Source organism: Streptomyces sp. NPDC001980, from assembly GCF_040296885.1.
Lineage (GTDB): Bacteria > Actinomycetota > Actinomycetes > Streptomycetales > Streptomycetaceae > Streptomyces.
Window position 1 is genome coordinate 55,965 of record NZ_JBEOYD010000001.1, and the last position, 114,538, is coordinate 170,502.

The following is a 114,538-nucleotide window of genomic DNA, read 5'->3' on the forward strand; positions in this document are numbered from 1 at the left end:
CATCTTCGATCATGCGCACAATCTACGATCCGGTGACGGACCGCCGGGCAGCTTCGCCCTGGAAGGGGGGATCACCTCCGGGTCGTGCCTGGGCCGTCCCTGGGGCGCCCCTGGGCCGTCCCCGGGCCGTGCGAGGCCCCCGAGGCCCCGCGAGGCCACCCGACAGTGACCGACAGTGACAGCCGGACCACCGCGGCCAACCACGAACCCCCAGGTCAGAGCCCCCCGGGTCAACGAGTTTCCGCCCAGGGCTGGCCGTACGGCAAGATGGGGTGTATCTGCCCACTGCCTGATTTCAAGCTGCCGGACGGTTTCTCTTGGCTGAGTTCATTTACACCATGCGCAAGACGCGCAAGGCGCACGGCGACAAGGTGATTCTCGATGACGTCACCCTGAACTTCCTGCCGGGGGCCAAGATCGGCGTCGTCGGTCCGAACGGTGCCGGTAAGTCGACCGTGCTGAAGATCATGGCGGGACTGGAGCAGCCGTCCAACGGCGACGCCTTCATCTCGCCCGGTTACAGCGTCGGCATCCTCTTGCAGGAGCCCACGCTCACCGAGGACAAGACCGTCCTGGAGAACGTCCAGGAGGGTGTCTCCGCGATCAAGGGCAAGCTCGACCGGTTCAACGAGATCGCCGAGCTGATGGCGACCGACTACTCCGACGCGCTGCTCGACGAGATGGGCAAGCTGCAGGAGGACCTCGACCACGCCAACGCCTGGGACCTCGACGCCCAGCTGGAGCAGGCCATGGACGCCCTCGGGTGCCCGCCCGGCGACTGGCCCGTCACCACCCTCTCCGGTGGTGAGAAGCGCCGGGTCGCGCTCTGCAAGCTGCTGCTCGAAGCTCCCGACCTGCTGCTCCTCGACGAGCCCACCAACCACCTCGACGCCGAGTCGGTGAACTGGCTGGAGCAGCACCTCGCCAAGTACGCGGGGACCGTCGTGGCCATCACCCACGACCGGTACTTCCTCGACAACGTCGCCGAGTGGATCCTCGAGCTCGACCGCGGGCGCGCCTACCCGTACGAGGGCAACTACTCCACCTACCTGGAGACCAAGGCCACCCGTCTCAAGGTCGAGGGCCAGAAGGACGCCAAGCGGCAGAAGCGGCTCAAGGAAGAGCTGGAGTGGGTGCGGTCGAACGCCAAGGGGCGCCAGGCCAAGTCCAAGGCCCGTCTTGCGCGGTACGAGGAGATGGCCGCCGAGGCCGACAAGATGCGGAAGCTGGACTTCGAGGAGATCCAGATCCCGCCGGGCCCGCGGCTGGGCAGCATCGTCGTCGAGGTCGACAAGCTGAACAAGGCCTTCGGGGAGAAGGTCCTCGTCGACGGACTGTCGTTCACGCTGCCGCGGAACGGCATCGTCGGCGTCATCGGCCCGAACGGCGCCGGCAAGACCACGCTCTTCAAGATGATCCAGGGCCTGGAGACGCCGGACTCCGGCGACATCAAGGTCGGCGAGACCGTCAAGATCTCCTACGTCGACCAGGGCCGGTCCAACCTCGACCCCAAGAAGACGCTGTGGGAGGTCGTGTCCGACGGGCTCGACTACATCAACGTCGGCCAGGTGGAGATGCCGAGCCGGGCGTACGTGTCCGCGTTCGGGTTCAAGGGCCCGGACCAGCAGAAGCCGACCGGTGTCCTCTCCGGCGGTGAGCGCAACCGCCTCAACCTCGCGCTCACCCTCAAGCAGGGCGGCAACCTGCTGCTCCTCGACGAGCCGACCAACGACCTGGACGTGGAGACCCTCTCCAGCCTGGAGAACGCGCTGCTGGAGTTCCCCGGCTGCGCCGTCGTCGTCTCCCACGACCGGTGGTTCCTCGACCGGGTGGCGACGCACATCCTCGCCTACGAGGGCGAGTCCAAGTGGTTCTGGTTCGAGGGCAACTTCGAGTCGTACGAGAAGAACAAGATCGAGCGACTGGGACCGGACGCCGCGCGTCCGCACCGCGCCACCTACAAGAAGCTGACCCGGGGCTGATCGAACTTGCGCCATCTCTACCGCTGCCCCCTGCGCTGGTCCGACATGGACGCGTACGGCCATGTCAACAACGCGGTCTTCATCCGCTACCTGGAGGAGGCACGGATCGACTTCCTGTTCCGCCCGGACAAGGAGTTCAAGCAGGGGTCGGTGGTGGCGCGCCACGAGATCGACTACAAGCGGCAGCTCGTCCACCGGCACCACCCGGTCGACATCGAGCTGTGGATCACCGAGATCAGGGCCGCGTCCTTCACCATCACCTACGAGGTGAAGGACGACGACCTGGTCTACGTACGGGCCTCGACGGTCGTCGTGCCGTTCGACTTCGACGCCGGACGGCCGCGCCGGATCACCGCCGAGGAGCGGGACTTCCTGGAGGAGTACCGCGACGACGACAAGGAGGAGGCCGTCGCCGCATGACGGTGCTCCACCTCGCTGACGACGGGGAGGCGGCGGACCTCGCGGCCTTCCTCTCCCGGCTGCTCCACTACGACCGCTCGGCCGCGGTGCGGCTGCAGGCGGCCGGCACCGCGCTCGCCGTCTTCGGGCGGCCGCCCTCCTTCGAGGTGCTGGCGATCCGCGCGGTGCGGCTCGCCAAGCCGTACGAGGACGGGCTGGACGTCACCCTCGACGTGACCGTGTCGGCGGGCGAACTGCTGGAGTCGCTGGACGAGCGGGCCGCCACGGCCGCCGTGCCGAAGGCGGTGACCGGGCCGCCGTGGGCCGGCGTGCTGCCGCCGCGGGGCGGCTGGCGGGCCGAGCCGGGGCTGCCCGCGCCGCAGGCGCTGCGCGCCACGGTGACCGCCGCGGTCGGTGAATTCCGGTCCCGTACCGAGGAGTTGGCCCCGGACGGCCGTACCCGCGCCGCACTCGACCGGATCGGGCGGGACATCTGGTCCCGGACGGTCGGCGGCACCCGGCTGCCGGTCCGGGCCGTCCACGCGGCGCAGTCACTGGGCTTCCTGCGTCCGGGCGACGGGCCGGGCGGCGGGCCGAACGACGAGGCCGTACTGCTCTCGGCGGGGGCCTGGCTGCGGCTGCGGACCCCGTTCGGGTCGATCGCCGTACGACGGGCGGGGCTCGGGGCGCTGGACGTCAGCGTCCGCTGAGCGCCGACGGCGGTCAGTCGGGTGTGTTGACCATCGAGGCGGCCGCGTAGGTGAGGTAGTTCCAGAGCTGTTCGCGGTGCTCGGCGGAGAGGCCGAGCTCGTCCACGGCCACCTGCATGTGCCGCAGCCAGGCGTCGTGCGCCGCCCGGTCCACGGTGAACGGCGCGTGCCGCATCCGCAGCCGCGGGTGACCGCGGTTGTCGCTGTACGTCGTGGGACCGCCCCAGTACTGGATGAGGAACAGGGTGAGCCGCTCCTCGGCCGGTCCCAGGTCCTCCTCCGGGTACATCGACCGCAGGACCGGGTCCTCGGCGACGCCCTCGTAGAAACGGTGGACGAGCCGACGGAAGGTCTCCTCCCCGCCGACCTGCTCGTAGAAGGTCTTCTCCTGAAGCGTGCCGCGCCGAATCTCTCTCACCCTTACATGGTCTCAGACGGGGTGGCCCAGGACTTGAGGCTTAGGACCCGGAGGCGGAGCCGCACACCGATACCGCACCGCGCCCCCGAAGGGGCGCTGCAGCTCAGCCCCGCCTGACAGTGATCGTCGTCCACGCGCCCACGTGCACGCGGTCCCCGTCCTGCAACGGCACCGGCACGAAGGGCTGGATCGGCTCCTCGCCGCCGTTCACCGTGGTGCCGTTCGTCGAGTTCTGGTCGACGACCGCCCAGCTGCCGTCCGGCTGCTGGACCAGGACCGCGTGCTGGTGCGAGACGCCCGGGTCCTCCGGCGGTACCGACAGGTCGATGTCGGGGGTGTCACCGGTGGAGTGCCGACGGCGGCCGATGGTGACCTGGTTGCCGGTGAGGGCGCGCTGCTGCTCCGGGGAGTACGCGGGCAGGTTGAGGCCGGCCGCCTCCGGGCCCGAGCGCTGCATCATGGCCATGAAGTACTCGCGGTCCGGACCGATCGTCGCCGTCCAGGCCGCCGGACCCTGCGGGGCCTGCGGGAAGGCGGGGCCGGGCGGGGCCTGCGTGGCGCCGGGCTGCGGGTAGCCGTAGCCGCCGGGACGGGCGGGCGCGCCGGGGCCCGCCGGACCCCCGGCCGGCCCGGGCGGGGAGATCACCCAGTCGTCGTCACCGCCGCCGAAGGACGGGCCGCCGGCCGGCTGCCTGGTCTCCTGCGGGAAGCCGGCCGGCGCGGGCGGGGCCGACTGCTGGAAGGCGCCGGGAGCGCCCCCGGTGGTCGCACCGGGGCCGCCGTGCGGCGGCGGAACCGGCGGCCGGGACGGGTCCGAGCCGCCGAAGGGCCCGGCGGCGGGGCCGCCGGAGGGATCGCGGGTGTAGGGGCCGGAGGCCTGGCCGGCGCCGGGAGGGGCACCGAACGCGGACGCGCCGCCGGCGTTCTGGCCCGGGGCGCCGCCGAACGCCGGGGGCGGAGAAGAGGGGCCGCGCTCGCCGCCGTAGGGCGGGGGAGCGGACTGGCCGCGGTCGCCGCCGAAGGCGGGCGGGCCGGACTGGCCCGGGGCGCCGCCGAACGCCGGCGGACCGGACTGACCTCGGTCACCGCCGCCGAAGCCCGACGGGCCGGACTGACCCCGGTCGCCACCGAAGGCGGACGGGCCGGACTGACCCCGGTCGCCACCGAAGGCGGGTGGGCCGGACTGGCCGCGGTCGCCGCCGCCGTAGCCGGACGGACCGGAGGGCCCCGACGGGCCGGGCGGCGGTCCCGAGGGGCCGCGGTCGGCGCCGAAGGCGGACGGGCCGCCGCGCTCGCCCGCGAACGGCGTCGGCCCCGAGGGCTCGCTGCCGAAGGACGGGATCGGCTCGGCCGGACGGTTCACCTGCGAGGGACGCGAGCCCTGGTACTCGTACGAGTCACCGCCGCCGCCGAACGACGGCGGGGCCGGCGGCCGGAAGGTCGGCGCGGCCGGGCCGCCGCCCGCGGGCGGGCGCGGGGCGGCCGGGGTGTACGAGGTGGCCGTGTTGGTCAGGAAGTTCCAGCGGCACTCCTCGCAGAACGGCGCACCGCCCTCACGGGGCGTACGGCACTGCGGGCAGAGCTCCGGCTCGTGTGCGTTCGGCACCGCGGACAGATGGCGGCCGCCGCCCATCGGGCCACCGGCCGGGGCGCCGGGCGCGGGCGGCGGGAAGCCGTAGCCGCCGGCGGTCGGCGGGGGCGGCGGAGGTACGGCACCGGCCATGCGGTGACCGCACACCTCGCACCAGTCGTCGGAACCCGACTGGTGTCCGTTCGGGCAGGTCGGCATGGCGGGCTTCCCTCTCTGTCAGGATCGTCCTGAGCCTGTCTGGGTGGTCCTGCGTGTGGACTGTCAGGTCACTTCTTTACACGAACAGTCTTTGTGGACCTTGTCTCGAGAGTCATCTCGTCGGCCTCCTCGACCTTCGCCTTCAGTCGCACAGTACCTGTCGTGGCGTCGACCACGTCCACCACCTTCGCAAGCAGTTTCGCAGTATCCGCGTTCCCGGAAGCGCTTGCCAACTGAACGGCCCGACCCAGTTTGGCCGTTGCCCCGTCCATATCGCCCGCTTTGCGGAGATCGAGACCCTGTTGGATGGCTTGTGCCAGTTCGGCCTGGCCGGTGTAGTGGGCGACTTGGGGGTTGATGGAGGTCGAGGCGGCCATGTCGTCCGTCCACACCGCCCTGATCAGGCCCTGCGCGCCCAGGTTCTGGACGCTGCCGTCGGGCTGCGGGACGACCAACGACACACGCGCGGCGAGCATTTCCTGGCCGAGGCCGGCCGTGGGGACCTCCACACAGACGTGGTAGTCACGGGACTCGTCTCCCCACGATCCGGTCGGGTAATCCCCGGCGCGCGGCCCCGCCTCGGTGCGCCGGTCGGTCAACGCCTCGACCGTGGGCGCCACTTGCTTGACGAACTTGATCGTCGTGCCGACCGGGGTCCACAGCCGCAGCGCGACGTCCGCGACCTCCTTGCCCATCGCCGTCTCCATCATCTGCGTGAAGTCGGCGGCCAGACCCGTGGGATCGGCGACTATGTCGGCGGTGCCGAGGAGCGCGGAGGCGATCCCTGTGACTTCTTTCACTTCCCAGTCGGTGCCGACACCGCGCGCGTCACAGGTGAACCGCCCGGCGCAGGAGTCCAGGGCGGCCTTGAGGTCCTCCGGCGACTCGTGCTCGTTGCGGCCGTCGGTGAGCAGGATGCCGTGCCGGATGGTGACGTCCGCGGAGGAGAGGAGCCGGTCGGCGAGCCGCAGCCAGGTGCCGATCGCCGTCCCGCCGCCCGCGCTGAGCCTGCGCAGCGCCTGCTTGGCCTGGTCCCGGGTGGAGCGGTCGGCCACCGCGAGCCGGCCGCCGCCCGGATAGACCTCCTTGGCCACGTGCGTGCCGCCGATCACCGCGAAGTGGGTGCCGTCGCGCAGGGTGTCGATCGCGGCCGCGGTGGCGTCCCGGGCGTTGCGCATCTTGGTGGGCGGGTAGTCCATCGACCCCGAGCAGTCGACCATGATCGCCACCCCGGCGGCGGGCCCCTGCCCGGGTGCGTACGACGCCCCGACCGCGGTCCCGACGGTGCCGCCGCCGGTCGCCGTCACCGTGACGATCGCGTTGACCTCGCGGCCGCCCTCCGGCAGGTACTCGTTCTGGTACACGTCCACCGAGAACTGCGGCACGCTCGATTTCGAGAAATTGGCCATGACTGCTCTGGTCCCCCTCCACCCCACGCGTGGTGGGTGCTGACGGTGTGCGGACCGGTCCCCTCCGGTCCGCCGGTGCTTCCCCGTACGTCTCTCGCCGTACGCCTCTTTCCCCGTGCGTCTCTCTCCCGTTTGCGGCCGTTTTGCGGCGGCCTCAGGCGGATCCTGCCCCCTGCGGCGGTTCCGGGAACGGCAGCAGCGCCACTGTTACGTTGTCGTGGCCCCCGCCGTCCAGGGCGTGGCCGACCAGCACCCGGGCCGCGTGCAGCGGCCGTACGTCCGCGTCTGGGGGGATGACCTCGGCCATCTCCTCGGCCGTCTCCGCGTAGTTCCACAGGCCGTCGCTGCACACCACCACCACGCCGGGCCGGTCCGGCTTGAAGGAAGCGGTGTGCGGCTCCAGCTCGTACGCGTCCGCGCCGAGCCAGCCGGTGATCGCGTGGGCGCGCTCGTCGGCGTACGCCTCCGCCTCGCTCATCAGGCCCGCGGCGACCATCTGCGCGGCCCAGGAGTCGTCCTCGGTGAGCCGGGCCGCCGGGGCGCTCCGGTCCACCGGCACCCAGTAGACCCGGCTGTCGCCGACCCAGCCGACCACCAGCAGGCCCGAGGCCACGATCGCGGCGACGATCGTGCACGCCGGGGCGTTCTGGTGCGGGGCGTGCTCACGGGCCGAGGGGGGCTCCTCCGCGAGGGCGTTGACGGCCTCGGCGGCCGCGACGATCGCGTCGTGCAGCGCCTGCTGCGGATGGGTGCCCTGCGGCAGCGCGGCCAGCAGCCCCTCGATCGCGGCCCGGGACGCGGCCATGGAGGCCTCGTCGGGACGGGTCGCCGAGGAGACGCCGTCGCAGACGACCGCCAGCGCGGCCGGGGTGCCGTCGGGCAGCGCGGTGTGGCCGACGGCGAACGCGTCCTCGTTGCGGTGGTGGCGCAGCCCGCGGTCGCTGACGGCGGCCACCGGGCCCGCCTCCTGCTCCATGTGGTCGCGCTCGCGCGGCTGGGCGTGCCCGCAGTTCTCGCAGTACCCGTCGTCGTCGACCCGGCCCGCGCGGCAGGCCACGCACACCTTCGGCAGCTCGGTGGTCTCGGCCGACTCGGCGGCGGAGGCCGCCACCCGCGGATCGGGCGCCTGGAGCGGGTACTCGTCCGGCTCCGGCGGCCGGTCGAACCGCACCCCGGAGGCCGGCGACACCGGCGAACCGTGCGGGGGTGAACCGTGCGGCGGCGGGGAGGCCGGCGAGCCGTGCGGGGGCGGCGACGCGGGCAGCGGCTTGCCGCCCGAGTCGGTGCCGGGCAGGTCGGTCGGCAGATGCGGTGCCGCGGGCTTTCCTGAGCTCTCCGGCTCGGGCGGGGGCCAGTCCACGCCCGAGGATCCCACACCGGCGGCGCCCATGGTGAGGGTCGGATGGTCCTGCGGCGCGGCGGGCACGGCCGACAGGTCGTACCCGCACGCACCGCAGAACAGGTCACCCGATTCGAGCGGCTCCGCGCAGCTCGGGCACTTCGCCGGTGCGGCCTGCTGGGGCATCTGCGACATCAACTACACCCACGTCCGGGGGCGGTAACGGTTGGCCCGTTCCACCAGGTCGATCCTCTCCTCACCGCCGGTCGCCAGTCTGGCCAGCGTGCGGTACGAGCGTTCCAGGCCGAAGCGGAGGCCCCGCTCGTCCAGACCGCTGCCCAGCAGCACCCGGCCGCCGACAGTGGGCTGGGAGTCCTGGCCCCCGGAGAGTATCCAGTCCAGCGCGCAGCCGAGGACTTCCGCCGACAACTGCTCGCGCCGGGCCGGATCCAGACCGTACGCGTCCAGCGCCTCGATCTGCCCGGCGGCGGCCGTCAGGTCGTCCAGGAACGGCGTGTCGTCGGCCGCCGCGGTCCGGTGCCGCAGCCGCGCCCGTACGGCCGCCACCCGGGCCGCCGTGTAGTGGATCGAGGCCTCCGGCACCGACTCCAGCGTCCGTACGGCACCCCGCCGGTCCCCGCCCGCCAGCTGCACCCGGCCCAGGTCGAACGCGGAGCTGACGAAGCCCGGGTCGGTCGCCCACACCAGCCGGTAGTACTCGGCCGCGTTGTCCAGCTGGCCGAGCACCTCCGCGCACAGGCCGAGCGCCAGCTTCGGCGCGGTCTCGCCGGGGAAGGCGTCGTAGATCGCGTCGAAGGACAGCGCCGCGCCCTCGAAGTCGCCGGTGACCAGGCCGGCCACGCCCCGGCACCAGACCACCCGCCAGTCGTCGGGCCGCTCGTCCTCCAGCCGGCCGAGGCTCACCAGCGCGGCCTCGAAGTCGCCGTTCTCCAGCCGGGCGCGGACCTGCCGCAGCTCGGTCTCGACCGTCTGCGTCGGTGCCGCGGCCAGCGCGCTGAGCAGGCTGACCTCGCCCACCAGCGAGGTGGACAGGCCCGCCAGGAAACCGGCGTTCGGGTCGCTCTGGTCGACCAGCGGCACCGGCAGGGCGAGCGCGGCGGCCGGGGTGGCGATGGGCTTCACCAGAGCCGGGTCGGCCGGGGCCGCGGCCGGCCCCGACGGGTCCAGCGCCAGCGTTCTGGAGGCCACCGTCCGCCCGCCCAGCCGGGACACGTCCCCGTCCAGCTTCGGGAACAGCTCGGTGTCCGTGACCTTCACCTCGGGCCCGAACAGCGTGGACAGCGCGGGCCGGGCCGTGCCGGTCTGCACCGAGACGACCTCGCGCAGCACGCCGGTCAGCTGCTCGGCCATCTCCTGTGCGGAGGCGAACCGGCGGGCCGGGTCGGGGTCGGTGGCCCGGACCAGCAGCCGGTAGAACGACTCGTACTGCCGGAAGACCTCGATGTTGTCCGGGTCGGGCAGGGAGTCCACGAAGACGGTCGTGTAGCCCTGGAAGTCGAAGGCGAGGACGGCGAGGGTACGGCCGACCGTGTACAGGTCGGAGGCGACGGACGGGCCGACCTCGGCGACCTCGGGCGCCTGGTAGCCGACCGTGCCGTAGATGGCCGACTCGTCGTCGTCCATCCTGCGCACCGCGCCCATGTCGATCAGCTTGAGCTGGTCCTCGGTCTGGATGGCGTTGTCGACCTTGAAGTCGCAGTAGAGCAGGTTGCGGCTGTGCAGGTGGCCGAGGGCCTCAAGAGCCTCGATGCCATAAGCACAGGCCTGCTCCACCGGCAGCGGGTCGCGGCGGCCCTCCGGGGTACGGCGGTCGTTGGCGATCTCCTTCAGGGACTTGCCGCCGACGTACTCCATGACGATGTAGCCGTCGAGGGAGCCGGTGCGCTGGTCCAGGTGCTCGACGAAGTTGTAGATCCGCACGATGTTGGCGTGCTCGATCTCCGCGAGGAACCGCCGCTCGGAGATCGCCGCGGCCATCGCGTCCTGGTCGCCGGTGTCCAGGAGGCCCTTGAGGACCACCCAGCGGTCGGAGACGGCCCGGTCCACCGCGAGGTAGATCCAGCCCAGCCCGCCGTGCGCGAGACAGCCCACGACCTCGTACTGGCCGTGCACCACGTCGCCGCCCTTGAGCTTGGGCACGAACGAGTACGGGTTGCCGCACTTGGTGCAGAAGCCCTCGGTCCGGCCCGGCCGCTCCCCGCGGGCCCGGCCCACCGGCGCCCCGCAGTCCGCCCGCGAGCAGAACCGCTTCCGCTCCGGCACCTCGGGGTTCTCCAGGACCATCTCGCGCGGGTCCGGCTTCGGCACCTGCGGCACCGTGACCAGGCCCGCTCCCAACCGGCTGCGCCCGGACGTGCTCGCCGAGGAACCGGAGCTGCGCACCGACACCGAACGGCCCGTCGACTTGCCCGACAGGGACCGCGACAGCCGCCCGGAGACCGAACGGCGCGACTTCGACGACTGCGACGACGTACGCGAACTGCTCCGGCTGCTGCGGCTGCTGGAACCCGAACTGCCGCTGCCCGTCGAACCCCTGCCGCCCGCCGTGATCCCGGTGGGCGGCGAGCCGACCATACCGCTCGCCGAGACGACCGGGGCCAGACCGCAGGTGTCGCAGTACAGCTCACCGCCGCCCACGTCCTCGTACGATCCCTCACAGCCCGGCCGCTGGCACGGCTCTCCCGCCTGACTCACGGCTTACTCCCCCCTCCGGTCCTCGGGCCCGCTCTGCTGCGGCACCCGCGGCGCCCCCAGCGCCTCGGCCACCGACTGCTGATAGCGCAGCACCGCCTGCTCCGCGACCCTGAGATCGCAGGGCGCACTCCACAACATCCGCCGGGCCGCGTCGTACCGCTCGATGAGGAACGGGTCCTCCGCCAGCCCGTGCCGGGCCACCTTCGCCTTGTACGCGTCCAGCCGGCCGCGCAGCTCCGCCCGCACCGCGAGCGGCGCGGTGACCGCCGTCAACGACTCACGGGCCCGCAGCAGTTCGTCCTCCGCCTTCTGCTCCAGAGACTCAAGGAGCGGCGACAGACGGTGCCACTGGGCCCCTCTGCGGTACTCGGCGGCCGCCGCCAGCTGCTCCTGCAGCACGGTCGGCGGGCCGCTGACCACCGGCACCTCGGTCGCCGCGATCTTCGCCAGCACCTCACCCCGTGCCGTGCGCGCCTCGGCGAGGGTGCGGTCCGCGCGGGACAGCACGTCCCGCAGCTTGATCAGCCGGGCCTCGGCGTCCTGCCGTACCGTCAGCACGGCGTCGATCTCCCGCCGCACCTCCTCCAGCGCCTGCGCCTCCCGGTCGTACACCGTGGTGTCGGGCCGGCCGCCGCCCGGCGCCGAACTCCCCGGCGCCGGAACCCAGAACGCCAGCGGGTCGGAGACCACGTCCTCGCGCAGCTTCGTCAGCGTGCGGGTGATCCGCTCCAGGTCGTCGCCCGCCGGGTGCTCGCCGGGGCGCACGCCGACGGAGTGCGCCAGCTTGCGGGTGCGCTGCAGCTCGGCGGCGAGTAAATCGATCCGCGCGGGCAACGCCGACCACACCGCGTCGGCGGTGACGACCATGTCCAGCGAGGTCGCGTACAGCTCGTTCATCCGGTCGACCAGGGTGGTCAGCGAGAAGCGCTCGCTGAGCCGGCCGGCCGCGGACAGCAGGGTCGGCGCGTTCGCCGTCGCGGTCGCGCTGCCCGCCACCGTCACCGACTCGCCGCGCAGCAGCTCGGTCAGCTCCACCAGGTCCTCACGGCTGGACCAGCGGCGCCGGGCCCTGATCTCCCGGGCGGAGCGCAACGCGTCCGTGTAGGCGTCGAAATAGGCCCACAGCAGGGTGATCGAGGCCTCGGCGGACGTCCACCGCTCCCGGGTCGTCCCGGTCAGCTCGGCGCCTTCGAGGAGCCTGCGGCCCGCGTGGTCCTGCAGGGCGAGCAGCGAGGTCTCGATCGCCTCGTGCTCCGCGCCGAGCCGCGCCAGCGCACGGTCCACCTCGTCCCGGTCCATCAGCGGCCCGGCGGGGTCCGTGACGCCCATCGATCACCTCTCGCTTGCTCGTCGGGGCTGGGCCTCGCGGATGCGGGTCAGCTGGTGCGCAGGTACTGCGGCGCGGGTGGTTTCGACGCCGTCGAGTCCGCTCCCAGTGTCGCCGACAACCACTTGTCGTACGACGCCTGCCAGCCGTCGGACCGGTACTCCACCAGGATCTGGTTGACCCTGCGGACCAGATCGGTCGCGTCCTTCTTCATCGCCACCCCGTAGTACTCGGTCGTGAAGGCGGCGCCCTTGAGCTCGACCGTCGGGTCCTGGGCGGCCTGGCTGGCGGCCAGCGCGCCGTCGGTGACCACCGCGTCGGCCTCGCCGAGCTGCAGCCGCACCAGGCAGTCGAGTTGGTTGGGGACGGTGGTGGAGATGTCCGCCGAGGCGGCCAGCTTCCCGGACTTCCTGTCGGCGTCCAGCTTGGTGTACGCCGTCGAACCGGCCGCCGTGCAGATCTTCTTGTGCGCGAGCGTGTCGTTGTAGCCCGTGATCGACGACGACTTGGGGGCGAGGACCTGCTGCCCGGTCTTGAAGTACGGCGCGGAGAACGCGACATCGTCGAGCCGCGTGCAGTTGATGGTCATCGTGCGCACCACCATGTCGACGCGGCCGTCCTGGATCGCCGGGATCCGCTGGCTCGTCGGAATCGCCTTGAACTGCACCGCGTTCGGGTCGCCGAGGATGTCCTGGGCGATCCGGTGCACCAGGTCGATGTCGAAACCCTCCAGCTCCGCGTCCGAGGTGTTCGGGTTGCGGTAGCCCCAGCGGTAGCTGTTCTGGTCGACGCCGACGATCAGCTTCCGCTTGGCGCCGGTACGGGCCTTGATGGCGTCGATGGTGGACCCGTCCGCGCCCGACGGCGACCAGGTCTCGTTCTGCGCCTGGGAGTCCACGCACTTGTCGGCCTTCGCCGGGCTGCCGGTGGCCAGCCCCGGACCGCCGAGCCCCTCGCCCTGCCCGCCGGCTCCGCGGGACTGGGTGAGCGGCAGCAGCAGGTAGAACGCCAGCGCCAGGGCGCAGCCGACCGCCATCGCGCCCACCCCGCCCCAGCCGCGCAGGGAGACCCTCATCCTCCGCACGAACATCGCCACGCCCCCTCTCACCGGTACTCCGAAAGCCTGCGCCCGATGCCGAACAGCGCGCCGGCCGCCGCCGCGACTCCCAGCATGGCGGCACCGATCGGCAGCCCGGACATGGCGTCCCGCCCGTCGGTGGCCTGCTCCTTGAACTCGGTCTCCTCGTACGCCAGCGCGTTCTTCAGGTTCGTGTCGACGCTGTCGAAGCACTCGGCGGTCGCGTCCTTCGTGCCGATCACCTTGTCCAGCGCCGCCTGGTAGTCGCCGTTCTCGTCCTCGGTGCGGGCGGCGGCGTGCCGCTCCTTCCACACCTTCATGTTCCCCTCGGCGGCCACGACGGGCTTGCTGCCGGCCGTGTTCTTCGCGAGCGCCGCGGCCTCGGTGAGGCCCTTGCCGAGCGTGTCCATGTCCTTGTCGAAGTCGTAGTAGTACGCGTCGTACGTCTGCCCGCCGACGGTGACCGTCTCGGCGCCGCGTGCCACCAGGCTCAGGTTCTCGTTCCCGCGCGCCTTCAGGGAGGCGATCCGGGCGTCGTGCAGCACGTTCAGCGAGCGGACGCCGTGGTCGTAGGAGCCGTCCAGGCCGGAGCGGGCGACGGTGTGGCCGACGACCAGCCACAGCAGCGTGACGACGGTGGCCGCGGAGGCCGCGACCAGGCCGTGGTTCAGCAGGCGGTTGGTCCGGCGGTAGTGGCGCAGCTGGGCCCAGGCGAGTGCGGCGAGCGCGAGGAGGCCGAGGACGATCGCCGCCCAGGGGTACGGCGTCGCGTCCGAGTAGTCGGAGGCGAGACGCGCGTTCTCCTCGGTGTAGAGGTCCTCCGCCGTCGGGAGCATCTCCTGCTGCATCTTCTCGTTCGCGTACCGCAGGTACGCGCCGCCGACCGGGTAGCCCTGCCGGTTGTACACCCGGGCCCGCTCCACCAGCCCCTTGTACTCCGGCAGCAGCGTGTTCAGCTTCGCCACGGCCGCCTCGGCGGGGGAGCCGGGCTCGGAGTTGGCGGCGGCGGTGACCAGCCTGGCGGCGGCGGTCCGGATGTCCTTCTCGTACCGCGCGCGGGAGGCGGGCGTCTCCTGACCGCCCGCCAGGAAGCCGCTGGAGGCCGTGGTGTTGGCGTCCGCCAGCGAACGGTAGATGTCGGCGGCGCCCGAACTCAGCGGCTGGCTGCGGTGCAGCACGTCGTCGGCGGCGGCCGCGCGGTCGGTCATCTGCCAGGCGGTGACGGCACCGAAGGCGACGATCAGCACGGCGAGGACGGCGCCGATGACGCGGAGCCGGCCGGGTTCGGTGGTGGCGGCGGTGCGCAGCTGATCGACGCCCTCCGCGAACGCGGAGCGGCGGCGCGGGGGCGCCGCCTCGGGCGTGGGGGAGCCGGTCCGCTGCGCGGGCAGGGCTGCGCCCGCGCCTGGCGGTGCCGCGCTCTTCGTCGGCGGGTGTGTCACTTGACCTCCCCCATGGTCATCCGGTCGCCGCCCAGTATCGCCGCCCGGACTGACATTCGGCACCGGCCTTCACTGGATCTTGATCGGATCGCAGCGGAACCCCTGCCCATGAATACGCCGGGGGAATCGGTTCGGTTCCGGAGGGGTGGTGACGGTGCGTTCCGGGGCGCGGGTGCGTGGGGGCTGGTCGCGCAGTTCCCCGCGCCCCTGAAAGACATAGCTGCGGGCAGTCGTGCCGCTGGGGCGGCACGGGTGGGCGCTGGGGGTCCCCCCGGCCGAAGGCTGGGGGAGGCACCCCGCCGGCGCCGGTAAGCGACACCCCCCGCCCCCGCCCCGACCCCTGATCACCCCTCGAAATACGCCCGCACCCTCTCCTGCACCGACACCCCCGCCCCCACCACATCCAGCCCCAGCAGCGCCGCCCCCAGCACCGGCCGCGCCGTCACCACCCTCGGTACCGCCTTCGGCGCCCGCGCCGCCAGCAACTCGCGCACCCCGTCGTCGAGTTGCGGATGTCCGCCCGCCAGCACCCCGCCCCCCAGCAGCACCGGCGTCTCCTCGTCCAGCAGCTCCAGGCGGGTCAGCGCGACCACCGCCATGGCCACCACCTCCTGCGCCAGCCGGTCCACGACCGCCCGGGCCACCGGGTCGCCGTCGGCCGCCGTCGCGAACAGCACGGGCGTCAACTCGTGGCGTCGGGCGGGCTCGACCTCCTCCCGGTGCAGCGCCTCGATCAGCGCGAGCATGCTGTCGTACCCGAAGTACGCGGGGAGCGCGCGGGCCAGGGCCGTACGCTCCCCGCGGCCGTCCTCCGCGCGTGCCGCGTGCCACAGCGCCTCCTCCGCCAGCCCCCAACCGCCGCCCCAGTCACCGGAGATGCGGCCGAGGGCGGGGAAGCGGGCGGTACGGCCGTCGGGGCGCATGCCGACGCAGTTGATGCCGGCGCCGCACACGACGGCAACCCCGCGCGGCTCGGTGACACCGGCCCGGAGGATCGCGAAGGTGTCGTTGCGGACCGCCACCGTCGCCCCCCACGCGCGCGTGGCCAGCGCGGCGGCCAACTGCTCCTCCTCGAAGGGGAAGTCGGCGTTGGCCAGGCACGCCGAGACGTGGGCGGCCGAGGTGACCCCGGCGGCGCCGTACGCCTCGGCGACCGCCGTGGCCACCTCGTCCACGGCCTGCTCCACCCCCACCACCGGCGGCCGGAAGCCGCCGGCCCGGGCCGTGGCGAGGACCTCGCCGTCCGCCGCCACCACCGCGACGTCGGTCTTGCTGTTGCCCGCGTCGATGGCGAGGACACTTGCGGTCAGGCCCACGCGAGGTGCTCCCGGTTGTGCGCGATCAGTCGGTCGGTCAGGGCGTCGGCGTACTCGTACTGGCCGATGAGCGGGTGGGCGAGCAGTGCGCGGAAGACGCGGTCCCGGCCGCCGCGCAGGGCCGCCTCCAGGGCCAGCTCCTCGTACGCCGTCACGTTCGCGACGAGCCCGGCGAAGAGCGGGTCGACGTCCGGGACGGGCAGCGGCACCGGGCCGTTCGCGCCCACCGCCGCCTGGACCTCGATCACCGCGTCGTCGGGGAGGAAGGGCAGCGTGCCGCCGTTGTACGTGTTGACCACCTGGTAGGGGTTGCCGGTGCTGCCGAGCAGCGCCGCGGCCAGGTCGACCGCCGCCTCCGAGTAGTAGGCGCCGCCCCGCTTGGCGAGCAGCTCCGGCTTCTCGTCCAGGGCCGGGTCGCCGTACATCTCCAGCAGCTGCTTCTCCATCGCGGCGACTTCCTCCGCCCGGGACGGCTTGGTGCGCAGCTCCCGCACCACCTCGTCGTGCGCGTAGTAGTAGCGCAGGTAGTAGGACGGGATGACGCCGCCCAGGCGGTCGAGGAGCGCCGTCGGCAGCTTGAGGTCGGCGGCGATGGCGTCGCCGTGCTCCCCGAGCAGCTTGGGCAGGACGTTCTCGCCCTCGGGGCCGCCGAGGCGGACCGCCGTCTCCCAGGTGAGGTGGTTGAGACCGAGGTGGTCCAGGTGGATCTCGGACGGCGTGACACCGAGCAGGTTCGCGAACTTCCGCTGGAAGCCGATCGCCACGTTGCACAGCCCGACCGCCTTGTGGCCCGCCTGGAGCAGGGCGCGGGTCACGATCCCCACCGGGTTGGTGAAGTCGATGATCCAGGCGTTCGGGTTGGTGCGGCGGACGCGTTCGGCGATGTCCAGGACGACGGGAACCGTGCGCAGGGCCTTGGCCAGGCCGCCGGCGCCGGTGGTCTCCTGGCCGATGCAGCCGCACTCCAGCGGCCAGGTCTCGTCCTGCTGCCTGGCCGCCTGGCCGCCGACGCGCAGCTGGAGCAGCACCGCGTCGGCACCCTCCACGCCCGCGTCCAGGTCCGAGGTGGTGACGATACGGCCGCCGTGGCCCTGCTTGGCGAAGATCCGGCGGGCCAGTCCGCCCACCAGTTCCAGGCGTTCGGCGGCCGGGTCCACGAGGACCAGTTCCTCGATGGGCAGGCTGTCCCGCAGGCGGGCGAAACCGTCGATGAGTTCCGGGGTGTAGGTCGAGCCTCCGCCGACCACAGTGAGTTTCATGTATGGGTTAACCCTTCACTCCGGTGAGCGTGACGCCCTCGACGAACGCCTTCTGGGCGAAGAAGAAGACGAGGATCACGGGGGCCATGACCAGCACGGTCGCGGCCATGGTCAGGTTCCAGTCGGTGTGGTGCATGCCCTTGAACGACTCCAGGCCGTAGGAGAGGGTCCAGGCGCCCGGGTTCTCCGAGGCGTAGATCTGGGGGCCGAAGTAGTCGTTCCAGGCGTAGAAGAACTGGAAGAGGGCGACGGCGGCGATGCCCGGCTTCGCCATCGGGATCACCACGCGCAGCAGCGTCCTGAGGTCCCCGCAGCCGTCCACCTTCGCCGCGTCCAGGTACTCGTTGGGGATCGTCATCAGGAACTGGCGCAGCAGGAAGATGGAGAACGCGTCGCCGAACGCCATCGGCACGATCAGCGGCCACAGGGTGCCGGAGAGGTCCAGCTGCTTCGCCCAGAACAGGTACATCGGGATGATGACCACCTGCGGCGGCAGCATCATCATCGAGATCACCAGCATCAGGGACAGATTGCGGCCCCGGAAGCGGAACTTGGCGAGCGCGTACGCCACCGGCAGCGAGGACACGACGGTCAGGACGGTGCCCAGGCCGGCGTAGATCAGGGTGTTCTTCCACCAGGTCAGGAAGCCTGGGGTGTCGAACACCTTCTTGTAGTTGCCCCACTCCCAGGTGTGCGGGATCAGGTCCCGGCTCAGCGCCTGGCTGTCGCTCATCAGCGAGGTCAGGAACACGAACACGAAGGGGAGGGTGAAGAACAGGGCGGCGGCGACGCCGAGGGAGTGCACCGCCACCCAGTTCAGCAACGCCTTGCGGCGGGCGGTGCGTTCGGCCTCCGACACCGGGGCCTTGAGCTCCGCCGGCCGGTCCAGCACTTGGGTCATCGTCAGTCACCTGCCTGGATGAGACCGCCCCGGCGCCGCATCAGGAACGCGGTGAACACCATGGACAGGGCGAAGAGCACCAGGGCGACGACACACGCGGAGCCGTAGTCGAAGCGCTGGAAGCCGAGGTTGTAGACGAGTTGGGGGAGCGTCAGCGTCGACTTCTCGGGATAGCCGGGCTCGAACTGCGTGCCCGCGCCCTGGATGACACCCGAGGCGACCTTTCCGGCGATGAGCGGCTGTGTGTAGTACTGCATCGTCTGGATGACACCCGTGACGACCGCGAACATCACGATCGGCGAGATGTTCGGGAGGGTCACGAACCGGAAGCGCTGCCAGGCCGACGCGCCGTCCAGCTCCGCGGCCTCGTACTGCTCCTTCGGCACGTCGAGCAGTGCGGCCATGAAGATGACCATCAGGTCGCCGACGCCCCACAGGGCCAGCAGGGTCAGGGCCGGCTTGGACCAGGTCGGGTCGTTGAACCAGCCCGGGGCCGGGATGCCGACCTTCTCCAGGATCGAGTTGACCGGCCCGGTACCGGGGTTGAGCAGGAACGCGAACGCCATGGTCGCCGCGACCGGCGGGGCCAGGTAGGGCAGGTAGAAGAGGGTGCGGAAGACCCCCGTACCCGTCTTGATCTTCGTGATGAGCATGCCGACGCCGAGCCCGAAGACGACCCGGAGCGACACCATCACGACCACCAGCCACAGGGTGTTGCGCAGCGCGGGCCAGAAGTACGGGTAGTGCTCGAAGACGTACGTCCAGTTCTTCGTGCCGGTCCACGTCGGCGCCTTGAAGCCGTCGTAGTGCATGAAGGAGAAATAGACCGTGGAGATCAGCGGGTACGCGAAGAACACCGCGAACCCGATCAGCCAGGGCGACATGAAGGCGACCGTCCGAAGCGCCGACCTGCGGCGCTTCGACGCCAGGGTGATGGTGCTCATCGCTACTTCGCCTGCGCGATGTCCGTGTCGATCTGCTTGGCCGTGTCCTCCAGGCCGGACTTGAGGTCCTTTACCTTGCCGCTCTCGTAGTCGTATCCGAAGTTCTGGATCGTCGCCAGGTACACACCGCCGTTGATGGAGGCCGGGGACGTCGTCGAGTTCGGGTTGGCGGCGATGTCCAGGAAGGTCTTGAAGCGCGGGTCGTACTTAAGCTTCGGCGACTTCAGGGCGGCCAGCGTGGACGGCACGTTGTGGATGGCGTTGGAGAAGTTCACCACCGCGTCCGTGTCCGTGGTGATGTACTTGACGAACTCCCAGGCCGCGTTCTGCTTCTTGCTGTTCGCGGCGATACCGGCGATCGTGCCGGTGATGTAGCCCTTGCCGTACTGCGCGACCTGGTCGTCCGGCACCGGCAGCGGGGCGACGCCGATGTCGAACTTCGTCTTGGCGTCCAGGGCCATGCCGAGCCGCCACTCGCCGTCCAACTGCATGGCGACCTGGCCGGTCTGGAAGGGGTGCTTGTCGCCCCACTCGTCGCCCAGCGTCGCCCGGTACTTCTCCAGCTTCTGGAATCCGCCGAGTTCGTCGACGAGGTTCTTCTGCAGCGTGAACGCCTCGGTGAAAGCGGGGTCCTTGGCGATGTTCGACTTGCCGTCGGACGTGAAGTACGTCGGCGAGAACTGCGCCTCGTAGTGCTCGGTCGTGGTCTCCCAGCCGTGGTAGTCCGGCATGAAACCGAGCTGCTTGTAGCTGTCGCCCTGGGCGATCGTCAGTTTCTTGGCGTCCGCCTGGAATTCGGTCCACGTCTTCGGCGGGCTGGTGATGCCGGCCTTCTTGAACGCCGTCTTGTTGTAGTAGAGGCCGTACGCGTCACCGAGCAGCGGCGCCGAGCAGCGGTTGCCGTCGTACTGGGTGTACTCGTTCATCGCCTTCGGGAACGTCGTCTCCGGGTCGATGCCCGACTTCTTGAAGAACGGGTTCAGGTCGACCAGCGCGCCCGAGGAGCAGAACTTGCCCACGTTGTTGGTGGTGAACGACGAGATGACGTCCGGGGCCTTGTCGCCGCCGCTGCGCAGCGCCTGGTTGATCTTGTCGTCGGTCATGTTGCTGACGACGTTGACGTGGATGTTGGGGTGCGCCTTCTCGAAGCCGGCGATCAGCGCGTTGACCGCCTTCACCTCGTTCGGGGCGCTCCAGGCGTGCCAGAAGTTGATGGTGGTGTTCGCGGAGGCGTCGTCGTCGGCTCCGGAGGACGACTGGCCGGTACAGGCGGTGAGCAGGGCCAGCGAACTGGCCGCCGCGGTCAGGGCAAAAGCCGTCTTTCGGGCAGCGGAGGGTATGGGCATGGCGAGATCTCCCGGGGCGGGCGGTGAGCGTGGGAAGGACTGGCTGTGCGGGGGTCTGAGGGGGCTCAGCGCGAGGTGTCGAAGACCTCGTCGCGGGTGGTCGCGAGCGCGCTCTCCAGCGCGCCGCGCAACACGGGGTGTTGACGGACGTCGCCGACGACGAGCCGTGGCCGGGCGGCCGCCAGCTCCTCCAGTTCGGCCTGGACGAGGGCGCGCAGCACCTCGCCGCCGGCGGTCAGGGCGGTGCCGCTGAGGACGACGAGTTCGGGGTCGAGGACGGAGACGAGGGAGGCGAGACCGGTGGCGAGCCGGGTCGCGTAGGTCCGCAGCAACTGGTGGTAGGGCCCGGTGGCGTGGTCGGCGGCGCGCGCGACGAGTTCGGCGGCCACCTCGTCGTACGGCCCGTCCGGCAGGTCCTCGATGCCCAGTTCGCGCGCCAGCCGGGGCACGGCCTGCGAACCGGCGAGTTCCTGGTAGCCGCCGCTGTTGGCCTTGGTGACCTGGCGGACCAGCGGGGTGCCCGGCACCGGCAGGAAGCCGACCTCGCCGGCGCCGCCGGTCCAGCCGCGGTGCAGCCGGCCGCCGAGGACCAGGGCGGCGCCGAGGCCCTCCTGGTTCCACAGCAGCACGAAGTCGCCGTGGCCGCGGGCCGCGCCGAGCCGCTGTTCGGCGATGGCGGCGAGGTTGACGTCGTTCTCGTACTCGACCGGCATCGGCAGCGCGGCGGCGAGCTCGTCGAGCAGCGCGGGGGAGTGCCAGCCGGGCAGGTGCGAGGCGTACCGCAGCCGGCCGGTGTTGGGGTCGAAGGCGCCCGGCGTGCCGACGACGACCCGGTGGACGTCGTCCCGGGCCAGCCCGGCCGCCTTCACGGCGCCGTCGAGGGCGTCGGTGACCTGCCGTACGACGGACTGCGCGGAGCGCCGGCCGGGGGTCGGCAGCTCGTACTCGCCGACGGTGCGGCCGGTGACGTCGGCGACGGCGGCCCGGATCCGGCCCGGGTTGACGTCAAGCCCGGCGGCGTGGGCCGCGCGCGGGTTCACCGCGTACAGCTGGGCGTTGGGGCCCGGCCGGCCCTCGCTGGTGCCGGTCGCCAGTACCAGCCCGGCCGCCTCCAGGCGGGCCAGGAGCTGGGAGGCGGTCGGCTTGGAGAGGCCGGTCAGCTTGCCGATCCGGGTGCGCGAGAGCGGGCCGTGCTCCAGCAGCAGGTCCAGTGCGGCGCGGTCGTTCATGGCGCGCAGCACGCGAGGGGTGCCCGGCGTACCGGCGGTTCCTGCCATGGGGTTCGACACCTGCCTTTCCAGCCGCTCAGTTTCCCAGTGACCTGGACGTTCGGTCCACCCCGGGTGACCGGCTCGAACCGTCCATCCGTTGATCACTGTTAGGAAAGTTTCCTGTTGGCTGGAAAACGTAGGCCGCCGGAAGGAGAGCGTCAATAGCCCGCCGGGGCGGCAACCCAGTCGTTACCTGGGCTTGGACATGCGAAGGGCCCGCCCGGAAGATCCGGACGGGCCCTGCTGTCTGCGTGCGCCCCAGGAGCAGGAGCGTTACTTCACCTGGATGTAGTCCCCGGTGGCCGTCGCCGCCGCGGTGGTCGTCGTACCCGCGAAGACGTACCGGTAGTAGCCGCTCTTCGACGCCTTCACCGTGGTGGACAGGGCGCCGCCGGTGCCGGAGGTGATCGCCTTCACGTTCGTGTAGGTCTTGCTGCCCTCGGTGCGGAACTGCAGGACGGCCTTCTGCCCCGAGTAGCCCTTGTACGACGAGGAGTCCCAGTCCGCCCGGGTCAGCTTGCCCTTGACGGTGATCGTCCTGCCCTTGGCCACCGGCTCCGGCGAGGCGTCGGCGGTCAGCTTGGCGGCGCGCTGCACCTTCGCGGTGCCGAGGTTGCCCCAGATGGCCACGTCGGACTCGGAGCTGAGGAAGTCGTCCGAGAGGGTGCCGTCGATGTGGGCGTACAGGCCCCCGGCCTTCCACGTGGTGGCGTCCGCGGCCTCGTACAGGTAGTCGCCCGGGTCGACCGGGATGGTCTCGGTGCAGCTCTCGGTGACCGTGGTGTCCGTGGTGGCGGTCGTCGTGCAGGTGGGCATGACTTCCGGGTCCAGCTCGTTGTCGAGCGTCCTCAGCGTGCCGCGGTAGAGCATCACCGCGGCGAACGTCTTCTTGTTGTCGATGACCAGGTCGGCGGGCCGGGTCATGGTGTACGTCACCGGCACGCTCACCGTCTTGGTGGTGCCGACGACGATCGCCTTGCCCTTGTTCACGGTGACGTCGGAGAAGACCAGGTTCGGAGTGGCCGCGGAGGCGGCGGGCGCCGCGATGCCGGCCAGGGCCAGGGCGCCGGACAGGGCGGCGCCTATGGCGAGCTTTCTCATGTTTCCCCACATTCGAGACGGGCCCCCGGGCGACGTCGCGCTCCAGAGCAAGGGCCCGTAGTGGGCTGACCTTAGATCATCGCGGATGCGGGGAGAATGCGGGGGGCCTGTGAAGAGCATCTGAATCCGGCCGACGGCCGGTTTGCGATCACGGCTGCGTCACGATCTTCGTCATTCCTGGTCAAGCAGGCCCTTCGCACGGCTTCCTGCTCTTGGATCCCGACACCGACCTGGAGAACGGCGACTGAATATGACCCCGCGAAGAGGGCTGTTCGTACGGCTGCTGCGAAGCACCTTCGCCGACTTCGCCCCCTTGATGGTCATCATGTGCGTCATCGTTTTCATCGACGACGGCATCGCCTGGCCGACCCTGGGCGAGGCGGCTCAGATCGTGGGGGTGTGGCTGCTGCTCTCCCTGCTGTGGGCGGCCTGGCGGACCCGCTCGCTGGTACGCGTGGCGCGGGGACTGGGCATCGAGGTCTCCGCGAACGCCCTGAACGGCACCCAGACGCACACCCTCACCGGCATCCCGCTCTCCCGCGTCCGTGCCGAGCTGGGCGTGGCCCGGCGGGCGTCCGAGGTCGGCGGCGGCAACCCGGTCGGCTTCCAGTGGCGCCCGTTCCGGAACCGGGCGTCCGCCGACGGGACGGTCACCTGCGACGAGTCCACGGGGGAGGCCCGCGTCGAGGTCCGCGCCGGCAGACGCCTCGGGACCGACGTCGTCCTCTTCCGGGGCGCCGCGTTCATCGCGCTCTGCCAGATAGTGCGCACACTCGAAGGCCGGTGAGTCGAGGACCGCTCACTCGCCGAGGAAGGGGGCCGTGTCGAGGGTGGGGTAACGGGCCGGGAGAGGGAGCGGGTCGCCGAGGCTCACCTTCGCGTCGGTCCTGTAGTAGGCCTCGGTGGGGTCGTCGCCGGGGAGGACGGGGTCGGTGTAGCAGTGGGCGGTCTTGGTGTGGCGGTCGATGAGGACGTAGACCGGGACGCCGGCGGCGGCGTAGGCGCGGAACTTCGGGCCGGTGTCGGTCTCGTGGTTGGTCGAGGTGACCTCTCCCACCAGGGTGATCATGTCGGCCGGGTACCAGCCCTTATGCACTTTGCGGTACGACTCGTCGAGTTCGGTCGCCCTACGGCGGCGGACGTAGAAGTCAGGGATGAACAACGTCATGGTCTTGCCGTCCTTGTGGGCGGCACGGTAGCCGTTGCCCATGCCCGCTAGGTCGAATCCGGCGTTGAAGAACTGGACGGCCAGTTTGAAGGCGCCGTCGTTGTGGTTGTCGTTCGCCGTCGGCGGCACGATGGCCATCCCCTCGATGTACTCGGGTCGAATCGGCGCTACCGACGCCTCCTCGATCGCGATCAACAGATCGATGGGGTCCTGCTCCGTCATGATCTTCTCCATGATCGGCTCGGCGCTCATCCCTGGTTCTCCTCACGCTGACGCCAGGCTAAGCCCGCTATGGGTGCCCCGGCAGAACGGCACCCCGTGCGCCCGTGGCGCCGGAATGCCCCGCCCGTTCACTCGAACGACTGTGCTGAACCGTTCCGCTGCTTTCCGCTACTTCCCGGACGTCGCCGAACGCTGGGCAGCGATCGGGGCCGTCGCCGCCACCTGCGGGGAGTCCGTGTTGGCGAACGCCGACGGGGCGGCCACCGCCGCCGTCGGGTCCGCGGCCGCCTCGTCCAGCAGTACGGCCGTCTCGCCGCCCACGATGCGGATGTGTGCCGCGTCGAACGCCCGCTTGATCCGCCAGCGCAGCTCGCGCTCCACGGTCAGCGCCTTGCCCGGCATGGTCTTCGCGGAGACGCGGACCACCATCGAGTCGATGAGCACGGAGTCCAGGCCGAGCACCTCGATCGGGCCCCACAGGACCTCGTTCCAGGGCTCTTCCTTGGCCATCTTCTCGGCGACCTCGTCGAGGGAGGCCCGGACCCTGTCCAGGTCCTCGCTGGACCGCACGGTGACGTCGACGCCCGCCGTGGCCCAGCCCTGCGAGAGGTTCCCGATGCGCTTGATCTCGCCGTTGCGGACGTACCAGATCTCGCCGTTGGCCCCGCGCAGCTTGGTCACGCGCAGACCGACCTCGACCACCTCGCCGGAGGCGACGCCCGAGTCGATCGAGTCGCCGACGCCGTACTGGTCCTCCAGGATCATGAACACGCCGGACAGGAAGTCCGTGACCAGGTTCCGGGCGCCGAAACCGATCGCGACACCGGCGACACCGGCGGAGGCCAGCAGCGGGGCCAGGTCGATCTGGAAGCTGCTCAGCACCATCAGCGCGGCCGTGCCGAGGATCAGGAAGCTCGCCACCGACCGCAGCACCGACCCGATCGCCTGCGACCGCTGCCGCCGCCGCTCGGCGTTGACCAGCAGCCCGCCGAGGGTGGTGCCCTCCGCCGACTCGGCCGTCCGGTTCATCCGGTCGATGAACTTGGTTATCGCCCGCAGCACGACCTTTCTGAGCACCACCGCGATCACCAGGACCAGCAGCACCTTCAGCCCGATCGCCAGCCATGTCGACCAGTTCTGCTCGACCCAGCTGGCCGTGTGTGCGGCGCTCTCCTGGGCGTCCTGGAGCGTGGGGACGGTCGCTGTCTCCGACGCCGAGGGGGTCGGTGACGGCGACGAACCGGCGGCCAGTAGGACGGCGGGCAAGGACACGGCGGGTACCTCCAGGCGGTGCGGTACTGCCCTCCGGCACGGCGATCAGGGTCAGATACGGCGTTCCAGGTCACGGAAAGGTCACCGGACGGGCAGGAACACCACACTAACGGGGCATTGTGTGTGGGCCCGGCCGATACGAGAAGGAGAGACCGTGCTCACGCCTGCTTCTCGCCACCGCCTGAACAGGCCCGCTTGAAGGGCCCGCTTGAAAAGGGGTGCAACCGGGGGATGAATGCCGTGTGGTCGAAAACACTCCCAGCCCGTTACCGGGAGATGGTGGCGCGTCCACCAGGCAGGAGGGGAGACTGGCCACAGATCGTCCCGGCGCGAGCCACGCGCCGCCGACGCCCAAGGAGGCCCCCGTGCCGCATGTCCTGGTCCTCAACGCGTCGTACGAGCCGCTCGGCGTCGTACCGCTCCGCCGCGCGCTCGTCCTCGTCCTGGAGAACAAGGCTGTCGCCTTGGAGGAATCGGGCGCCTATATGCACAGCGCAACCGTCACAGTCCCCGCACCCAGCGTGGTCCGGCTCAAGCGATTCGTACGGGTTCCCTACCGGGGGCCCGTTCCTCTCACCCGAAGGGCGCTCTTCGCGCGCGACGGGGGCCGGTGCATGTACTGCGGTGGCGTCGCAACCAGCGTCGACCACGTCATCCCGCGCAGTCGCGGGGGTCAGCACGTCTGGGACAACGTGGTGGCGTCCTGCCGCCGCTGCAACCACGTCAAGGCCGACCGCCATCTCTTCGAGATCGGCTGGCGGCTGCGGCACAAACCGGCCCCACCCACCGGCCTGGCCTGGCGCATCATCGGGACCGGCCATAGGGACCCGCGCTGGCTGCCCTACTTGCAGCCGTACGGCGCGGACGACGCCCTGGCCCGGATCGACGGCATCTCCGCCTGACGATCCGGGCTTTCGTATACCCCGTGGCTGCCCGCTCAGCCACGGGGCCCTTCAGCACGTGCACCTCGTACGACGAACAGCGCACCGCCCACCGCGAACGCCCCCAGCGCGGCCGCCCAGGCGCCCGGTTGCGCCCCCGGTTGCACCGGCCACGCCCACACCGCCACCGCGCTTCCGTGCGCCCCACCTCGGGGTCGGCGCAGCGGCCGTCTCTGTCGATCACCCGGACGCGGTCGGTTCGCGGCACGGGCGCCGGCCGTCACGCGTGCCCTCGCGACGACGGGGTAGGGCTCCTCTGACCCGGCATTCGCCGCCGTACCCGACGTCAGACGAGGAGGCCGCCGTGGCCGCAACGGTTCATCATCCGATCCCGGCCCAGTTCAAACCCCCGGTGCGGACCGAGGAGGAGCCCCGCCTGTGCGTGTTCAGCGCCGAGAGCGCGTGCGCCGAGGCCCCGCTGACCAGTGAGCCGCCGCTGCCCGACGCCGAGCCCCTCACCAGCGAACCGCCGCTGGCCGACGCGGTCCCGCTGACCAGCGAGCCGGGGTTGTAGATGAACGAAGCCCTGGACCCGGGGCTGTGCCGGCTCGCGGAGCTGCACGGCGTCGCCACCTCCTACCGCCCCGCCCCGGACCGTACGGTCGCCGCCTCCGCCGGGGCCGTGACCGCCGCGCTGGGCGCCCTGGGCGTCGACGCGAGCGGCCCGGAGGCCGTCCGCGCCGCCCTCGCCGACCGGGAGCGGGAACTCGCCGAGCGGCTGCTGCCGCCGGCCGTCGTCCACTGGACGGGCACCGGTGAGATCGCCCTCGGGCTGCCCGCCGGTACCCGCCTGGAGGTGCGGACGGAGGACGGGGAGAGCCGGGACGACGTGCGGGGCCTGCCGCCCGGGGTGCATCTGCTGACCGCCGCCGCCCCCGACGGCCGTACCGCCCGCGCCCACCTGGTCGTCGCCCCCGACCGGCTGCCCACCCCCGCCGGCCGCTCGTACGGCATCCTCGTCCAGCTCTACTCGCTGCTGTCCCGCCGCTCCTGGGGCATGGGCGACCTCGGCGACCTGGCCGAGCTGGCCGACTGGGCCGGACGCACGGCCGGGGCGGGGTTCGTGCAGGTCAACCCGTTGCACGCGGCCGTACCCGGGGTCCCCACCGACCCGTCCCCCTACCGGCCCTCCTCCCGCCGCTTCCCCGACCCGGTGCACCTGCGACCGGAGGCCGTCCCCGAGTACACCGGGACCGGCTCCGTCACGGACCGTGCCGGACACCTGCGCTCCGCCGTCCTCGACCAGGGCGCCCTCATCGACCGGGACGCCGTGTGGGAACTCAAGCGGGAGGCGCTGGAGACGGCGGCCGCCGCGCCGCTCACCGCCGACCGGCAGGCCGCCTACGACGCCTTCCGCGCCGCGGAGGGACAGGCCCTGGAGGACCACGCCACCTGGTACGCCCTCGCCGAGCGGCACGGCTCCGACTGGCACCGGTGGCCCGGGGCCCTGCGCGACCCCCGTTCACCGGAGACCGCCCGCGCCCGCGCCGAGCTGGCCGACCGCGTCGGCTTCCACACCCGGCTCGCCTGGCTCACCGTCACCCAGCTCACCGCCGCCCAGCGCGCCGCCCGCGAGGCCGGGATGCCGGTCGGGATCGTGCACGACCTCGCCGTCGGTGTGCACCCCGCGGGCGCCGACGCCTGGGCCCAGCAGGATCACTTCGCCGCCGGGATGTCCGTCGGCGCCCCGCCCGACGCCTTCAACGCCCGCGGCCAGGACTGGGGCCTGCCGCCCTGGCGCCCCGACCGCCTCGCCGCCTCCGGCCATGCGCCCTTCCGCGAACTTCTGCGCGCCCTCTTCCGCTACGCCGGGGCCCTGCGCATCGACCACGTGATGGGCCTGTTCCGGCTGTGGTGGGTGCCCGAGGGCCGGCCGCCGACGGAGGGCACCTACGTCCGCTACGACGCCGAGGCCATGCTCGCCCTGCTGGCCCTGGAGGCGACCCGGGCCGGAGCGGTGGTGATCGGGGAGGACCTCGGCACGGTGGAGCCGGGGGTGCGCGAGACGCTCCAGCGGCACGGGGTGCTCGGCACGTCCGTGCTCTGGTTCGAACGGGACTGGGAGGGCGACGGCTGCCCGCTGCCCCCGGAACGCTGGCGCGCCGACTGCCTCGCCACCGCCACCACCCACGACCTGCCGCCCACCGCCGCCCGCCTCACCGGCGAACACGTCGAACTCCGCGACCGCCTCGGCCTGCTCACCCGCCCGCTCGCGGAGGAACGGGCCGAAGCGACGGCCGACACCGCGGAGTGGCTGGCCCTGCTGACCCGCCTGGGCCTGCTCGCCGCGTCCGAGTCCGGCGACGAGGAGGCCGAGATCCGGGCCGTCCACCGCTTCCTGCTCCGCACCCCGGCCCGCATGATCGGCGTCTGGCTCCCGGACACCGTCGGCGACCGCCGCCCCCAGAACCTCCCCGGCACCTGGGACCAGTACCCGAACTGGCGCCTCCCGATCGCCGACACCAAGGGCCGCCCGGTCACCCTGGAGGAGCTGACGGCCTCGGAGCGGGTACGGGCGCTGTTCCGGACCCTGCACACGGACAGCCCGTCCACGGCGTGACGACGACCCGGCCCCGGACCCGGCGTGAGGCGGCCGGGGCCGGGGGGCCGGGGGGAGCTCGGGTGCCGGGCGGGGGAGCCGTTCGGGGCGCCGGTCCACGATCCTTGAGTCATGCGTGCCGCCCGCCTGATCCGCATGGCGCTTCTCGTCCAGTCGAGCCCCGGTCTGACCGCCGACGCCCTCGCCCGCGAGCTGGACGTCTCCAGACGCACGGTGATCCGTGATGCCCAGGCCCTGCAGGAGGCGGGCGTTCCCATCCGGTCCGAGCGCGGCCGCGCGGGCGGCTACCACCTGGCGCCCGGCCACCGCACCCGGCTGACCACGCTGCATCCCACCGAGGCGGAGACGCTCTACCTCTCCGGTCTGCCCACGGCCCTGCGCGATCTGGGCCTGTCGGACGCGGCGGACACCGCCCGGCTGAAGCTGTCGGCCACCCTGCTCCCCTCGCTGCGCGCGGCGGCCGAGTCGTCCGTGCGCCGCTTCCACCTGGACGCCCCGGCCTGGTTCCGCGAGCCGTCGGCGCCGGAGCTGCTCCCGGAACTGGCCCGTGCCGTGTGGTCCGACCGCACCGTCGAGCTGGACTACGCGCGGCCGGGCCGGGACGGCGCGCCGCCCCGCACGGTGACCCGCCGGCTGGAGCCGTACGGGCTCGTCCTGAAGGCGGGGGTCTGGTACGTCGTGGGGCGGGTCCCGGCCGAGCGGACGACGGGCCGGGACAGCGCCTGGCGTACGTACCGCGTCGACCGCGTCACGGCACTCTCCGCCGCTCCCGGCGACGGCGGCCCCTTCGTCCGCGACCCGTCCTTCGACCTGGCCGCGCACTGGCAGGCCCACGCCGCCGGGTTCGCCCGGGCGCTGCTGCGCACGACCGTCACCGTGCGGCTGACCGGGCGCGGCCTGCGCCGGCTGCCCGCCGTGGCGGACCCGGCCGGCGTGGCCGCCGTGCTGGCGTCCGCGTCCGCGACCGCGCCGGACGCCGCCGGGCGGGTCACGCTCGACCTGCCGGTGGAGTCGGAGGACGTCGCCTTCGGCCAGCTGACCGGGCTGGGCGCGGACGCGGAGGTGCTGGCCCCGGCGGGCCTGCGGGCCCGCTTCCGCGAGCACGCGCGGGCCCTCGCCGCCGTGTACGCCGCGGAACCGGAGGACGAGCGGTAGACCAGCGGTGGATCGGCGATAGATCGGCGACAGATCAGTGACGGTTCAGCGGTAGTCGTCCGGTGAGCCGTCCTTCCCGCCGTAGACGACGTCCTCGAAGTACGCCAGGGCGTCCGGCCGGCTGCCGTCCACGTCCTGTACGCCATAGGTCCTGGCGAGCTCCGCGCTGGAGGTGGACCTGCCGTTCCAGCGGGCGGCCCGGTCCGGGTCGGCGGCGAGCGCGGCGACCGCGCGGGCGAGGTAGTGCGGCGACTCGGCGACACCGAAGTGCGGATCCCGGGCGACGGCCTCGCGCCAGTTCCCCTCGGTCACGCCGAAATGGGCGAGCATCTGCTCCGAGCGCAGGAAGCCCGGCGTGACGGCGACCGCCGTGCCCCCGTACTCCGCCAGCTCCTGGCCCAGCCCGAAGGCGATGCGGATCGGGGCGTTCTTCGCGAGGTCGTAGTAGAGGTTCTCGCGGTAGCGGCGGTTGAAGACCGCTGTGCCGTCGGTGACCTCCACGTGCAGCGGCGCGTCCGAGCGGACCAGGAGCGGGAGGGCGAGCGCCGCGGTGATCAGGTGCGAGCGCACCCCGAGGTCCAGGATCCGCAGGCCGTCGGCGAGCGGCGTCTCCCAGCTCTTCTTGCCGAAGACGGAGCCGGCGAGCAGGTGCTCGCCGCCCCAGAGATCGTTGACGAGGATGTCGAGCCGCCCCCGTTCACGGCCGATCCGCTCGACGAGGACCCGGACCTGGTCCGGGTCCAGGTGGTCGGTGGGGACCGCGATGCCGGTGCCGCCGGCCGCGGTGACCAGTTCCGCGGTCTCCTCGATGGTCTCCGTGGTCCGGCCGACCTCGCTGGCGCGCTCGCGGGTGGTGCGGCCGGTGACGTAGACGGTGGCGCCGGCGCGGCCGAGTTCCACGGCGAGGGCACGTCCGGCGCCGCGGGTGGCCCCGGCGACGAGCGCGATCCGGCCGGCGAGCGGGCCTTCCCGGCCGGTGTCCTGGGTGCTGATGTCCTGGTGGTGGATGTCCTTGTCCATGGCACCACGGTGCCCGCCAAAGGTGACATCTTCCGTCACCCTTTTCCGGGGATCCTCCCGTGTGCCGGGCGGCGGCGGCTTACGGGTACCCCCGGACGCGCGCCCCCCAGGTCGGCCCGCTAACTTTGGCTTCGTGGACAAGAAGAACGCCCTGCGCGCCGGCGCCCTGGCTGCCGGTACGACGCTGATGATGCTGCTCATGTCGTCGCCCGCCCTCGCGCTCACGCGTGACGACGGTGACGACCCCGGCAAGGGCCTGAGCGTCATCCAGACGCTGGGTCTCTACGTCCTGGCACCGCTCGTGCTGTTCGCGGTCATCGCGGGTCTGGTGATGGTGCTGGACAAGTCCAAGGTCCGGGTCATCAAGCCGAAGGCCAAGGCATAGGCCCGAGGCCCGGCTCCCTGCTCCTGCTCCACCGAGGGCGCCGGTCGGCTCCCGTACGTATCGCACGTACGGAGGCCGACCGGCGCCCTCGGCGCGTCGCTCACGGGCTCGGCGCGGTCAGATACCGCTGCACGGTCGGCCCGAGCCACGCCATGATCTCCTCGCGCCCCAGCGCCACGACCGGCGGCAGCCGCACCACGTAACGGGTCAGCGCGAGCCCCATCAGCTGCGCGGCACACAGCCCCGCCCGCGTCGCCACCTGCTCGGGGTCCGGGCACACCAGCCGGGCCACCGGCACCACCTGCTCCCGGAAGATGCTCTGCACGCGGTCGGTCCCCGCCTGGTTGGTGACGGCGACCCGCAGCACCGCGGTGAGCTCCTCGTTCGCCTCCCAGATGTCCAGGAAGTGGCCCACCAGCGCCTGCCCGACCTCGGTGCGCGGCACCTGGGACACGTCGGGCATCCGCAGGTCGAGTGCGACGGCGGCCGCGAAGAGGCCGTCCTTGCTGCCGAAGTAGCGCATGACCATGGAGGGGTCGATGCGGGCGTCCTTGGCGATGGCGCGGATGGTGGCGCGCTCGTAGCCGTCGGCGGCGAAGCGTTCGCGGGCGGCGGCCAGGATGGCGGAGCGGCTGGCGTCGGAGCGGCGCGCCGCGGGGCCGTTTGCCGGGCCGTTTGCCGGGCCGTTTGCCGGGCCTGTGTTTCCACTGGGGGTGCCGTTCATGCCAACGAGCGTAGGCCAACACATGTGGGCCAACAAGTGTTGACCGCGGAATCGGCCCGCCCTAGGCTTGTCAACAAGCGTTGGCCAACGAGTGTTGGTCATCGGATGTTGGCAAACGAGCGCAGACATCCAGGAGGCCCGCCATGAACGGCTCGAACGGCTCGAACGGTACGACGGCTACGACCGGCACCCCGGGAACCACCCGCGAGACCTCCCGTGTGATCGTCGTCGGCTCCGGCCCCACCGGCCTTCTCCTGGCCGGTGACCTCGCCGCCGCCGGCATCCCGGTCACCCTCCTCGAAAAGCGCCCCCACAAGATCAGCAACCTCTCCCGCGCCTTCGCCCTGCACGCCCGCGCCCTGGAGCAGCTGGACTCCCGGGGCCTGGCCGACGAGCTCGAAGCCGTCGGCGAGCCGCTCGCCCGCCTCGACCTCTTCGGCGGACTCACCCTCGACCTGGGCGACCTGCCCTCCCGCTTCCGGCACGTCCTCGTCCTCCCGCAGTACGAGGTCGAGAAGGTCCTGGAGCACCGGGCGGCCGAGGCGGGCGTCGACTTCCGCAACGAGTCCGAGGTCACCGGCCTGACCCAGGACGCGGCCGGGGTCACCGTGCACGTCAAGGGCGGCGACAACCTGCGTGCCGCGTACGTGGTCGGCGCCGACGGCATGCACAGTGCGGTGCGGGAGGCGGTCGGGCTGCCGTTCCCGGGGCGGTCGGCGATCCGGTCCGTGGTCCTCGCCGACGTGCTGCTCGCCGAGCAGCCCGCGACGCTGCTGACGGCCGCCGCGGTCGGCGACGCGTTCGCGTTCCTGGCGCCCTTCGGCGACGGCTACTACCGCGTCATCTGCTGGCACCGCGGCCGTGACGTCCCCGACCACGAGCCGGTCGGCCTCGACGAGGTCAGGGAGATCACCCGGCTCGCCCTGGGCCGGGACTACGGGATGCACGACGCCCGCTGGATGTCCCGCTTCCACAGCGACGAGCGCCAGGTGCCCAGCTACCGGGTCGGCCGGGTCTTCCTGGCCGGCGACGCGGCACACGTGCACACCCCGGCCGGCGGCCAGGGGATGAACACCGGACTGCAGGACGCGGCCAACCTGAGCTGGAAGCTCGCCGCCGTGCTGCACAGCCACGCGGATCCCGGCCTGCTCGACACCTACCAGAGTGAACGCCACCCGGTCGGCAGGTCCGTGCTGCGCAGCAGCGGCGCGATCGTCCGCCTCGCGATGGCCAAGGGCCCCATGCTCGCGGTGCGCGCCGGCCTCATCCGCGCGTTCGGCCTCGCAGGCCCGGTCCGCCGCAGGGTCATGGCCCAGATCACCGGCATCGGCTACCGCTACCCCGCCCCGCGAGGCGCCCACCGTCTCACCGGCACCCGGGTTCCGGACCTCGCCCTGGCCGGCGGCCGTCTGTACGAGGCCCTGCGCGGCGGCCGGTTCGTCCTGGTCGCCCCGGCCCCGGCCCCGGCCCTGGCCCCGGTCTCGGCCCCGGCCCCGTACGACACCGGCACGCGGTACGGCGACCGGCTGGCCGTGGCGCACTGGAGGAGCGGCCGCCGTACGACCGTTCTGGTGCGCCCCGACGGATACGTGGCCTGGGCGGGCGAGGACGCCCAGGCGCCGGACATCGAGAAGGCGCTGTCCACCCACGTCGGGTGACCGGTTCACGCGAGGGTGAAGTCCGCGGCCTTGGTGTCGAGGGTGGTGTGCCCGTCCTCGGCCGTGGCGAGCACGGCGATGTGCCAGGCGCCGTGCGCGGACGATGCGGCGTCGGCGGCGGACACCGCGGTCTTGTACACGCACCGGACGGTGTGGCCGCCGGCCGGCGTGCAGGTCGCCGACTCCACCGAGGCCATGTCCTTGGTGGTCAGCGGCTTCGTCGCGAACTCGGACTTCTCCGGCCAGGCCAGCACCTTCAGGTTCTTGACGCCGGAGGGCGCGGTGACCTCGGTGGTGAAGGAGAGCGAGCCGTCCCGGCCGCCGTCGGGGGCGGTGTAGCGGACGGTGCTGTGCGCCAGGGCGGGCGACGGGTCCTGGTCGCCGGCGTAGGCGAGGGCGAAGGCCCCGGCACCTCCGAGCACGACGACACCGGCGACCACGGACAGGGCGATACGACGGGACATGGCGAGTTCTCCGCAACTGGCTCAGGCCGGCTCAGACTGTCTGAGCCGAATGACCCGGCGCTCTCTGCCGCGCCGTTGCGTCGATATTCGCAACGCGCGGGCGCCCCGGGCGTGAGCACGGATACTCAATTCGTCCTGGGTGATGGGTACTTCGCGCATAGGGCGGGGCGCCCGGTGGAGATCCCACCGGGCGCCCCGACGCGGTACCGCCTACTGGGCCGCCGCGTCCGCCGCCTGGGCCTTCAGGGCGCGCTCGACGCCCGCGCGGGACTCCGAGACGAGCCGGGCCAGGGCCGCGTTCGGCTGGGCCGCGGCCAGCCAGGTGTCCGTCCTGGCCAGGGTCTCCGGGGAGACCTGGAGGGACGGGTAGAGACCGACCGCGATCTGCTGGGCGATCTCGTGCGAGCGGGAGTCCCACACCGACTTCAGGATCTCGAAGTACTTGTCGGTGTACGGGGCCAGCAGCTCACGCTGGTCGGTCTGGACGAAGCCGCCGATCACCGCCTCCTGCACGGCGTTCGGCAGCTTGTCGGAGTCGATGACCGACGCCCAGGCCTCCGCCTTCGCCTCCTCGGTCGGGCGGGCGGCGCGGGCGGTGGCCGCGTGCCGTTCACCGGCGGCGGTCCGGTCCCGCTCGTACTCGCCCGCGATCTCCGCCTCGTCGAAGCGGCCGACCGCCGCCAGCCGCTCCACGAACGCCCAGCGCAGCTCGGTGTCGACGGCCAAGCCCTCGATGGTGTGGGTGCCCTCCAGCAGGCTGTCCAGGAGGTCCAGCTGCTCCGGGGTGCGGGCGGTGGCCGCGAAGGCGCGGGCCCAGGCCAGCTGGTGGTCGCTCGCCGGCGCGGCGGACCGCAGGTGGGCCAGCGTGGCGTCGGTCCAGCGGGTGAGCAGGGTCTCGCGGGCGGCCGGGTCGGCGTACAGCTCGATGGCGAGCTTCACCTGGCGGTGCAGGGACTGGACGACACCGATGTCCGACTCCTTGCCGATGCCGGACAGCACGAGGGACAGGTACGCGCGGGTGGGGAGTTCCGCGTCCCGGGTCATGTCCCAGGCCGACGCCCAGCACAGCGCGCGCGGCAGTGAGGACTCGAAGTCGCCGAGATGCTCGGTGACGAAGTGCAGCGACTGCTCGTCCAGGCGGACCTTGGCGTACGACAGGTCGTCGTCGTTGAGCAGGAACACCGCAGGACGGCGGCGGCCGGACAGCTGCGGTACGGCGGTCAGCGCGCCGTCCACGTCCAGCTCGATCCGGTCGGTGCGGACCAGCTTGCCGGTCGCCTCGTCGAGGTCGTACAGGCCGATCGCGATCCGGTGCGGGCGCAGGGTGGGCTCGCCCTTGGCGCCGGCCGGCAGCGCCGGGGCCTCCTGGCGGATGGCGAAGGAGGTGACGACACCCTCGGCGTCCGTCTCCACCTCCGGGCGCAGGATGTTGATGCCCGCGGTCTGCAGCCACTTCTTCGACCAGGTGCTCAGGTCACGCCCCGAGGTCTCCTCCAGGGCGCCCAGCAGGTCGGACAGGCGCGTGTTGCCGAACGCGTGCCGCTTGAAGTACGCCTGCACGCCCTTGAAGAACTCGTCCATGCCGACGTACGCGACCAGCTGCTTCAGGACGGACGCACCCTTGGCGTACGTGATGCCGTCGAAGTTGACGAGCACGTCGTCGAGATCCCGGATCTCGGCCATGATCGGGTGCGTGGAGGGCAGCTGGTCCTGCCGGTACGCCCAGGTCTTCATGGAGTTGGCGAACGTCGTCCACGAGTGCGGCCAGCGCGAGCCGGGGGCGTACGCCTGGCAGGCGATGGAGGTGTAGGTGGCGAACGACTCGTTCAGCCACAGGTCGTTCCACCACTCCATGGTGACCAGGTCGCCGAACCACATGTGGGCCAGCTCGTGCAGGATGGTCTCGGCCCGCGTCTCGTACGCCGCGTCGGTCACCTTGGACCGGAAGACGTACTGGTCGCGGATGGTCACCGCGCCCGCGTTCTCCATCGCGCCCGCGTTGAACTCCGGCACGAACAGCTGGTCGTACTTGGTGAACGGGTACGCGTAGTCGAACTTCTCCTGGAACCAGTCGAAGCCCTGCCGGGTCACCTCGAAGATCGCGTCCGAGTCGAGGAACTCGGCGAGGGACGGCCGGCAGTAGATGCCGAGCGGGACGCTCTGGCCGTCCTTCTCGTAGACGCTGTGCACCGAGTGGTACGGGCCCACGATCAGGGCGGTGATGTACGAGGAGATGCGCGGCGTCGGCTCGAAGACCCAGGTGTCGTCCTTGGGCTCGGGCGTCGGCGAGTTCGAGACGACCGTCCAGCCGCTCGGCGCCTTCACGGTGAACTGGAAGGTCGCCTTCAGGTCCGGCTGTTCGAAGGAGGCGAAGACCCTGCGGGCGTCCGGCACCTCGAACTGGGTGTAGAGGTACGCCTGCTCGTCGACCGGGTCGACGAACCGGTGCAGACCCTCGCCCGTGTTGGTGTACGCGCAGTCCGCGACCACCCGGAGGACGTTGCGGCCCTCCAGCAGGCCGGGCAGCGCGATCCGGGAGTCCGCGAAGACCTCGGCGGGGTCGAGGGCGTCACCGTTCAGGGTGACCTCGTGGACCGCGGGGGCCACCAGGTCGATGAAGGACGCGGCGCCGGATTCGGCGACGTCGAAGCGCACCGTGGTCACGGACCGGTAGGTACCGCCCTCCTGCGCGCCGGAGAGGTCGAGATCGATCTCGTACGAGTCAACGGTGAGCAGCTTCGCCCGCTGCTGTGCCTCTTCGCGAGTCAGGTTTGTGCCAGGCACGCGGTCATCTCCTCGTTATGTGTGGGTTCGGCCATCCTTCCACGGGACCGGGGAGGAGGGCGACGAGGGAAAACCCCAGAGATCGTGCGGGGCCGGTGCCGTCAGGCGGCCGCCCGAGACCTCCTCGGCCGACGCCCGCACCCCCCTGAGGCGCCCGGCCCCTACTTGGCAGACAGCTCCTCCGCCACCAGCTCAGCGATCTGCACGGCGTTCAGCGCAGCCCCCTTGCGGAGGTTGTCGTTGGAGACGAACAGCGCGAGCCCGTTGTCCACCGTCTCGTCGCGCCGGATCCGGCCGACGTACGACGGGTCCCGGCCGGCCGCCTGCAGCGGGGTCGGGATGTCGGACAGCTCGACGCCCGGGGCGTTTGCGAGCAGCTCGGTCGCCCGCTCCGGGGAGATCGGCCGGGCGAACCGGGCGTTGAGCTGGAGGGAGTGCCCGGAGAACACCGGGACGCGCACGCAGGTGCCGGAGACCTTGAGGCCGGGGAGCTCCAGGATCTTGCGGGACTCGTTGCGCAGCTTCTGCTCCTCGTCGGTCTCGTTCAGACCGTCGTCGACGAGGTTGCCGGCGAACGGCAGCACGTTGAAGGCGATGGGCCGCTTGTAGACCTGCGGCTCGGGGAAGTCGACCGCCGTGCCGTCGTGGGTGAGCTTCTCCGCGTCGGCGGCGACCTTCTGCACCTGCCCGTGCAGCTCCGCGACGCCCGCGAGACCGGAGCCGGACACCGCCTGGTAGGTGGTGGCGACCAGAGCCTCCAGACCGGCCTCCCGGTCCAGCACCTTCAGGACCGGCATCGCGGCCATGGTCGTGCAGTTCGGGTTGGCGATGATGCCCTTCGGGCGGTCGGCGATCGCGTGCGGGTTCACCTCGGAGACGACCAGCGGGACCTCGGGGTCCCTGCGCCAGGCGGAGGAGTTGTCGATCACGACGGCACCCTGGGCGGCGACCTTCTCCGCGAGCGCCTTCGAGGTGGCCCCGCCCGCCGAGAACAGCACGATGTCCAGGCCCGTGTAGTCGGCGGTCGCCGCGTCCTCCACCGTCACACCGTCGAGCACGGTCCCGGCCGAGCGGGCCGAGGCGAACAGGCGCAGCTCGTCGACCGGGCCAAGAGAATTGAATTCAGCCCGCTCCGCGAGGATCCTGCGCATGACCGTGCCGACCTGACCGGTGGCTCCGACGATTCCGACCCTCACGGCTACTCCCTCTGCATACGTTGACCTGTGTCTGCGGCCTTTCCATCATGCGGCCGACCCGGGTCCACCTGTCCAATTCTTTGCGCGCCATGCCCACCGACTGGACCAGCCGGCCCGTGGAACTCCCGCCCGCACCTCCCCTGAGCTGCAGAAATTACCTCCACTTGGCCGTAGTGCCGCAAGCTGTGCTGCGCCGCGCGCCGGTGTGACGTACGCCTCGGAAGCTCCCCCGGACGCCTCGGAGAAGATTTCCGGGAATCCGGCCGAACGTTTCCGGGGGCTGCGGCGTCGTAGGAGAAACGCGGTGAGGGGGTGGGTTGTGCTGCGCAGAATGGCCCGCCGCGCCCAGGGGGACCAGCACGGTGATCCTCTGGACGCGGACCAGGAGCGCCGGGTGCGGGCGGTGCTCGCGCTGGGCGGCGTACCGCAGGCGGACCTGCTGGACGGGGTACAGCAGGTACGCCTGCGGTTGCTGGAGCGGACCGCGAACGGCCAGGAGGCGCCGCGGGACGTGTCGGCGTGGGCGGCGGTCGTCGCCTCCCGGCTCGCCATGGACTGGCACCGCGCCAAGCGCCGCCAGGAACGCCTCGGCGAACGGCTGGCCTCCCTGCGCCAGCCCGACCACGCCCTGGGCGAGGACAGCAGGCTGCTCTCCGTCGCCGTCGCCCGCGGTCTCGACGAGCTGCCGGACGCCCAGCGTCAGATCCTCGTCCTGCGCTTCTACGCCGACCTGCCGGTACGCGACATAGCCGGGGAACTCGGCATCCCCGAGGGCACGGTCAAGAGCCGGCTGCACACGGCGGTACGGGCCCTGCGCGCCCGCCTGCACGAGGACGAGGTGGTGTGACCATGCCCGCCGAACACATGCCCGCCGGACACGACGGCGATCCCGGTGAGCCGGGCGGCACCGACGCCCTGTTCGCCGTTCTCGCGGACGAGCCGCTCACCGCCGAGCAGCGCGCCGACCCCGCCTTCATGGCCGAGCACCGGGCGGCCGCCGCCGATGTCGCCCTCCTGCGCGAGCACCTCGGGATCATCGGGGACACCCTGGCCGCGCCACCCCCGTGGCCGGAGCCCCGCCCCCGCCCGGCCGGACGCCGCCGCCCCCGGCAGCATCCCGGCGTCCGCGCCCTCGGTCTCGCCGGTGCCCTCGCGGCCGCGTTCGCCGGGGCCGTGTTCGGCATCGGCTGGCTCGCGGCGAACGGCGGTTCGGGCGCCATGTCGAGCGGAGCCAGTGCCGACAAGGCCGCGAGCAGCGCGGCCGGCTCGGCGGGTCAGGGCGGCAAGGAGCAGGCCGGCGGCCCCGGCTACCTCGCCTGTGCCCGGCTGGTCGTCGAGGGCACGGTCACCGGGGTGCGGCAGCTCGCGGACTCCGGCCGGGAACGGGTCACGCTGCGCGTGACCCGCGCCTACAAACCGGCGAAGACCGCCGACGAGGTCGAGTTCCTCTTCGAGTCCGGCACCGACGCCCGCATCCGCACCGGCGCCCGCCTTCTGGTGGGCATCACGGCCGGGCAGCAGGTGCCCGACCGGTACGCGGTCGGGGAGGCGCGGATCGCGGCGGAGCGGTCCTGGATCGTGCGCGACCTGCCCGAGTCACGGACCATGACGTGCCCGGGCAGCTGAAAGGGCGGGCGCCCCGCAGGACGCCCGCCCCCTCCAGCACCGGACCTGCCTACTGCGTGACCTTCTCGATCTGCACGCTGCCGACGCCCGCGACCGTGCCGCGCGCGTTGACCAGCTGCACCCGGCCGAAGAACTCACGTCCCTCGGGGGCCGCCGCAGCCGCCGTGACCTGGCCGGTCACCGTGGCCGAGGCACCCGTGCCGAGCTGGACCGGCGTCGCCCCGTCGACCGTGACGGAGCCGAGCGCGGCGGAGAAGAACACGTCCCGGTAGTCGTAGTCGGTGGAGCCGGCCGGGACCGAGTAGCCCACGACCTCGATCGTGTAGGTCCCGGCGGCCGGCGAGGCGATGGAGACCGCCTCCTCCGAGTCGCCGTCGGCGGACTGCGCGACCTGCTTGCCGGACGCGTCGTACACGGTCAGGTCCAGGTCGGCCGAGGCGTCCGACACCTTGCCGATCGCCACGTCCAGGGAGTTCGCGCCCGCCGGCACGGTCACCGTCGTCGTCTGGGTCTCGCCCTCCTTGATGGCCGGGCGGGCCGTCTTCGAGGAGCCGAGCGGGCCGCCGACCAACGTGCCGTCGAGGGCGGCGAACTTGTTGGTCACCTTCCAGGAGGCGGTGACCGGGGTGCCGACCTTCGCCTCGGGCACGGTCACGGTCTCCGGGTCGAAGGCCGCGCCGAGCACGGTGACGCCCAGCTGGTACGGGTTGTCGAGCAGCGGCGAGGTGCGGCGCGCCTCGACCTCGATCTCCCAGACCCCGGCCTGCGGGTCGGCGTACGAACGGACGTCGGGCTTGCAGCCGTTGCCGTTCAGGTAGTTGTTGTAGCAGTACGGGGTACCGGTGTTGTCGACCGCGACGCCGTACGGGTGGATGGAGATGAACCGCGTCTGGCTCTTGTCGGCGAGCCCGCTCATCGCGACCTCGAGGGACTTGGCGCCCTCGGGCACGGTCACGAAGTACGACGTGGAGCTGTTGCGCTGCACCGAACCCGACGCCGAGTAGGTGTAGTGGACCGGGTCCGACACCACGACCGTCGTCAGGATCTGCTTGTCGACGCCTTCGGTCCTCGGGTCGTCGACGTCGAGGATCGCGGACTTGATGCCCGAACTCTTGGGCTTCGCCTGCACCTTGACCGTCACCGGCTGGTTCAGCGGCAGCGTCACCTCGTCGGAGCCGAGGATCTTGAAGGTGTGCCCGGCGTTGTTCTCCAGGTGCAGCTCGTGCCGGACCGCCTTGTCCGCGCCGGAGGTGCGGGTGATCGTGACGTCGTACGTCTTCTTCTGCCCGGCCTTCAGGCCGCCTTCACGGTCGTACAGCCCTGTGCCGTAGCCCGGGGTCTTGAGCGCGTAGTCGATCGCGGTGTCGACCGGCGCCTTCACCGTGTAGTCGTGCGCGGTCGCGTGGTCGCGGATGGACTCCCACGCGTCGACGATGTCGATGCGGCCCGCGCCCTCCTCGTACGCCTGAACACCCTTGATGTGGTCGGCGGTCGAGGTCAGCGCGGTGCGCAGGTCGGCGGGGGAGAGGGCGATGCCCTTCTCCTTGGCGGCGCTCAGCAGCAGCGCGCTCGCGCCCGCCGCCTGCGGGGACGCCATCGAGGTGCCCTGGAGCATCGAGTAGCCGGCCGGGAGGGAGTAGCCCGCCTCGGCGACCGGGGAGCCCTTGAGCCAGGTCTGGGTGGAGTTGATCGCGGCGCCCGGCGCGACCAGCGTCGGCGTGAAGCCGCCGTCCTCACGCGGGCCGCGCGAGGAGAAGGGCAGCAGCTGGTACTTGGTCGTCACCTGGGAGCCGTAGTTGGCGGCCCAGGTGTCCTTGGAGATGGCCGCGCCGACCGAGATGACCTTGTCGGCCAGGCCGGGGTCGCCGATCGTGTTGGCGCCGGGGCCCTCGTTGCCCGCGGAGATGACCAGCTGCACGCCGTAGGTGTCGATGAGCCGCGTGTACAGCTCGGCGCGGGCGTTGTTGCCGTCGTTCAGCGCCGGGAGGCCGCCGATCGACATGTTGACGATGTCGACGCCCCGGTTGGCGACCAGGTCGATCATGCCCTCGGTGAGGGCGACGTTGGTGCAGCCGCCGGTCCAGGTGCAGGCGCGGGAGGAGACGATCTTCGCGCCGGGGGCGGCGCCGTTCATCTTCCCGCCGAACAGGCCGTTGGCGGCGGTGATGCCGGCGACGTGGGTGCCGTGCTCGGACTCGATGACGCCGATGTTGACGAAGTCGGCCGTCTTGCCGACCCAGTCCCCGCCGTACGGGTCCATGGGGACGTCCTTGCGGATCTGCACGACGAACGGCTGCCGCTCGACGACGTCGGTCGCCGGGTTGTCGGTGCCGAAGTAGCCGATCTGGTAGCCGTCCTTGTACGGCTTCATCGGCGTGTCGTCGGAGAAGTCGCCGTTGTTGTTCAGATCGACGGTGACCGTGCCGGCCGCCGGGCTGTAGAGCACGCCCCAGCTGTCGGTGGTGTCCCCGTCCCGGTTGGCGTCGCCGGCCGCGTCGCCGCCCGTGGTGTACGACTCCTTGAAGGTGCTGATCTGGTACGACCCGGCGGGCGCCGTCCAGCTCCTGCCCCCGTAGGTGAAGCTCGGCCCGGACACGGCCGTGACCATCGGCCGCCAGGTCTGGTCGCTGTCCACGATCGGGTCGGTCGAGGTCACCCAGTCGACGATCTTCCGCTCGCCGGTGGTCGTCTTCTGCAGCGCCGGGTGGCCGAGGTCCACGCCGGAGTCCAGGATGCCGATGGTGATGCCCCGGCCGTCCGCCTTCGGGTGCTCCTTGACGAAGTCGACGGCGCCCGTCTCGAAGGAGGGGTTGTAGGGGTTCTCGGCGGGGGTGTTCTTGTCCGGCCCCGAGTAGGTGGAAGTCGACTTGGCGGCCTTGGCGCCGGTCCCGCTCACCGTCGGGTCGTCGAGCTGGATCTCCTGGCGCAGGTCGATCGCGTGCACCGAGGACAGCTTCGCGGCGGCGGCGATCGCCGCGTCCGCCCGCCCGGTGGGGACGGTCGCCCGGACGTAACCGAGCTTGTCGTACGTACGGCCCACCGAGCCGCCCTTGACCCCGTCCAGCTCCTCGGCGACCTGCTCGGTCTGCCCCGGCGCGGTCGCGATCATCATCGTGACGTTCTTGGCGCTGTCGGCCTTGGCCTCGGCGAGCAGTTCGGCGTCGTCCGAACCGAGCTTGTCGTGGGCCGACTTGACGCCGGGGCCGGCGGTGGCGGCGGACGCGGCGGGGGCCGCGGTCGCGACGGCGGCCAGCGGTACCGGCCCGGCGGCGGAGAGCGCGGCCACGACACCGACGGCGACGGCTATTCGGCCCAGGCGTCTGTGGCCCGGTATCGGCTCGTGCTGGGGGCTGAGGGTCATCTGCATCCCTTGTAGGTAAAGGAACGAGCATGGAGCGGCCGGAACTTGGTCAAGTACCGGCGCGTAAGCGCACAGCTTTCCCCAAGGGAACGGCCTTTTGGGAACGTTGACCGAATCGATATGAACGTATGGGGAAAACCCCCTATCTGTGCCCTTGCTGTGCGTGGAAATCCCGTTGGCTGCGGGCTGCCGCCGGCCCTACCGTGCCGACGTGCGCGAGAAGCTCAGGGTGGCGGCCTACGCCGTGTGTGTCCGTGACGATCGGATCCTGCTCGCCCGGTCACCGGCCGACGACGGCACACCCGAGTGGGTCCTGCCCGGCGGCGGCATGGAGCACGGCGAGGACCCCTACGACACGGTCCGCCGCGAACTCGTGGAGGAGACCGGCTACCGCATCGAGGTCACCGGCCTGCTGGGCATCGACTCGAACCGCCTCCGCCTCCCCCGCGCGGGCCTGCGGCGCCCCGCCACCGACCACCACGGCGTGCGGATCGTCTACTCCGGCGAGATCGTCGGCGGCGAACTCCGCAACGAGGTCGGCGGCTCCACCGACATGGCCGCCTGGCACGATCTGGACGCGGTGCCGGACCTCCGGCACATCCGGCTGATCGACGTCGCGCTGCGGCTGTGGCGCGAGCGGCCGGTCGCGGGACGGTTTGCAGAAGAGCAGTCGTAAGTGCCGGAGACCCTCCCCTACCCCGGCAGATGAACGCGGAGTAGCCGGGCCCCGGCCGCCCGCAATCCGCTCCATGGCCGGTCCCCACCTCACCTGATCCACGTACGGTGATCGGCGCTGCGCGTTGCCGCCGCGTTCACGCGCAGGTCACCCCCGGTGCCAACGATCCACAGTGAGCGGGAAGTTCGCGGAAGCGATCGCCCGCGACCACTGCCGACGCGTTCGTACTCGGGGAGATCGCGCCATGTCGCGCATACGCTCTGTCGCCACCTCCGCGGCCCACAAGGGCCGCGAGGCACTGGAGATCAACCGCCGTACCGTGCTCGCCGCCGCCGGAGCCGTCTCGCTCTCCGCGGGCGTCGGCTACGCGCTGCGTCCCACCGACAGCGAGGCCGCCCCCGCCGCGGCCGAGGAGCAGCCGGTCGCCGAGGGCCGCAAGGCCGCCGCGGCCGCCCTCGCCCCGTACACCAAGGGCACCACCCTCGCCTCCGTCGCCGCGCCCCGGAACAGCTCCGGCTACCGGCGGCTCGGCGACGGCGCCGGCTGGTCGCGCGTGCTGCGCTCCGACCTGGCTGCCGCCAAGTCCGGCCGGGAGAACCGCCGCACCGCCCTCGCCGCGTTCGTGCAGTTCACCGACCTGCACCTGATGGACGTCCAGCACCCGCTGCGCCTCGAGTACGTGCGCGTCCACGACCGGCACGCCTGGCGTCCGCACGAGGCGCTCACCGTGCCCGGCGCGGTCTCGCTCGTCGAGCGGGTCAACGCGCTGCGCGGCGCCCCGGTCACCGGCTCGCCGCTGCACTTCGTGATGACGACCGGCGACAACACCGACAACAACGCCCACTCCGAACTGGAGTGGTTCATGAAGGTGATGAGCGGCGGCCGGATCACCCCCAACACCGGTGACCCCAAGCACTACGAGGGCGTCCAGAACAGCGGGATGAAGCTGTACTGGCAGGCCTCCTCGACCGTCCGCGACCAGGACAAGGCGCTCGGCTTCCCGCACCTCGCGGGCTATCTGGCCGCCGCGATCCGCGAGGTGCGGAGCCCCGGCCTCAACCTGCCCTGGTACTCCACGGTCGGCAACCACGACGCCCTGCCGCTCGGCTGCTACGGCTCGCACGCCGACCCCTACCTCGTCGCGGCCGCGGTCGCCGGCAAGAAGCTGATGTCGGTCACCGACGCCGACGCCAAGAAGCTCCAGGACGCCATCCACAACGCCCAGGACCCCAAGGGCAGCGGCTACCGCGACTTCCTCAAGGCGCACGCCCGGTCGATGCGCTCGGTCACCGCCGACGAGAAGCGCGCCCCCTACACCCCCGCGGACTACCTCAAGGCGCACCTGGACCCGGCCTACCAGGGCCTCGGCCCGGTCGGCCACGGCTACTCCAGCGCCAACGTCGCCGCGGGCACCCAGTACTACGCCTTCCGCATCTCCGACGACGTCATCGGCATCAGCCTGGACACGACGGACGCGGGCGGCCACTACGACGGATCGGTCGGCACGGCCCAGCTGGCCTGGCTGGAGAAGACCCTCAAGGAGAACAAGGACTCCTACGCGGTCGTCTTCAGCCACCACACCAGCCAGTCGATGACCAACACCCGCCCCGACCCGGCCCACCCGAGCGACCGCCGCCACACCGGCGCCGAGCTGGTCACCCTGCTCAACCGCCACGCCAACGTGCTGGCCTGGGTGAACGGCCACATCCACCGCAACCTCATCACCCCGCACAAGGCCTCCAACGGCAACACCTTCTGGGAGATCACCACCGCCTCGCACGTCGACTACCCGCACCTCGCCCGGATCGTCGAGCTGGTGGACAACAAGGACGGCACGATCTCGCTCTTCACCACCCTGATCGAGTCCGCCGCCCCGCACCGCACCGACTTCTCCGACCTCTCCCAGACCGGCCTCGCCGCCCTCTACCGCGAACTGGCCTTCAACGCCCCCGGCGCGAGCAAGGCCCTCGCCGGCAACACGACGGACCGGAACACGGAGCTGGTCCTGAAGAAGGGCTGAGATTCGCTCAACCGGCCCAAGCCGGGCAACCTCGCCGATCAGGACGGTGTCCCTCCCCCCGACCGAGTACGACCACTCAGCTGGGGGAGAGACATGTCCGTACGTACGACGTTGGTCGCGGCCACCGCACTGGCCCTGTCGGCAGCGCTCGCGGGACCGGCACTGGCGGCACCGGCCGGGCCGGCGCCGACGGCGGCCGCGGCCGGCCACCAGGCCACCCGCAAGGCGATCGAGGCCGCGGTCCGGGACGGCGTCCCCGGGGCGACGGCCACCGCCCGGGACGGCCACGGCACCTGGTCGGCGACGGCCGGGGTGGGCGACATCCGCACCGGCGCCCCGCGTTCCCCGTCCGACCACTACCGGGTCGGCAGCATCACCAAGACCTTCGTGGCCACGGTCCTCCTCCAGCTGGAGGCCGAGGGCCGGCTGTCCCTCGACGACACGGTGGACAAGTGGCTGCCGGGCGTGGTGTCCGGCCACGGCAACGACGGCCGCCGCATCACCGTCCGTCAGCTCCTCAACCACACCAGCGGCATCTTCAACTACACCGCGGACGACGACTTCGGCCGCACGTACTTCCTGAAGGACGGCTTTTTCAAGCACCGCTACGACACACTGACGCCGGCCGGGCTGGTGGCGATCGCGACGCAGCACGAGCCGGCCTTCGCGCCGGGCACCAGCTGGGCCTACTCCAACACCAACTACGTGCTCGCCGGCATGGTGATCAAGGCGGTGACCGGCCGCTCGTACGCCCAGGAGATCACCGACCGGGTGATCAAACCCCTCCACCTGACCGGCACCTCCCTCCCCGGCACCCGCACCACCGTCCCGCGCCTGAGCAGCCGCGCCTACTCGAAACTCGCCGAGACCACGACGGGCCCCACCTACGACGTCACCGCCCTCAACCCCTCCATGGCCTCCTCCGCCGGCGAGATGATCTCCACCTCCGCCGACCTGACCCGCTTCTACGAGGCCCTTCTGCGCGGCAGGCTCCTCCCCGCGCACCAGCTGAAGGAGATGAAGACCACCACTCCCGTCCCCGGCGACCCCAACAGCGCGTACGGCCTCGGCCTGATCGAGGTCACCCTCCCCTGCGGCGTCCGCGTCTGGGGCCACGACGGCGGCATCCACGGCTCCTCCTCCACCGCGGCCACCACCCCCGACGGCCGCCACGCCCTGGCCCTCAACTTCAACGCCGACTGGACGGGCGACAAGGACGCGGTGGCCGAGGCGGAGTTCTGCGGGGGCTGAGCCGCGGCGACGCGAGCCCGGAAAAAAATCTTCGGCGGCGATGTCGAGAACCCGTGACCGGCTCCGTCCCCGGGGCGAAGGCGGCCACAATGGGCCGCACCGGCACCGAGGAGAACCACCATGGCCAAGTACCTGCTGCTGAAGCACTACCGCGGCGCCCCGGCCCCGGTCAACGACGTACCCATGGACCGGTGGACGCCCGAGGAGATCTCGGCCCACATCCGGTACATGAACGACTTCGCGGCCAGGTTGGAGAAGACCGGCGAGTTCGTCGACGGCCAGGCCCTCGCCCCCGACGGGATGTGGGTCCGGTACGACGGCGAGGGGCGCCCGCCGGTCACCGACGGCCCGTTCGCCGAGACCAAGGACGTCATCGCCGGCTGGATGGTGATCGACGTCGACAGCCAGGAGCGGGCCGTCGAGCTGGCCGGTGAACTGTCGGCGGCCCCCGGGGCGGGCGGGAAGCCGATCCACGAGTGGCTGGAGGTGCGCCCCTTCCTGACCGCGCCGCCCACCATCGCGGAGTCCTGCCACTGATGGACGAGGTCCTGCTCAGGAGCCTCACCCCGAGCGTGCTCACCGTCCTTGTCCGCCGCGGAGCCGACTTCGCGGCGGCCGAGGACGCCGTGCAGGACGCCCTGGTCGAGGCGATCCGGGTCTGGCCGGCGGATCCACCGCGGGACCCGAAGGGCTGGCTGGTCACCGTGGCCTGGCGGCGGTTCCTCGACGCGACCCGCGCGGACACCGCCCGCCGCCGGCGCGAGGACCGCGTGGACGAGGAGCCGCCGCCCGGCCCGGTCCCCGCGGCGGACGACACCCTCCAGCTCTACTTCCTCTGCGCCCACCCCTCCCTCACCCCCTCCGCCGCGGTCGCGCTCACCCTGCGCGCCGTCGGGGGCCTCACCACCCGCCAGATCGCCCGGGCCTACCTGGTGCCCGAGGCGACCATGGCCCAGCGCATCAGCCGCGCCAAACGCACCGTCTCCGGCGTCCGCCTCGACCGGCCCGGCGACGTCGCCACCGTGCTGCGCGTCCTCTACCTGGTCTTCAACGAGGGCTACTCCGGTGACGTCGACCTCGCCGCCGAGGCCGTCCGGCTCACCCGGCAGCTCGCGGCCCGGATCGACCACCCCGAGGCGGCCGGGCTGCTCGCCCTCATGCTGCTCCACCACGCCCGGCGGGCCGCCCGCACCGCGCCCGACGGCAGCCTGGTCACCCTCGCCGAGCAGGACCGCAGCCGCTGGGACACCTGCCTGATCGCCGAGGGCGTCGGGATCCTCCAGGGGGCCCTCGCCGGCGACCGCCTCGGCGAGTACCAGGCCCAGGCCGCCATCGCCGCCCTGCACGCGGACGCGCCCACCGCCGGGGAGACCGACTGGGTGCAGATCGTCGAGTGGTACGACGAACTCGCCCGCCTGACCGGCAGCCCCGTCGTCCGGCTCAACCGCGCGGTCGCCGTCGGCGAGGCCGACGGACCCCGCGCCGGCCTCGCCGCCCTCGCCGAGCTGGACGCCGCCCTGCCCCGGCACACCGCGGTCGCCGCCTACCTGCACGAACTCGACGGCGACCGGACGACCGCGGCACGCCTGTACGCCGAGGCGGCCCGCAAGGCCACGAACCTCGCCGAGCGCGACCACCTGACCCGTCGGGCCGCCCGGCTCAACGCCCACCGCGGCCCGTGACATCGTCGCGCGTCCGGGTGTTTCACTTGCCGATTTTTTGCCGTCGGCCGCGCTCGTCCGGAGGCCGCGCGGGAGCCGAAAGCCCTCATAAAAGCGCAGGTCAGAAGGGTGGCGGCGAAGGAAACGGAATGATGTTGGCGAGAGCGCGTCCGACGCTGATCCTGTAAACGCAGCCGACTTCGACACGAGACACTCCGTTCATCCGAATGAAACGTCCGTACCGCCTCATATCGGCTAACCCGCGGATCCCGGGGATGGCTCGATCTGGTGCAAGGCAGGTGGTCGTGTGGACGCTCGGCTCGGACTTCGTGTGCTCTCGGTCTACGAGGGTTTTTTCTCCGGGGGAGCCCGGATCGTGCACAGTGATGTGCTGCTGGGCCTGGTAGAGGGCGGACAGCAGTGGCATCGGGTGCTGAGTCTGCACGGTGAGGTCCACCGAGAAGCCACCACACAACGCATGGAGGACGACGCGTGTTACCGGGCACTTACGGCCGGTGGCATCGAGGTCACCTCCCTCGGCCGCAGCGCCGGACTCGTGGACGGCACCGTCGCGGCGTCGGTTTTCAGCGGTCCCGAGCTGGCCGATACGGCACGGGCCATGGCCGGCGCGGACGTCATCCTGTCCCTGAAGGAGCAGCCCCTCGCGCTGCTCAACCAGGCCGGGCTGCCCCGCCGCCCCGTCGTCGTCTGCCTGCACCGGTCCGACCCGGAGAACCAGGGCCCGGCGCTGGACGAACTCAAGGCCGCCATCGCGGACGGCACGGTGGTCGCCTGCGTGTGCTGCGCCGAGTCCACCCGGGACGCGTACGAGGCCGCCGGAATCCCCGGCGAGCTGCTGCACGTGATCCCGAACGGCGTCGACCTGCTCCGCTTCCGGCCGGACGCCGCGGTACGGCTCGCCTTCCGCGAGTCCCTCGGCATCCCCGTCACCGCCACGGACGCCCCCGGCGCCCCTGTTGTCGTGTTCGCCGCCCGGTACGCCGGCATGAAGAACGTGCCGCTCTTCCTGCGGGCGGCCAGGGCGTGGCTGGCCCGCGAGGGCGGCGGTCACGTCGTCATGTGCGGGGCCGGGATGACCGAGGACAACCCCGCCCTGTGGGCCGACATCGAGGTCGCCTTCGGCGCCGACCGGGCCGCCCTCGGCGACCGGCTGCACCTGCTCGGCGTACGGCACGACATGGAGGCGGTCTACGCCGGCTCCGACGTCGTGGCCCTCACCTCCGCCTCCGGCGAGGCGGCGCCGCTCTGCCTCATCGAGGGCATGATGTGCGGCGCGGTCCCGGTCACGACGGACGTCGGCGACAGCGCCTCGATCGTCGAGGGACTCGGGTTCGTGACGCCCTTCGACCCCGACGCGATCGCCTTCGCCTGGTCGGCGGCGGTGGCCGACCGGGAGCTGTTCGCTCCGGCGCTGGCGGCGAGCCGCGAGCGGTTCAGCCGGACCCGGATGATCGCCGCCTACGCCGACCTGCTCGACCACGTCGTCGGCGACGTCCGCGACGAGCTGCGCCCGGGCGTCAGCGGGCAGTGACACCCCACCGTCCCGTCCCGCCCGCGGCGCAGTCGCGGGCGGGACGGCGACCGCAGTACAGCCTGCTGTACCCGGAGTTGGGGTGCGTACGGCAGTGATCCTCGGGCGCGGCGCTGGTGTGCTGGCAGCACCCACCGCCCCACCCGAGGTTCAGCCACCACCATGCGCACGAAACTGGACGCCGTCTCCGGTGCCGCCGTCCTGGTCACTGTCCTGGCCTTCTCCGCCACCGCCCCTTTGACCGCCTACGCAGCCGCCCCCGCGTTCGCGCTGGCGTTCGGCCGCAACGCCCTCGGCCTGCTGACCCTGGGCCCGGCCTTCCTGCTGGCCCGGCGCCGTGAGGTGCACCGGGTGTTCAGCGGGCAGCGCGGCCTGGTCCGCAGGGAGCAGCGAAGGGCGGTCTTGTACGGTCTGGGCGCGGGGACGGCGCTGGCCGTCCACTTCGCCACCTTCATGACCGGCGCCCAGCTGACCAGCGTGGCGATGGCGACCGGGCTGGTGGCCACCCAGCCGGTGTGGCAGGCCCTCATCGCCACCGCGCAGGGCAGGCGCCCGTCCCGGGCGGCGTGGACGGGGCTCGCGGTGTCGGTGGCCGGTGCCATGGTCGCGAGCGGCGCCGACCTCGGCACCGGCGCGCGGGCGGTGACCGGGGACGTCCTCGCCCTCGCCGGCGCCGTCGCGCTGGCCGCCTACACCGCCCTGAGCGAGGAGGCCCGCCCGGACGTCAGCACGCCGATGCACTCGGTGCTCTGCTTCTCGGTGTGCACCGTCGAGATGCTGCTGCTGTGCCTGGTCACGGGGACCCCGCCGGTCACCTTCACCGCGCAGGCCTGGTTCGCCCTGCTGGGGCTGCTCCTGCTGCCGCAGCTCCTCGGCCTCTTCTCGCTGAACTTCGCCCTCGGCCGGGCGCCGGCGACCGCGGTCAGTGTCCTGCTGCTGTTGGAGGCTCCGGTGGCGGCGCTGGTCGCCTGGCTCTGGCTGGGGCAGCTGCCCATCGGTGCCGCCTGGCCCGGACTCGTCATGATCATGCTCGGGGTGGCCGTCGTGGTGATCGGCGACGCGCGGCGCGCGCCGTCCGCACCGGACCTGCCGGGCCACGGCAGCGCCGGTCTCCATACCCTGCTGCAGCACCCGATACTGGCGGCGGCTCCGGCCGACGACGTCTACGACGGGATCTGGCGCGACGCCCGGCTGGGCAGACTGGCCGCGGCGGAGCACACCATCCGGCGGTCGGAGAACCACGCGGTCCGCCTGCACGGCGCCAAGTCGGCCGAGGCGACCCACTGGATCGAGGTACGCGCCCACGTCGCCCACCTCACCGGCGACGGCCGGCTCGCCGTGCACCTGTGGCTGAGCGCGGCCCGCTTCCACGCCGATCCGCCCCGGCAGGACACCGCACGGACCCGGCGCTGCCTGGAGCGGGCCTTCACCGAGTGGCAGCGCCTGCCCGACGACACCGTGGTGCGCGAACTGGCCCCGGCCCTGCGGCAGATGTACGCGAGCCATCCGAACGACCCGCGCGAGGACCGCCGGTGGTCCGGCGGCGTACACGAGATCGACGCCCGGCTCGCCGCGCACGGGACCGCTCCCGTCCATCGCGAGTAGCCCCCCTCGCCACGCGACGCGAGAAGAGGCCGTCGGTTCCCCTCCGAACCGGCGGCCTCTCCTTGTCGCGGGACCCGCACGTAGGCGCTGCCGCGATGCGTCGTTGTTCGGCCGCGGCGCCGTCGTGGCTGGTCGCGCAGTTCCTCCCCCAGCCTTCGGCCGGGGGTACCCCCAGCGCCCCTCGGGGGCGCTGTTCAGCGCGGCAGTACCACCACATACGCGGCCGGATCGCGGTCGTTGGCCGCCATCAGGGCCGTGCGGACCACTGCCGCCTGCTGTTCCATCGTGTCGCGGAGCTTCCTCGGGGTGAGGTAGACGACCGTGATGCCGAGCCGCTCCAGGTGCTCCCGCTTGCGGGCGTACTCGGACCACAGGGCGTCCTCGTCCTGGCGCGGTGCGCGCGTGTCCAGTTCGACGGCGACCCCCTGCTCCGGCCAGTAGGCGTCGAGGCCGCCCAGGTGGGGGCCGCCCGGCAGCCTCAGGTCCACGTTCCAGACCGGGTCGGGGAGGCCGTACTCGTGGACCATCCGGTAGAGGCGGTCCTCCGCGATGGCCCGGCCCTCGGCGACCAGGGAGTCGACGGCGTCCACCACGTGGGGGCGGGAGAGCAGCTTCGCCTGGTTCAACTCCCGTACCACCGCCGCCGGTTCGCAGTGGCCGCCGCGCACCGCCTCGGTCAGCAGCCGCCGTACCGCCTCCGCGTCGGTCAGGTCCGCCACCGCGTCCGCGAGGGCGCGGGGGACCGGGGCGACCGGGAGGCCCGTCACCTGCTCGGGGGTGGGCAGGGCCGGGGTGCGGAGCACGCGGACGTAGGAGGTGGAGCGCAGCCGGCGCATGCGCGGGACCAGGACGTCCACGTGGTCCAGGGCGAGCAGCGGCGGCGTCGCGGAGAAGCCGTGCAGGGTCAGCGCCGCCAGGCCCGTGATCATCACGTCCGCGTAGACCGGGCGGTGCGGGGACTCCGGGGTCGGCTGCGCGGGGACGCCCGGGGCCGGTTCACGCGCCGTGAACAGGAGGGCGCCGTGCAGGCGTTCCTCGCTGGTCGGCGGGCCGGGGTGGAGCAGGACCACGCCCGGGAGCAGCTGCCGCCAGGGGCCGCCCGGCCGGCACTGGTCGGCGATCTCGGTGGCCGCGACGCCGTGCGAGCGGAGCTGGGCCGTCGTCAGCACCCGGCGGTGGACGTCGGACAGGTGGCGGAGGGGGCGGGGGGAGAGCGGGGTGTTGTGGGTCATGGCCTCGGGATTCCCGGGGCCGGCCGGGTCCTTAACCGGTGTTACGTGTTCGTCGATAAATACGGACAAGACGGGACTAAAGGACGGGTGTTCGGGTGCCGAGTAGGGACCCAAAACCCCTGGTCCGGATGGGTGGGGACCAGGGGTTACGGCCATGATTGACTGAATTGCGTAACGGTCACCCGGACGGTGACCTTTGGCCAAAGGTCAGCTCGTGGAGGCCCCGGCGGACCGCGCGTCGCACTCCTGACCGCGCAACGTCCGTGCCAGGTCGTCCCGGGCCTCCAGGACCAGCCGGCGCAGCGCCGGAGGCGCGTCGGCGTGCGCCGTCAGCCACGCGTCCGTCGCCTCCAGGGTTTCCGGACGGTCCTGGGAAGAGGGATACAGGCCCCGCACCACGTCCATGCCGATCTGGATCGAGCGGTTCTCCCAGATCCCGGCGATGACCTCGAAGTACTTTTCGGCGTACGGAGCCAGCAGCTCCCGCTGCGAGGGCTGGGCGAAGCCCGCGATCGTCGCCTCCACCAGCGCGTTGGACAGCGCCTGCGACTCCACGACCTGCGCCCACGCCTGCGCCTTCACCGCCGCCGACGGGCGGGCGGCCAGACAGCGCACCTGGTGGCGCTTGCCGGACGCCGTGTCGTCCCGGGCCAGTTCGGCGGCGAGGACGGACTCGTCGGCCACGCCGTGCGCGGCGAGGGGTTCGAGGAACGCCCAGCGCAACTCCTGGTCGACGTCCAGGCCGTCGATCACCGCCGCACCCGACAGGAGGTCCTGGAGCAGCCGGAAGTCCGGACCGTCCGCCGCCGTCGACGCGAAGAACCGCGCCCAGGCCAGCTGGTGCTCACTGCCCGGCGCCGCCTGCCGCAGCTCCCGCAGGGCGCCCTCGGCGAGCAGCCGCCCGGTCGCCTCCCGCCCCGGCGGCGCCACGTAGTGCACCAGTGCCGACTCCGCCCACGCCTGGAGCATCTGCAGCACGCCGATGTCCGACTCGCGGCTCGCGAACCGCAGCACCAGGCCGACGAAGTCGCGGGCGGGCAGCAGCGCGTCCCGGGTCAGGTTCCACAGCGCCGACCAGCACAGCGCCCGGGCCAGCGGGTCGGTGAGCGAGCCGAGCCGGTCGCGCAGGGTCGCCAGCGAGGTCTCGTCGAAGCGGATCTTGCAGTAGGTGAGGTCGTCGTCGTTGACCAGGACCAGCTCCGGGGCCTCGGCGCCGGTCAGCTCCGTGATCACCGTACGGGGGCCGTCCACGTCCGCCTCGGCACGCGCGTACCGGACCAGCTCGTCGCCCTCCAGCCGGTACAGGCCGATCGCGACCCGGTGCGGGCGGAGTTCGGGGTGCGATTCGGCGGCCTCCTGCACCACCGCCAGTTCGGCCACCCGGCCCTCCCCGTCGAGCAGCACCTGCGGGGTCAGCGAGTTCACCCCCGCCGTCTGCAGCCACTTCCCGGCCCAGGCGCCCATGTCCCGGCCGCTGGTCTCCGCCAGGACCGACAGCAGGTCGCCGAGGCGCGTGTTGCCGTACGCGTTGCGCTTGAAGTAGCGGCGGGCGCCCTCCAGGAACGCGTCCTGGCCGACGTACGCCACCAGCTGCTTGAGGACCGCGGCGCCCTTGGCGTAGGTGATGCCGTCGAAGTTGAGCTTGGCGTCCTGGAGGTCGCGGATGTCGGCCGTGATCGGGTGCGTGGAGGGCAGCTGGTCGGCGCGGTACGCCCAGGCCTTGCGGCGGTTGGCGAAGGTGGTCCAGGCGTTCTCGAAACGGGTGGCGCCGACGTTCGCGAACGTGCCCATGAAGTCCGCGAAGGACTCCTTCAGCCACAGGTCGTCCCACCACACCATGGTGACCAGGTCGCCGAACCACATGTGCGCCATCTCGTGCAGGATCACGTTGGCGCGCGCCTCGTACGACGTCTGCGTCACCTTGCCCCGGAAGATGTACTCCTCCCGGAAGGTCACCAGCCCCGGGTTCTCCATCGCGCCGAGGTTGTACTCGGGCACGAACGCCTGGTCGTACTTCCCGAACGGGTACGGGTAGTCGAAGTGCTCGTGGAAGAAGTCCAGTCCCTGCTTGGTGATGAGGAAGACGTCGTCCGCGTCGAAGTGGGGGGCGAGGCCCTTGCGGCACATCGCGCCGAGCGGGATCTCCAGCGTCGAGCCGTCCGGCAGGGTGCGGGAGTACGCGTCCGTCACGTAGTGGTAGGGCCCCGCCACCACACACGTGATGTACGTCGAGATCGGCTTCGTCTCCGCGAACCGCCAGACACCGTCGGCGCGTTCACCCGCCCCGTTGCTCCACACCGTCCACTCCTCGGGCGCCCGCACCTCGAAGCGGAACGGCGCCTTGAGGTCCGGCTGCTCGAAGTTCGCGAAGACCCGGCGGGAGTCGGCCGGCTCGTACTGCGTGTAGAGGTAGACCTCGCCGTCCTCGGGGTCGACGAAGCGGTGCAGGCCCTCGCCGGTACGGGAGTAGGCGCACCGGGCGTCCACCACCAGCTCGTTCTCCGCGGCCAGGTCCTCCAGGGCGATCCGGGTGCCGTCGAAGACCTCCCCGGGGTCGAGGTCCTTGCCGTTGAGGGTCACGGCGGTCACGCCCGGCGCGATCAGGTCGGCGAAGCTCGACGCGCCCGGCTCGTTGCAGCGGAAGCGGATCGTGGTCACCGAGCGGAAGGTGCGCGGCTCGTCCTGGCCCTCCCCGACGGCGGACCGTACGTCCAGCGACACGTCGTACCCGTCGACCGACAGCAGGGCGGCCCGCTCCCGGGCCTCGTCGCGGGACAGATTCTCACCGGGCACGGGCGGCACTCCTTCGTGTCGATACGCATCGTCGTCGGTAGTCGGAACAGCACCGATCCTCCCACGTGCCCCTGACGGCGGGCGCCCGGGAATGGGGTGGCCGGTGAGGGTGTTGCCGCTGGAAAAGGCCTGTATTCCGAGGAGAACCATGTCCGAGACCGTGACCAGCTCCGGCAAGACCCCCGTCGACTTCTGGTTCGACCCGCTGTGCCCCTGGGCCTGGATGACCTCCCGCTGGGTCCTGGAGGTCGAGAAGGTCCGCGACATCGAGGTCCGCTGGCACATCATGAGCCTCGCGGTCCTCAACGAGCCGAAGCTCGACGAGCTGCCCGAGGAGTACCGCGAGATGCTGGCGACCAAGGCGTGGAAGCCGGTCCGCGTGGTCACCGCGGCCTGGCAGAAGCACGGCTCCGACATCCTCGGCCCGCTGTACACCGCGCTCGGCACCCGCATCCACAACAACGGCGAGGGCCCGACCGTGGAGGCCGTCGCGGGCGCGCTCGCGGACGTCGGTCTGCCGGCCGACCTGATCGACTACGCCGACCAGGAGGACTTCGAGTTCGACGCCGAGCTGCGGGCCTCCCACAAGGAGGGCATCGACAAGGTCGGCCAGGACGTCGGCACCCCGGTCATCGCGGTCCCCGGCCCCGACGGCGAGCAGATCGCCTTCTTCGGCCCGGTCGTCACCCCCGCCCCCAAGGGCGAGGAAGCGGCCCGCCTGTGGGACGGCACCGTCGCGGTCGCCTCCGTCCCCGGCTTCTACGAGATCAAGCGGACCCGCACCAAGGGCCCCGACTTCAGCAACCTGTAGGTCGTCCCGCCCGCGCCCGGCCGTCCCGCCGGGCGCGGATCCTCCCAACGGCCCCGCGCGCCCTTGTGGCGCCCCGAGGCGGATACGGACCCGCGGCCGATCGGGCAGCACGGCGGCCTCGGCCGCAAGCCCTGAGACACCCCCGCACCGGAGAGCCCCCGCGAGTCACGTCCTCGCGGGGGCTCCCCTCTTTCCGCCTGCCCCCGGTGAACGGTGAGAAGACGATCACGAGGCAGGGCGTATCAGTGGCTCAGCGGCTCAGGGAGCCAGCAGCAGGCTGTCGCCGCGCTCCTTGGCGGCGGCGTGACGGCGAGCCACGTCCTGCCAATTGACCACGGCCCACATGGCGTCGATGAAGTCGACCTTCTGGTTCTTGTACTGCAGGTAGAAGGCGTGCTCCCAGGCGTCGAAGACCAGGACCGGCACGGAGCCCTGCCCGACGTTGCCCTGGTGGTCGTAGACCTGCTCCACGATCAGCCGCCCGCTGACCGGCTCGTACGCGAGGACGCCCCAGCCGGAGCCCTGGGTGGTGGCCGCCGCCTTGGTGAGCTGGGCCTTGAAGCCCGCGAAGGAACCGAAGGACTCGGTGATCGCGTCCGCCAGGTCGCCCACGCCGTCCGCCGCCAGCGGCTCGCCGCCGCCGTCCGTCGGGCCGGTCATGTTCTGCCAGTAGATGCTGTGCAGGATGTGGCCGGAGAGGTGGAAGGCCAGGTTCTTCTCCAGGCCGTTGACCGAGCCCCAGCTCTCCTTGTCGCGTGCCTCCGCCAGCTGCTCCAGGGTGTCGTTGGCGCCCTTCACGTACGCCGCGTGGTGCTTGTCGTGGTGCAGCTCGATGATCTCGGGGCTGATCACGGGCGCGAGCGCGGAGTAGTCGTAGGGCAGTTCAGGAAGCGTGTAGACGGGCATGGGTGTGGGTCCCCTCCGAACCTCTTATTGCATAGAGCTTGCAACTACACGTTAGCAACAACAAGCTGGGTGGGGGCAAGAAGCGAGGCCCCCACGTGTCGTCACGTGAGGGCCTCGGGGGCGAAGGGGGGTCAGTTCGCGGCGCGCCGCCGCTGCCACGCGTAGCCCACCGTCGCCAGGACGGCCGTCATCCCGCCCGTGTAGTACAGCTGCACGCGGGTGTCCGCCTCGCGGGCCATCAGGACGAAGATCGCCGCCATGCCGGCCAGCGCCAGCCAGGTCAGGTACGGGAACGCCCACATGCGCACGACCAGCTTCTCCGGGGCCTCCCGGGCCAGGCGGCGGCACAGCAACGGACGAGAAGGCCGGTCTGGGCGGCCTCCCCGCTCAGAGGGGGAGGCCGCCCATTATCCGGACGTACCGTCAACGCGACGTGTTCACGCGGCTACGGACGTGTAGTGCGAGGCGTCGCCCTCGATCGAGTAGCTCTCCTTGCCGTCGATGCCGACCGGGACGTCACCGGCGACGGTGACGCGGTTGAGGCGGCGCGGCAGGCCGTCGTAGTTGTCGACGGCGTAGTGCTGGGTGATGCGGTTGTCGAACAGGACCAGCTGGTTGGGGGACCAGCGGTGGCGCAGGATGTTCTCGGGGCGGGTGACGTACGTCTGGAGCAGGTCCAGGATCCGGCGGGACTCGTCCTTCGACAGGCCGACGATCCGCTGCGCGAACCCGCCGATGAACAGGCCGCGCTCACCGGTCAGCGGGTGCACCCGGACGACCGGGTGGACCGTGCGGAACTTGATCGACGTGAACTGGGCGCGCTGCGCGGCCTTGTCGGCGTCGATCTCCTCGTCCGGCACGGCGTAGTCGTAGTCGTTGGTGTGCTCCGCCCACAGGGTGTCGGCCAGCGTGCGCAGCGGCTCCGGGAGCTGGCGGTAGGCGGCGGCCGAACTGGTGATCAGGGTCTCGCCGCCGTACGGCGGGACCGTGAGGGAGCGCAGGGTGCTGGCCTGCGGCGGGTTCAGGACGAACGTCACGTCGGTGTGCCAGTGGTTGGCCCGGCCGCGCTCGCTGTCGACGGGCAGCACGTTCGGGGCGCCGTCGGCGGCGGGCACCGTCGGGTGGGCGGTGGTGAGGTCGCCGAAGTGCCGGGCGAAGGCCTCCTGGCCCTCGTCGTCGAGGCGGACGTCGTCGAAGACCAGGGCCTTGTGGATGTTCAGGGCCTCGCGGACCGCGGCGACCTGCTCCTCGTCGAGCGGCTTGGCGATGTCCACGCCCAGGACCTGGGCGCCGGTGTTCGCGGTGACCTTGCGGATCTCGATGGACATGCGGGGGCGTCCTTTCGGTTTTTCGGGCTTTCGGGCTGTCAGGCGGTGGCGAGTGCGGGGGTGACGTACTGGTTGGCGGGACGGGGGAGGCCGTAGCGCTCCCGCAGGGTCCGGCGCGGGCCGTACGCGTCGCGCAGCAGACCGCGGGCGCGCAGGATCGGTACGACGTGGTCGACGAAGGTGTCCAGGCCGGAGGGCAGCACGGGCGGCATGATGTTGAAGCCGTCGGCGGCGCCCTGGGTGAACCAGGTCCCGATCGCGTCGGCGACCTGCTCGGGGGTTCCCGCGAAGGTCAGGTGCCCGCGGCCGCCGCCGAGCCGGCCGATCAGCTGCCGTACGGTGAGCCGCTCGCGGCGGGCGAGGCCGACGATCAGGGTGTAGCGGCTCTTGGCGCCCTCGATGGCGTCCTCGGGCGGCAACTCGGCGGGGAGTTCGGCGTCCAGTTCCAGGGTGCCGGCCGGGACATGGAGCAGCCGTTCCAGGTTGGCGACCCCGTGCCGGTGCACGATGTGGTCCTCCAGGACCTGTTCGTTCGCCCGCGCCTCGGCCTCGGTGGAGCCGATGACGGGGACGATGCCGGGCAGCACCTTGATGTGGTCGGGATCGCGGCCGGCCGCGGCCGTACGGGACTTCAGGTCGGCGTAGAACGCCCGCGCCTCCTCGACGGTCTGCTGCGCGGTGAACACGGCCTCCGCGTACCGGGCCGCGAACGCCTTGCCGTCCTCGCTCGACCCCGCCTGCACCAGCAGCGGGTAACCCTGCGGGCTGCGGGGCACGTTGAGGGCGCCCTCCACACTGAGGTACGTGCCCCGGTGCCGGGGCGGATGGATCTTCGCGTCGTCGCCCCAGACGCCGGCCGCCTTGTCGGCGACGATCGCGTCGTCCTCCCAGCTGTCCCAGAGCTTCAGCGCCACGTCGAGGAACTCGGTGGCCCGCGCGTACCGCTCGGCGTGCGCGGGTTCCTCGTCGATGCCGAAGTTGCGGGCCGCCTCCGCCCCCGCCGTGGTGACGATGTTCCAGCCCGCCCGGCCGCCGCTGATGATGTCCAGCGACGCGAACCTGCGGGCCAGGTTGTAGGGGGAGTTGTAGGAGGTGGAGGCGGTGGCGATCAGGCCGATGTGCTCGGTGGCGGTGGCCAGCGCCGTGAGCAGGGTGAGCGGTTCCAGGGCCCCGGCGGGCCGCTGCTCGACGCTGCCCCACAGGTGCGGGCCGTCGGCGAGGAAGAGCGAGTCGAAGGTCCCGCGCTCGGCGGTCCGGGCGAGCCCGACGTAGTGCGCGAGGTCCACGTGCGCGTACGGGTCGCTCTCCGGGAGGCGCCAGGAGGCCTCGTGGTGGCCGGTGTTCATGAGGAAGGCGTTGAGGTGGAGTTGGCGGGTCATGCGGCTTCCTCCGTGACGCCGAGGGCGGCGAGCAGTTGTCTCCGGTACGCGTCGCGCGGCCGGTCGTGGTCCACGGTCAGGTCGAGGCCGATCCGGCCCCGTTCCAGGACGAGCACCCGGTCGGCGAGGACGATCGCCTCGTCGACGTCGTGGGTGACGAGCAGGACGGACGGGCGGTGCCGTTTCCACAGCTCGCGCAGGAGGTGGTGCATCCTGATCCGGGTGAGCGCGTCCAGGGCGCCGAACGGTTCGTCGGCGAGGAGCAGTTCGGGCTCGCGGACCAGGGAGCGGGCGAGCGCGGCCCGCTGCGCCTCGCCGCCGGACAGCTCGCCCGGCCAGGCCCGTTCGCGGCCCGCGAGCCCGACCTCGGCCAGCGCCGACCGGCCCTTCTCGTGGGCGTCCTTGCCGTCAAGGCCCAGCATCACGTTGTCCAGCACCCGCCGCCAGGGCAGCAGCCGGGAGTCCTGGAAGACCACCGACACCCGTTCCGGGGCGGTGAGTTCCCCGCTGCCGGTGACCCCGTGGTCGAGTCCGGCGACGGCCCGCAGCAGGGTGCTCTTGCCGGAGCCGCTGTGCCCGAGCAGGGCGGTGAACTGCCCGGCCGGCAGGTCGAGGTCGATGGAGTCGAGGACCGTACGGTCCCCGAACGACCTTGTCAGTCCGCGGAGTTGGACGGTGGGGCGGGTCAGCTGCTGAGTGTGCGGCGCCATGACAGCACCCTCCGTTCGACGATCCGGACCACGGTGTCGGAGACGAGGCCGAAGACGCCGTAGATCAGCAGGCCGACCAGGATGATGTCGCTGCGCCCGTAGTTCTGGGCCTGGAACATCATGTAGCCGAGGCCGCTGGTGGCGTTGATCTGCTCCAGGACGACCAGGCCGAGCCAGGAGCCGGTGACGCCGAGCCGGAGCCCCACGAAGAATCCGGGCAGCGCGCCGGGGATCACGACCTCCCGGATGAACCGGACCCGCGACAGGTCCAGCACCTCGGCGAGTTCGACGTACCGGCTGTCGATGGCGGACAGCGCGGCATGGGTGTTCAGGTAGATCGGTATGTAGACGACGATCGCGATGATGGCGATCTTGAAGGTCTCGCCGATGCCCAGCCAGAGGATGAACAGCGGGATCAGGCCGAGGGTGGGGATCGCCCGGTTGATCTGCACGGTCCCGTCGATCAGCGCCTCGCCGGTGCGGGTGAGCCCGGAGGCCAGGGCCAGCAGCACCCCGGCGGTCAGGCCGATCACGAAGCCGTACCCGGCCCGCTCCACGGAGGTCAGGATGTCGGTGCGCAGCGTTCCGGCGGTCCACAGGTGGACGGCGGTGTCGAGGACGGTCCAGGGCGCCGGGATCGCGCCGGGGTCGAGCTGCCCGGCGGCGGAGGCGATCGCCCAAGCGGCGAGGACGACGAGTGGACCGGCGAGCCGGGCGGCGGGCAGCCGGCGGCCGGGGGAGAGCCGGCGGCGCGGCCGGACCCGGTGCGCCTCCTCCGCCGCGACGGGAACCGGCACGGTGCCGGTGGTCACGGCGGTCATTTCCGGTACTCCGCCGGTACGGCCTTGGCGGCGATGGACTCGAAGCGGTGGTCGAAGAGCCCGGAGACGTCGGTCTTCTTCACGAACCCGCCCTCCGCGAGCAGGTCCGCGGTCTCCTGCTCCCACTTGATCGCCTCGTCCCAACTGGGCGGGAACAATGGTTTGTTGGCGAGCTTGGTGATGCCCTGGGCCTGGGCGAGGGTCAGGTTCTGGGTCTTGACGTAGAACTCCTCGTTCCAGGTGTCCGGGTTCTCCCACTGCCAGACCAGGCCCTTGGCCCACTGCGGGATGTACGCGGCGACCGCGGCCGCCTTGGCCTTGTCGTTCAGCACCGCCTGCGGCGCCCACAGCAGGTTGAGCAGGTCGACGACATCGGTGGCGATGGTGTGCGCGCCCTTCGGGCCGTACTGCTGGAGGTAGGCCGGGGCCTGGGTGTTGGCCAGCGGGGCCACGTCCACCTGGCCGGACTGCAGGGCGGTGAAGAACTGGTTGCTGGTCAGCGGGACCAGGTGCACGTCGTCGTAGGCGAGCCCGGCCTCCTTCAGCGCCCGCAGCAGTACGACACCCTGCGCCTGCCCCTGCGAGAAGGCGAGCTTCTTTCCCTTGAATTCGGCGACCGTGCGTATGTCGCTGCCGGGCTTGGTGGCGAACAGGTAGTTCGGCTTGCGGGTCAGCTCGATCGCCACGATTTTTGCGGCGAAACCCTGGAACTGCGCCTGGATCGGCGGAATTCCCGCGTTGTTGGCGAGGTCCAGGGACTTGGCGCGGAACGCGTTGATGACGTCGGGACCGGCCCCGATGTTCGCCCAGGTCGACACGGTGAACGGCAGCGCGGGCAGCTTCGCCAGCTTGAACTGCAACTGCTGCTGGCCCAGATAGGAGGCGATCTTCAGGCTGGTGCCGGACGGCACCTTGTCGGCCAGCGGAGCGGTGGAGGCGCCCGCGGTGTCGGCGGCCGCACTGCCGCCCGCGCAGCCGCTCAGCCCGGCCACGGCCGCCGAGGCGCCGAGCAGTGAGGTGAGGAAGAGCCGGCGGTCGATGCCGGAGGAGGACGCAGAAGGCATGGGAGTGCTCCGGGGAGAAAAGCAGCAGAAAGGCAGGGCGAATTCCCGGCGACGGAAGGCCGGAAAGAGAGATCTCACGCAGAGGGAAATGCGCGCCCGGGGCGCGTCAAGACGTCAGCAACAGAGGGTGCGACAGGTCATGAGATGGATGTTCCTTGCCGTGGTCGACGGCTGTCAATATTCCGAGTTTCTGAATTAAATAAGCTCTGGTGACAGGGCCGGAGAAGCAGCGTGCGAGGCGCTCAGCGGGTCCCGGTACAGCACGTCGAGGACCACCGAACCGCCCGCCACCGCCAGCACCGAGTCCCGGAAACTGGTCGGCGCGACCACGGCCGCCCGCTCCGCGCCCACCGCCTCCCGCAGCGCGGCGAGACAGTCCTCGCGGTACAGCACCCCGACCTCGGTGACGACCACGCTCTCCGGGTTGAGGACGTCGAGCAGCAGCGCCGCCGCCCGCCCGGTCAGCCGCGCCCGCTCCACCAGCAGCCGTACGGCCGCCGGATCACCGGCCCCGGCCGCCGTGAGGACGTCCATCGGGTTGCCGCTGTCCGTCACCCCGGCCGCCCGGGCCCGCCGCACCAGGGTGCGTTCGCTGAGCTCCACCTGGAGGCAGCCGGTGCGTCCGCAGCCGCACGGCTCGGTGCCGCCCGGCACCGGGAGGTGGCCGATCATGCCGGCCTGGGAGCGCGGGCCGTGGTGCACCTCGTCGCCGGTGGCGAAGGCCGCGTCGACCACGTTCCCGACGAACAGGTGCAGCACGCTCCGGCTGCCCCGGGCCCGCCCGAAGAGCCGCTCCCCGTTGACCAACGCGCGCGCGTGGCCGTCCACATGGACCGGCAGCCCGGTGTGCGCGCCGAGCAGCTCGCGCACCGGCACCTCGCGCCAGCCCAGCAGGGGGTGCTCGACGACGGTCCCGGAGTCCCGGTCCACCCAGCCGCCGACGGCGACCCCGACGCCGAGCGGCCGGCTGCCGGGCGTTTCGTCGAGCAGTGCGGCCAGCCCCGCGGCGGCCCGCGCCAGCACCCCGCGCGGGTCGGTGTCCCGGTGCTTCAGCTCCCGCCGTACGACGACCCGGCCGCGCAGGTCGAGCAGCGCGACCGTGGTGTACGGCACGGCCACGTGCACCCCGCCGACCACGAACCGCGAGTCGTCCAGGTCGACCGGGACGTGCGGCCGGCCCACGCCCTTGGCGCGCTGCGGCGCCTCGGTCTCCCGGATCAGGCCGAGTTCGGTGAACCGGGCGCAGTAGTCGGTGACGGAGGCCGGGGACAGCCCGGTCAGCCGGGCGATGGTGGAGCGGGCGACCGGCCCGTGTTCGAGCACCGAGCGGAGGACCACACTGGCGCTGGTCCGCCGCCGGTCGCGGGGCGCGGAGGTGAGCGGGGGTGCCGCGGTACGGGGCATGGGAAACCGTCCTCGGGAACGGGGCCGACACGTCTCGGAGGTCGAGGCGCGCCGGACCGGTCTCCCGCCGCGCGGCCTCAGGGCGTACGGCGACAGGTGGCAGCCCCCTGGCGCCGCAGGTCGACATAGCGACGCGACGTGAGGTTCAGGGACTGGGCGACCATGTCCGGAAGCGTAGGCCAGAAACCTTGAATCCCACCAGACCGCTGGGATTCGATTGGTGGAACTCCACAGGCCTGTTCAACGCCGTTGACGTGACTGAAACATCTCTGCCTCAGTGATCGGCGTCACCCCGTACCGCGTGTAACCCACACCCTTTGTGGGGAGCCCACCAAGTGCCGCTTCCGGCCTTTGTCGACCGCTGACGTGTCCGGCTCAGACGGGCCGGGATAGCGTCACGGTGTCCCCGTCCGTCCGCCCACCCCACCCCGCGGAGTCCCCATGAGCACCGCCACCGCCGCCGCGTCGACCCGCACCGGCACCGTCCTCGCCGACCTCCTGCCCGCGTCCCGGGTGCGCGACGCGGCCCTCGTGGCCGGCGGCGCCGCGCTCACCGGCCTCGCCGCCCAGATCGCCGTCCCGGTGCCCGGCTCCCCGGTCCCGGTGACCGGCCAGACCTTCGCCGCCCTGCTCGTCGGCACCGCCCTCGGCGCCCGCCGCGGCCTGCTCTCCCTCGCCCTGTACGCGCTGGCCGGCCTCGCGGGCGTGCCCTGGTTCGCGAGCGGCACCTCCGGTGTCTCCGTCTCCTTCGGCTACATCCTCGGCATGATGCTCGCCTCCGCCGTCGTCGGCGCCCTGGCCCGGCGCGGCGCCGACCGCGGCGTGCTGCGCATGGCGGGCACGATGCTGCTCGGCGAGGCGATCATCTACGCGATCGGCGTGCCGTACCTCGCCTACGCCGCGGACATGTCCGCGTCCGCGGCGATCGCCGCCGGCCTCACCCCGTTCCTGATCGGCGACGCGGTGAAGGCGGCCCTGGCGATGGGCGCGGTGCCCGCGGCGTGGAAGCTCGTCGACAAGCGCTGACCCGGCCCGACCGCAGCGGGGCCCGGGGTGCATCGGCACCCCGGGCCCCGCTGTCGTACCGGGTGCTACGACTGCCGGCGCGGCCGCCGCTGCGACCACCACACCCCCGCCGCCCCGGCCGCGATCAGCGCCGCACCGGCCGCGCCGAGCGGCAGCACGTCACTCCCCGCGCCGGTCTTCGGCAGCTGGTCGCCGCTCGGTCCCACCGGCTTGTTGTCGGTGCCGAGCAGCAGCGGGGTGGCCGGGGCGTTCGGCGACGGGTTCGTCGTACCGAACGGCACCGGGCCCTGCTGCCAGAACGTCTTCTTCCCGTCCGCGCTCTGCACGGGCAGGCAGATCTTCCCGGTCTTTCCGAGGTCGAACGTGGCGTCGACCGCGTACGACTTCGACTTGCCCGCGCCGAGCGTGCCCACGGAGCAGCTGAAGGCGCTGTTCGAACCCGCCGGCAGATCCTTCGCGGCGACGGCGTCGCACCCCTGCACTCCGTTGACCTTCAGGCCGTCGAAACCGACCACCAGAAGACTGATGTCGCCGCTGTCCTTGGTCCCTTCGTTCTTGACGGTGGCGGTAATCGCCGTTTTCTGCGAACTGTTGTCGACCGAGATCTTCGCGGGCAGTGTGGTCGTCAGCTTCACGCCGTCCGGCGCTTGGTCAACCGCCTTTCCCCCCTTGCCGCTTCCCGGTCCCTGGTCATCGGCGACGGCCGTGAACGGCAGGATCATCACGGCCGAGAAAGATGCCGTGACCAGCGATCCGGTGACCACGGTCAGCCGCCGGACCCTACGACGAGAACTCATGTTCGTCCCCCTTGCAACCCCCTGGACCGCGCCTGAATTCGCGGTCACTTGAAGAGGTACCACAAGATTTCTCCGCACTATGCTGGTACGGCCGTAAGTGTGACCATTGTGTGTCAGCAGGGGCGGTCGTTGAGGGGGTGCAGCGAATTGCCGGGGAATTCAGAGAATTCAGGGAATTCAGTTGGCGCGGGGAGTCCGGGGAATCCCGGGAGTCCTGAGAATGCGGGGCCGGGCGGTGTTCCCGGGCTGCTCGTGACCGGCCGCTACCGGCTGGCCGAGAGTATCGGGCAGGGCGGCATGGGGCGGGTGTGGCGGGCCGCCGACGAGACGCTCGACCGGCAGGTCGCCGTCAAGGAGATGCGGATCGACGGCCTCGACGCCGAGGACACCCGCACCCGGCGCGAACGCACCCTGCGCGAGGCCAGGGCCACCGCCCGCATCGACCACCCCAACGTGGTCCGGGTCTACGACGTCGTCGACGAGGGCGAACGCCTCTGGATCGTCATGGAGCTGGTCCATGGCCGCTCCCTGGAGTGGATCATGGCCGAGGAGGGGGCGCTGAGCCCGCGCGCGGCGGCCCGGATCGGCCTCGGCCTGGTCGCGGCGCTGCGTCAGGTGCACGCCGGGGGAGTGCTGCACCGCGACATCAAACCCGGGAACGTACTCGTCGAGAACACCGCCGGCCGGGTCGTCCTCACCGACTTCGGCATCGCGGCGATCCAGGACGCCAAGGCGCTCACCATGGCCGGCATGCTCGTCGGCTCCCCCGACTACATGGCGCCCGAACGCGTCTCCGGCCGCCCGCAGGGCCCGCCCGCCGACCTCTGGTCGCTCGGCGCGACCCTGTGCGCGGCCCTCGGCGACCGCTCCCCCTTCTCCCGCGACACCACCCTGGCCACCCTGCACGCCGTCCTCTACGAGGAACCCGAAATCCCGGACACGGCAGGCCCGTTGCACGACCTGCTGGCAGCCCTGCTGCAGAAGGAACCGACGGCGCGCCCCGGCCTCGCGGAGGTGGAACGGGAACTGCAGCCGGTGGCCTACCCGGCGCAGACCCCGGCGCAGACCCCGACGGCGACCTATCCGGCCCCGGCTCCGGCCCCCGCGGAACGCCCGACCCCGACGTACGTGACGCGCCTCCCGGCCCCGGAGGACGAACGCCCGCAGCCGCAGCCGACGGAAGCGCGGACACCCCCGCCGGTCAGCGCGTCGACAGAGGCGGCCTCGGAACCCCGCACGGAGGTCCGCTCGGAGACCCCGTCGAGCAATGCGACGGGCCCGACACTCGAACGCCCCGAACCGCAGCGCCCCGACAGGGGCGCGGGGAACGGCGCGACCAGCCACAACACACCCGCAGCGACCCACCGGCGCACAGCCCCCCGACGCACAACCCTCCTCGCCGTACTGGGAACCGCAGCCGTGGCCACCGCCCTCGCCGTCCTCCTCACCACCACAACAGGCGGCGGCGACAAGGACACGGCGACCGGCACCTCCACTACCCCCTCAGCCACCACCGACCCGTCGGCCACAGTGGCGGGCACCGCCCGCCCCCGCACCCTCCCGCCCGGCACCCACGAGGAGGCCGGCGGCTTCGCCTGGGCGCCGCCCACCGGCTGGCGCAGGGACGTGAAGACGGGCGCCGAGGTCCACTACACCTCCCCCGACGGCAGCCAGGAACTCGTCGCCAAGTCCTCCCTTGCCCGCGGCAACCTCATGGACAGCTGGAGCGCCTCCGAACAGAGCGCCCACCAGGGCCGGGACTACACCAAGATCCGGCTGGCCGAGACGACCTTCCGCGGCCACCCGGCGGTGGTATGGGAGTACACCTTCACCCTCAAGGGCACCCCCTGGCACGCACGGCTGCTGGGCTTCGACGCCGACGGCAAGTCGTACCAGATCAACACCTGGTACCAGCCGGCGGTCGAAGCCCAGGCCGTACAGACGTACGAGAAGGTGAAGGAGAGCTTCACCCTGCTGTGAGGGTCAGCCGACGGACACCTGGTCGGCGGGGTCGGCGACCGCCCGGTCCGCCTGGTCCGGGCGCCCGCCGGCCACCTTCTGCTTCACCACCGCGGCGACGACCACCGCCGCCGCGACCAGCAGCGAGAGCAGCACGGTCGTACGACCGCTGCTCTCGCCCTCCGTGTCGGTCAGCATGTAGCCCAGCACGAACACGATCAGACCGGCCGTCGCCCAGGTCAGGTACGGATACAGCCACATCTTCACGACGAGCTTCTCCGGCGCCTCGGCCTGGATGATCTTCCGCATGCGCAGCTGCGAGAAGCAGATGACGAGCCAGACGAACAGGGCCACCGCGCCGCTGGAGTTGACGAGGAAGAGGAAGACGGAGTCCGGGAACTTGTAGTTGAAGAAGACGGCGACGAACCCGAACAGCACGGACGCGACGATCGCGGCCATCGGCACACCACGGGAGGTGGTCCGCGCGAACGCCTTCGGGGCGTCGCCGCGCTGCCCGAGCGAGAAGGCCATCCGGGAGGCCGTGTACAGGCCGGAGTTGAGACAGGACAGCACGGACGTCAGCACGATGAAGTTCATGATCTGACCGGCGTGCGCGATGCCGAGGGAGTCGAGGGCGGCGACGTACGAGCCCTTCTCCTTGATGGACGGGTCGTTCCACGGCAGCAGCGAGACGACGATGAGGATCGAGCCGAGGTAGAAGACGCCGATCCGCCAGATGATGCTGTTGGTGGACTTGGTGACCGCGCGCTGCGGGTCCTCCGACTCGCCGGCGGCCAGGGTGGCGATCTCGCTGCCCATGAAGGAGAAGACGACGAGCAGCACGCCGGTGAGGATGGCGCCGGGGCCGTGCGGCAGGAAACCGCCGTGGCCGGTGAGGTTGGAGAAGCCCGCCTTGTCGGTGTCCGCGCCGGGCAGCACACCCAGCACCGCCAGCAGGCCGATCACGATGAAGGCGCCGATCGCGACGACCTTGATGCCGGCGAACCAGAACTCGAACTCGCCGTAGGAGCCGACGGAGACCAGGTTGGTGGCGGTGAGCACCGCCATCACGATGAGCGCCCAGCCCCACTGCGGCACGGCCGGGATCCACCCTTCCAGGATCGTGGCACCGGCGGTCGCTTCGACCGCCAGCACCACCACCCAGAAGAACCAGTACAGCCAGCCGATGGAGAACCCGGCCCAGCGGCCGAGCGCGCGGTCCGCGTGCGCGGAGAACGATCCGGAGGTGGGGTTGGCGGCGGACATCTCGCCGAGCATCCGCATCACCAGCACCACGAGCGTGCCGACGAGCGCGTACGACAGCAGGATGCCGGGCCCTGCGGTGGCGATACCGGTACTGGAACCGACGAAGAGGCCGGCGCCGATGACGCCGCCGATGGCGATCATCGACAGATGCCGGTTCTTGAGTCCTGCTTGGAGACCGTCTTGGGGACCGTTGCCAGTCATGGGGGGAATTCCTTTGCGCCGGGTGAGCGGGCTCTCGCACGAGCGGCGTACGAGTCGGTCCAGTGAAACGGAGGTGAACTGATTCCTGAACCTTTGAATCCAGATCGTTACTTGAGGTTTTCCTGAGGTTCTGTAGTGTTACTCACAATTTCCGGGGTCCGGCCCCGCGCCTGCCGTGCGTTCACGCGCATGTCACACTCGTCCCATGCGCGTGTATCTCGGCTCCGACCATGCGGGCTTCGAACTCAAGAACCACCTCGTCGAGTGGCTGAAGGCGGCGGGCCACGACCCCGTGGACTGCGGCCCCCACATCTACGACGCCGACGACGACTACCCGCCCTTCTGCCTCCGCGCGGCCGAGCGGACGGCGGCGGACGCCGACTCCCTCGGCATCGTGATCGGCGGCTCCGGCAACGGTGAGCAGATCGCCGCGAACAAGGTGAAGGGCGTCCGTGCGGCGCTCGCCTGGAGCGAGGAGACGGCGTCGCTCGGCCGGCAGCACAACAACGCGAACGTCGTGGCGGTGGGCGCGCGCATGCACACGCAGGACGAGGCGACGAAGTTCGTCGAGACCTTCCTGAACACACCGTTCTCCGAGGGCGAGCGGCACATCCGCCGCATCGACATGCTGTCGGCGTACGAGACCACGGGCGACCTGCCCCCGATCCCGGCGCACCACCCCTCCGGGGACGGCCGGTAGGAGTTCGGCCGCGGGCGCGCGGGGGCTGGTCGCGCAGTTCCCCACGCCCCCAAGGGGCGCTGTGCTCGGCGTTCTTCGACGTGCACCCCTCGACTGACCGAGTCGGGTGGGTGGGTGGGAAAGGAATCACCTCAGTGCCAGAGGGGCACACGATCCACCGGCTCGCGCTGGACTACCGTCGGCTCAGCGGCGGCGCCGTGCGGGTCACCAGCCCGCAGGGCAAGTTCTCCGACGCCGCGGAGCTGATCGACGGCGCCCCCCTCACCCGTACCGAGGCCCACGGCAAGCACCTCTTCCTCGGCTTCCGCGACAGCGACTGGGTCCACATCCACCTCGGTCTCTTCGGCAAGGTCACCTTCGGCGACGCCCCCGCGCCCCCGGCCACCGACACCGTCCGCCTGCGCCTGGCGAACCCCACCGCCTACGTCGACCTGCGCGGCCCCACCACCTGCGCCCTGATCACCGACGCCGAGAAGAACGCCGTACACGCCCGCCTCGGTCCGGACCCGCTCCGCGCCGACGCCGACCCGGACGCGGCGTACCGCAGGATCTCCCGCAGCCGTACGACGATCGCAGCCCTGCTGCTGGACCAGAAGGTCATCGCCGGTGTCGGGAACGTCTACCGCGCCGAGGTTCTCTTCCGGCACGGGATCGATCCGTACCGCGCGGGCAAGGACGTCACCCCCGCCGAGTGGCAGGACATCTGGGCCGACCTGGTCGGACTCATGCGCGAGGGCGTCCGGAACAACCGCATCGACACCGTCCGGCCCGAGCACACCCCGGAGGCGATGGGCCGCCCGCCGCGCGTGGACGACCACGGCGGCGAGGTGTACGTCTACCGCCGGGCCACCCTGCCCTGCCACCTCTGCGGCACCGGGATCCGCACCGCCGACCTCGCCGCCCGCAACCTCTTCTGGTGCCCCACCTGCCAGAAACGCTGAGCGCGCGCTAGAAGCCGTGCGGCAGCCACGGCGCCACCGGTGAGCCGAACGCCACCGACGCCTCCGCCAGCGCCCCCGGCCGCAGTTCGCCCACCCGCCCGGCCCGCGCCAGCGACAGCAGGGACACGCCACCGAGGTACGCCGCCCCCAACTCCCGTACCGACAGCGTCAGCTCGGCCGCGTCCGTCGTACGCTCGCAGGACGCTCCCTTGGTGTCCCCGGTCAGCCGCCAACGCCCCGCGTTCCAGGGGCAGAAGGCGTCCGCCACCTCCAGCACCACGTCCACCGGCGTCTGATAGGTGCGCGCCGCGAGCGCCGCACCGACGTCGACGAGACGGACGTACCCCATGTCCCGCACCCGCGTCAGACAGCGCCGGATGTCGGAGACCTGGTACTGCCAGGCGTCGTCGACCGGCCGCCCCCGCACCGTCAGCGTCGACATCAGGTCGATGCCGAACAGGAACCGCCACAGCGCCGCGTCGCTCGCGGGATCGAGCGCGGCCAGGTACTCCAGCGACACCGTGCCGTCGTGCCCGCTCGGCGACCAGCCCAGCTTCGTACGGAACCGGGCGTACCCGGTGACCTCCCCGTCCCGCTCGGCGACCACGCACTGCAGCGCCGACGCCCCGTCCCGCTCGCTCTCCGGATCCAGCAGGCCCACCCGCTCCCAGCCCGGCTGCCGGGCCAGCATCCCGGGCCGCCGCGCCACCAGCTCCGCGTACACCGCCTCGCACGCGTCGAGCACGTCGGCCGGGCCGGCGTACCGCAGCCGTACGTCACCGGTGCCGGCCGGCGCGTCCAGCGTCACCCGGCTCGTGTCGATCTCGGCCTGCAGCTGGAAGGTCGCGGCGCCGTACCCGAAGCGGCCGTAGATCGCCGGCTCGGAGGCGGTCAGCGCGGCCAGCGGCTCGCCCCACTCCCGTACGTCGTCCAGCTGGCGGCGCATCATCGACGTCAGCACCCCGCGCCGCCGGTGCGTCGCGGCCACGCTCACCATGGTGATCCCCGCGGTGGGCAGCACGGCACCGCCCGGCACGGTCATCCGGAACCGGAACGCTCCTGTCGTCCCGACCAGTTCGGACCCGTCCCAGACGGCCAGCGAGCGTTCGCACTCGGTGAGGGACCGGTCCAGGTCGCGCTCCTCGGCCGGAGCCGGACCGGCGCCGAAGGCCCGCACCAGGTGGTCCCACCACCCGTCGAACTCCTCGGGACGCAGCACCTTCAACTCGGTCGCACGCTCGGTCGCCATACGCCATGCCTACCAGGGCATTGCAGGACGAGCCAGCGAATTTCTCCCGGACGGCGACGTGGGGGCTTCCGGTGAAGTTCACTGTGAAGTCGCACTCGAAGGTGAGCCTCGGACGGGGGACAAGTGGGACCTCCCGTGCCAAGCAGCTGGTCCGATGGATAGGGTCCCGAACTAATGGCAGTAGACCGAGAGCGGCGCGCGAAGGCCGAGACGTTCCCGGCCCGGTGGAAAGTGCAGTGGCACCGGGTCCGCGTCGGCGTGCGCAGAAGCGCCGTGGACTACTTCCGCGGCGACGGCTCCGACTGGATCGCGCTGATCGGGCTGCTCCTGACCGTCCCGGTCCTCGCGGCCGTGACCCTCGCCAACTCGGTCTGGTTCTCCCCGGCCGCGCTGGTCCTGCCGATCATCGCGGGCGGCCTGCTGCTGCGCCCGGCGAGCCTGCTCGGCCTGTACGCGGCGGCGGCCACCGCCCTGATCGTGGAGTCGGTACGGCTCGGCCCCTACACCGAGGGCCCCTCCCGGGTCACCCCGGGCGTGGTCCTCGTCGTCGCCGCCTGTGGTTTCTTCGGTCTGCTCACCGCCCAGTTCCGCAGCCGGGTCGGCGTCCCCTGGCGGCGCGGCGGCACCATGCTCTTCGACCTGCGCGAACGCATCCGGGTGCAGAGCAAGCTGCCGAAGCTGCCGCCGGGCTGGCACCGCGAGATGGCCCTGCGGCCGGCCGGCGGCCAGTCCTTCTCCGGCGACTTCGTGGTCGCGGCCCGCACGAACAACGGCCGCACCATGGAGGTCGTCCTCACGGACGTCTCCGGCAAGGGCATGGACGCGGCGTCCCGCGCCCTGCTCCTGTCCGGCGCCTTCGGCGGCCTCCTCGGCTCCCTCCCGCCGCACGCCTTCCTCCCCGCCGCCAACGGCTACCTGCTCCGCCAGGACTGGGACGAGGGCTTCGCGACCTCCATACACCTGGTCCTGGACCTCGACTCCGGCGACTACGAGCTGTACTCCGCGGGTCACCCGCCCGGTCTCCAGCTCAGCGCCGGCAGCGGCCGCTGGGAGGAGAAGGCGGCCGAGGGCCCCCTCCTCGGCGTGTACGACGGCGCCCAGTTCGACCCGGTGAAGGGCTCCCTGCGCCCCGGCGACGTCCTGATGATCTTCACGGACGGCCTGGTGGAGACGGCCGACCGCGACATCGTGGAAGGGATGGACCGCCTCACGGGAGAGGCCGACCGCTATGTCGCCGGCGGCTTCCACGGCGCCGCCTGGCACCTGATCGAGGCGGTGGCGAAGGACGTCAACGACGACAGGGCGCTGCTCCTGATCTGCCGGGAGGCGGCGAGGTAGTCCTGCGTTGTCAGCCGCGGCCGCGTGGGGGCTGGTCGCGCAGTTCCTCCCCCGCCGGTAAGTGACACCCCCCCCGTCCCGGCCACGAGATACTCGCACCGTGATCACCACCCTCACCCTCCCCGAAGTGGAGGCGCTCGCCCGAGCCGCCCACGCGGCGCAGACCGACAAGGCCGGCCGTCCCTACGCCGAGCACCTCGCCGCCGTCGCCCACGGCGTCCGCGCCCGCGGCGGCGACCCGGACCAGATCGCCGCCGCCTGGCTGCACGACGCCGTCGAGGATCACGCCCTCACCGAGGAGTGGCTGGCCACGGCCGCCCTGAGCCCCCGCACGAAGGCCATCGTGCGCGCCCTCACCAAGCACCCCGGCGAGCCCCCGGAGTCGTACGCCCACCGCGTCCTCACCACCCCCGGCGCCCTCCTCGTCAAGGAAGCCGACCTCGCGCACAACGCCGACCCCGGCCGTCTCGCCGTACTGGACGAGGACACCCGGAAACGGCTGACCGAGAAGTACGCCCGGATGCGCGCCCTCCTCGGCCTCCCCGCGTAAGCGGAACAAACGGAACCCGCGGCGTCACGCGTTGGCCATCTCCCGGCTCCGCGGCTCCTGCTCCTGCCCCCGGGCCGGTTCCGCGGCCTCCCGCCGGAACGCCCAGTCCATCCGCGGCTCCATGGAGAACCGGAACACCCGCTGCACGGGCCGGGTGCACAGCAGCGTCACGCACGCGCCCGCGAGCGCCGTGACGAGGATCTCGCCGAGCGGCCCGTGCAGCCACTTCGGGTCGAACCAGCCGGCGTGGACGCCGTACTTCACGACGAAGCCGTGCAGAAGGTAGCCGTACAGCGTGCCCGCGCCCAGCGCCGTGAACCACGTCCGCCGGCCCGGTACCCAGGAGAAGAAGCCGGCCGTCAGCAGCATCGAGCAGCCGAACATGGCGAGCACCATCACCGGCCCGCACCACCACGGCGCGCCCAGCTCCTGCGCGGAGTCCCGGTGGTAGAACCACGCGGTGTTCATCCGCGGCACCGACCACCACGCGAACGCCAGCGCGAGGGCGAACACCGGCACCGCGGCGATCCGCACCGGCCACCGGCGCACCAGCCGGAAGTGCTCGGGCCGCAGGCACAGGCCGAGCACGAAGTACGGCAGGAACTGCAGCACCCGCTGGAGGTCGAGGTCGTCACCGATGCTCGGGGACACCGACGCCAGCATCGCGATGCCGAAGGCGACCGGAAGGGGATGGCGGACCGCCTTCCACAGGGGCGTGGTCAGCCGCCAGACGAACAGCGCGCACAGGAACCAGGTCAGGTACCAGGGATCGAGCAGGCTGATGTCCTGGCCGGAGTCGCCGACCACGAAGCGCTGGAAGAGCGAGTAGGCGGTCTCGAACAGGACATAGGGGATGACGACCCCGGTGACCAGCCGCTTCAGCCGGTCCGGGCGCATGTCGAAGTTCCGGGAGAAGTAGCCGGAGACGATGATGAACGCCGGCATGTGGAAGGCGTACACGACGCAGTACATCGCCTCCAGGACGCGGCTGTCGCCCTTCAGCGGCTCCCATGAGTGACCCATCGCGACGAGCACGATCGCGAGGTACTTGGCGTTGTCGAAGAACGCGTCGCGCGGTCTGCCCGCCGGCGGCCGGGCCGGGGGACGTGGTGTTCGGTTCTGGCCGGGGGACGTGGCGGCGTCAAACATCTGAGGCACCCTAGCGTCGCCTGTGGGATTTCGTAAAACCGCCGGTGTGGTTCCTGGTAATCGGCGACAACCGAATCTTGATCGCCGGGTGATTTACCGGAGTCGATGCCTGTGTCTATGCAGTTCGATGCGGCACTTACACCCGTGATGTCCTTATTAATCCCTACTAATTGGTGCATAACGTCCGCAGGTCGCCGTTCTTTGCCGTGCCTGTGTCAATAATTCGAATTGGCTGCGCGCGAGTTGTGTGGACACGGAAACCATGTCCGTCAATTGCCGTGGATCCAGGGGCGGGTGGGGCCTCGAATTACAGTGCGGGCAGTTGTCGGTGTGCGGTGTGTTGTCGACGTTGTGTCACGAACCGCATAGTGCGGCCGGGTTGGTGGCACGATGGATCTGGCGGGGGTGCGGGGCCGTACCCCAGGGCCGGAGAGCGGACCGACCGAGGGTGTGATCAGTTGTGGCCATTTCACTGTCTGTGGTGTTGCTGTTGGCGATCATCCTTGTGGTGATGATGAGAGGGGGGAACATCAAGGCGGGCCCCGCCATCGTCGCCGTCCTGTTCGGCTTCTTCCTCGCGTCGACCGGGATGGCCCCCTCGATCCAGCGCTTCCTCGACTCGCTGGCGCAGACCATAAACTCGATCAACTTCTGACCCCGGGAGCCGGCCGGCGGCACGCGGCCTGCGCCACGACGGCGGCAGCGACCGGCGGCGCACGCGTGCCCGCCGCCACCCTCGCCCGCGATCCGGCGCACTCCGCCGAGCAGGCCCGGCACGGCACCAAGGGCGGCACCCCGCGCGCTCTATCCGCGGGGAACGGGGACCTGCTTCCAGCCGTCGACCGACTTCGTGACGAACAGGACCCGATAGACCTCGCGGGTCCACACGGTGGCACCCTCCCCGTGCTCGGGGAGTTCCCGGAACGCCTCTTCCTCCGAGTCGTAGCTGTACTTACGACCCTTCGCGTCCTTGACCATCCACTCTCTGCCGGGCAGCCCCGCCGCTCCCATGGCCACGATGGCTTCCCCTCCCCTGCCGATCCGTCCCCGGCAACGACTCAGGCCCAGGTCACCGAGTGAACTTACTCGGTGACCTGGGCCTGAGCCATTCGGAGCGGGCGACGGGAATCGAACCCGCGTAGTCAGTTTGGAAGACTGAAGCTCTACCATTGAGCTACGCCCGCACAACACGCGCCGCAGGTCGGCGACCGCGGCACAGAAGGCATCGTAGCGGGTCGTCCGCCGCGTAGGCCAACGCGATGGGGCCGCGGGGATGCGACCCGGGCGCGGTGCGGACGCGACGCCGATGCGGGTGAACAAAGCGACCGACGCAGGCGGCCCGGGCATGTACCCTACGTGTCGCACCGAAACGGGGTGTGGCGCAGCTTGGTAGCGCGTCCGCTTTGGGAGCGGAAGGCCGTGGGTTCAAATCCCGCCACCCCGACCACCACCTGACGGCGTCCGTCTTGATCGCCTTTTGGGGCGCTGAGCCGCTGCGGTTACTATGCAAGCTGCGCGCCCGCGTGTCCCGGCCCCCGCACGGCGGCTTACGAACTCCGCCGGGCGGCGAAAGTCCGCCGGGCCCCTCTGGCACCGGCAGAACCCAAGAAGTCAGCCACAAGGAGACCGAACCGTGAAGAGCGCCGTGGAGACCCTGAACCCGACTCGGGTTCGGCTCACTGTCGAGGTGCCCTTCGAGGAGCTCAAGGACAGCCTCGACGCGGCGTACAAGAAGATCAACCAGCAGGTCACGGTGAAGGGCTTCCGCAAGGGCAAGATCCCGGCCCGTGTCATCGACCAGCGGTTCGGCCGCGGTGCGGTCCTGGAGGAGGCGGTCAACGACGCGCTTCCGAAGTTCTACACCGAAGCGGTCAACGAGGCCGAGCTGAACCCGCTGGGCCAGCCCGACGTCGACATCACCGAGCTGAAGGACGGCGAGACGCTGAACTTCACCGCCGAGGTCGACGTCCGCCCGGCCCTGGAGATCCCGGACTACTCGGGCATCGAGGTCGAGGTCGACGCCGTCGAGGTCAGCGACGAGGACGTCGAGAAGTCGGTCGAGCAGCTCCGTGAGCGCTTCGCCGCCACCTCCCCGGTGGAGCGCGCGGCCGAGGACGGCGACGTCGTCACCATCGACCTGGAGGCCAAGGTCGACGGCGAGGTCCTGGAGGACGGCATCGCGAGCGGTGTCTCCTACACCATCGGCTCCGGCGAGCTCCTCGACGGCATCGACGACGCCGTGAAGGGCCTGGAGGCCGGTGGCGAGGCCACCTTCACCTCCGAGCTCAAGGGCGGCTCCGCGGCCGGCCGTGAGGCCGAGGTCACCGTCAAGGTCACCCAGGTCGCCGCCCGCGAACTCCCCGAGCTGGACGACGAGTTCGCGCAGCTCGCCTCCGAGTTCGACACCCTGGACGAGCTGAAGGCCGACAGCCGCAAGCGCCTCGCCAACATGAAGACGTACGACCAGGCCACGCAGGCCCAGGAGCGCGTCCTGGAGAAGCTGCTGGAGCTCGTCGAGGTGCCGGTCCCCGAGAAGCTGCTCGAGGACGAGATCAACACCCGCAAGCACAACCTGGAGCACCACCAGCTCGGCCAGATGGGCCTCGACCTGGAGAAGTACCTCGAGATCCAGGGCAAGACCGCCGAGGAGTTCGAGGCCGAGACCAAGGAAGCCGCGGTCAAGGGCATCAAGACCCAGTTCGTCCTCGACGAGCTGGTCAAGGTCGAGAAGCTGAACGTCAACCAGGAGGAGCTCACCGAGCACCTCATGCGGCGCGCGGCCTCCTCCGGCATGTCCCCCGACCAGTTCGCCCAGGCCGTCGTCGAGGGCGGCCAGGTCCCGCTCCTGGTCGGCGAGGTCGCCCGCGGCAAGGCCCTGGCCGTCGTGGTCGAGGCCGCCACGGTGAAGGACACCAACGGCGAGATCGTCGACCTGGACGACGAGGACGAGGACGAGACCGGGACGGAGGCCCCTGAGGCCGCCGCCGAGGCCGCCGACGCCCCCGCCGAGGACAAGACCGAGGGCTGAGCCCTACGGCGCCCGTAACGGCGTACAGGGGCTCCTGGGACCCATCCCGGGGGCCCCTTTGTCGTACGCCGGGGCAAGCGCACCGGAAGGCGGCGCAGCCGCCGTCTGGGGGCGCGGGGAACTGCGCGACAAGCCACGACGGCGCCGCACCCGCCCACCCACCGCCGCGGTCACGGCGGGTTGACAGCGGCCCTTCCGCCGGAGGCACCGGCACTACGCCCCCGGCGAACAGCCCTGTTACCGGGATTCCCCGAAGGGACCATCGCGTTAGGGTCCATGAGTACGAGGGCAGCCAAGCCCCCGGCTACGGAAACGTGAGACGGCCCGGCGCCGTCGTACAGACGAGCAGGTGGATACGTGACGAATCTGATGCCCTCCGCCGCCGGCGAGCCTTCCTTCGGTGGTGGCCTCGGTGACCAGGTCTACAACCGGCTGCTCGGTGAGCGGATCATCTTCCTGGGTCAGCAGGTGGACGACGACATCGCCAACAAGATCACCGCGCAGCTGCTGCTGCTCGCGGCGGAGCCCAACAAGGACATCTTCCTCTACATCAACAGCCCCGGCGGCTCGGTGACGGCCGGTATGGCGATCTACGACACCATGCAGTTCATCCCGAACGACGTGGTCACCATCGCCATGGGCATGGCGGCCTCGATGGGCCAGTTCCTGCTCACCGGCGGCACCGCAGGCAAGCGCTTCGCCCTGCCGCACACGGACATCATGATGCACCAGGGCTCCGCGGGCCTGGGCGGTACGGTCTCGGACATCAAGATCCAGGCCCAGTACCTGCTGCGCACCAAGAAGACCATGTCCGAGCTGACCGCCCTGCACTCCGGCCAGACCGTCGAGACGATCGTCCGCGACGGCGACCGCGACCGCTGGTTCACCCCGGAAGAGGCCAAGGAGTACGGTCTCATTGACGGGATCATCACGCATGCCTCCGGTGTTCCGGGAGGCGGCGGTACCGGCGCCTCCTGAGCCCGGCCACGCCACGCTCCGGCGAGACTCCAGCCCCCCGAACGCCACCAGGACGGTGAACACCCTCATGAGCAACTTCCCCGGCGCCGCCGACGCCCGTTACGACGGCCCTCGGCCCGACGCCCGCTATGTCATCCCGCGCTTCGTGGAGCGCACCTCCCAGGGCATCCGCGAGTACGACCCGTACGCGAAGCTCTTCGAGGAGCGTGTGATCTTCCTCGGCGTCCAGATCGACGACGCCTCCGCCAACGACGTCATGGCGCAGCTGCTGTGCCTGGAGTCGATGGACCCGGACCGGGACATCTCGATCTACATCAACAGCCCGGGCGGCGACATGACCGCCCTCACGGCGATCTACGACACGATGCAGTTCGTGAAGCCCGACATCCAGACGGTCTGCATGGGCCAGGCGGCCTCCGCGGCGGCGATCCTGCTGGCCGCCGGCACGCCCGGCAAGCGCATGGCGCTGCCGAACTCCCGTGTGCTGATCCACCAGCCGGCCGGTTCCACCGGCCGCGGCCAGCTCTCCGACCTGGAGATCATCGCCAACGAGTTCACGCGGATGCGTGAGCAGCTGGAAGACATGCTGGCCAAGCACTCCAAGCGGCCGATCGAGCAGGTCCGCGAGGACATCGAGCGCGACAAGATCCTCACCGCGGAGGAAGCGCTCGAGTACGGCATCGTGGACCAGATCATCTCCACCCGGAAGATGAACAACGCTGACGTCCGCTGACAGAGGCCGCTGACAGAGAATGTATTCTCTGCCGCCCTTGGCACGGTTTGACCGCGCGCACGGCAAGGTGCACGTCAAAGTGAACCGTGCCAAGGGGGGCCCGTACGAGGGGCCCGGCAAGGTACCGTCGACATAAGGCAGCACCAGGAGCCGCTGGATTCGAGAGAGTCCAGGCGTCTCCCAGGCGAAGGGGAAGCACACCGTGGCACGCATCGGTGACGGCGGCGATCTGCTCAAGTGCTCGTTCTGCGGCAAGAGCCAGAAGCAGGTCAAGAAGCTCATCGCAGGGCCCGGTGTGTACATCTGCGACGAGTGCATCGACCTCTGCAACGAGATCATCGAGGAGGAACTCGCCGAGACGAGCGAGGTGCGCTGGGAGGAACTCCCCAAGCCCCGCGAGATCTACGAGTTCCTGGAGGGCTACGTGGTGGGCCAGGAGCCCGCCAAGAAGGCCCTCTCGGTCGCGGTGTACAACCACTACAAGCGCGTCCAGGCAGGGGAGAACGGCGGCGCCCAAGGCCGCGACGACGCCATCGAGTTGGCGAAGTCCAACATCCTCCTGCTGGGCCCCACCGGCTCCGGCAAGACGCTCCTCGCGCAGACCCTGGCCCGCATGCTGAACGTGCCGTTCGCGATCGCCGACGCCACCGCGCTGACGGAGGCCGGCTACGTGGGCGAGGACGTGGAGAACATCCTCCTCAAGCTGATCCAGGCCGCGGACTACGACGTCAAGAAGGCCGAGACCGGGATCATCTACATCGACGAGATCGACAAGGTAGCCCGTAAGAGCGAAAATCCTTCGATCACGCGAGACGTCTCCGGCGAGGGTGTGCAGCAGGCCCTGCTGAAGATCCTGGAGGGCACCACGGCCTCCGTCCCGCCGCAGGGCGGCCGCAAGCACCCGCACCAGGAGTTCATCCAGATCGACACGACGAACGTGCTGTTCATCGTGGGCGGTGCGTTCGCCGGCCTGGAGAAGCTCATCGAGTCCCGGGCGGGCGCCAAGGGCATCGGCTTCGGCGCGACCATCCGCTCCAAGCGCGAGCTGCAGTCCAAGGACCAGTTCGAGGACGTCATGCCCGAGGACCTGGTCAAGTTCGGCATGATCCCGGAGTTCATCGGCCGCCTCCCGGTCATCACCTCGGTCCACAACCTGGACCGCGAGGCCCTGCTCCAGATCCTCATCGAGCCGCGCAACGCGCTGGTCAAGCAGTACCAGCGCCTCTTCGAACTCGACGGCGTGGAGCTGGACTTCGAGCGCGAGGCCCTGGAGGCCATCGCCGACCAGGCGATCCTCCGCCAGACCGGCGCGCGCGGCCTGCGGGCCATCATGGAGGAAGTCCTCATGTCCGTGATGTACGAGGTCCCGTCCCGCAAGGACGTGGCCCGCGTCGTCATCACGGCCGACGTCGTCCACTCCAACGTCAACCCGACCCTGATCCCGCGCGACGCCCGGGGCCGGGGCGCGGGGGAGCAGAAGTCGGCGTAACCCCCGTCAACACCGAAGCGCCGGGCCCTCCTCGGAGGGCCCGGCGCTTTCGTGTGCGTCGGCGTGTGTCGGCAGCGTGCGTCGACGGCGACTACTTGGCGACGCGCACCGCACCCCGCACATCGGCCGCGATCTTCGCCGACTCGTCCAGGGTGTACGTCTTCACGCCCGCCGTCGGCTCCACGATGCCGATGGTGCTGTAGTCCGCCCAGATGCACATGTACGCCGTCTGGTCCTTGCCGGTGAGCTGGTTCTTGCCCGTCGCCTGCTGGCACTTCATCACCGCGCCGTCCAGACCGTCGGGTGAGACGGACTGCGCGTCGCCGGCCAGCTTCACGTCGTCGTCGGAGGAACTGCTCGCCTTCATCTGGGCGAAGGTGGTGTCCAGCGCCGTCTGCGGGTCCTTCACCGTGCCGTAGACGCCGAAGAGGGTGAAGTTCTCGGCGGTCTGCGCCTTGGCCACGCTGGTGGGGTCGGTCGTGTCGAGGGAGTTCAGGTCGATGGTCGAGTAGACCGCGCCGACCGAGGTGGCGTCGGTGACACCGGCCTTGGCGAGGTCCTTCGCGTCGCTCGAACTCGCCTTCTTCTCCGAGGAGTCGCCGTACCGCTTGTACTTGCCGGACAGCACCGAGGCCGGCGTGGTCAGCTTGTGCGGCCCGTCGTCCTTCAGCGCGCCGGATCCGCTCCCGCCGAGCACGAAGTACGCCCCGACGCCGATCGCCGCCACCACGGCGACCGCCCCGATGACGAGGCCCGTCTTCTTCTTCCCGCCGCCCGGAGCCGGCGGCTGCGGAACGCCGTAGGGAGGCTGGCCGTACGGGGGCTGCTGGCCGTACGGGTTGTCCTGCGGGGGAACCCCCTGGGGCGGGTAGCCGTAGCCCGGCTGCGGGGGCTGCGGCGGCTGACCGTAGGGTCCCGGCTGCGGCGGAGCCTGCTGCGGATAGCCGTAGCCGGGCTGGGGAGCCTGGGGCGCCTGCGGCGGCTGGCCGTACGGACCCGGCTGCTGCCCGTACGGTCCCGGCTGCTGCGGCGGCGGCGCGCCGTACGGGCCCGGCTGGTTGTAGCTCATCCCTGGGTTCCCCTCCAGATGCTTATGTGTTCCTGACATCCTGGCGCAGTCACAGGGGACTCATGGCGCGGGGGTGTCCACCGTTACGGAACAAACGCGTTTCGGGACAGCCCTGAGACACCTCTAAACTGGGCCCCGTGACCGAGAATGCTCAGCAGCAGCCCACAGCGCCCAGCACCGAACTGCCGACCCAGTACGCGCCGGCCGACGTAGAGGGGCCGCTGTACGAGCGCTGGGTAGAGCGCGGTTACTTCGCGGCCGACGCCAAGAGCGACAAGCCCGCGTACACCATCGTCATCCCGCCCCCCAACGTCACCGGCTCCCTCCACCTGGGCCACGCCTTCCAGCACACGCTGATGGACGCGCTGACCCGCCGCAAGCGCATGCAGGGCTTCGAGTCGCTGTGGCTGCCCGGCATGGACCACGCCGGCATCGCCACCCAGAACAAGGTCGAGCAGCAGCTCGCCGAGGAGGGCAAGTCCCGCCACGACCTGGGCCGCGAGGAGTTCGTCGAGCGGGTCTGGCAGTGGAAGGAAGAGTACGGCGGCAGGATCCTCGGCCAGATGCGCCGGCTCGGCGACGGCGTCGACTGGGACCGCGAGCGCTTCACCATGGACGAGGGCCTGTCCAAGGCCGTCCAGACCATCTTCAAGAAGCTCTACGACGACGAGCTGATCTACCGCGCCGAGCGCATCATCAACTGGTGCCCGCGCTGTCTGACGGCCATCTCGGACATCGAGGTGGAGTACCAGGAGGACGACGGCGAGCTGGTCTCCATCAAGTACGGCGAGGGCGACGAGACGCTGGTCGTCGCCACCACGCGTGCGGAGACGATGCTCGGCGACACGGCCGTCGCCGTCCACCCGGACGACGAGCGGTACAAGCACCTGGTCGGCAAGCGCATCAAGCTCCCGCTGACGGACCGCGCCATCCCCGTCGTCGCGGACACCCACGTCGATCCGGAGTTCGGCACGGGTGCCGTCAAGGTCACCCCGGCCCACGACCCGAACGACTTCGCGATCGGCCAGCGCCACGGCCTGGAGTCCATCACGGTCATGGACGAGCGCGGGATCATCACGGTCCACGGCCCCTTCGAGGGACTCGACCGCTTCGAGGCGCGTTCCGCGATCGTCGGAGCGCTGCGTTCGCAGGGCCGGATCGTCGCCGAGAAGCGTCCGTACGTCCACAGCGTCGGCCACTGCTCGCGCTGCCAGACCACCATCGAGCCGCGGCTGTCCATGCAGTGGTGGGTCAAGGTCGGCCCGCTGGCGCAGGCGGCGGGCGACGCGGTCCGCGACGGCCGGGTCACGATCCACCCCGCCGACATGTCGAAGCGCTACTTCGACTGGGTCGACAACATGCACGACTGGTGCATCTCGCGCCAGCTGTGGTGGGGCCACCGGATCCCGGTCTGGTACGGCCCCGACGGCGAGGTCGTCTGCGTCGGCCCCGACGAGGAGCCGCCCGGCACCGAGGCGGAGGGCTGGAAGCAGGACCCCGACGTCCTGGACACCTGGTTCTCCTCCGGCCTGTGGCCCTTCTCGACCCTCGGCTGGCCCGAACACACCCCGGATCTCGAGAAGTTCTACCCGACCGACGTCCTGCTCACGGGCCACGACATCATCTTCTTCTGGGTCGCCCGGATGATGATGTTCGGCCTCTACGCGATGGACGGCGAGGTCCCCTTCAAGACCATCGCCCTGACCGGTCTGGTCCGCGACCAGTTCGGCAAGAAGATGTCGAAGTCCTCGGGCACGGCCGTCGACCCGCTCGACTGGATGAACCAGTACGGCTCCGACGCCGTCCGCTTCACCCTGGCCCGCGGCGCCAACCCCGGCACCGACGTCCCGATCGGCGAGGACTGGGTCCAGGCCTCCCGCAACTTCGCCAACAAGATCTGGAACGCCACCCGCTTCGCCCTGATGAACGGCGCGACCGTCGAGGGCCCGCTCCCGGACCCGGCCGAGATGTCGGCGACGGACCGCTGGATCCTCTCCCGCCTCAACGAGACGGTCGCCGAAGTCGACGCGTTCTACGACGACTTCCAGTTCGCGAAGCTGTCCGACGCCCTCTTCCACTTCGCGTGGGACGAGGTCTTCGACTGGTACGTCGAGCTGTCCAAGACGACGTTCCAGGCGGGTGGCCGGGGCGCCGAGGTCTCCCGGCGCGTCCTGGGCGAGGTCCTCGACGTCACCCTGAAGCTGCTCCACCCGGTGGTCCCCTTCGTCACGGACACCCTGTGGACGACGCTGACCGGCGGCGAGTCGGTCGTGATCGCCGACTGGCCGGCCGACAGCGGCTTCCGGGACGAGGCGGCGGAGCGGGAGATCGAGAGCCTCCAGTCCGTCATCACCGAGGTCCGCCGCTTCCGTGCCGACCAGGGCCTGCAGGCCGGCCAGCGGGTCCCGGCCCGCCTGACGCTGGACGGTACGGCCCTCGCCCCGCACGAGGCGGCCATCCGCCAGCTGCTGCGCCTGCAGCCCGAGGGCGACGCCTTCGAGGCGACGGCGACCCTCCCGGTGGCCGGCGCCACGGTCGCCCTCGACCTCTCCGGCACCATCGACGTCGCCGCCGAGCGCAAGCGCCTCGCGAAGGACCTCGCGGCCGCCGAGAAGGAGAAGGCCCAGGCGACCGGCAAGCTCGGCAACGAGGCGTTCCTGGCGAAGGCCCCGGACAACGTGGTGGAGAAGATCCGCACCCGGCTCGCCAAGGCCGACGAGGACATCGCCCGCATCCAGACCCAGCTGGACCGCCTTCCGGAGGCGTAGCCGGACCGCCTTCCGCAGGAGTGGCCGGACCGCCTTCCGCAGGCGTGGCCGGTGGGCCCCGCAAGGCCTTGGCCGAGGCGTCCCGCACAGGCGTCCGGCAGCCCTTCCCGCAGGGCTGCCGGACGCCTGGCGCGTTTCCCGGGTCACAAAGCGCCGCCCGGCCGCCGCCCTACAATCCAGAAGTAGGAACATGACCCTAATGTTCCGTTTTGGTGCCATGCGGCGGAGGGAACGCCCACATGCAGCGCAGGGGCCGAACGAGGACGCCTCCGCACCGGGGCCTGGTCCCCCTGACAGCCGGTGCGGGCGGCCTGCTCGCCGTGGTCATGGGCCTCGTCTTCCTGACGCTGGTCCTGGCGATCACGGACGCCCAGCACTCCCTGCTCTCCGCGCGGAGCGGCCGGCCGGCCCTGGAGCAGGTCGGGGTGGTCCAGGGGACCGTCTTCGACATGGAGGGCGGCCAGCGCAGCTATGTCATCACCCGCCAGGACGCGTTCCTCGCGCCCTGGAACGCGGCCCGGACCGCGTTCCCCGCGCAGGCACAGCGGCTCGTGGACGTCAGCACGTCCCCCGCCCAGCGGCAGCTGGCCCGGCAGATCCAGCGGTCCGGCCAGTCCTTCGTCGACGACTACTCGGTCCCGCTCGTGGCCGAGGCCCGGCGCGGCGATCCCAACGCGAGCAGCACGGTGCGGACGCTGGAGGGCAAGCAGCGGCTCGACGCACTCCGGGACCAGTTCACCCGCTACCTCCAGGCCGAGCGCCACGCGATCGACCAGCGTGAGAACGCGCTGGAGGGCCGGATGCGCACGCTGACGATCGCCGCGTCCGCCGGCGTCGGCGCGGCGGTCCTCCTGATCGTCGCCTACGGCGCCTACGTGACCCGGGTGATCGTCTGGCCGGTGCGCAGGATGGCCGGCTTCGCGACCCGGCTCGCCGCCGGGGACATGGGCACCCGGGTGCCGCCCTCCGGGCGCCGGGAGATCGGGCAGCTGGAGACGGCGTTCAACACCATGGCGGGCTCGCTGGAGAAGAGCCACCGGCGGCTGCGGCTGCTCTACGACGCCGGTACCGCCGTCGGCAACACCCTGGACGTGGGGCGGACCGCCGACGAGCTGGTGCGGGTGGCCGTCCCCCGCTTCGCCGACTTCGTCACCGTCGACCTGGAGGAGTCCGTGCTGCACGGCGGGGAGCCGACGGCCGCCGAGACCGTCCTGCGGCGCGTCGCCCGGGGCGGCGTCCGCGACGACTCCCCGCTGGACCCCACCGGTGCCCTGATCGCCGTGGACCCGCCGCCCGGCGCCACCCGTCACACCGCCGCCGCCCCGGCTCTCATGGCCGACCTGCGGGTCACCCGGCGAGCGAGGTTTCCCGACGCGCGGCACACCGAACAGCTCCTCGACTACGGCATGCGCTCGCTGATCACCGCGCCGTTGTCGGCACAGGGCGTGCTGATGGGGGTGATCGTCTTCTGGCGCACCCGGGACTCCCCGCCGTTCGAGAAGGACGACCTGTCCGACGCCGAGGAACTCGCCGCGAAGGCCGCGACCGCCATCGACAACGCGCGCCGCTACACCCGGGAGCGCGAGACCGCGCTGGGGCTCCAGCGCAGCCTGCTCCCGCACGACCTGCCCGACTGCCCGAGCGTCGACTTCGCCTACCGCTACCTGCCCACCGGCACCCGGGCCGGCGTCGGCGGCGACTGGCTCGACGTGATCCCGCTGTCGGGCACCCGGGTGGCCCTGGTCGTCGGGGACGTCGTCGGTCACGGCATCCAGGCCTCCGCCACCATGGGGCGGCTGCGCACGGCGGTCCGCACCCTCGCGGACGTCGACCTGCCCCCCGACGAACTCCTCACCCACCTCGACGACCTGGTCCTGCACCTCGAAGACGGCGCCCGGGAACAGGTCGGCGAGGTGGGCTCGACCTGCCTGTACGCCGTCTACGACCCGATCTCACGGCGTTGCTCCCTGGCCAGCGCGGGCCATCCGATGCCCTTCGTGATCACTCCCCAGGGGGCGGTGGAGCCGGCCCCCGGCCAGGCCGGCCCGCCGCTCGGGCTCGGCGGGCTGCCGTTCGAGACCACCGACCTGGACCTCACCGCGGGCTCCACCCTCGCCCTGTTCAGCAACGGCCTGGTGCACTCCCGCCACCTCGACATGGGCCGCGGTCTCGACCGGCTGCGCCGCGCGCTCGCCTCCGCCGGGGAGGGGGAGCCGCTGGAGGCCGCCTGCGACCGGGTGGTGGGCGCGCTGCGCACCGGCGAACCCGCCGACGACGTCACCCTGCTGCTCGCCCGCACCCGCGCCCTGCCCTGCGACCAGGTGGCCGTCTGGGAGGTCCCCGCGGACCCCGAGCAGGTAGCAGGGGCCCGGACCCTGGCCACCGACCAGCTCGCCGCCTGGAAGCTGGACGAGCTGACCTTCACCACCGAACTGGTGGTCAGCGAACTCGTCACGAACGCCGTCCGCTACGGCGGCGCCCCGATCCAGCTGCGGCTCATCCGCGACACCAGGATGCTGATCTGCGAGGTCTCCGACGGCAGCAGCACCGCCCCGCACCTGCGGCGGGCCCGGGTCTTCGACGAGGGCGGCCGGGGCCTGCTGCTGGTGGCCCAGCTCACCCAGCGGTGGGGGACCAGGCAGACCTCCGCCGGCAAGACGATCTGGTGCGAGCAGGCGCTTCCGGCGACCGACGCGTCCACGCGGCCGCGGGGCTCCGTAGACTGGTGCCGTGAGTGATCTGCCTCCGCGCGACCCCCATGAGAGCTTCGACGGCAACTTCGAGGACGACTCCGAGGACGGCTTCGACGACATCGTCGCGGCCGAGACGGACCGCGACCCCGATCTCGCGGTGATCGAGGCCGGCAGCCGGACCCTGCGTACCCAGGGCGGCCCGCAGCAGGCCGACGTCCCGGGCCGTCCCAAGGACCCGGAGATCGACCGGGCCCTGCGCGAGGTGGAGGCGGAGCTCGCCACCCGCTGGGGCGAGACCAAGCTGGAGCCGTCGGTCACCAGGATCGCCGCCCTGATGGACGTGCTGGGCGAGCCGCAGCGGTCGTACCCCTCGATCCACATCACCGGCACCAACGGCAAGACCTCCACCGCCCGTATGGTCGAGGCCCTGCTCGGCGCCTTCGACCTGCGCACCGGCCGTTACACCAGCCCGCACGTGCAGTCGATCACCGAGCGCATCAGCCTCGACGGCGCCCCGATCTCCGCCGAGCGGTTCATCGAGACGTACAACGACATCAAGCCCTACGTCGAGATGGTCGACGGGCAGCAGGAGTACCGGCTCTCCTTCTTCGAGGTGCTCACCGGCATGGCGTACGCGGCCTTCGCGGACGCCCCCGTGGACGTCGCCGTCGTCGAGGTCGGCATGGGCGGTTCCTGGGACGCCACGAACGTCATCGACGGGGACGTCGCCGTCGTCACCCCCATCGACCTCGACCACACCGACCGGCTCGGGGAGACCACCGCCGAGATCGCCGGCGAGAAGGCCGGCATCATCAAGCAGGACGCGACGGTCATCCTGGCCCAGCAGCCGGTCGACGCGGCGCAGGTGCTCCTCAAGAAGGCCGTCGAGGTGGACGCCACCGTCGCCCGCGAGGGCCTCGAGTTCGGCGTCGTCGCCCGCCGGGTCGCCGTCGGCGGCCAGCTGCTCACCCTGCGCGGCCTCGGCGGCGAGTACGACGAGGTCTACCTCCCCCTGCACGGCCCCTACCAGGCCCACAACGCGGCGGTCGCGCTCGCCGCGGTGGAGGCGTTCTTCGGGGTCGGCTCCCAGCGCCCCGAGTCCCTCGCCATCGACACGGTCCGCAAGGCCTTCGCGGCGGTCTCGTCCCCGGGCCGGCTGGAGGTCGTACGACGCTCTCCCACCGTCGTCCTCGACGCCGCCCACAACCCGGCCGGCGCCCGCGCCACCGCCGAGGCCGTCGGCGAGGCCTTCGACTTCAGCCGGCTGATCGGCGTGGTCGGGGCCAGCGGCGACAAGAACGTCCGGGGCCTCCTGGAGGCCTTCGAGCCGATCTTCGCCGAGGTCGTCGTCACCCAGAACTCCAGCCACCGCGCGATGGACGCGGACGAGCTGGCCGCGGTCGCCGTCGAGGTGTTCGGCGAGGACCGCGTCCAGGTCGAGCCGCGGCTGCCCGACGCCCTGGAGGCCGCGATCACGCTGGCCGAGGAGGAGGGCGAGTTCGCCGGCGGCGGCGTGCTGGTCACCGGCTCCGTCATCACCGTGGGCGAGGCCCGCCTGCTCCTCGGGAGGCCCTGACCATGCGTACGCTCTGCTCCTCCACCCTGATCGGCGAGTTCTTCGTCATCGGCTTCGCCGCCCTGGTCGCCATGAAGGACCCCGACCTGTCCACCTCCACGGTGTGGCTGGTCAGCGGCATCGCGATGGCCCTGTGCGTGGCCCTGTGCGGCGTGATCACCCGGCCCGGCGGCATCGCCCTCGGCTGGGCCCTGCAGATCGCCCTGATCGCCTCCGGGATCTTCGTCCCGACCATGTACTTCATGGGCGCGATCTTCGCGGGCCTGTGGTGGGCGTCGGTGCACTACGGGAAGAAGATCGACGAGGCCAAGGCGCGCTTCGCGGCGCAGAGCACTCAGGACACCCCGTCCGGCGCTTGAGGACGAGGCCGTCCAGGCCGAAGCGGGGGTCCGGGGCGGCAGCCCCCGAAGACGGCCGCGCCACCGACCTGCACACTGTGGAACGGGCGCTCAGACCAGCCCTGTAGCCTCTCCTCACCGCACACGTCAGTACCGCGAAGGAGCCTTCCCGTGACCCAGCGCACCCTCGTCCTGCTCAAGCCCGACGCCGTCCGTCGGGGCCTGACCGGCGAGATCATCAGCCGTATCGAGCGCAAGGCCGGCTGGCAGATCACCGCGCTGGAGCTGCGCACCCTGGAGCGGGCCACGCTGGAGCAGCACTACGCCGAGCACGTCGGCAAGCCGTTCTACGAGCCGCTGGTCGAGTTCATGTCCTCCGGCCCGTCCGTCGCCCTGATCGTCGAGGGCGAGCGGGTCATCGAGGGCATCCGCGCCCTGGCCGGCCCCACCGACCCGATCGCCGCGGCACCCGGCTCCATCCGCGGTGACTTCGGCGTGATCGTCCGCGAGAACCTGATCCACGCGTCCGACTCCGAGGAGTCCGCCGAGCGCGAGGTCAAGATCTTCTTCCCCGGCCGCGCGTAACCGTCAGGGGCCCGTAAAGGGCCCGTACGGAGTTTTCGTGGAAGTTCTTGACGAGGCGTCAGCCCATTGAGCTGCATGACCTGGGACGGCCGAACGTTTTCGGCCGTCCCTCGGCATATGCGTGCCGATCGGGGGAACGAGTGGCCCCGTCGGACCGTCTCCACAAGCGAGGCGGCCGTACACGTGCTGACAATGGCGAAGACCCTCGCGCAGTGTTCGTGCAGGCGCGTCTACGATGGAAGCCTTCACGTCACAGCACCCACTTCGCCGACCTGAAATGCCCTCAAAAGCTCCCGGGAAGGCCAGACGAATCCTGATGGGGAACTCAATGTCGTTCATCGGCCGTGACATGGCTGTCGACCTCGGGACCGCCAACACGCTGGTGTACGTCAGGGGTCGCGGGATCGTACTCAACGAGCCGTCCGTTGTCGCGATCAATACGAACACCGGTGGAATTCTTGCGGTCGGCGCGGAGGCGAAGAAGATGATCGGGCGCACGCCCGGCAACATCGTCGCCGTGCGCCCGCTCAAGGATGGCGTGATCGCCGACTTCGAGATCACCGAGCGGATGCTCCGCTACTTCATTCTGAAGATCCACAAGCGGCGGTATCTCGCGCGGCCGCGCGTGGTCGTGTGCGTGCCCTCCGGCATCACCGGTGTCGAGCGCCGTGCCGTCATCGAGGCGTCGTCACAGGCCGGCGCCCGCCAGGTGCACATCATCGAGGAGCCCATGGCGGCCGCCATCGGCTCCGGCCTGCCGGTCCACGAGGCCACCGGCAACATGGTGGTGGACATCGGCGGCGGCACCACGGAGGTCGCGGTCATCTCGCTCGGCGGCATCGTCACCGCCCAGTCCATCCGCGTCGCGGGCGACGAACTGGACAACGCGATCATCCAGCACATCAAGAAGGAGTACTCGCTCCTCCTCGGTGAGCGGACGGCAGAACAGATCAAGATCACGATCGGTTCGGCGTACGACCTCGACGCCGACGAGCACACCGAGATCCGCGGCCGGGACCTGGTGTCCGGCCTGCCCAAGACCGTCGTCATCTCGGCCGCCGAGGTCCGCAAGGCGATCGAGGAGCCGGTCAACGCGATCGTCGACGCCGTCAAGACCACGCTCGACAAGTGCCCGCCGGAGCTGTCCGGCGACATCATGGACAGGGGAATCGTTCTGACCGGCGGCGGAGCCCTGCTGCGCGGTCTGGACGAGCGGCTGCGCCGGGAGACCGGCATGCCGATCCACATCGCCGAGGACCCGCTGGACAGCGTGGCGCTCGGCTCCGGAAAGTGCGTCGAGGAGTTCGAGGCGCTCCAGCAGGTCCTGGACGCCCAGCCGCGCAGATGACATAACTCTTCGATTCCGCCGTACGAGATCATCTCCTCTCGTGCGGCGGATCGTTGATATGGAGGCATAGGCTCGCACAGAGCGAGTTCCCCACCCCCCCACAAGCCTCCGCACCCCCCACATGCCCCACTTGCTTCACAAGCTCCCGAAATCAAGCTCCGCAAGTTCCTATTGAGGAAGGCACGGCCGCCGCACGTGAGGGACACGAAAGAGAGCCGGCTGCTCCTGGTGCTGCTGATCGCCATCGCGTTCGCGCTGATCACGGTGGACATCCGAGGTGGCAGGAACTCCCCGGTCGACGGCGCCCGGCAGGCCGCGGCCGCGGTCTTCGGCCCGATCGAGAACGGCATGTCGACGGTGGTGGACCCGGTCGGAAACGCCGTCTCCGCCGTCCGTGACTCCGGCGAACGGCACGACCGGCTGGCCCGGCTGGAGAAGCAGAACGCGACCCTCAAGGCGAAGCTCGGCAGCGACGACCGCAACCGCAGCCGCCTGAGCCAGCTGGAGAAGATGCTCAACGTCGCCGCCGAGGGCCAGTACGGCATCAAGGGCGCCCAGGTCATCGCCATAGGGTCGGCGCAGGGCTTCTCCTGGACCGTCACCATCGACGTCGGCTACAACGACGGCATCAAGCGGGACATGACCGTCCTCAACGGCAACGGCCTGGTCGGCCGCGTGACCACGGTCGGCCCGGACGCCTCCACCGTGCTGCTCGCCAACGACCCCGACTTCACCGTCGGCACCCGCATGGAGGGCAGCGACGAACTCGGCTTCGCCTCCGGACAGGGCGACCGCCCGCTGCGCGTCGAACTCCTCGACAGCAAGGCCGAGGTGAAGAAGGGCGACCGGCTCGTCACCTTCGGCTCCCAGGGCGACAAGCCGTTCGTGCCCGGCGTCCCGGTCGGCACGGTCACCCGCGTCGACCCGTCCAACGGCGGCCTGACCCGCACCCTGTACGTCACGCCGTTCGTGTCCTTCACCAAGCTCGACATCGTCGGGGTGGTCGTCCAGGCACCGAAGAGGGACCCGCGCGACGAGGTGCTCCCGGCCAAGCCCAAGCCGACCCCGACCCCGACGGTGACCGTCACGGTCACCCCGTCCGCGGACGCGAGCACCAACGCGTCCGACACCACCGGCGAGCAGCAGTAGGAGCTGAATCCCCCATGCGTGTCAACCGGATCCTGCTCTCCTCCGCCCTGGTCGTCGTCGCCCTGGTGATCCAGGTGAGCGTCCTCGCCCGCCTGCACCTGCCCGGCGCCGTCCCCGACCTCATGCTCCTCACCGTCCTCGGCCTCGCCATGGTCTACGGCCATGTGGGCGGCGCCCTCGTCGGCTTCGGCGCCGGACTCCTCGCCGACCTCGCCCCGCCCGCCGACCACGCGGCCGGCCGCTACGCCCTGGTGCTCTGCGTCGTCGGCTACTTCGCCGGCCTCATCAAGCCGGAGAACGGCCGCCTGAAGTCCGCGACCGGCCCGATGCTCGTCGTGGTCGCCGCCGCCGTCGGCTCCACCCTGCTGTACGCCGGCGTCGGCGCCCTCGTCGGCGACACCGCCGCCCGGCACGTCGGCATGACCAGCCTGCTGATCACGGCGGCCCTGTACGACCTGCTGCTCGCCCCGTTCGTGGTGCCCGGCGTCATGGCCCTGGCCCGCCGCGCCGACAACGACCCGCTCACCGAGGCCAACTCCGGCGGCAAGGCCGGCGACATCTCCTCGGGCTGGATCTCCTCCGGCACCGGGATGCGCATCGGCGGACAGCGCGGCGGCCTCGGCGGCCTGAGGGCGAAGGCCCGCACCCGGAACGTCCGCGTCGGTCGCATCAAGGGGGTCAAGCGCCTGTGAACGCGGGGGAGTTCACCCGAACGAGTGCACGGGGGCGGAACGGGGCCTCACAGGTCGATCGTTCATCATGCGTACGCGCACGCGCATTTGTGCCAGGAGAGGGGGAGACAGCCCAGTGACCAACATTCCCGCGACCGGTCGGACCCCACGCGTCCAGATCCGTCTCGTCGTCATCCAGATCCTCGTCCTCTCCCTGCTCGGCACCCTCGGCGGCCGCCTGTGGTACCTGCAGATCCGGGAAGGCTCCGAGTACCAGAAGGAGGCCTCCGGCAACCACGTCCAGCAGGTCGTCGACCCCGCCGTGCGCGGCTCGATCCTGGACGCCCGCGGAGTCCCCCTCGCGGACAACGAGACCCGGCTGGTGGTCTCCGCCTCCCGCACCGACCTGCTCAAGCAGAAGGACGACGGCAAGGCGGTCCTGACCAAGCTCGCGGGCGTCCTCGGGATGAAGCCCGAGGAGGTCATGCAGAAGGTCCGCCTCTGCGACGCCAAGACCCCCCAGCCCTGCTGGAACGGCTCGCCGTACCAGCCGATCCCGATCACCGACGAGGCCACCGCCAAGCAGGCCCTGCAGATCCGCGAGCGCTCCGAGGACTTCCCCGGCATCACCGCCGAGCCCGAGGCCGTCCGCCGCTACGCGAGCCCCGGCAAGTCCAACACCGCCCAGGTCCTCGGCTATCTCTCCCCGGTCACCGACGACGAGATCCAGCAGGCCAAGGACACCTCCTCCCCGTACCTGCGCTCCGACCAGGTCGGCCGGTCGGGCCTGGAGCGCGAGTACGACAAGGAACTGCGCGGCAAGGCCGGCGTCACCCGCTACGAGGTCGACAACCTCGGCCGCGTCATCGGCAAGGCCGAGTCCGACGCCGCCGAGCCCGGTTCCAACCTGGTCACCAGCATCGACTCCCGCGTCCAGCGGGTCGCCGAGTACGAGCTGGACAAGGCGATGAAGGCCGCCCGCCAGCAGTACGACAGCATCACCCACGAGAACTACAAGGCCGACTCCGGCGCCGTCATCGTGATGGAGGCCAAGACCGGCCGGATCGTCGCCATGGCCTCCGCCCCGACCTACGACCCGAACGTCTGGGTCGGCGGCATCTCCGCCAAGGACTACCAGGCCCTCACCGGCAAGAACTCCGACTACCCGCTGCTCAACAGGGCCATACAGGGTCAGGCGGCCCCCGGTTCGACGTTCAAGGTGGTCTCCACCGCCGCCGCGGTCAACGCCGGCTACGCCTGGGACGGCGGCTACCCCTGCACCAGCTCCTACTCGGTGGGCGGCCAGGTCTTCAAGAACTTCGAGGGCGAGAACTTCGGCGACATCTCCCTGGGCCGCGCCCTGGAGGTCTCCTGCGACACCGTCTTCTACGGCCTCGCCGACCGCGAGTGGAAGAAGGACGGCGGCATCAACCCGAAGAAGGGCGAGCCGAAGGACTACTTCTTCAAGACCGCCCACCAGTTCGGCCTCGGCAAGGAGACCGGCATCGACCTGCCCAACGAGGTCACCGGCCGGGTCCCCGACCGCCAGTGGAAGATCGACTACTGGAAGGCCAACAAGGACGCCTGGTGCAAGTCCGGCAAGAAGGACGGCACTTACGTCGAGAAGATCGAGTACGAGAACTGCCTCGAAGGCAACAAGATGCGCGAGGGCGACGAGATCAACTACTCCATCGGCCAGGGCGACACCCTCGTCACGCCGATACAGGAGGCGATGATCTACGGCGCCGTGGCCAACGGCGGCACCGAGTACCAGCCGACCATCGGCAAGGCGATCATCAGCGCCGACGGCAAGACGGTCCAGGAGATCAAGCCCAAGGTGGTCCGCAAGCTGCCGGTCACCCAGGCCACCCTCAAGGGCATGGACGAGGCCTTCGCGGGCGTCATCACCCGCGGTACGGCGGCCTGGAAGTTCGGCGGCTGGCCGCAGGACAAGATCGCCCTGCACGGCAAGACCGGTACCGCCGAGGTCTACGGCAAGCAGACCACGTCCTGGCTCGCCACCTACAGCAAGGACTACACGGTCATCATGACCATCGCCCAGGCCGGTACCGGTTCCGGTGCCTCCGGTGAGGCGGTCCGCAACATCTACAGCGCGCTCTACGGCGTGTCGGCCGACGGCTCCGTCGACAAGAACAAGGCGCTGCTCTACACCCCGCAGCAGGGCCTGCCGAAGGTCCGCACGGACGGCACGATCGACTCCCCGAAGGTGTCCAAGGACCCGGCGAAGGACTTCCAGGTCTACTCCCAGCAGGGCGACAAGAACACCGACAACGGGCAGACCCCGGCCGCCACCACGGCCTCACCGTCCACAGGCAACCGTGACACCCGCAGACGAGCCCGCAAGCGGGGAAGCCGGAGGATGCTCACATGACCGGCGTCAACAGCTTCTCCGTCTCCGGGTACGGCCCGGCACGGGCCGGCTGGACCCGGATCTTCGCCCGGGACTCGCTGACCCGCCGCCTGGACTGGCCGATGCTGCTGGCGGCGGTCGCCCTGTCCCTGCTCGGCTCGGTGCTGGTCTACTCGGCGACCCGCAACCGCACCGAGATCAACCAGGGCGACCAGTACTACTTCCTGGTCCGGCACCTGATGAACATGGGCATCGGTCTCGCCCTGATGATCGGCACCGTCTGGGTCGGCCACCGCCAGCTCCGCAACGCCGTACCGATCCTCTACGGCCTCTCCCTGATGGGCATCCTCGCGGTGCTCACCCCGCTGGGCGCCACCATCAACGGCAGCCGAAACTGGATCGTCCTCGGCGGTGGCTTCTCGCTGCAGCCCGCCGAGTTCGTGAAGATCACGATCATCCTGGGCATGGCGATGATACTGGCGGCGCGGGTCGACGCCGGTGACAAGAAGTACCCCGACCATCGCACCGTCCTGCAGTCCCTGGGCCTGGCCGCGGTCCCCATCCTGATCGTGCTGCTCATGCCCGACCTCGGCACGGTCCTGGTGATGGTGACCATCATCCTCGGCGTGCTGCTCGCCTCCGGCGCCTCCAACCGCTGGGTCTTCGGGCTGCTCGCCGCCGGCGTGATCGGCTGCGTGGCCATCTGGCAGCTGCACATCCTGGACGAGTACCAGATCGCCCGCTTCGCCGCCTTCGCCAACCCGAGCCTCGACCCGGCCGGCGTCGGCTACAACACCAACCAGGCCCGGATCGCCATCGGCTCCGGCGGCCTGACCGGCGCGGGCCTGTTCCACGGCTCGCAGACCACCGGCCAGTTCGTGCCCGAGCAGCAGACCGACTTCGTCTTCACGGTCGCGGGGGAGGAGCTGGGCTTCGTCGGCGCGGGCCTGATCATCGTGCTCCTCGGGGTCGTCCTGTGGCGCGCCTGCCGGATCGCCCGCGAGACGACCGAGCTGTACGGCACGATCGTCGCGGCGGGGATCGTGGCGTGGTTCGCGTTCCAGGCTTTCGAGAACATCGGCATGACCCTCGGCATCATGCCGGTCACCGGCCTGCCGCTGCCGTTCGTGTCGTACGGCGGTTCGTCGATGTTCGCGGTGTGGGTGGCGGTGGGGCTGCTGCAGTCGATCAGGGTGCAGCGGCCGATGTCGGCATAGGAGGCTCCGCCCGGGGAACTCAGGGAGGTGAACACGCCACATCGGCTTGTTCACCTTCCGTACCAATTCAGTTTTCCTTCGATTTACCCTCTTCGGCCTCTGCCTCTGCGGCGGCCCGACCATTAGATTCAACTCATGGCGGATACGAAGCGCGAAATCGAGCGCAAGTACGAATCCGATGACAGCGGCCTGCCCGACCTGACCGGCGTCGCGGGAGTGGCGAACGTCGTGGACAAGGGCACCGCCGACCTCGACGCGACCTACCACGACACCTCCGACCTGCGCCTGGCCTCGGCCAAGGTCACCCTGCGCCGCCGCAGCGGAGGCAGCGACGCCGGCTGGCACCTCAAACTCCCCGTCGCCCCCGGCGTCCGGGACGAGATCCACGCCCCCCTCTCCGACACGCTCCCCGACGAACTCGCCGCCCTGGCCCGCTCCCGGGTCCGCGAGGGCCAACTGGTCCCGGTCGTCCGGCTGCGCACCACCCGCGACGTCCGGCACCTCGTCGACGCCGACGGCGCCCTGCTCGCCGAGGTGAGCGTGGACCGCGTACGGGCCGACCGGCTCTTCGGCGGCGACGGCAGGGCGCAGTGGACCGAGATCGAGGTGGAACTCGCCGACGGCGGCGACCCCGCCTTCCTCGACAAGGTGGAGAAACGGTTGGGCAAGGCGGGCGTACGCCCCTCGAAGTCCGCCTCGAAGCTCGCCCGCGCCCTGGCCGAGACCAAGGGCGGCAAACCGCGCCCGCCGAAGACCGGATCCGCCGCACCGGTCACGGCCGGCGACCACGTCATGGCCTACGTCCGCGCCCAGCGCGACGCGATCGTCGAGCTCGACCCCGCCGTCCGCCTGGACACCGAGGAGGGCGTGCACGACATGCGGGTCGCCACCCGCCGGCTGCGCAGCACCTTCCGCACCTTCGGCAAGGTCCTCGACCGCCGGGTCACCGACCCGATCGCCGACGAGCTGAAGTGGCTGGCCGGCGAACTGGGCGTGGGCCGCGACCAGGAGGTCCTGGCCGAACGCCTGATGTCGGCCCTCGCCGACGTACCCCCCACCCTCGTCCACGGCCCCGTCCACGACCGCATCCACCACTGGGCCGAGGCGAGCCAACGCGGCTCCCGCAGCCGGCTCCTCGGCGTCCTGGACTCCAAGCGCTACCTGGCGCTCCTCGACACCCTGGACACCCTCGCCGCCGGCCCGCCCCTGCTGAAGACGGCCGCCAAGGACCCGGAGCAGGTCCTCACCCAGGCCGTGCACAAGGACTTCGCCAAGGTCACCGACCTGATCGAGACGGCCATGGCCGAGCCCCCCGGCCACGACCGCGACCTCGGCCTGCACGAGGCCCGCAAGAAGGCCAAGCGCACCCGCTACGCGGCCGAGGCCGCCGGGCCCGCCCTCGGCAAGCCGGCGAAGACCATGGTCAGGTCCATGAAGTCGCTGCAGACCCTGCTCGGCGAGCACCAGGACAGCGTCATGGCCCGCGAGACCCTGCGCGAGCTGTCCGCGGTGGCCCACGCGGCCGGGGAGAGCGCGTTCACGTACGGGCTGCTCTACGGCCGCGAGGAGCAGCGGGCGGCGGCGGTGGAGACCGAGGCGCCGGGGGCCTGGGCGGACATCAAGGCCGAGGCGCCGGTGTGATCCGGACGTACGGGGGAGCCCGCCGACCGGGTTAGGCTTGATGGTCACCCTTCCCGGCCACCGGCCGGGGGGCGCCCCCCAGCCACCTCACAAAGGTCCGCGAGATGTCTGCCGAAGCCGCCGCTCAGGTCGCTGAGTCTGTGTTCCCGCAGCTCGAAGCTCTGCTCCCGCATGTGCAGAAGCCGATCCAGTATGTCGGCGGAGAGCTCAACTCCACGGTCAAGCCGTGGGAGACCTGCGACGTCCGCTGGGCGCTCATGTACCCGGACGCCTACGAGGTCGGCCTGCCCAACCAGGGCGTCATGATCCTCTACGAGGTCCTCAATGAGCAGGAGGGCGTCCTCGCCGAGCGCACCTACAGCGTGTGGCCGGACCTGGAGGCGCTGATGCGCGAGCACCGCGTCCCCCAGTTCACCGTGGACAGCCACCGCCCGGTGCAGGCCTTCGACGTGTTCGGCCTGTCCTTCTCCACCGAGCTGGGCTACACGAACATGCTCACGGCCCTGGACCTGGCCGGCATCCCCCTGGAGTCGCGCGAGCGCTCGATCGGCGACCCGATCGTCCTGGCCGGCGGTCATGCCGCCTTCAACCCGGAACCGATCGCGGACTTCATCGACGCGGCGATCATCGGCGACGGCGAGCAGGCCGTCCTCGACATGACGAGGATCATCCGCGAGTGGAAGGCGGAGGGCCGCCCCGGCGGCCGCGAGGAGGTCCTCCTCCGCCTGGCCAAGACCGGCTCCGTCTACATCCCGGCCTTCTACGACGTCGAGTACCTCCCCGACGGCCGTATCGCCCGCGTGGTCCCCAACCGGTCCGGCGTCCCGTGGCGGGTCTCCAAGCACACGGTCATGGACCTCGACGAGTGGCCGTACCCCAAGCAGCCGCTGGTCCCCCTGGCCGAGACGGTCCACGAGCGCATGTCCGTCGAGATCTTCCGCGGCTGCACCCGCGGCTGCCGCTTCTGCCAGGCCGGCATGATCACCCGCCCGGTCCGCGAACGCTCGATCACCGGCATCGGCGAGATGGTCGACAAGGGCCTCAAGGCCACCGGCTTCGAGGAGGTCGGCCTCCTCTCCCTCTCCTCCGCGGACCACTCGGAGATCGGCGACATCGCCAAGGGCCTGGCCGACCGCTACACCGAGGACAAGATCGGCCTCTCTCTCCCCTCCACCCGCGTCGACGCCTTCAACATCGACCTGGCCAACGAACTGACGCGCAACGGCCGCCGCTCCGGCCTCACCTTCGCCCCCGAGGGCGGCTCGGAACGCATCCGCAAGGTCATCAACAAGATGGTCTCGGAGGACGACCTCATCCGTACCGTCTCGACGGCCTACGGCAACGGCTGGCGCCAGGTGAAGCTGTACTTCATGTGCGGCCTGCCCACCGAGACCGACGACGACGTCCTCCAGATCGCCGACATGGCGACGAAGGTCATCGCCAAGGGCCGCGAGGTCTCCCGCTCCAACGACATCCGCTGCACGGTCTCCATCGGCGGCTTCGTCCCCAAGCCCCACACCCCCTTCCAGTGGGCGCCGCAGCTCTCCGCCGAGGAGACCGACGCGCGCCTGGAGAAGCTCCGCGACAAGATCCGCGGCGACAAGAAGTACGGCCGCTCGATCGGCTTCCGCTACCACGACGGCAAGCCCGGCATCGTCGAGGGCCTCCTCTCCCGCGGCGACCGCCGCATCGGCGCGGTCATCCGCGCGGTCTACGAGGACGGCGGCCGCTTCGACGGCTGGCGCGAGCACTTCTCCTACGACCGCTGGATGGCCTGCGCCGACAAGGCCCTGGCCCCCTTCGGCGTCGACGTCGACTGGTACACCACCCGCGAGCGCACCTACGAGGAAGTCCTCCCCTGGGACCACCTCGACTCCGGCCTGGACAAGGACTGGCTCTGGGAGGACTGGCAGGACGCCCTCGACGAGACAGAGGTCGAGGACTGCCGCTGGACGCCCTGCTTCGACTGCGGGGTGTGCCCGCAGATGGACACCAGCATCCAGATCGGCCCGACGGGCAAGAAGCTGCTGCCGCTGACGGTCAAGAAGGACGCCCCGACCAGCGGACACGCTCACTGACGTGAGTGAGGCGTTGCGGCGGATCGTGGAGGCCCTGGCGGACAGCAGCGAGGAAGACAGAGCGGCCGTGCTGAATGTGCTCGGCGCTCAGGGCAGGCGACAGAGGCCCGTGCAGGATGCGCCGAGAACGCCTCTGCCGCCGCCTGGAGGCTCTGCCAGGATCCATTCCGAGGTGGAGTGGGTCTGAGGGACTGCCGCCTCCGAGTCGGTCTCGTTGGCCCCGGTCGGCAGACGCAGTCTCGTTCCGGTGTCGGGTGGAAGGCAGGGACGGCCCCGCCCCCGGCGTGACTCGTACACAAGGCGCATAGCGCGGCGAGAGAACGCTGCAACCTCATGGTGCGAGCTATGACTGCCTGCTCGTATCGTGAAAAGACAGAGATCGGCCTGGTAGGCGGGAAAGTCATGGCAGAACCGGCGGTCGACTACGCGGCGGTGTTCCAGGCCCTTCCCGGGGCGGTGGCGCTGGTGACTCCGCAGCTGATCATCACGGACGCCAACGAGGAGTTCTCGCGCATCCGGGGCCTTCCCCGCGAGCAATTGGTCGGTCGTTTCCTGCCCGAGGACCGCCCCGAAAGGGACCCCGCCGAGCCTCTTCTGCTCAAGGTTCTGGCGTCACTGCGTCGGGCGGCGGACACCGGTGAGCGCAGCACAGTAGCGCTGCAGCGCTTCGAGATGAAGGACGACGACGAGCCCGGGGTGTGGCACGAGCGGTATGTCAACATGACCAACATTCCCGTGCTCGGACCTGACGGGCGGGTGACGCTGCTGCTGCACCGGGTGGAGGACGTCACCGAGCTCATCCGCGCCCGTGAGGTCGCGCTGACCTTGCAGGAAGCCATGCTGCCCGCCCCGCGCCCGGTCGGCCGGCACCCGGCGGCCGTCCGCTACCGGCCGGCCGCCGAAGCGCTCAACGTGGCCGGCGACTGGTACGACCTGGTCGATCTGCCTGGCGACCGCATTGCCGTCTCCGTCGGCGACGTCGTCGGCCACGGTCTGTCCGCGGCCGGTGTCATGGGGCAACTGCGCAGCGCGCTCACCGCCGCCTCTCTCGTCCCCGAAGGTCCCGCCCGCGCGCTGGAGGTCCTCGGGCTGTACGCCCGCACCGTCGACGGCGCCGAGAACACCACCGTGGCCACGGCATTCGTCGACTGGGCGAACGACACGATCACCTACAGCTGCGCCGGCCACCTCCCACCGGCGCTCCGCCGGGCGGACGGAACGGTCGAGTTCCTGGACCAGGCGACCGATCCGCCCCTGGCCGCCCGCCCTCAGCACGGCCCCCGGACCCAGGCTGTCGCGGCCTTCAGTGAGGGCGCTGTCCTCGTGCTCTACACCGACGGTCTGATCGAACGCCGTGGCGAAGACATTGACACGGGCCTCGCCCGGCTCGCCGACTCCCTGGTCCGCCACCGGGCAGACGATCCCCAGGCCCTCGCCGACGCCGTGCTCATCGACCTGCTCCCGCCCGGTGACGCCACCGACGACACCGCCCTGGTCATCGTGCGCCTGTGAATCTGGCGCCTGCACCACGCGGCAGGGGCACGATGCCGCGGACATCGGCGAGGGTGAGGCCGACGGCGCCTGCGCGTCGCGGATGAAGCTGAACCGCGCCACGGCTTCGTCGCTGGAGGTTCGCGGTGGTGGGGGAAGGAGGCTGGCTTAGAGTCCTTCAAACAGTCAAGGCGTCCGGAGACGGGGCTGCACTACTTCCGTGCTTCGGTCGCGAGCGTGCGGGGTTCGCCCGCAGTCCCGGGCCAGGAGGACATGTGCAACGCGGCGAAGTCTGGTGGGTCGAGTTCGACGAGCGGCGGCCGGTCGTACTCCTGTCGGGAGACGAGGCGCGCGGGTTCCGGGCGATGCAGGTCGTCGCTCCGGCTGACGTCGACATCAGCGGTCTGGGAGTCGAAGTGGCAGTAGGAGCTACGGAAGGACTGCCCTTCGAAGGCGTGCTGCGGTTCGGCTTCTCGCATCCGGGCTTCACCCCTTGCACCTGGCTGACCACACTGTCCCGGGACGACCTGATCGAGCAGGCGGGCGTCCTGTCCTCCGCGAAGCTCAGTGCGATTGAGGATGCGCTCCGTCTCAGTGAACAGGAGAAGGAGTGGACCCCAGCTACGGCTGCGAAGCTCAGCGACATGAGGGACGCCCTCCGTCTCGGCGAGCTCAAGTAGGCGGAGAAAGAACGGCCTCCCTGACAGTCCGGCCGATCTCGTCGAGATGATCAACGGTGGCCCCATCTACCCCTCCGGGGCGCCACCCACAAGATCACGGTCTACGGCTGGAGTACTAGGCTCACCTGAGCGCCCCCGGCGAATACTAGGTTGTGTTTCGCCGGAGGCGGGCTACAGGGCTACAGCGCGGCGTTACTGACTTGAAATGGGTCCGTCGGTCCAGAAGTCGCGGGCCAGGTCACGCCGCTGGGACCAGAGGGCGGACTTGTCGCGGAATCCGGTCACGCCTTGGCCTTGATCGGCGTCGGGGACCTGCCACGCACTGTTGACCGCGCCGGTGAGGCCGGCGGAGAGTTTCTCGAATGCCTGCGCTGTCTTGAGGTCGGCCTCAGCACCGTTGTCGATGATGAACTTCAGCTGGCGAGCCGCCTGCTGGTTCTTACTCAACAAGACGGTGACCAGCCGTTCGACCTCGGCGTCGAGCTCCTCGTCGGACACCACCCTGTTCCATAGGGTCAGTTCGGCGGCGCGTGATGCGGGGTGCAAAGCACCGAGGAGGTTGATCTCCTTTGTCAGACGGCGGCCGATGAGCCGTGCCATCCGGGTGGTGCCGCCCCAGCCCGGGGTGATGCCCACGTCGACCTCAGGCATCCCCCATTTCGCGCTGGCGGCCGCAACGACGAAATCGCAGGCCATGGTGATTTCGAGGCCCCCGCCCACCGCATAGCCGTCCACTCGCGCAACGGTGAGCTTGTCGAGTGCGGCCAGGGTGTCGGCCATGTGCTGGTACCCGGTGACGCGGCGCATGACCTCGTTCGGGTTGCCCCATTGGGGCATCTCGGTGATGTCGTCACCGGCGCAGAACGTCCCACCGGCGCCCGCGATCACCAGCACCTTGATTGTCGTGCTGTCACGCACGGTTTCGAGGACATGGATGAGTTCGTCGGACAGCTGGAGCGACAGCGCGTTGCGCGCATGCGGACGGTTGAGCGTGATCGTCGCTACCGGACCGTCCTGGTGGAAGACCAGCTGCTGGTACGGGGGCGTGATGTTGTGCGCTGACGCAGCGGGCGCTGAACGACTGGCTGCTGTGGTCATGCCTACCTCCCTACTAGTCGGTATCGAATCGCTACCGACACCCAACCATGAGTAGGTATCGAAATGCAACCATGTAGAGTGAGGGCATGCAGACACCGGCACAGCAGCGTCACGATTCAGTCGCCGCGGCGTTGGACCAGGTGGGGGATCGGTGGACGTTCCTGGTGTTGCGCGAATGCTTCTTCGGGGTGCGGCGGTTCGCCGATTTCCAGCGCAACACCGGTGCAGCGCGCACCGTCCTGTCCGATCGGCTCGCCAGGCTGGTCGACCACGGGATCCTGGAGCGCCGCCGCTACAGTGACCGGCCTCCACGAGAGGAGTACCGGCTCACCGAGAAGGGGCGTGATCTGTACGGGGTGACGGTCGCGTTGATGCGTTGGGGAGACCGCTGGGTCGTCGACCAGCCACCGCTGAGGCTCACCCACGCCGCTGACGGCGGAGCGGTCGAGCAGGTACTGTGCTGCACCCATTGCGGAGACCACCTGACCGCCGGCGATATCACCTACACCCACGCGGCAGACTGACGCGGCAAGCCCGGTCACCCGGTCTGAGGTGTCGGTGACTTTGGACGGTTCCACCGCCCGGACGCTCGGGTGGGCGGGGGTGTTGGACGGTTCCTGGCGTCGGCGTTTCGCTGAGATCGCCGAGGTCGGGCAGCGGGTCACTGCCGAGGTGATGGCCGTGGACATGGACGAGGGTCGAGTAAGGCTGTCGATGGCGGCCACTGAGAACCCGGAGCTCTGGGCGTTCCTCAAGCGGCTTCGTCGTGGTGAGTTCCTGGCCGGCACGGTGGCGTCGATCGAGCCGTTCGGCGTCTTTGTGCAGGTCGCCGATGGCCTTGAGGGTCTGGTGCAGCTGTCTGAGCTGAGCTCGGTGCCCGTGGCGGTGCCAGAGGATGTCGTACAGATCGGCGATCAGTTGACGGTTGTCGTCACGGACGTCGACCGAGTGCGACGCCGGCTGTCGTTCTTGAGCATTGCTCGGCCGTCTACGACCGCCCGCACTGTCGGGTAGCCGCCTCCCCGTTGGCCGGGGCAAGGACCGACTTTTGCCGGACAGAGCCGCACTATCAGCAGTACCTATCGGACAGCAAAAGTCCGGGTGGACTGAGGGCTGGGCGGGATGAGGGGGCAGGCCAAGTACCCCGTTCGAAACGAACTGGGGAGCGTCCTACTCAGTTGCTTTGCTCATTGAGCCAGTCATCCTCGTCCCCCGGCTCGGGCAGGACACGACCGCCCTCCACCGCGAACCGGGCCGGACTGTCGGTGATGATCACAAGAATGCGAGACTCTGGGACACCGGTGACCTCGCTGGTGGCAGTCGAGATCGACTTGGCCAGCTGCACCTTCTCCGCATCTGGCCGACCGGCCCGGGTCATGCCGTGAATCAGCAGAGGGCGCGACGGGGCCGAGTCCGTGAAGACATTGGCCTCGGGCAGTTCGGTGAACACGACGTGCACGAAGGAGGAGGGGGCACCGGTGACGGAAGAGTGAAGCTTGGTGATTTCCGCCGCCAGGTCGGCCTTCTGCTCGTCCGGGAGGAGCCCGCGCGTGGTGGTCACACTGTAGACGGGCATGTGATGCTCCTATTTCCTTGAGCTCGTATTGCGTGAGCTCGTACTTTCACGTTACGTCGGCCTACTTGCACACGCTGTGGCACGCAGAAGTACGGGCCCCCGGAGCCGAAGTCTGCTTCTGGTGCGGAGCGTGACATCAGCTGGCCCCGTGAGGGCCGGCGCTACGGGCAGGATTCGAATCTGCGACACCCGCTTCAGGGGTTCGATCCATGGGCCGTGCGGGCTGCCCGGGCACCTGCTTGCCAGGCGGTGCGGAACCCGGACCAGGCCGCCGGGATCCGTCGCCGTCTGACGACGTTTGATGTCAGCTGGTGATGTCAGACCGCTGTCTTCGTCCGACCGAGGGTCGTGTACGAACGCGGTGCATCGCTCGTATCAGGCTCCCACGGCACGGAAGTTCCGGCGAGCCTGCGTGAGGCCGAGTCGGCCGTTCGCACCGCCGCGAACCCGGTCAGCATCATGGTCGTCCTGCCCGTCGTCTTCCCAGAAGCACACGGGACAGATCTCGTAGTTGGCACGCTCCTCTCGCGTCAGGAAGCCGCGACAGCGACACTGGTATGAGCAGCCCCCGGCCGCCCTGTGAACGTGGAGCTGGTCATGGCGAGTGCAGCTGTTGGTGCGAATAATCTTCACGCCGAGTCACCCGAAGAACGGCGGCCCGCACGGACAATCAAGGTGTTCATCTTCTTCAGCTGGATTTGCGAGACGATATTCTTGTTCATCGGGATGATCGTGTTTCCTCAGCTTCATCCCTCGTTGATCGGTCGCTTGATATGGACGCAAATCCTGTGCGGCATTGGCATGGGAGCGGCAGTAGGGGCTATCGCATACCTGGCCGCGTCGGGCTTCAAGCAGGGTAGCCGGGCTGCACTGATCATCACGGCGATCGCGGGAGCCACGGTCCTTGCCGCATGCAATACGGTCTGCTTCTTTGTCGACACTCGGCCCGGCATGGACTACTGGGGTACGCACGAGAATCCGGCACTGTTCTTCGCCAAGGGTTATATAGCCGCGATCTTTGGAGGGGTCTTCGGGTCGTTGCTGCTCAACACCGAGAGGGGTGTGAGCGTGCTCAACAAGATTCCGTTCTTGCGGTGAGGTGTGGCCGTGTCGGCTGCCATCTTGCGCGTCAGCGTCGCACTTGGGGTGTGTGCTGCGCTCACTAACCTGCTGGTGTGGCGTCAATCGATCATGGAGATGGCCAATGGCCACACGTCGGCGTTTAAAGTCCTCTACGCGATGTGGTTTGTACTCGCGTGGGGCGTTGCGACCGGGGCGCTCACGGGCCTCGCCGTCTCGTCGATGCGGCGTCGAAGCCCTGGTCCCCTGTCTGCCGCTGTGGCGTTCGTCGTTGGTCTGTTCCTCACGTCGGTCGTCTGTCTCGTGCTGTATCGCTGTTTCACCGACGGAAAGTTTTTTCACGACGCAATGAGCGGATTGCACCCTGATGAGGTCAACTCATACATGGATCCTGCACGCATGTCACAGACCCGGATCAACGTGGTTGGAGCACTCACACCGAACTTCGTTGCGGTTGCGCTGTCCGTCGTCTACGCATTTGGAGGTAAACGCCGGTGGAGGCATTTGTAGCCGCCGATCGACCAAGTTCGCCGCCGTCGGCACGGTGACGGCGGCCGCCATTTCATCATGCGCAACTCGCAGGGTGAACTATCACGCGGCGGCCAAACCCGAACGGCGCGTGGATACCCTCTGGACCTGCGAATATTCAGGTAACTGATCCTTTTGGGCAGCCTGCACGAGCGGAATCCTGGAGTTACTATGGTAGTTCAGGGCGGTGTGCGGATGCTGAAATTCCACCGCGCTGTGGGTGCGACGCAATCGGTCGCTGCTCTCCGCCGTACGTCCTCGCGGCGTCAACAATGGGAAGTTCCTGCAGCGAGTGGCGCTCTCGCATGAGGCAGCCTGCTCGAAAGTGAACGGGAGAATCGCAACATGAGAGCAATCCAGTTTACCCAATACGGGGAGCCAACTTCAGTCCTGCATACAGAAGACGTGCCTGTTCCGGACCCGGGGCCAGGGCAGGTAAAGGTTCGCGTCCTGGAATCCCCGGTGAATCCTTCTGACCTTCTTTATGTGCGAGGTTACTATGCCGGCATCCAGGCGAAGTTCCCCTCGCCGACCGGTTTTGAAGGCGTCGGTATCGTAGAGGCCCTCGGGTCCGGAGTGCATGACGTCGCCGTAGGAGAACGAGTTTCCATCCTCAACTTCGGTGGTAGCAACTGGGCCGAATACGCTGTCAACTCTGCCCGCGACCTGTTCCACGTGCCCGATGATGTCCCCGATGACCAAGCGGCTTCCTTCGTCGTCAATCCAGCCGCCGCCATCGTCATGGTCCGCCACGTGCTGGCGGTTCCCCGAGGTGAGTGGCTGCTGCAGTCCGCGGCGGGATCCGAACTGGGGCGGATGATCATCAGGCTGGCCAAGCGCGAGGGTATCCGTACCGTGAATGTCGTCCGCAGACGCGAATCAGCAGAGGAGTTGCGGCGCCTCGGCGCCGATGCCGTCATCCTCTCCACAGAGGGGCCCATCGACGAGCAAGTCCGCAGCAAGATCAGTCCCGAAGGTGTCAAGTACGCCATCGACCCGGTGGTAGGTGAAACCGGAACCCAGATTTTCAAGGCGCTCCACGAGGATGGGCACATGCTGGTCTACGGCTCACTCACGGGAGAGCCGATCCTCGTAGGCGATGATCCCCGGTACGTCCTGGCCGGCCGCCGTATTTTGGAAGTCTTCTGGCTCGGCTACTGGCTGCAGAGACTTAATGACTCGGAGCGAAAGCAGTTGGGCCAGGACATCATTGACCTCATGCGTGAGGGGATCCTCAAGACCTCGCCCGGGCAGAAGTACTCGCTCGAAGAGATCCATGACGCCGTTACTCAAGCAGAGCAGACGGGCAGGCAAGGAAAGGTTTACCTCGTTCCAGGAAAGAAGTAGCGCAGACCGTTCAGTGCGGCGAGTTTCTCGGCGGCGCGCGCCCACTGCTCACGAGAGTCGGCGGTGGTTTCGGCTGTCCACTGGTGGATGTTGTTGTAGGCCGCGTCCGACACCGCGGAACACTCGTCTGCTATGGGCAGATGGCCCAGGAGCCGATCTCACTGCCCGCACCAACGCTGCGCACAAATCTCTGACATTGCGCGGCAAGCCCGTCGGCCGCTGGCTGTCCGAGACCTCTGCCGCCAGGCAGGCATCCGACGTGGCGGCCGCGAAGCTGATCGCGCTGGCGCTCCAGGACCGGTTCGACATAGCCGCCGCCTACGCCTTTGACGACCTGTCAAAAGTGTGGAACATACGCGACGGCCCGGCGAGATCGGAACCGCCCATCCGCCCCTGGTAGTACTGCCCTCGCCATGCACCCCCGCCAAGGGCGCCGGTGTCCGCCTCCCCGCCCGCGCCCTCGCTGAGCCGACGAGTGAGACGGTCCGCGCCCGGCACCCGCGCCAAACAGCACTCTCGCCCCGGAGGTCATCGTGACCAGCCTTCTCGATCTCGTACTCGAGGCCCACGGCGGCCTCCAACGGTGGCAAGACGCGAAGACGATCCACGCACAGGGATCCATCGGCGGACAACTGTGGTCCAACCACGGCCAGGCAGGCATCCTCAGCACCGCCGACATGATCGTCGACGTACAGCAAGAACGCCTGGTCTACCAGGACTACACCGGCCCGGAACTGCGCGGGGTGTTCACCCCGGACAACGTCGCGATCGAAAAACGCGACGGTGACACGCTCACCGAGCGCACCTCCCCACGGCACTCCTTCGCTGACCAGGCCCCAAACGCCCCCTGGGACCAGCTCCACGTGCTGTACTTCGCGGGCTACGCGCTGTGGAACTACCTCACGGCCCCCTACCTCCTCACGCACCCCGGTGTCGCCGTGGAGGAAATCGAACCGTGGCAGGAAGCAGGCGAGCAATGGCGGCGGCTGCGGGCCACGTTCCCGCCGCACATCGCCACCCACGCCACCCAGCAGACCTTCTATTACAACGCCGAGTGCCTGCTGCAGCGCCACGACTACGCCGCGGACGTGCTCGGCGGCCTGCCGGCCGCGCACCTGTGCAAGAAGCACACAAGGGTATCCGGACTGGTGTTCCCGACCCGCCGCTACGTCGTGCCCACCGACGAAAACGGACAGGTCCTGAGCGAGCCGGTCCTGGTCACCATCGACCTCACACGCATCTCCGTCACCTGACCCCTCGAAACCGAGCCTGTGCCGTCCACTGAGAATGGCGGTCGCGTTCAGAACGGAAGCTCGGGTCTGGTTGCGCCTCGCTTGATGGTCAAGATCCGCTCGTGGAAGTCACGTGTGGCGGCTTCGCGGGGATACCGGGCGCGTAGTTCCTTGTCCAGCTCATCAGCGGGGAGATGTCGGTTCCGTCGGGGCCGGTACTGATGCGGATCACTGAGCGAGCGTGGGCAACCGGCGCCGGATCGTCGAGGAAGATGTGCACATGGTTGATCACTCTCATGGGGTCTCCCATGTCGCTCGTGGACGATGAGTGGGCGTACGCGCTCTGCGGTAGCACGGCGGCCCGGGAGTGCTTCACCTTCGGGAGCGCCACCGTCATCATCGGCGATGCCGGGACGCTGATCATCGTAGAAGCCGGAGACGCTCTCGACAGGAGTTGCGTGTGGAACGCCGATGAGGTCCGTCTGGTAGGCCCTGCGCCAACGCCTGTCAGGAAACGGCTGATGGATGAGCCCTGGGGGCGGGGCACAGATGAAAAGAAGTTGCCGGTTCATCTGACGGTCCGGAACTCGGAGGGCCTGGTGTATCTAGGCACCGGATCCGTGACCCGGGCAGGCACGGTGCTCCATCCAGGCTTCGACGAACACGTCCTCACCGACTGTGCCCTTCGGCTCGCTTCACCGTTGAGCAGGCCCGACTTGGACCGCGTCCGCCCTTGCCTCCCGCCGGCACATCTCCCGAACCTGGAGTGGCTCGGACAGGTGGACGGTGACCGAGTCAGTGCGCTCGAACAGTTCATCACCGGCTGGTATCCCGCTGTTTCTGAGACTGCCGAACCACCGCCAGTACAGGCACCTCCCCTGGATCTGCCTGACAGACTGGGGCATTTCTACCGGCTGGCACAGCACCGCCCTCGCTGTTTGGGAGTGCAGAACCGAGTCCTTCCCGCCTCCAAGCTTCAGACCGACCCCAGTGGGGAGATGCTCGTCTTCGGCGAAGAGAACCAGGGAGGTTTCTTTTGGTCGCTGCTGTGGACGCTCGACGGTCCCGAAGCCGATCCGACCGTCTGGTTTCGTGAGTACGACGAACCTCCGATCGCCGAGCAGGAACCTCTCAGCGGCTTCCTCATGCAGTTCTCGCTCTTTGAGGCTTCCATGGGTGCGGAGTACGTGGCTCTGTGCGACCAGGTCACGGAACAGCAGATCGACCAACTCACCGAAGGGCTCCTCCCCGTGCCCCTGCGGCCGTTCTGTCCTGCGTTCCCCACGCGCTTCTACGTGGCTCCGGGACTCGTTCTGCATATCTCGGGAGAGCGTGGTGACGCCGGTTTCAGTGTCTGGGCCGGGGCAACCCACCGCACCGCTCTTGCCCCACTGGGCGGCACACCGCTCAAGTGGATCCGATTTGACGGCTGACATGGCGTGGCCCCGCTGCCGCCTCTGCGGTCAGGTCTCGTTATTGCCGGAGCGGCTGGTGCCGGTTTTCGCTCCACGGGTCCACAGGGAGAGGTCACTGCTCGTCGCCACGGCGATCGTTCGGCCAGAGGGGGAGAAGCCGGCCGCACGGAATGTGGAGTAGTTTGAGTGGAAGATGTGCCACCAGTCCTCTCCGTGCGGACCCGCGTGGGGGAGCCCGCCGTCGACAGACAGCAGGACCTGTTCGTTCGGCCAGGCCGGGGTGACGACTTCCAGGGTCCAGCCGTCTTCGGTGGTGGTGTGGAGCCCGCCGCCGAAGAGCCCGGCGATGCGTACGCGGATTCCGGTGATCGGCCCCAGCCCGGGGCAGGACAGGTCGGCGACGGCGTCGGGGGTGCTGTCCTCGGGAGCGGGGTCACGGTCCCTGGCGATCTTCTCGCCGGTCACGGCGTCGAAGAGACCGTGCCCGTCGGAGGAGACGACCATCACCAGATCGTGGCCGGTGTCGGGGGCCGTCGCGAAGCCGATCCCGAGCAGTCCGCTGACAGGGACGCCGTACTCGTACGCGAAGACGGGCCGCCAGGGCTCGGGCGCGGGCACCACAGGGGCCGCGAGAAGCTGATTCCTCATCGCCAGCTGGTAGGCGGAGAGTTCCGGCTCATGCTCGGACTTCCCTTCCGGGGGCGTCTCCTTCGTCCACTTCATCACCCGACCATGATCCTCGCCTCGACAGGTCGGCCCGGAGGCGACCTCGGTCCAGCGCGTAGGCGTAGTTTCTTGTGGGCTGTGCACGCGGCTTGAAGACCCACGTCAAGCCGCGTTTGCAGACCTTTTAATGACCAGCGCCGTACACCGTGCGCAGGTCCGACGGGGTGCGCCTACGCAGGCGTGTTTGCGCTGGGTGCGAAGGGGACTCCGTGGCCGGGAACGATCAATGTCGGCTGCAAGTCGAGGATCTTGCGGCGGTTGATGCGCAGGGCGTCGGGATCACTGGCGAAGGGGTCCTCGGCGGGGCCGTCGGTGTGCCACCACATGTGGGTGAAGGCAATGGTTCCTTCATCTGTGTCGGCGACGGTGGTGATGTCCTGAGGGCTGTGTCCAGGAGTTTCGATGAGTCGGATGGAGGGGGAGATCTGGAAGCCGTCGGCGGGCCGGACGGTCCAGCTGTCGTTGTAGTAGATGGCCCAGAAGTCGTGACAGCGGGCGTTGGGGAAGAGGGCGGCGTTGACGGTGTGGTCAGGGTGATGGTGGCTGAAGACCACGTCCGTGACCTGCCCCGGTGTCACGCCCGCGGCGGTGAGCGGGTCGAGGATCAACTTGCGGTCGGCGACCATGCCGGGGTCGACGACGACGATCGCGTCTCCGTCGCGCAGCAAGGCGACGGTGGAGGCGACGTGCCACGGTTGATCGTGCCCGTCGCGACCGACATTCCGCGGGGCAAGCGGGTCGTAACCGGCAGTCAACAGGGTGAATGTCGCAACCATAGGGCGAATCACTCTTTCTTTGGACAGAGGTGAAATATCAGATCGAAGGGTACGCGTGTGCTCTCCGTGCCGGAGGTGTGGAGGCGTGCCTGTCGGGGGCCGTGTGGGCGGTCTCCGGGCGGTGTCGCGAGTTCGAATCCTGCCGGGGTGCGGCCGACTCGCCGGGCGCCATTGCTTGAGCAAGGGCCACCCGGGTTGCGCGGAAAGTCGCCTCATGAGGGCATGTAACTAGGCTCTCACCCAAATGGGTCTTTTCGGCGGGTTAGCCCGAACGTATGCCGAGAGAGGTAGGTCTCCCCATGGTGAATCTCCCCAACCCCCCGACCCCGTTTCTTGAGCCCGCGGCTCAAGAACTGGCTGACGCCACCTCCGGCCACCCCCAAATCCACGAGGTACCGCCGGCCACGGGTCGCAACATCCTTGCTGGCCTGCAAACGGGAGAAGGAGTCGCCAAGCCGGAAATCGACGAGCAATGGGTAACGGTCGATGCCGGCGAGTACGGCCAGGTCCGTACACGCATCATCAGGCCTGCCGGAGCCAGCGGCACGCTCCCCGTCATGCTCTACATCCACGGTGCCGGCTGGGTGCTGGGCGACGAGAACACGCATGACCGCCTGGTGCGCGAACTCGTCACCGGCGCCGGTGTGGCGTGCGTCTTCCCGGTCTACGACCGCGCTCCCGAAGCCAAGTATCCGACGCAGATCGAACAGAACTACGCGGTCGGAAAATGGATCACCCAGCACGGCGCAGAGTACGGCCTGGACGCCTCTCGCCTGGCGGTCTGCGGTGACTCGGTGGGTGGCGACATGGCGGCCGTGTTCGCTCTGATGGCACAAGAACGTGGCGATATACAGGTCAAGCGGCAGATCTTGCTCTACCCCGTCACTGACGCCAACTTCGACACCGCCTCCTACCTGCAGTTTCAGGACGGCTACTACCTGACACGCGCAGGCATGATGTGGTTCTGGGACCAGTACGCACCCGATGTCAGTCAGCGGCAGGACCCCTGGCTATCACCGCTTCACGCCAGCCTGGACCAGCTCAGAGGCCTGCCACCCGCCCTCGTCATCACCGACGAAGCCGACGTCCTGCGGGACGAGGGAGAGGCCTACGCAACACGCATGCGCGAAGCAGGCGTTGACGTCACCGCGGTGCGCGTCGAGGGAATGCTGCACGATTTCCTGAT

General features: G+C 70.4%; 99 protein-coding genes, 2 tRNA genes and 1 pseudogene (2 of these 102 only partly in view). 56 read left to right on the plus strand and 46 right to left on the minus strand.

Annotated features, from left to right (window positions below; all coding sequences use genetic code 11):
• Nucleotides 1-13, minus strand: the beginning of a protein-coding gene (murJ, locus tag ABT137_RS00260; RefSeq protein ID WP_351700062.1) for a murein biosynthesis integral membrane protein MurJ. The gene continues 1,664 nt to the left of window position 1, outside the view; the window shows 13 of its 1,677 coding nt (coding positions 1-13); its start codon is at nucleotides 11-13; its stop codon lies beyond the left edge, outside the window.
• 304 nt (nucleotides 14-317) lie between these two features.
• Between murJ and ettA the strand changes: the two genes are divergently transcribed.
• Genes ettA through ABT137_RS00275 form a run of 3 tightly spaced genes read left to right on the plus strand, consistent with a single transcriptional unit; the run spans nucleotide 318 to nucleotide 3,091 of the window.
• Complete coding sequence (gene ettA / locus ABT137_RS00265) at nucleotides 318-1,982, plus strand: energy-dependent translational throttle protein EttA (RefSeq protein WP_351700064.1); 1,665 nt, start codon at nucleotides 318-320, stop codon at nucleotides 1,980-1,982.
• A gap of 6 nt (nucleotides 1,983-1,988) precedes the next feature.
• Entirely contained in the window at nucleotides 1,989-2,402 is a 414-nt protein-coding gene (locus ABT137_RS00270; protein WP_351700066.1) for an acyl-CoA thioesterase, read from the plus strand.
• Nucleotides 2,399-3,091: a DUF8010 domain-containing protein gene (locus ABT137_RS00275; protein WP_351700068.1), complete on the plus strand. Its 693-nt coding sequence runs from the start codon at nucleotides 2,399-2,401 to the stop codon at nucleotides 3,089-3,091. The genes ABT137_RS00270 and ABT137_RS00275 overlap by 4 nt, the downstream gene beginning before the upstream one ends.
• Nucleotides 3,092-3,104: 13 nt before the next feature.
• Here the strand turns inward: ABT137_RS00275 and ABT137_RS00280 are convergent, their stop codons facing one another.
• The 5 genes from ABT137_RS00280 to ABT137_RS00300 form a co-directional block, all read right to left on the minus strand.
• Nucleotides 3,105-3,509 carry a globin gene (locus ABT137_RS00280; RefSeq protein ID WP_351700070.1) on the minus strand — a complete coding sequence of 135 codons (405 nt, stop codon included), beginning with the start codon at nucleotides 3,507-3,509 and terminating at the stop codon, nucleotides 3,105-3,107.
• A gap of 103 nt (nucleotides 3,510-3,612) precedes the next feature.
• A complete protein-coding gene (locus tag ABT137_RS00285; protein WP_351700072.1) occupies nucleotides 3,613-5,298 on the minus strand; it encodes an FHA domain-containing protein in 1,686 nt (561 codons plus the stop codon).
• 68 nt (nucleotides 5,299-5,366) lie between these two features.
• Nucleotides 5,367-6,707, minus strand: a complete 1,341-nt coding sequence (locus tag ABT137_RS00290) for a vWA domain-containing protein (protein WP_351700074.1) — start codon at nucleotides 6,705-6,707, stop codon at nucleotides 5,367-5,369.
• A gap of 154 nt (nucleotides 6,708-6,861) precedes the next feature.
• A complete protein-coding gene (locus ABT137_RS00295) occupies nucleotides 6,862-8,241 on the minus strand; it encodes a PP2C family protein-serine/threonine phosphatase (protein ID WP_351700076.1) in 1,380 nt (459 codons plus the stop codon).
• Nucleotides 8,242-8,244: 3 nt separating this feature from the next.
• A complete protein-coding gene (locus tag ABT137_RS00300; protein ID WP_502984440.1) occupies nucleotides 8,245-10,374 on the minus strand; it encodes a serine/threonine-protein kinase in 2,130 nt (709 codons plus the stop codon).
• Nucleotides 10,375-10,384: 10 nt separating this feature from the next.
• Between ABT137_RS00300 and ABT137_RS51000 the strand changes: the two genes are divergently transcribed.
• Nucleotides 10,385-10,756 (plus strand): hypothetical protein, encoded by a 372-nt coding sequence (locus ABT137_RS51000; protein WP_502984441.1) that lies wholly within the window; start codon nucleotides 10,385-10,387, stop codon nucleotides 10,754-10,756.
• Between the two features lie 8 nt (nucleotides 10,757-10,764).
• Here the strand turns inward: ABT137_RS51000 and ABT137_RS00305 are convergent, their stop codons facing one another.
• The 10 genes from ABT137_RS00305 to ABT137_RS00350 form a co-directional block, all read right to left on the minus strand.
• Nucleotides 10,765-12,090 (minus strand): hypothetical protein, encoded by a 1,326-nt coding sequence (locus ABT137_RS00305; protein WP_351700080.1) that lies wholly within the window; start codon nucleotides 12,088-12,090, stop codon nucleotides 10,765-10,767.
• 47 nt (nucleotides 12,091-12,137) lie between these two features.
• Nucleotides 12,138-13,178, minus strand: coding sequence for a glutamate ABC transporter substrate-binding protein (locus ABT137_RS00310; protein WP_351700081.1), 1,041 nt, complete (start codon nucleotides 13,176-13,178; stop codon nucleotides 12,138-12,140).
• Nucleotides 13,179-13,192: 14 nt separating this feature from the next.
• Nucleotides 13,193-14,608: a GlnX family signal transduction membrane protein gene (locus ABT137_RS00315; RefSeq protein ID WP_502984442.1), complete on the minus strand. Its 1,416-nt coding sequence runs from the start codon at nucleotides 14,606-14,608 to the stop codon at nucleotides 13,193-13,195.
• Between the two features lie 344 nt (nucleotides 14,609-14,952).
• The gene (locus ABT137_RS00320; RefSeq protein WP_351700083.1) at nucleotides 14,953-15,924 is read right to left on the minus strand and encodes an N-acetylglucosamine kinase; all 972 of its coding nucleotides are present in this window, start codon (nucleotides 15,922-15,924) and stop codon (nucleotides 14,953-14,955) included.
• Nucleotides 15,915-17,183 carry a 6-phospho-beta-glucosidase gene (locus tag ABT137_RS00325; RefSeq protein WP_351700085.1) on the minus strand — a complete coding sequence of 423 codons (1,269 nt, stop codon included), beginning with the start codon at nucleotides 17,181-17,183 and terminating at the stop codon, nucleotides 15,915-15,917. Before ABT137_RS00325 ends, ABT137_RS00320 begins: the two co-directional genes overlap by 10 nt.
• A gap of 7 nt (nucleotides 17,184-17,190) precedes the next feature.
• Nucleotides 17,191-18,084 carry a carbohydrate ABC transporter permease gene (locus ABT137_RS00330; protein WP_089107451.1) on the minus strand — a complete coding sequence of 298 codons (894 nt, stop codon included), beginning with the start codon at nucleotides 18,082-18,084 and terminating at the stop codon, nucleotides 17,191-17,193.
• A gap of 2 nt (nucleotides 18,085-18,086) precedes the next feature.
• A complete protein-coding gene (locus ABT137_RS00335; protein WP_351700087.1) occupies nucleotides 18,087-19,028 on the minus strand; it encodes a carbohydrate ABC transporter permease in 942 nt (313 codons plus the stop codon).
• A gap of 2 nt (nucleotides 19,029-19,030) precedes the next feature.
• Nucleotides 19,031-20,374 (minus strand): ABC transporter substrate-binding protein, encoded by a 1,344-nt coding sequence (locus tag ABT137_RS00340; RefSeq protein ID WP_351700089.1) that lies wholly within the window; start codon nucleotides 20,372-20,374, stop codon nucleotides 19,031-19,033.
• A gap of 65 nt (nucleotides 20,375-20,439) precedes the next feature.
• Nucleotides 20,440-21,651 (minus strand): ROK family transcriptional regulator, encoded by a 1,212-nt coding sequence (locus ABT137_RS00345; protein WP_351700091.1) that lies wholly within the window; start codon nucleotides 21,649-21,651, stop codon nucleotides 20,440-20,442.
• A gap of 267 nt (nucleotides 21,652-21,918) precedes the next feature.
• Entirely contained in the window at nucleotides 21,919-22,746 is an 828-nt protein-coding gene (locus ABT137_RS00350; protein WP_351700093.1) for a hypothetical protein, read from the minus strand.
• A gap of 250 nt (nucleotides 22,747-22,996) precedes the next feature.
• Between ABT137_RS00350 and ABT137_RS00355 the strand changes: the two genes are divergently transcribed.
• Nucleotides 22,997-23,533 carry a hypothetical protein gene (locus tag ABT137_RS00355; protein ID WP_351700095.1) on the plus strand — a complete coding sequence of 179 codons (537 nt, stop codon included), beginning with the start codon at nucleotides 22,997-22,999 and terminating at the stop codon, nucleotides 23,531-23,533.
• Between the two features lie 12 nt (nucleotides 23,534-23,545).
• On the opposite strand, the gene ABT137_RS00360 is transcribed toward ABT137_RS00355, so the two are convergent.
• Nucleotides 23,546-24,166: a Uma2 family endonuclease gene (locus ABT137_RS00360; protein WP_351700097.1), complete on the minus strand. Its 621-nt coding sequence runs from the start codon at nucleotides 24,164-24,166 to the stop codon at nucleotides 23,546-23,548.
• A gap of 138 nt (nucleotides 24,167-24,304) precedes the next feature.
• Nucleotides 24,305-25,408 carry a mechanosensitive ion channel family protein gene (locus tag ABT137_RS00365; protein ID WP_351700099.1) on the minus strand — a complete coding sequence of 368 codons (1,104 nt, stop codon included), beginning with the start codon at nucleotides 25,406-25,408 and terminating at the stop codon, nucleotides 24,305-24,307.
• A 365-nt stretch (nucleotides 25,409-25,773) separates the two neighbouring features.
• Between ABT137_RS00365 and ABT137_RS00370 the strand changes: the two genes are divergently transcribed.
• From ABT137_RS00370 to ABT137_RS00385, 4 genes are all read left to right on the plus strand, one after another.
• On the plus strand, nucleotides 25,774-26,310 hold the full coding sequence (locus ABT137_RS00370) for an HNH endonuclease (protein WP_181805740.1): 537 nt from the start codon (nucleotides 25,774-25,776) through the stop codon (nucleotides 26,308-26,310).
• A 343-nt stretch (nucleotides 26,311-26,653) separates the two neighbouring features.
• Nucleotides 26,654-26,863, plus strand: coding sequence for a hypothetical protein (locus ABT137_RS00375; protein WP_502984443.1), 210 nt, complete (start codon nucleotides 26,654-26,656; stop codon nucleotides 26,861-26,863).
• Entirely contained in the window at nucleotides 26,864-28,909 is a 2,046-nt protein-coding gene (gene malQ / locus ABT137_RS00380) for a 4-alpha-glucanotransferase (RefSeq protein ID WP_351700101.1), read from the plus strand.
• Nucleotides 28,910-29,020: 111 nt separating this feature from the next.
• On the plus strand, nucleotides 29,021-30,064 hold the full coding sequence (locus ABT137_RS00385; protein WP_351700103.1) for a helix-turn-helix transcriptional regulator: 1,044 nt from the start codon (nucleotides 29,021-29,023) through the stop codon (nucleotides 30,062-30,064).
• Nucleotides 30,065-30,109: 45 nt separating this feature from the next.
• On the opposite strand, the gene ABT137_RS00390 is transcribed toward ABT137_RS00385, so the two are convergent.
• Nucleotides 30,110-31,084 carry an SDR family oxidoreductase gene (locus ABT137_RS00390; RefSeq protein ID WP_351700105.1) on the minus strand — a complete coding sequence of 325 codons (975 nt, stop codon included), beginning with the start codon at nucleotides 31,082-31,084 and terminating at the stop codon, nucleotides 30,110-30,112.
• A gap of 133 nt (nucleotides 31,085-31,217) precedes the next feature.
• Between ABT137_RS00390 and ABT137_RS00395 the strand changes: the two genes are divergently transcribed.
• Entirely contained in the window at nucleotides 31,218-31,469 is a 252-nt protein-coding gene (locus tag ABT137_RS00395; protein WP_351700107.1) for a hypothetical protein, read from the plus strand.
• A gap of 100 nt (nucleotides 31,470-31,569) precedes the next feature.
• Here ABT137_RS00395 and ABT137_RS00400 read toward each other — a convergent pair whose 3' ends face one another.
• Nucleotides 31,570-32,193, minus strand: a complete 624-nt coding sequence (locus ABT137_RS00400; protein WP_351700109.1) for a TetR/AcrR family transcriptional regulator — start codon at nucleotides 32,191-32,193, stop codon at nucleotides 31,570-31,572.
• A 143-nt stretch (nucleotides 32,194-32,336) separates the two neighbouring features.
• Here ABT137_RS00400 and ABT137_RS00405 point away from each other — a divergent pair, with 143 nt between their 5' ends.
• Entirely contained in the window at nucleotides 32,337-33,851 is a 1,515-nt protein-coding gene (locus ABT137_RS00405; RefSeq protein ID WP_351700111.1) for an FAD-dependent monooxygenase, read from the plus strand.
• A 5-nt stretch (nucleotides 33,852-33,856) separates the two neighbouring features.
• On the opposite strand, the gene ABT137_RS00410 is transcribed toward ABT137_RS00405, so the two are convergent.
• The 3 genes from ABT137_RS00410 to ABT137_RS00420 all read right to left on the minus strand — a co-directional run bounded on the left by ABT137_RS00410 (nucleotide 33,857) and on the right by ABT137_RS00420 (nucleotide 38,295).
• Nucleotides 33,857-34,315: a DUF5707 domain-containing protein gene (locus ABT137_RS00410; protein ID WP_351700113.1), complete on the minus strand. Its 459-nt coding sequence runs from the start codon at nucleotides 34,313-34,315 to the stop codon at nucleotides 33,857-33,859.
• A gap of 210 nt (nucleotides 34,316-34,525) precedes the next feature.
• Nucleotides 34,526-37,099: an aminopeptidase N gene (pepN, locus tag ABT137_RS00415; RefSeq protein ID WP_351700115.1), complete on the minus strand. Its 2,574-nt coding sequence runs from the start codon at nucleotides 37,097-37,099 to the stop codon at nucleotides 34,526-34,528.
• Nucleotides 37,100-37,260: 161 nt separating this feature from the next.
• Nucleotides 37,261-38,295: an aspartate-semialdehyde dehydrogenase gene (locus ABT137_RS00420; RefSeq protein WP_351700117.1), complete on the minus strand. Its 1,035-nt coding sequence runs from the start codon at nucleotides 38,293-38,295 to the stop codon at nucleotides 37,261-37,263.
• A 331-nt stretch (nucleotides 38,296-38,626) separates the two neighbouring features.
• On the opposite strand from ABT137_RS00420, the gene ABT137_RS00425 reads away from it, so the two are divergent.
• Together ABT137_RS00425 and ABT137_RS00430 are read left to right on the plus strand one after the other, a co-directional pair.
• A complete protein-coding gene (locus tag ABT137_RS00425; RefSeq protein ID WP_351701099.1) occupies nucleotides 38,627-39,142 on the plus strand; it encodes an RNA polymerase sigma factor in 516 nt (171 codons plus the stop codon).
• Nucleotides 39,143-39,144: 2 nt separating this feature from the next.
• Nucleotides 39,145-39,921, plus strand: a complete 777-nt coding sequence (locus ABT137_RS00430) for a hypothetical protein (RefSeq protein WP_351700119.1) — start codon at nucleotides 39,145-39,147, stop codon at nucleotides 39,919-39,921.
• Nucleotides 39,922-39,970: 49 nt separating this feature from the next.
• Here ABT137_RS00430 and ABT137_RS00435 read toward each other — a convergent pair whose 3' ends face one another.
• Nucleotides 39,971-43,282: a S8 family serine peptidase gene (locus ABT137_RS00435; protein WP_351700121.1), complete on the minus strand. Its 3,312-nt coding sequence runs from the start codon at nucleotides 43,280-43,282 to the stop codon at nucleotides 39,971-39,973.
• Nucleotides 43,283-43,493: 211 nt separating this feature from the next.
• On the opposite strand from ABT137_RS00435, the gene ABT137_RS00440 reads away from it, so the two are divergent.
• From ABT137_RS00440 to ABT137_RS00470, 7 genes are all read left to right on the plus strand, one after another.
• Nucleotides 43,494-43,958, plus strand: a complete 465-nt coding sequence (locus ABT137_RS00440) for an NUDIX hydrolase (RefSeq protein ID WP_351700123.1) — start codon at nucleotides 43,494-43,496, stop codon at nucleotides 43,956-43,958.
• A gap of 244 nt (nucleotides 43,959-44,202) precedes the next feature.
• Complete coding sequence (locus ABT137_RS00445; RefSeq protein WP_351700125.1) at nucleotides 44,203-45,978, plus strand: TIGR03767 family metallophosphoesterase; 1,776 nt, start codon at nucleotides 44,203-44,205, stop codon at nucleotides 45,976-45,978.
• A 93-nt stretch (nucleotides 45,979-46,071) separates the two neighbouring features.
• On the plus strand, nucleotides 46,072-47,229 hold the full coding sequence (locus tag ABT137_RS00450; protein ID WP_351700127.1) for a serine hydrolase domain-containing protein: 1,158 nt from the start codon (nucleotides 46,072-46,074) through the stop codon (nucleotides 47,227-47,229).
• A 120-nt stretch (nucleotides 47,230-47,349) separates the two neighbouring features.
• Entirely contained in the window at nucleotides 47,350-47,766 is a 417-nt protein-coding gene (locus tag ABT137_RS00455; RefSeq protein WP_351700129.1) for a YciI family protein, read from the plus strand.
• Nucleotides 47,766-48,911 carry an RNA polymerase sigma factor gene (locus tag ABT137_RS00460; RefSeq protein WP_351700131.1) on the plus strand — a complete coding sequence of 382 codons (1,146 nt, stop codon included), beginning with the start codon at nucleotides 47,766-47,768 and terminating at the stop codon, nucleotides 48,909-48,911. The genes ABT137_RS00455 and ABT137_RS00460 overlap by 1 nt, the downstream gene beginning before the upstream one ends.
• A gap of 310 nt (nucleotides 48,912-49,221) precedes the next feature.
• Nucleotides 49,222-50,442 (plus strand): glycosyltransferase, encoded by a 1,221-nt coding sequence (locus tag ABT137_RS00465; RefSeq protein WP_351701102.1) that lies wholly within the window; start codon nucleotides 49,222-49,224, stop codon nucleotides 50,440-50,442.
• A gap of 162 nt (nucleotides 50,443-50,604) precedes the next feature.
• Nucleotides 50,605-52,047, plus strand: a complete 1,443-nt coding sequence (locus tag ABT137_RS00470; RefSeq protein ID WP_351700133.1) for a DMT family transporter — start codon at nucleotides 50,605-50,607, stop codon at nucleotides 52,045-52,047.
• Nucleotides 52,048-52,241: 194 nt separating this feature from the next.
• Here the strand turns inward: ABT137_RS00470 and ABT137_RS00475 are convergent, their stop codons facing one another.
• Nucleotides 52,242-53,279, minus strand: a complete 1,038-nt coding sequence (locus tag ABT137_RS00475; RefSeq protein ID WP_351700135.1) for a hypothetical protein — start codon at nucleotides 53,277-53,279, stop codon at nucleotides 52,242-52,244.
• A 207-nt stretch (nucleotides 53,280-53,486) separates the two neighbouring features.
• A complete protein-coding gene (gene pepN, locus ABT137_RS00480) occupies nucleotides 53,487-56,072 on the minus strand; it encodes an aminopeptidase N (protein WP_351700137.1) in 2,586 nt (861 codons plus the stop codon).
• Nucleotides 56,073-56,220: 148 nt separating this feature from the next.
• Between pepN (ABT137_RS00480) and ABT137_RS00485 the strand changes: the two genes are divergently transcribed.
• Nucleotides 56,221-56,883 (plus strand): mycothiol-dependent nitroreductase Rv2466c family protein, encoded by a 663-nt coding sequence (locus ABT137_RS00485; protein ID WP_351700139.1) that lies wholly within the window; start codon nucleotides 56,221-56,223, stop codon nucleotides 56,881-56,883.
• Between the two features lie 258 nt (nucleotides 56,884-57,141).
• Here ABT137_RS00485 and ABT137_RS00490 read toward each other — a convergent pair whose 3' ends face one another.
• The 8 genes and pseudogenes from ABT137_RS00490 to ABT137_RS00525 all read right to left on the minus strand — a co-directional run bounded on the left by ABT137_RS00490 (nucleotide 57,142) and on the right by ABT137_RS00525 (nucleotide 64,495).
• Nucleotides 57,142-57,789, minus strand: coding sequence for a superoxide dismutase (locus tag ABT137_RS00490; protein WP_351700142.1), 648 nt, complete (start codon nucleotides 57,787-57,789; stop codon nucleotides 57,142-57,144).
• A 131-nt stretch (nucleotides 57,790-57,920) separates the two neighbouring features.
• Nucleotides 57,921-58,139, minus strand: a pseudogene (locus tag ABT137_RS00495) (amino acid transporter); the annotation flags it as partial.
• Between the two features lie 87 nt (nucleotides 58,140-58,226).
• Complete coding sequence (locus tag ABT137_RS00500; protein WP_351700145.1) at nucleotides 58,227-59,117, minus strand: TauD/TfdA dioxygenase family protein; 891 nt, start codon at nucleotides 59,115-59,117, stop codon at nucleotides 58,227-58,229.
• Nucleotides 59,118-59,155: 38 nt separating this feature from the next.
• On the minus strand, nucleotides 59,156-60,496 hold the full coding sequence (locus tag ABT137_RS00505) for an LLM class flavin-dependent oxidoreductase (RefSeq protein ID WP_351700148.1): 1,341 nt from the start codon (nucleotides 60,494-60,496) through the stop codon (nucleotides 59,156-59,158).
• Nucleotides 60,493-61,206, minus strand: coding sequence for an ABC transporter ATP-binding protein (locus ABT137_RS00510; protein WP_351700151.1), 714 nt, complete (start codon nucleotides 61,204-61,206; stop codon nucleotides 60,493-60,495). The genes ABT137_RS00505 and ABT137_RS00510 overlap by 4 nt, the downstream gene beginning before the upstream one ends.
• Nucleotides 61,182-62,027 carry an ABC transporter permease gene (locus tag ABT137_RS00515; RefSeq protein WP_351700154.1) on the minus strand — a complete coding sequence of 282 codons (846 nt, stop codon included), beginning with the start codon at nucleotides 62,025-62,027 and terminating at the stop codon, nucleotides 61,182-61,184. The genes ABT137_RS00510 and ABT137_RS00515 overlap by 25 nt, the downstream gene beginning before the upstream one ends.
• Nucleotides 62,024-63,091, minus strand: coding sequence for an ABC transporter substrate-binding protein (locus ABT137_RS00520; RefSeq protein WP_351700156.1), 1,068 nt, complete (start codon nucleotides 63,089-63,091; stop codon nucleotides 62,024-62,026). Before ABT137_RS00520 ends, ABT137_RS00515 begins: the two co-directional genes overlap by 4 nt.
• A 195-nt stretch (nucleotides 63,092-63,286) precedes the next feature.
• A complete protein-coding gene (locus ABT137_RS00525) occupies nucleotides 63,287-64,495 on the minus strand; it encodes an ROK family protein (protein WP_351700158.1) in 1,209 nt (402 codons plus the stop codon).
• Between the two features lie 441 nt (nucleotides 64,496-64,936).
• Here ABT137_RS00525 and ABT137_RS00530 point away from each other — a divergent pair, with 441 nt between their 5' ends.
• The gene (locus tag ABT137_RS00530) at nucleotides 64,937-65,521 is read left to right on the plus strand and encodes a biotin transporter BioY (protein WP_351700160.1); all 585 of its coding nucleotides are present in this window, start codon (nucleotides 64,937-64,939) and stop codon (nucleotides 65,519-65,521) included.
• A gap of 65 nt (nucleotides 65,522-65,586) precedes the next feature.
• Here ABT137_RS00530 and ABT137_RS00535 read toward each other — a convergent pair whose 3' ends face one another.
• A complete protein-coding gene (locus ABT137_RS00535) occupies nucleotides 65,587-66,318 on the minus strand; it encodes an LPXTG cell wall anchor domain-containing protein (RefSeq protein WP_351700161.1) in 732 nt (243 codons plus the stop codon).
• Between the two features lie 252 nt (nucleotides 66,319-66,570).
• Between ABT137_RS00535 and ABT137_RS00540 the strand changes: the two genes are divergently transcribed.
• Nucleotides 66,571-68,298, plus strand: coding sequence for a protein kinase domain-containing protein (locus ABT137_RS00540; protein WP_502984444.1), 1,728 nt, complete (start codon nucleotides 66,571-66,573; stop codon nucleotides 68,296-68,298).
• A 3-nt stretch (nucleotides 68,299-68,301) separates the two neighbouring features.
• Here ABT137_RS00540 and ABT137_RS00545 read toward each other — a convergent pair whose 3' ends face one another.
• Nucleotides 68,302-69,744: an amino acid permease gene (locus tag ABT137_RS00545; RefSeq protein ID WP_351700163.1), complete on the minus strand. Its 1,443-nt coding sequence runs from the start codon at nucleotides 69,742-69,744 to the stop codon at nucleotides 68,302-68,304.
• A 205-nt stretch (nucleotides 69,745-69,949) separates the two neighbouring features.
• Here ABT137_RS00545 and ABT137_RS00550 point away from each other — a divergent pair, with 205 nt between their 5' ends.
• On the plus strand, nucleotides 69,950-70,444 hold the full coding sequence (locus ABT137_RS00550) for a ribose-5-phosphate isomerase (RefSeq protein WP_351700165.1): 495 nt from the start codon (nucleotides 69,950-69,952) through the stop codon (nucleotides 70,442-70,444).
• A 134-nt stretch (nucleotides 70,445-70,578) separates the two neighbouring features.
• Nucleotides 70,579-71,385, plus strand: a complete 807-nt coding sequence (locus tag ABT137_RS00555) for an Fpg/Nei family DNA glycosylase (RefSeq protein WP_351700167.1) — start codon at nucleotides 70,579-70,581, stop codon at nucleotides 71,383-71,385.
• Nucleotides 71,386-71,392: 7 nt separating this feature from the next.
• Here the strand turns inward: ABT137_RS00555 and ABT137_RS00560 are convergent, their stop codons facing one another.
• Nucleotides 71,393-72,634 (minus strand): GNAT family N-acetyltransferase, encoded by a 1,242-nt coding sequence (locus tag ABT137_RS00560; RefSeq protein WP_351700169.1) that lies wholly within the window; start codon nucleotides 72,632-72,634, stop codon nucleotides 71,393-71,395.
• Nucleotides 72,635-72,808: 174 nt separating this feature from the next.
• Between ABT137_RS00560 and ABT137_RS00565 the strand changes: the two genes are divergently transcribed.
• Nucleotides 72,809-73,972 (plus strand): SpoIIE family protein phosphatase, encoded by a 1,164-nt coding sequence (locus ABT137_RS00565; RefSeq protein WP_351700170.1) that lies wholly within the window; start codon nucleotides 72,809-72,811, stop codon nucleotides 73,970-73,972.
• Nucleotides 73,973-74,072: 100 nt separating this feature from the next.
• Nucleotides 74,073-74,522, plus strand: a complete 450-nt coding sequence (locus tag ABT137_RS00570) for an HD domain-containing protein (RefSeq protein ID WP_351700172.1) — start codon at nucleotides 74,073-74,075, stop codon at nucleotides 74,520-74,522.
• Nucleotides 74,523-74,546: 24 nt separating this feature from the next.
• On the opposite strand, the gene ABT137_RS00575 is transcribed toward ABT137_RS00570, so the two are convergent.
• Nucleotides 74,547-75,671 (minus strand): acyltransferase family protein, encoded by a 1,125-nt coding sequence (locus tag ABT137_RS00575; protein ID WP_351700174.1) that lies wholly within the window; start codon nucleotides 75,669-75,671, stop codon nucleotides 74,547-74,549.
• A gap of 460 nt (nucleotides 75,672-76,131) precedes the next feature.
• On the opposite strand from ABT137_RS00575, the gene ABT137_RS00580 reads away from it, so the two are divergent.
• Nucleotides 76,132-76,326, plus strand: a complete 195-nt coding sequence (locus tag ABT137_RS00580) for a hypothetical protein (protein ID WP_089107496.1) — start codon at nucleotides 76,132-76,134, stop codon at nucleotides 76,324-76,326.
• Between the two features lie 149 nt (nucleotides 76,327-76,475).
• On the opposite strand, the gene ABT137_RS00585 is transcribed toward ABT137_RS00580, so the two are convergent.
• Nucleotides 76,476-76,688: a hypothetical protein gene (locus ABT137_RS00585; RefSeq protein WP_351700176.1), complete on the minus strand. Its 213-nt coding sequence runs from the start codon at nucleotides 76,686-76,688 to the stop codon at nucleotides 76,476-76,478.
• 96 nt (nucleotides 76,689-76,784) lie between these two features.
• A tRNA-Gly gene (locus ABT137_RS00590) sits at nucleotides 76,785-76,855 on the minus strand.
• A gap of 186 nt (nucleotides 76,856-77,041) precedes the next feature.
• Between ABT137_RS00590 and ABT137_RS00595 the strand changes: the two genes are divergently transcribed.
• The 5 genes from ABT137_RS00595 to clpX all read left to right on the plus strand — a co-directional run bounded on the left by ABT137_RS00595 (nucleotide 77,042) and on the right by clpX (nucleotide 81,899).
• Nucleotides 77,042-77,118: transfer RNA gene (locus ABT137_RS00595), tRNA-Pro, on the plus strand.
• 186 nt (nucleotides 77,119-77,304) lie between these two features.
• On the plus strand, nucleotides 77,305-78,699 hold the full coding sequence (gene tig, locus ABT137_RS00600; protein ID WP_351700178.1) for a trigger factor: 1,395 nt from the start codon (nucleotides 77,305-77,307) through the stop codon (nucleotides 78,697-78,699).
• Nucleotides 78,700-79,068: 369 nt separating this feature from the next.
• The gene (locus tag ABT137_RS00605; protein WP_351701107.1) at nucleotides 79,069-79,677 is read left to right on the plus strand and encodes an ATP-dependent Clp protease proteolytic subunit; all 609 of its coding nucleotides are present in this window, start codon (nucleotides 79,069-79,071) and stop codon (nucleotides 79,675-79,677) included.
• A gap of 67 nt (nucleotides 79,678-79,744) precedes the next feature.
• Complete coding sequence (locus ABT137_RS00610; protein ID WP_351700180.1) at nucleotides 79,745-80,410, plus strand: ATP-dependent Clp protease proteolytic subunit; 666 nt, start codon at nucleotides 79,745-79,747, stop codon at nucleotides 80,408-80,410.
• Between the two features lie 202 nt (nucleotides 80,411-80,612).
• On the plus strand, nucleotides 80,613-81,899 hold the full coding sequence (clpX, locus tag ABT137_RS00615) for an ATP-dependent Clp protease ATP-binding subunit ClpX (RefSeq protein WP_351700182.1): 1,287 nt from the start codon (nucleotides 80,613-80,615) through the stop codon (nucleotides 81,897-81,899).
• A gap of 91 nt (nucleotides 81,900-81,990) precedes the next feature.
• Here the strand turns inward: clpX and ABT137_RS00620 are convergent, their stop codons facing one another.
• A complete protein-coding gene (locus tag ABT137_RS00620) occupies nucleotides 81,991-82,968 on the minus strand; it encodes a hypothetical protein (RefSeq protein ID WP_351700184.1) in 978 nt (325 codons plus the stop codon).
• Nucleotides 82,969-83,105: 137 nt separating this feature from the next.
• On the opposite strand from ABT137_RS00620, the gene ABT137_RS00625 reads away from it, so the two are divergent.
• The 14 genes from ABT137_RS00625 (at nucleotide 83,106) to ABT137_RS00690 (ending at nucleotide 103,574) form a co-directional block, all read left to right on the plus strand.
• Complete coding sequence (locus tag ABT137_RS00625; RefSeq protein WP_351700186.1) at nucleotides 83,106-85,736, plus strand: valine--tRNA ligase; 2,631 nt, start codon at nucleotides 83,106-83,108, stop codon at nucleotides 85,734-85,736.
• Between the two features lie 239 nt (nucleotides 85,737-85,975).
• Complete coding sequence (locus ABT137_RS00630; protein WP_351700188.1) at nucleotides 85,976-88,474, plus strand: SpoIIE family protein phosphatase; 2,499 nt, start codon at nucleotides 85,976-85,978, stop codon at nucleotides 88,472-88,474.
• Nucleotides 88,467-90,005, plus strand: a complete 1,539-nt coding sequence (gene folC / locus ABT137_RS00635; RefSeq protein WP_502984445.1) for a bifunctional tetrahydrofolate synthase/dihydrofolate synthase — start codon at nucleotides 88,467-88,469, stop codon at nucleotides 90,003-90,005. Before ABT137_RS00630 ends, folC begins: the two co-directional genes overlap by 8 nt.
• 2 nt (nucleotides 90,006-90,007) lie before the next feature.
• The gene (locus tag ABT137_RS00640) at nucleotides 90,008-90,364 is read left to right on the plus strand and encodes a DUF4233 domain-containing protein (protein WP_351700190.1); all 357 of its coding nucleotides are present in this window, start codon (nucleotides 90,008-90,010) and stop codon (nucleotides 90,362-90,364) included.
• 150 nt (nucleotides 90,365-90,514) lie between these two features.
• Nucleotides 90,515-90,928, plus strand: a complete 414-nt coding sequence (gene ndk, locus ABT137_RS00645; RefSeq protein WP_351493051.1) for a nucleoside-diphosphate kinase — start codon at nucleotides 90,515-90,517, stop codon at nucleotides 90,926-90,928.
• 328 nt (nucleotides 90,929-91,256) lie between these two features.
• A complete protein-coding gene (locus ABT137_RS00650) occupies nucleotides 91,257-92,276 on the plus strand; it encodes a rod shape-determining protein (protein WP_004931372.1) in 1,020 nt (339 codons plus the stop codon).
• Between the two features lie 195 nt (nucleotides 92,277-92,471).
• Entirely contained in the window at nucleotides 92,472-93,425 is a 954-nt protein-coding gene (mreC, locus tag ABT137_RS00655) for a rod shape-determining protein MreC (protein ID WP_351700192.1), read from the plus strand.
• A gap of 14 nt (nucleotides 93,426-93,439) precedes the next feature.
• Complete coding sequence (mreD, locus tag ABT137_RS00660) at nucleotides 93,440-94,117, plus strand: rod shape-determining protein MreD (protein ID WP_351700194.1); 678 nt, start codon at nucleotides 93,440-93,442, stop codon at nucleotides 94,115-94,117.
• 115 nt (nucleotides 94,118-94,232) lie between these two features.
• Complete coding sequence (gene mrdA / locus ABT137_RS00665) at nucleotides 94,233-96,488, plus strand: penicillin-binding protein 2 (RefSeq protein ID WP_351700196.1); 2,256 nt, start codon at nucleotides 94,233-94,235, stop codon at nucleotides 96,486-96,488.
• Nucleotides 96,485-97,684 (plus strand): rod shape-determining protein RodA, encoded by a 1,200-nt coding sequence (gene rodA, locus ABT137_RS00670; RefSeq protein WP_351700198.1) that lies wholly within the window; start codon nucleotides 96,485-96,487, stop codon nucleotides 97,682-97,684. Before mrdA ends, rodA begins: the two co-directional genes overlap by 4 nt.
• 135 nt (nucleotides 97,685-97,819) lie before the next feature.
• Nucleotides 97,820-99,325 (plus strand): CYTH and CHAD domain-containing protein, encoded by a 1,506-nt coding sequence (locus tag ABT137_RS00675; protein ID WP_351700200.1) that lies wholly within the window; start codon nucleotides 97,820-97,822, stop codon nucleotides 99,323-99,325.
• Between the two features lie 104 nt (nucleotides 99,326-99,429).
• Nucleotides 99,430-101,403: a TIGR03960 family B12-binding radical SAM protein gene (locus tag ABT137_RS00680; protein ID WP_351700202.1), complete on the plus strand. Its 1,974-nt coding sequence runs from the start codon at nucleotides 99,430-99,432 to the stop codon at nucleotides 101,401-101,403.
• Between the two features lie 402 nt (nucleotides 101,404-101,805).
• On the plus strand, nucleotides 101,806-102,915 hold the full coding sequence (locus ABT137_RS00685; RefSeq protein WP_351700204.1) for a PP2C family protein-serine/threonine phosphatase: 1,110 nt from the start codon (nucleotides 101,806-101,808) through the stop codon (nucleotides 102,913-102,915).
• Between the two features lie 254 nt (nucleotides 102,916-103,169).
• Entirely contained in the window at nucleotides 103,170-103,574 is a 405-nt protein-coding gene (locus tag ABT137_RS00690; RefSeq protein ID WP_351700206.1) for a type II toxin-antitoxin system PemK/MazF family toxin, read from the plus strand.
• A gap of 192 nt (nucleotides 103,575-103,766) precedes the next feature.
• Here the strand turns inward: ABT137_RS00690 and ABT137_RS00695 are convergent, their stop codons facing one another.
• The gene (locus ABT137_RS00695) at nucleotides 103,767-104,672 is read right to left on the minus strand and encodes an enoyl-CoA hydratase/isomerase family protein (RefSeq protein ID WP_351700208.1); all 906 of its coding nucleotides are present in this window, start codon (nucleotides 104,670-104,672) and stop codon (nucleotides 103,767-103,769) included.
• Nucleotides 104,673-104,758: 86 nt separating this feature from the next.
• Between ABT137_RS00695 and ABT137_RS00700 the strand changes: the two genes are divergently transcribed.
• Nucleotides 104,759-105,196 carry a winged helix-turn-helix transcriptional regulator gene (locus ABT137_RS00700; protein WP_351700209.1) on the plus strand — a complete coding sequence of 146 codons (438 nt, stop codon included), beginning with the start codon at nucleotides 104,759-104,761 and terminating at the stop codon, nucleotides 105,194-105,196.
• Nucleotides 105,197-105,230: 34 nt separating this feature from the next.
• Complete coding sequence (locus tag ABT137_RS00705; protein WP_351700211.1) at nucleotides 105,231-105,686, plus strand: S1 RNA-binding domain-containing protein; 456 nt, start codon at nucleotides 105,231-105,233, stop codon at nucleotides 105,684-105,686.
• A gap of 160 nt (nucleotides 105,687-105,846) precedes the next feature.
• Here ABT137_RS00705 and ABT137_RS00710 read toward each other — a convergent pair whose 3' ends face one another.
• Together ABT137_RS00710 and ABT137_RS00715 are read right to left on the minus strand one after the other, a co-directional pair.
• Complete coding sequence (locus ABT137_RS00710; protein ID WP_351700213.1) at nucleotides 105,847-106,248, minus strand: tautomerase family protein; 402 nt, start codon at nucleotides 106,246-106,248, stop codon at nucleotides 105,847-105,849.
• A gap of 375 nt (nucleotides 106,249-106,623) precedes the next feature.
• On the minus strand, nucleotides 106,624-106,881 hold the full coding sequence (locus ABT137_RS00715; RefSeq protein ID WP_351700215.1) for a CPCC family cysteine-rich protein: 258 nt from the start codon (nucleotides 106,879-106,881) through the stop codon (nucleotides 106,624-106,626).
• Here ABT137_RS00715 and ABT137_RS00720 point away from each other — a divergent pair.
• From ABT137_RS00720 to ABT137_RS00745, 6 genes are all read left to right on the plus strand, one after another.
• Nucleotides 106,846-107,346, plus strand: coding sequence for a hypothetical protein (locus ABT137_RS00720; RefSeq protein WP_351701149.1), 501 nt, complete (start codon nucleotides 106,846-106,848; stop codon nucleotides 107,344-107,346). The two genes, ABT137_RS00715 and ABT137_RS00720, sit on opposite strands and share 36 nt — an antisense overlap.
• Nucleotides 107,347-107,355: 9 nt before the next feature.
• Nucleotides 107,356-107,838, plus strand: coding sequence for a hypothetical protein (locus tag ABT137_RS00725; protein WP_351700217.1), 483 nt, complete (start codon nucleotides 107,356-107,358; stop codon nucleotides 107,836-107,838).
• A gap of 363 nt (nucleotides 107,839-108,201) precedes the next feature.
• A complete protein-coding gene (locus ABT137_RS00730; RefSeq protein ID WP_351700219.1) occupies nucleotides 108,202-109,203 on the plus strand; it encodes a zinc-dependent alcohol dehydrogenase family protein in 1,002 nt (333 codons plus the stop codon).
• A gap of 196 nt (nucleotides 109,204-109,399) precedes the next feature.
• Nucleotides 109,400-109,603, plus strand: coding sequence for a hypothetical protein (locus ABT137_RS00735; protein WP_351700221.1), 204 nt, complete (start codon nucleotides 109,400-109,402; stop codon nucleotides 109,601-109,603).
• A gap of 133 nt (nucleotides 109,604-109,736) precedes the next feature.
• Nucleotides 109,737-110,456: a hypothetical protein gene (locus tag ABT137_RS00740; RefSeq protein WP_351700223.1), complete on the plus strand. Its 720-nt coding sequence runs from the start codon at nucleotides 109,737-109,739 to the stop codon at nucleotides 110,454-110,456.
• Between the two features lie 287 nt (nucleotides 110,457-110,743).
• Nucleotides 110,744-111,868 carry a hypothetical protein gene (locus ABT137_RS00745; protein WP_351700226.1) on the plus strand — a complete coding sequence of 375 codons (1,125 nt, stop codon included), beginning with the start codon at nucleotides 110,744-110,746 and terminating at the stop codon, nucleotides 111,866-111,868.
• A 30-nt stretch (nucleotides 111,869-111,898) separates the two neighbouring features.
• On the opposite strand, the gene ABT137_RS00750 is transcribed toward ABT137_RS00745, so the two are convergent.
• Both ABT137_RS00750 and ABT137_RS00755 read right to left on the minus strand, forming a co-directional pair.
• The gene (locus ABT137_RS00750; RefSeq protein ID WP_351700229.1) at nucleotides 111,899-112,573 is read right to left on the minus strand and encodes a hypothetical protein; all 675 of its coding nucleotides are present in this window, start codon (nucleotides 112,571-112,573) and stop codon (nucleotides 111,899-111,901) included.
• Between the two features lie 173 nt (nucleotides 112,574-112,746).
• Nucleotides 112,747-113,352: an MBL fold metallo-hydrolase gene (locus ABT137_RS00755; RefSeq protein ID WP_351700232.1), complete on the minus strand. Its 606-nt coding sequence runs from the start codon at nucleotides 113,350-113,352 to the stop codon at nucleotides 112,747-112,749.
• Nucleotides 113,353-113,651: 299 nt separating this feature from the next.
• On the opposite strand from ABT137_RS00755, the gene ABT137_RS00760 reads away from it, so the two are divergent.
• Nucleotides 113,652-114,538: the 5' portion of an alpha/beta hydrolase gene (locus ABT137_RS00760; protein WP_351700235.1), read on the plus strand. Its footprint extends 85 nt past the window's final position; only the first 887 of its 972 coding nucleotides appear in the window; its start codon is at nucleotides 113,652-113,654; its stop codon lies off the right edge, out of view.

What these genes read in the sequence shown, in the direction of transcription:
- ABT137_RS00275 (WP_351700068.1), top strand. Translation starts at nt 2,399, where the DNA reads ATGACGGTGCTCCACCTCGCTGACGACGGGGAGGCGGCGGACCTCGCG.
- ABT137_RS00285 (WP_351700072.1), bottom strand. Translation starts at nt 5,298, where the DNA reads ATGCCGACCTGCCCGAACGGACACCAGTCGGGTTCCGACGACTGGTGC.
- ABT137_RS00290 (WP_351700074.1), bottom strand. Translation starts at nt 6,707, where the DNA reads ATGGCCAATTTCTCGAAATCGAGCGTGCCGCAGTTCTCGGTGGACGTG.
- ABT137_RS00295 (WP_351700076.1), bottom strand. Translation starts at nt 8,241, where the DNA reads ATGTCGCAGATGCCCCAGCAGGCCGCACCGGCGAAGTGCCCGAGCTGC.
- ABT137_RS00305 (WP_351700080.1), bottom strand. Translation starts at nt 12,090, where the DNA reads ATGGGCGTCACGGACCCCGCCGGGCCGCTGATGGACCGGGACGAGGTG.
- ABT137_RS00310 (WP_351700081.1), bottom strand. Translation starts at nt 13,178, where the DNA reads ATGTTCGTGCGGAGGATGAGGGTCTCCCTGCGCGGCTGGGGCGGGGTG.
- ABT137_RS00325 (WP_351700085.1), bottom strand. Translation starts at nt 17,183, where the DNA reads ATGAAACTCACTGTGGTCGGCGGAGGCTCGACCTACACCCCGGAACTC.
- ABT137_RS00330 (WP_089107451.1), bottom strand. Translation starts at nt 18,084, where the DNA reads ATGACCCAAGTGCTGGACCGGCCGGCGGAGCTCAAGGCCCCGGTGTCG.
- ABT137_RS00335 (WP_351700087.1), bottom strand. Translation starts at nt 19,028, where the DNA reads ATGAGCACCATCACCCTGGCGTCGAAGCGCCGCAGGTCGGCGCTTCGG.
- ABT137_RS00340 (WP_351700089.1), bottom strand. Translation starts at nt 20,374, where the DNA reads ATGCCCATACCCTCCGCTGCCCGAAAGACGGCTTTTGCCCTGACCGCG.
- ABT137_RS00345 (WP_351700091.1), bottom strand. Translation starts at nt 21,651, where the DNA reads ATGGCAGGAACCGCCGGTACGCCGGGCACCCCTCGCGTGCTGCGCGCC.
- ABT137_RS00350 (WP_351700093.1), bottom strand. Translation starts at nt 22,746, where the DNA reads ATGAGAAAGCTCGCCATAGGCGCCGCCCTGTCCGGCGCCCTGGCCCTG.
- ABT137_RS00355 (WP_351700095.1), top strand. Translation starts at nt 22,997, where the DNA reads ATGACCCCGCGAAGAGGGCTGTTCGTACGGCTGCTGCGAAGCACCTTC.
- ABT137_RS00360 (WP_351700097.1), bottom strand. Translation starts at nt 24,166, where the DNA reads ATGAGCGCCGAGCCGATCATGGAGAAGATCATGACGGAGCAGGACCCC.
- malQ (WP_351700101.1), top strand. Translation starts at nt 26,864, where the DNA reads ATGAACGAAGCCCTGGACCCGGGGCTGTGCCGGCTCGCGGAGCTGCAC.
- ABT137_RS00385 (WP_351700103.1), top strand. Translation starts at nt 29,021, where the DNA reads ATGCGTGCCGCCCGCCTGATCCGCATGGCGCTTCTCGTCCAGTCGAGC.
- ABT137_RS00390 (WP_351700105.1), bottom strand. Translation starts at nt 31,084, where the DNA reads ATGGACAAGGACATCCACCACCAGGACATCAGCACCCAGGACACCGGC.
- ABT137_RS00400 (WP_351700109.1), bottom strand. Translation starts at nt 32,193, where the DNA reads ATGAACGGCACCCCCAGTGGAAACACAGGCCCGGCAAACGGCCCGGCA.
- ABT137_RS00405 (WP_351700111.1), top strand. Translation starts at nt 32,337, where the DNA reads ATGAACGGCTCGAACGGCTCGAACGGTACGACGGCTACGACCGGCACC.
- ABT137_RS00410 (WP_351700113.1), bottom strand. Translation starts at nt 34,315, where the DNA reads ATGTCCCGTCGTATCGCCCTGTCCGTGGTCGCCGGTGTCGTCGTGCTC.
- ABT137_RS00425 (WP_351701099.1), top strand. Translation starts at nt 38,627, where the DNA reads ATGGCCCGCCGCGCCCAGGGGGACCAGCACGGTGATCCTCTGGACGCG.
- ABT137_RS00430 (WP_351700119.1), top strand. Translation starts at nt 39,145, where the DNA reads ATGCCCGCCGAACACATGCCCGCCGGACACGACGGCGATCCCGGTGAG.
- ABT137_RS00435 (WP_351700121.1), bottom strand. Translation starts at nt 43,282, where the DNA reads ATGACCCTCAGCCCCCAGCACGAGCCGATACCGGGCCACAGACGCCTG.
- ABT137_RS00445 (WP_351700125.1), top strand. Translation starts at nt 44,203, where the DNA reads ATGTCGCGCATACGCTCTGTCGCCACCTCCGCGGCCCACAAGGGCCGC.
- ABT137_RS00450 (WP_351700127.1), top strand. Translation starts at nt 46,072, where the DNA reads ATGTCCGTACGTACGACGTTGGTCGCGGCCACCGCACTGGCCCTGTCG.
- ABT137_RS00455 (WP_351700129.1), top strand. Translation starts at nt 47,350, where the DNA reads ATGGCCAAGTACCTGCTGCTGAAGCACTACCGCGGCGCCCCGGCCCCG.
- ABT137_RS00460 (WP_351700131.1), top strand. Translation starts at nt 47,766, where the DNA reads ATGGACGAGGTCCTGCTCAGGAGCCTCACCCCGAGCGTGCTCACCGTC.
- ABT137_RS00470 (WP_351700133.1), top strand. Translation starts at nt 50,605, where the DNA reads ATGCGCACGAAACTGGACGCCGTCTCCGGTGCCGCCGTCCTGGTCACT.
- ABT137_RS00475 (WP_351700135.1), bottom strand. Translation starts at nt 53,279, where the DNA reads ATGACCCACAACACCCCGCTCTCCCCCCGCCCCCTCCGCCACCTGTCC.
- ABT137_RS00485 (WP_351700139.1), top strand. Translation starts at nt 56,221, where the DNA reads ATGTCCGAGACCGTGACCAGCTCCGGCAAGACCCCCGTCGACTTCTGG.
- ABT137_RS00490 (WP_351700142.1), bottom strand. Translation starts at nt 57,789, where the DNA reads ATGCCCGTCTACACGCTTCCTGAACTGCCCTACGACTACTCCGCGCTC.
- ABT137_RS00500 (WP_351700145.1), bottom strand. Translation starts at nt 59,117, where the DNA reads ATGTCCATCGAGATCCGCAAGGTCACCGCGAACACCGGCGCCCAGGTC.
- ABT137_RS00505 (WP_351700148.1), bottom strand. Translation starts at nt 60,496, where the DNA reads ATGACCCGCCAACTCCACCTCAACGCCTTCCTCATGAACACCGGCCAC.
- ABT137_RS00510 (WP_351700151.1), bottom strand. Translation starts at nt 61,206, where the DNA reads ATGGCGCCGCACACTCAGCAGCTGACCCGCCCCACCGTCCAACTCCGC.
- ABT137_RS00515 (WP_351700154.1), bottom strand. Translation starts at nt 62,027, where the DNA reads ATGACCGCCGTGACCACCGGCACCGTGCCGGTTCCCGTCGCGGCGGAG.
- ABT137_RS00520 (WP_351700156.1), bottom strand. Translation starts at nt 63,091, where the DNA reads ATGCCTTCTGCGTCCTCCTCCGGCATCGACCGCCGGCTCTTCCTCACC.
- ABT137_RS00525 (WP_351700158.1), bottom strand. Translation starts at nt 64,495, where the DNA reads ATGCCCCGTACCGCGGCACCCCCGCTCACCTCCGCGCCCCGCGACCGG.
- ABT137_RS00530 (WP_351700160.1), top strand. Translation starts at nt 64,937, where the DNA reads ATGAGCACCGCCACCGCCGCCGCGTCGACCCGCACCGGCACCGTCCTC.
- ABT137_RS00535 (WP_351700161.1), bottom strand. Translation starts at nt 66,318, where the DNA reads ATGAGTTCTCGTCGTAGGGTCCGGCGGCTGACCGTGGTCACCGGATCG.
- ABT137_RS00545 (WP_351700163.1), bottom strand. Translation starts at nt 69,744, where the DNA reads ATGACTGGCAACGGTCCCCAAGACGGTCTCCAAGCAGGACTCAAGAAC.
- ABT137_RS00550 (WP_351700165.1), top strand. Translation starts at nt 69,950, where the DNA reads ATGCGCGTGTATCTCGGCTCCGACCATGCGGGCTTCGAACTCAAGAAC.
- ABT137_RS00560 (WP_351700169.1), bottom strand. Translation starts at nt 72,634, where the DNA reads ATGGCGACCGAGCGTGCGACCGAGTTGAAGGTGCTGCGTCCCGAGGAG.
- ABT137_RS00565 (WP_351700170.1), top strand. Translation starts at nt 72,809, where the DNA reads ATGGCAGTAGACCGAGAGCGGCGCGCGAAGGCCGAGACGTTCCCGGCC.
- ABT137_RS00575 (WP_351700174.1), bottom strand. Translation starts at nt 75,671, where the DNA reads ATGTTTGACGCCGCCACGTCCCCCGGCCAGAACCGAACACCACGTCCC.
- ABT137_RS00605 (WP_351701107.1), top strand. Translation starts at nt 79,069, where the DNA reads ATGCCCTCCGCCGCCGGCGAGCCTTCCTTCGGTGGTGGCCTCGGTGAC.
- ABT137_RS00610 (WP_351700180.1), top strand. Translation starts at nt 79,745, where the DNA reads ATGAGCAACTTCCCCGGCGCCGCCGACGCCCGTTACGACGGCCCTCGG.
- ABT137_RS00620 (WP_351700184.1), bottom strand. Translation starts at nt 82,968, where the DNA reads ATGAGCTACAACCAGCCGGGCCCGTACGGCGCGCCGCCGCCGCAGCAG.
- ABT137_RS00630 (WP_351700188.1), top strand. Translation starts at nt 85,976, where the DNA reads ATGCAGCGCAGGGGCCGAACGAGGACGCCTCCGCACCGGGGCCTGGTC.
- ABT137_RS00640 (WP_351700190.1), top strand. Translation starts at nt 90,008, where the DNA reads ATGCGTACGCTCTGCTCCTCCACCCTGATCGGCGAGTTCTTCGTCATC.
- ABT137_RS00650 (WP_004931372.1), top strand. Translation starts at nt 91,257, where the DNA reads ATGTCGTTCATCGGCCGTGACATGGCTGTCGACCTCGGGACCGCCAAC.
- mreD (WP_351700194.1), top strand. Translation starts at nt 93,440, where the DNA reads ATGCGTGTCAACCGGATCCTGCTCTCCTCCGCCCTGGTCGTCGTCGCC.
- rodA (WP_351700198.1), top strand. Translation starts at nt 96,485, where the DNA reads ATGACCGGCGTCAACAGCTTCTCCGTCTCCGGGTACGGCCCGGCACGG.
- ABT137_RS00675 (WP_351700200.1), top strand. Translation starts at nt 97,820, where the DNA reads ATGGCGGATACGAAGCGCGAAATCGAGCGCAAGTACGAATCCGATGAC.
- ABT137_RS00680 (WP_351700202.1), top strand. Translation starts at nt 99,430, where the DNA reads ATGTCTGCCGAAGCCGCCGCTCAGGTCGCTGAGTCTGTGTTCCCGCAG.
- ABT137_RS00685 (WP_351700204.1), top strand. Translation starts at nt 101,806, where the DNA reads ATGGCAGAACCGGCGGTCGACTACGCGGCGGTGTTCCAGGCCCTTCCC.
- ABT137_RS00695 (WP_351700208.1), bottom strand. Translation starts at nt 104,672, where the DNA reads ATGACCACAGCAGCCAGTCGTTCAGCGCCCGCTGCGTCAGCGCACAAC.
- ABT137_RS00700 (WP_351700209.1), top strand. Translation starts at nt 104,759, where the DNA reads ATGCAGACACCGGCACAGCAGCGTCACGATTCAGTCGCCGCGGCGTTG.
- ABT137_RS00710 (WP_351700213.1), bottom strand. Translation starts at nt 106,248, where the DNA reads ATGCCCGTCTACAGTGTGACCACCACGCGCGGGCTCCTCCCGGACGAG.
- ABT137_RS00720 (WP_351701149.1), top strand. Translation starts at nt 106,846, where the DNA reads ATGGCGAGTGCAGCTGTTGGTGCGAATAATCTTCACGCCGAGTCACCC.
- ABT137_RS00730 (WP_351700219.1), top strand. Translation starts at nt 108,202, where the DNA reads ATGAGAGCAATCCAGTTTACCCAATACGGGGAGCCAACTTCAGTCCTG.
- ABT137_RS00745 (WP_351700226.1), top strand. Translation starts at nt 110,744, where the DNA reads ATGTCGCTCGTGGACGATGAGTGGGCGTACGCGCTCTGCGGTAGCACG.
- ABT137_RS00750 (WP_351700229.1), bottom strand. Translation starts at nt 112,573, where the DNA reads ATGAAGTGGACGAAGGAGACGCCCCCGGAAGGGAAGTCCGAGCATGAG.
- ABT137_RS00755 (WP_351700232.1), bottom strand. Translation starts at nt 113,352, where the DNA reads ATGGTTGCGACATTCACCCTGTTGACTGCCGGTTACGACCCGCTTGCC.